This window comes from Hymenobacter lapidiphilus (genome assembly GCF_013377885.1).
Classification (GTDB): domain Bacteria; phylum Bacteroidota; class Bacteroidia; order Cytophagales; family Hymenobacteraceae; genus Hymenobacter; species Hymenobacter lapidiphilus.
This window is the reverse complement of record NZ_JABKAU010000016.1, coordinates 1-92,456: the sequence shown is the minus strand read 5'-3', so window position 1 is coordinate 92,456 and position 92,456 is coordinate 1. Positions and strand designations below refer to the sequence as shown.

82 protein-coding genes and 1 tRNA gene are annotated in these 92,456 nt (G+C 60.5%); 49 read left to right on the top strand and 34 right to left on the bottom strand.

The features are described from left to right. Positions 1-63: 63 nt before the first annotated feature. Positions 64-237, bottom strand: a complete 174-nt coding sequence (locus HW554_RS10655; RefSeq protein ID WP_176908571.1) for a hypothetical protein — start codon at positions 235-237, stop codon at positions 64-66. A gap of 281 nt (positions 238-518) precedes the next feature. Beyond that, positions 519-1,202 (bottom strand): LexA family transcriptional regulator, encoded by a 684-nt coding sequence (locus tag HW554_RS10650; protein WP_176908570.1) that lies wholly within the window; start codon positions 1,200-1,202, stop codon positions 519-521. Between the two features lie 130 nt (positions 1,203-1,332). On the opposite strand from HW554_RS10650, the gene HW554_RS10645 reads away from it, so the two are divergent. The 12 genes from HW554_RS10645 (at position 1,333) to HW554_RS10590 (ending at position 18,467) form a co-directional block, all read left to right on the top strand. After that, positions 1,333-1,557 carry a hypothetical protein gene (locus HW554_RS10645; RefSeq protein WP_176908569.1) on the top strand — a complete coding sequence of 75 codons (225 nt, stop codon included), beginning with the start codon at positions 1,333-1,335 and terminating at the stop codon, positions 1,555-1,557. Positions 1,558-1,564: 7 nt separating this feature from the next. Further along, positions 1,565-2,029: a hypothetical protein gene (locus HW554_RS10640; protein WP_176908568.1), complete on the top strand. Its 465-nt coding sequence runs from the start codon at positions 1,565-1,567 to the stop codon at positions 2,027-2,029. Continuing rightward, on the top strand, positions 2,022-2,411 hold the full coding sequence (locus HW554_RS10635) for a MerR family transcriptional regulator (RefSeq protein WP_176908567.1): 390 nt from the start codon (positions 2,022-2,024) through the stop codon (positions 2,409-2,411). The genes HW554_RS10640 and HW554_RS10635 overlap by 8 nt, the downstream gene beginning before the upstream one ends. A 65-nt stretch (positions 2,412-2,476) precedes the next feature. After that, entirely contained in the window at positions 2,477-3,019 is a 543-nt protein-coding gene (locus HW554_RS10630) for a hypothetical protein (protein ID WP_176908566.1), read from the top strand. Positions 3,020-3,111: 92 nt separating this feature from the next. Then, positions 3,112-3,927 carry a hypothetical protein gene (locus tag HW554_RS10625; RefSeq protein ID WP_176908565.1) on the top strand — a complete coding sequence of 272 codons (816 nt, stop codon included), beginning with the start codon at positions 3,112-3,114 and terminating at the stop codon, positions 3,925-3,927. A 15-nt stretch (positions 3,928-3,942) separates the two neighbouring features. Then, entirely contained in the window at positions 3,943-5,325 is a 1,383-nt protein-coding gene (dnaB, locus tag HW554_RS10620) for a replicative DNA helicase (protein ID WP_176908564.1), read from the top strand. Positions 5,326-5,424: 99 nt separating this feature from the next. Next, a complete protein-coding gene (locus tag HW554_RS10615; RefSeq protein WP_176908563.1) occupies positions 5,425-8,850 on the top strand; it encodes a helicase-related protein in 3,426 nt (1,141 codons plus the stop codon). 107 nt (positions 8,851-8,957) lie between these two features. Beyond that, positions 8,958-12,779, top strand: a complete 3,822-nt coding sequence (locus HW554_RS10610; protein WP_176908562.1) for an Eco57I restriction-modification methylase domain-containing protein — start codon at positions 8,958-8,960, stop codon at positions 12,777-12,779. A gap of 3 nt (positions 12,780-12,782) precedes the next feature. Beyond that, positions 12,783-14,612 carry an AAA family ATPase gene (locus HW554_RS10605; protein WP_176908561.1) on the top strand — a complete coding sequence of 610 codons (1,830 nt, stop codon included), beginning with the start codon at positions 12,783-12,785 and terminating at the stop codon, positions 14,610-14,612. A 41-nt stretch (positions 14,613-14,653) separates the two neighbouring features. Continuing rightward, on the top strand, positions 14,654-15,196 hold the full coding sequence (locus HW554_RS10600) for a hypothetical protein (protein WP_176908560.1): 543 nt from the start codon (positions 14,654-14,656) through the stop codon (positions 15,194-15,196). Then, on the top strand, positions 15,193-17,010 hold the full coding sequence (locus HW554_RS10595) for an McrB family protein (RefSeq protein WP_176908559.1): 1,818 nt from the start codon (positions 15,193-15,195) through the stop codon (positions 17,008-17,010). Before HW554_RS10600 ends, HW554_RS10595 begins: the two co-directional genes overlap by 4 nt. Positions 17,011-17,015: 5 nt before the next feature. Continuing rightward, positions 17,016-18,467 carry an McrC family protein gene (locus tag HW554_RS10590; protein ID WP_176908558.1) on the top strand — a complete coding sequence of 484 codons (1,452 nt, stop codon included), beginning with the start codon at positions 17,016-17,018 and terminating at the stop codon, positions 18,465-18,467. A 42-nt stretch (positions 18,468-18,509) separates the two neighbouring features. Here the strand turns inward: HW554_RS10590 and HW554_RS10585 are convergent, their stop codons facing one another. Next, on the bottom strand, positions 18,510-19,460 hold the full coding sequence (locus HW554_RS10585) for an HNH endonuclease (RefSeq protein WP_176908557.1): 951 nt from the start codon (positions 19,458-19,460) through the stop codon (positions 18,510-18,512). Between the two features lie 250 nt (positions 19,461-19,710). Here HW554_RS10585 and HW554_RS10580 point away from each other — a divergent pair, with 250 nt between their 5' ends. From HW554_RS10580 to HW554_RS10560, 5 genes are all read left to right on the top strand, one after another. Then, complete coding sequence (locus HW554_RS10580; RefSeq protein ID WP_176908556.1) at positions 19,711-20,160, top strand: LexA family protein; 450 nt, start codon at positions 19,711-19,713, stop codon at positions 20,158-20,160. Between the two features lie 231 nt (positions 20,161-20,391). Then, positions 20,392-21,468 (top strand): sensor histidine kinase, encoded by a 1,077-nt coding sequence (locus HW554_RS10575; RefSeq protein WP_176908555.1) that lies wholly within the window; start codon positions 20,392-20,394, stop codon positions 21,466-21,468. Further along, positions 21,465-22,187 (top strand): LytR/AlgR family response regulator transcription factor, encoded by a 723-nt coding sequence (locus tag HW554_RS10570; protein WP_176908554.1) that lies wholly within the window; start codon positions 21,465-21,467, stop codon positions 22,185-22,187. The genes HW554_RS10575 and HW554_RS10570 overlap by 4 nt, the downstream gene beginning before the upstream one ends. Before the next feature lie 138 nt (positions 22,188-22,325). Then, complete coding sequence (locus tag HW554_RS10565) at positions 22,326-23,687, top strand: PD40 domain-containing protein (protein WP_176908553.1); 1,362 nt, start codon at positions 22,326-22,328, stop codon at positions 23,685-23,687. Then, complete coding sequence (locus tag HW554_RS10560) at positions 23,684-24,139, top strand: toxin-antitoxin system YwqK family antitoxin (RefSeq protein ID WP_176908552.1); 456 nt, start codon at positions 23,684-23,686, stop codon at positions 24,137-24,139. Before HW554_RS10565 ends, HW554_RS10560 begins: the two co-directional genes overlap by 4 nt. A gap of 169 nt (positions 24,140-24,308) precedes the next feature. Here HW554_RS10560 and HW554_RS10555 read toward each other — a convergent pair whose 3' ends face one another. From HW554_RS10555 to HW554_RS10540, 4 genes are all read right to left on the bottom strand, one after another. Then, positions 24,309-24,509, bottom strand: coding sequence for a hypothetical protein (locus HW554_RS10555; RefSeq protein ID WP_176908551.1), 201 nt, complete (start codon positions 24,507-24,509; stop codon positions 24,309-24,311). A gap of 26 nt (positions 24,510-24,535) precedes the next feature. Continuing rightward, positions 24,536-24,835 (bottom strand): hypothetical protein, encoded by a 300-nt coding sequence (locus HW554_RS10550; RefSeq protein WP_176908550.1) that lies wholly within the window; start codon positions 24,833-24,835, stop codon positions 24,536-24,538. Between the two features lie 75 nt (positions 24,836-24,910). Then, positions 24,911-25,354, bottom strand: a complete 444-nt coding sequence (locus HW554_RS10545) for a hypothetical protein (RefSeq protein WP_176908549.1) — start codon at positions 25,352-25,354, stop codon at positions 24,911-24,913. Further along, entirely contained in the window at positions 25,341-25,880 is a 540-nt protein-coding gene (locus HW554_RS10540) for a M15 family metallopeptidase (protein ID WP_246285189.1), read from the bottom strand. Before HW554_RS10540 ends, HW554_RS10545 begins: the two co-directional genes overlap by 14 nt. A gap of 1,110 nt (positions 25,881-26,990) precedes the next feature. On the opposite strand from HW554_RS10540, the gene HW554_RS10535 reads away from it, so the two are divergent. The 7 genes from HW554_RS10535 to HW554_RS10505 all read left to right on the top strand — a co-directional run bounded on the left by HW554_RS10535 (position 26,991) and on the right by HW554_RS10505 (position 30,746). Next, positions 26,991-27,368, top strand: coding sequence for a hypothetical protein (locus tag HW554_RS10535; RefSeq protein ID WP_176908548.1), 378 nt, complete (start codon positions 26,991-26,993; stop codon positions 27,366-27,368). Then, on the top strand, positions 27,361-27,687 hold the full coding sequence (locus tag HW554_RS10530) for a hypothetical protein (RefSeq protein WP_176908547.1): 327 nt from the start codon (positions 27,361-27,363) through the stop codon (positions 27,685-27,687). The genes HW554_RS10535 and HW554_RS10530 overlap by 8 nt, the downstream gene beginning before the upstream one ends. 50 nt (positions 27,688-27,737) lie before the next feature. Further along, entirely contained in the window at positions 27,738-28,052 is a 315-nt protein-coding gene (locus tag HW554_RS10525) for a DUF3846 domain-containing protein (protein ID WP_176908546.1), read from the top strand. 69 nt (positions 28,053-28,121) lie between these two features. After that, a complete protein-coding gene (locus HW554_RS10520; protein WP_176908545.1) occupies positions 28,122-28,847 on the top strand; it encodes a hypothetical protein in 726 nt (241 codons plus the stop codon). A gap of 66 nt (positions 28,848-28,913) precedes the next feature. Then, positions 28,914-29,159, top strand: a complete 246-nt coding sequence (locus HW554_RS10515) for a hypothetical protein (RefSeq protein ID WP_176908544.1) — start codon at positions 28,914-28,916, stop codon at positions 29,157-29,159. A 19-nt stretch (positions 29,160-29,178) separates the two neighbouring features. Continuing rightward, complete coding sequence (locus tag HW554_RS10510; RefSeq protein WP_176908543.1) at positions 29,179-29,814, top strand: PD-(D/E)XK nuclease-like domain-containing protein; 636 nt, start codon at positions 29,179-29,181, stop codon at positions 29,812-29,814. A 107-nt stretch (positions 29,815-29,921) separates the two neighbouring features. Next, a complete protein-coding gene (locus HW554_RS10505) occupies positions 29,922-30,746 on the top strand; it encodes a DUF3800 domain-containing protein (RefSeq protein WP_176908542.1) in 825 nt (274 codons plus the stop codon). A 240-nt stretch (positions 30,747-30,986) separates the two neighbouring features. Here HW554_RS10505 and HW554_RS10500 read toward each other — a convergent pair whose 3' ends face one another. From HW554_RS10500 to HW554_RS10490, 3 genes are all read right to left on the bottom strand, one after another. After that, entirely contained in the window at positions 30,987-31,400 is a 414-nt protein-coding gene (locus HW554_RS10500) for a hypothetical protein (RefSeq protein ID WP_246285188.1), read from the bottom strand. A 167-nt stretch (positions 31,401-31,567) separates the two neighbouring features. Then, positions 31,568-32,314 carry a hypothetical protein gene (locus HW554_RS10495; RefSeq protein WP_176908540.1) on the bottom strand — a complete coding sequence of 249 codons (747 nt, stop codon included), beginning with the start codon at positions 32,312-32,314 and terminating at the stop codon, positions 31,568-31,570. 65 nt (positions 32,315-32,379) lie between these two features. Continuing rightward, on the bottom strand, positions 32,380-32,871 hold the full coding sequence (locus HW554_RS10490; protein WP_317170867.1) for a thermonuclease family protein: 492 nt from the start codon (positions 32,869-32,871) through the stop codon (positions 32,380-32,382). 163 nt (positions 32,872-33,034) lie between these two features. Between HW554_RS10490 and HW554_RS10485 the strand changes: the two genes are divergently transcribed. The 4 genes from HW554_RS10485 to HW554_RS10470 all read left to right on the top strand — a co-directional run bounded on the left by HW554_RS10485 (position 33,035) and on the right by HW554_RS10470 (position 36,733). Then, the gene (locus HW554_RS10485; RefSeq protein ID WP_176908538.1) at positions 33,035-33,229 is read left to right on the top strand and encodes a hypothetical protein; all 195 of its coding nucleotides are present in this window, start codon (positions 33,035-33,037) and stop codon (positions 33,227-33,229) included. Between the two features lie 308 nt (positions 33,230-33,537). Beyond that, positions 33,538-34,674 (top strand): helix-turn-helix domain-containing protein, encoded by a 1,137-nt coding sequence (locus HW554_RS10480; protein ID WP_176908537.1) that lies wholly within the window; start codon positions 33,538-33,540, stop codon positions 34,672-34,674. Positions 34,675-34,781: 107 nt separating this feature from the next. Then, positions 34,782-36,290 carry a S41 family peptidase gene (locus HW554_RS10475; protein ID WP_176908536.1) on the top strand — a complete coding sequence of 503 codons (1,509 nt, stop codon included), beginning with the start codon at positions 34,782-34,784 and terminating at the stop codon, positions 36,288-36,290. Between the two features lie 92 nt (positions 36,291-36,382). Next, positions 36,383-36,733, top strand: coding sequence for a hypothetical protein (locus tag HW554_RS10470; RefSeq protein WP_176908535.1), 351 nt, complete (start codon positions 36,383-36,385; stop codon positions 36,731-36,733). A 128-nt stretch (positions 36,734-36,861) separates the two neighbouring features. Here the strand turns inward: HW554_RS10470 and HW554_RS10465 are convergent, their stop codons facing one another. The 7 genes from HW554_RS10465 to pheS all read right to left on the bottom strand — a co-directional run bounded on the left by HW554_RS10465 (position 36,862) and on the right by pheS (position 44,156). Continuing rightward, entirely contained in the window at positions 36,862-38,691 is a 1,830-nt protein-coding gene (locus HW554_RS10465; protein WP_176908534.1) for a serine hydrolase domain-containing protein, read from the bottom strand. A gap of 29 nt (positions 38,692-38,720) precedes the next feature. Continuing rightward, a complete protein-coding gene (locus HW554_RS10460; protein WP_176908533.1) occupies positions 38,721-39,839 on the bottom strand; it encodes a helix-turn-helix domain-containing protein in 1,119 nt (372 codons plus the stop codon). Positions 39,840-39,910: 71 nt separating this feature from the next. Beyond that, complete coding sequence (locus tag HW554_RS10455) at positions 39,911-41,239, bottom strand: phage integrase SAM-like domain-containing protein (protein WP_176908532.1); 1,329 nt, start codon at positions 41,237-41,239, stop codon at positions 39,911-39,913. Positions 41,240-41,426: 187 nt separating this feature from the next. Beyond that, positions 41,427-41,500, bottom strand: a tRNA-Asn gene (locus tag HW554_RS10450). Between the two features lie 95 nt (positions 41,501-41,595). Next, a complete protein-coding gene (locus HW554_RS10445; RefSeq protein WP_176908531.1) occupies positions 41,596-42,039 on the bottom strand; it encodes a Rieske (2Fe-2S) protein in 444 nt (147 codons plus the stop codon). 71 nt (positions 42,040-42,110) lie between these two features. After that, positions 42,111-43,019 carry a 3-hydroxyacyl-CoA dehydrogenase NAD-binding domain-containing protein gene (locus HW554_RS10440; RefSeq protein ID WP_176908530.1) on the bottom strand — a complete coding sequence of 303 codons (909 nt, stop codon included), beginning with the start codon at positions 43,017-43,019 and terminating at the stop codon, positions 42,111-42,113. Between the two features lie 63 nt (positions 43,020-43,082). Then, entirely contained in the window at positions 43,083-44,156 is a 1,074-nt protein-coding gene (pheS, locus tag HW554_RS10435; protein WP_176908529.1) for a phenylalanine--tRNA ligase subunit alpha, read from the bottom strand. Between the two features lie 223 nt (positions 44,157-44,379). On the opposite strand from pheS, the gene HW554_RS10430 reads away from it, so the two are divergent. Together HW554_RS10430 and HW554_RS10425 are read left to right on the top strand one after the other, a co-directional pair. Further along, a complete protein-coding gene (locus HW554_RS10430) occupies positions 44,380-44,904 on the top strand; it encodes a hypothetical protein (protein WP_176908528.1) in 525 nt (174 codons plus the stop codon). 257 nt (positions 44,905-45,161) lie between these two features. Beyond that, positions 45,162-45,824 carry a hypothetical protein gene (locus HW554_RS10425; protein WP_176908527.1) on the top strand — a complete coding sequence of 221 codons (663 nt, stop codon included), beginning with the start codon at positions 45,162-45,164 and terminating at the stop codon, positions 45,822-45,824. 187 nt (positions 45,825-46,011) lie between these two features. Here HW554_RS10425 and HW554_RS10420 read toward each other — a convergent pair whose 3' ends face one another. The 3 genes from HW554_RS10420 to HW554_RS10410 form a co-directional block, all read right to left on the bottom strand. Next, on the bottom strand, positions 46,012-47,292 hold the full coding sequence (locus HW554_RS10420; protein ID WP_176908526.1) for a M16 family metallopeptidase: 1,281 nt from the start codon (positions 47,290-47,292) through the stop codon (positions 46,012-46,014). A 179-nt stretch (positions 47,293-47,471) separates the two neighbouring features. Further along, a complete protein-coding gene (locus HW554_RS10415; RefSeq protein ID WP_176908525.1) occupies positions 47,472-48,737 on the bottom strand; it encodes a SusC/RagA family TonB-linked outer membrane protein in 1,266 nt (421 codons plus the stop codon). After that, positions 48,665-50,047 (bottom strand): TonB-dependent receptor plug domain-containing protein, encoded by a 1,383-nt coding sequence (locus tag HW554_RS10410; RefSeq protein WP_246285187.1) that lies wholly within the window; start codon positions 50,045-50,047, stop codon positions 48,665-48,667. The genes HW554_RS10415 and HW554_RS10410 overlap by 73 nt, the downstream gene beginning before the upstream one ends. A 139-nt stretch (positions 50,048-50,186) precedes the next feature. Here HW554_RS10410 and HW554_RS10405 point away from each other — a divergent pair, with 139 nt between their 5' ends. The 4 genes from HW554_RS10405 to ytxJ all read left to right on the top strand — a co-directional run bounded on the left by HW554_RS10405 (position 50,187) and on the right by ytxJ (position 53,424). Continuing rightward, positions 50,187-52,247: an alpha-ketoacid dehydrogenase subunit alpha/beta gene (locus HW554_RS10405; protein WP_176908523.1), complete on the top strand. Its 2,061-nt coding sequence runs from the start codon at positions 50,187-50,189 to the stop codon at positions 52,245-52,247. Between the two features lie 12 nt (positions 52,248-52,259). After that, positions 52,260-52,580 (top strand): hypothetical protein, encoded by a 321-nt coding sequence (locus HW554_RS10400; RefSeq protein ID WP_176908522.1) that lies wholly within the window; start codon positions 52,260-52,262, stop codon positions 52,578-52,580. A 133-nt stretch (positions 52,581-52,713) separates the two neighbouring features. After that, on the top strand, positions 52,714-53,049 hold the full coding sequence (locus tag HW554_RS10395; protein ID WP_176908521.1) for a hypothetical protein: 336 nt from the start codon (positions 52,714-52,716) through the stop codon (positions 53,047-53,049). Positions 53,050-53,085: 36 nt separating this feature from the next. Further along, complete coding sequence (ytxJ, locus tag HW554_RS10390) at positions 53,086-53,424, top strand: bacillithiol system redox-active protein YtxJ (RefSeq protein ID WP_176908520.1); 339 nt, start codon at positions 53,086-53,088, stop codon at positions 53,422-53,424. A 162-nt stretch (positions 53,425-53,586) separates the two neighbouring features. Here ytxJ and HW554_RS10385 read toward each other — a convergent pair whose 3' ends face one another. Beyond that, the gene (locus tag HW554_RS10385; protein WP_176908519.1) at positions 53,587-53,994 is read right to left on the bottom strand and encodes an OsmC family protein; all 408 of its coding nucleotides are present in this window, start codon (positions 53,992-53,994) and stop codon (positions 53,587-53,589) included. A gap of 102 nt (positions 53,995-54,096) precedes the next feature. Here HW554_RS10385 and HW554_RS10380 point away from each other — a divergent pair, with 102 nt between their 5' ends. From HW554_RS10380 to HW554_RS10370, 3 genes are all read left to right on the top strand, one after another. Further along, positions 54,097-54,930 (top strand): hypothetical protein, encoded by an 834-nt coding sequence (locus HW554_RS10380; RefSeq protein WP_176908518.1) that lies wholly within the window; start codon positions 54,097-54,099, stop codon positions 54,928-54,930. A 137-nt stretch (positions 54,931-55,067) separates the two neighbouring features. Continuing rightward, entirely contained in the window at positions 55,068-55,961 is an 894-nt protein-coding gene (lipA, locus tag HW554_RS10375) for a lipoyl synthase (protein WP_176908573.1), read from the top strand. A 377-nt stretch (positions 55,962-56,338) separates the two neighbouring features. Further along, positions 56,339-57,604 carry a cation:dicarboxylate symporter family transporter gene (locus HW554_RS10370; RefSeq protein WP_176908572.1) on the top strand — a complete coding sequence of 422 codons (1,266 nt, stop codon included), beginning with the start codon at positions 56,339-56,341 and terminating at the stop codon, positions 57,602-57,604. 93 nt (positions 57,605-57,697) lie between these two features. Here HW554_RS10370 and HW554_RS10365 read toward each other — a convergent pair whose 3' ends face one another. Then, positions 57,698-58,330, bottom strand: a complete 633-nt coding sequence (locus HW554_RS10365) for a DUF4136 domain-containing protein (protein WP_176908517.1) — start codon at positions 58,328-58,330, stop codon at positions 57,698-57,700. A gap of 212 nt (positions 58,331-58,542) precedes the next feature. Between HW554_RS10365 and HW554_RS10360 the strand changes: the two genes are divergently transcribed. Beyond that, entirely contained in the window at positions 58,543-58,842 is a 300-nt protein-coding gene (locus HW554_RS10360) for a hypothetical protein (RefSeq protein ID WP_176908516.1), read from the top strand. Positions 58,843-58,935: 93 nt separating this feature from the next. Further along, positions 58,936-62,526 (top strand): PAS domain S-box protein, encoded by a 3,591-nt coding sequence (locus tag HW554_RS10355; protein WP_176908515.1) that lies wholly within the window; start codon positions 58,936-58,938, stop codon positions 62,524-62,526. Positions 62,527-62,593: 67 nt separating this feature from the next. On the opposite strand, the gene HW554_RS10350 is transcribed toward HW554_RS10355, so the two are convergent. Further along, positions 62,594-63,319: a LytR/AlgR family response regulator transcription factor gene (locus HW554_RS10350; protein WP_176908514.1), complete on the bottom strand. Its 726-nt coding sequence runs from the start codon at positions 63,317-63,319 to the stop codon at positions 62,594-62,596. Between the two features lie 165 nt (positions 63,320-63,484). Then, positions 63,485-64,867 carry an FAD-dependent oxidoreductase gene (locus HW554_RS10345; RefSeq protein ID WP_176908513.1) on the bottom strand — a complete coding sequence of 461 codons (1,383 nt, stop codon included), beginning with the start codon at positions 64,865-64,867 and terminating at the stop codon, positions 63,485-63,487. A 639-nt stretch (positions 64,868-65,506) separates the two neighbouring features. Between HW554_RS10345 and HW554_RS10340 the strand changes: the two genes are divergently transcribed. Then, a complete protein-coding gene (locus HW554_RS10340) occupies positions 65,507-68,158 on the top strand; it encodes a TonB-dependent receptor (protein ID WP_176908512.1) in 2,652 nt (883 codons plus the stop codon). Positions 68,159-68,259: 101 nt separating this feature from the next. Here the strand turns inward: HW554_RS10340 and HW554_RS10335 are convergent, their stop codons facing one another. The 5 genes from HW554_RS10335 to HW554_RS10315 all read right to left on the bottom strand — a co-directional run bounded on the left by HW554_RS10335 (position 68,260) and on the right by HW554_RS10315 (position 72,247). After that, on the bottom strand, positions 68,260-68,853 hold the full coding sequence (locus HW554_RS10335; RefSeq protein WP_176908511.1) for an alpha-ketoglutarate-dependent dioxygenase AlkB family protein: 594 nt from the start codon (positions 68,851-68,853) through the stop codon (positions 68,260-68,262). 13 nt (positions 68,854-68,866) lie between these two features. Further along, on the bottom strand, positions 68,867-69,562 hold the full coding sequence (locus tag HW554_RS10330; RefSeq protein ID WP_176908510.1) for a hypothetical protein: 696 nt from the start codon (positions 69,560-69,562) through the stop codon (positions 68,867-68,869). Between the two features lie 109 nt (positions 69,563-69,671). After that, on the bottom strand, positions 69,672-70,952 hold the full coding sequence (gene kynU, locus HW554_RS10325) for a kynureninase (protein ID WP_176908509.1): 1,281 nt from the start codon (positions 70,950-70,952) through the stop codon (positions 69,672-69,674). 115 nt (positions 70,953-71,067) lie between these two features. Next, positions 71,068-71,595, bottom strand: coding sequence for a 3-hydroxyanthranilate 3,4-dioxygenase (locus HW554_RS10320; protein ID WP_176908508.1), 528 nt, complete (start codon positions 71,593-71,595; stop codon positions 71,068-71,070). 100 nt (positions 71,596-71,695) lie between these two features. After that, entirely contained in the window at positions 71,696-72,247 is a 552-nt protein-coding gene (locus HW554_RS10315; protein ID WP_176908507.1) for a carbohydrate binding domain-containing protein, read from the bottom strand. A 238-nt stretch (positions 72,248-72,485) separates the two neighbouring features. Between HW554_RS10315 and HW554_RS10310 the strand changes: the two genes are divergently transcribed. The 5 genes from HW554_RS10310 (at position 72,486) to HW554_RS10290 (ending at position 79,800) form a co-directional block, all read left to right on the top strand. Continuing rightward, a complete protein-coding gene (locus HW554_RS10310) occupies positions 72,486-74,780 on the top strand; it encodes a hypothetical protein (RefSeq protein WP_176908506.1) in 2,295 nt (764 codons plus the stop codon). Positions 74,781-74,825: 45 nt separating this feature from the next. Then, on the top strand, positions 74,826-76,430 hold the full coding sequence (locus HW554_RS10305) for an ArnT family glycosyltransferase (RefSeq protein WP_176908505.1): 1,605 nt from the start codon (positions 74,826-74,828) through the stop codon (positions 76,428-76,430). 88 nt (positions 76,431-76,518) lie between these two features. After that, on the top strand, positions 76,519-77,283 hold the full coding sequence (locus HW554_RS10300; protein WP_176908504.1) for a class I SAM-dependent methyltransferase: 765 nt from the start codon (positions 76,519-76,521) through the stop codon (positions 77,281-77,283). A 39-nt stretch (positions 77,284-77,322) separates the two neighbouring features. After that, on the top strand, positions 77,323-78,246 hold the full coding sequence (locus tag HW554_RS10295) for a glycosyltransferase family 2 protein (RefSeq protein WP_176908503.1): 924 nt from the start codon (positions 77,323-77,325) through the stop codon (positions 78,244-78,246). Positions 78,247-78,306: 60 nt separating this feature from the next. After that, complete coding sequence (locus HW554_RS10290) at positions 78,307-79,800, top strand: ArnT family glycosyltransferase (protein WP_176908502.1); 1,494 nt, start codon at positions 78,307-78,309, stop codon at positions 79,798-79,800. 299 nt (positions 79,801-80,099) lie between these two features. Here the strand turns inward: HW554_RS10290 and HW554_RS10285 are convergent, their stop codons facing one another. Next, positions 80,100-81,548, bottom strand: a complete 1,449-nt coding sequence (locus HW554_RS10285) for an energy transducer TonB (protein ID WP_176908501.1) — start codon at positions 81,546-81,548, stop codon at positions 80,100-80,102. A gap of 301 nt (positions 81,549-81,849) precedes the next feature. Further along, positions 81,850-84,075, bottom strand: coding sequence for a S9 family peptidase (locus HW554_RS10280; RefSeq protein ID WP_176908500.1), 2,226 nt, complete (start codon positions 84,073-84,075; stop codon positions 81,850-81,852). 191 nt (positions 84,076-84,266) lie between these two features. Here HW554_RS10280 and HW554_RS10275 point away from each other — a divergent pair, with 191 nt between their 5' ends. Continuing rightward, positions 84,267-85,193 carry a hypothetical protein gene (locus HW554_RS10275; RefSeq protein ID WP_176908499.1) on the top strand — a complete coding sequence of 309 codons (927 nt, stop codon included), beginning with the start codon at positions 84,267-84,269 and terminating at the stop codon, positions 85,191-85,193. A gap of 104 nt (positions 85,194-85,297) precedes the next feature. Here the strand turns inward: HW554_RS10275 and HW554_RS10270 are convergent, their stop codons facing one another. Together HW554_RS10270 and HW554_RS10265 are read right to left on the bottom strand one after the other, a co-directional pair. Beyond that, positions 85,298-86,707 (bottom strand): OmpP1/FadL family transporter, encoded by a 1,410-nt coding sequence (locus HW554_RS10270; protein WP_176908498.1) that lies wholly within the window; start codon positions 86,705-86,707, stop codon positions 85,298-85,300. Positions 86,708-86,890: 183 nt separating this feature from the next. Next, the gene (locus HW554_RS10265) at positions 86,891-88,270 is read right to left on the bottom strand and encodes a hypothetical protein (protein ID WP_176908497.1); all 1,380 of its coding nucleotides are present in this window, start codon (positions 88,268-88,270) and stop codon (positions 86,891-86,893) included. 187 nt (positions 88,271-88,457) lie between these two features. Here HW554_RS10265 and proS point away from each other — a divergent pair, with 187 nt between their 5' ends. Then, positions 88,458-89,933, top strand: a complete 1,476-nt coding sequence (proS, locus tag HW554_RS10260) for a proline--tRNA ligase (RefSeq protein ID WP_176908496.1) — start codon at positions 88,458-88,460, stop codon at positions 89,931-89,933. Between the two features lie 242 nt (positions 89,934-90,175). Here the strand turns inward: proS and HW554_RS10255 are convergent, their stop codons facing one another. Beyond that, complete coding sequence (locus HW554_RS10255; protein WP_176908495.1) at positions 90,176-90,685, bottom strand: GreA/GreB family elongation factor; 510 nt, start codon at positions 90,683-90,685, stop codon at positions 90,176-90,178. A gap of 108 nt (positions 90,686-90,793) precedes the next feature. On the opposite strand from HW554_RS10255, the gene HW554_RS10250 reads away from it, so the two are divergent. After that, the gene (locus HW554_RS10250; RefSeq protein ID WP_176908494.1) at positions 90,794-91,261 is read left to right on the top strand and encodes an NfeD family protein; all 468 of its coding nucleotides are present in this window, start codon (positions 90,794-90,796) and stop codon (positions 91,259-91,261) included. A gap of 79 nt (positions 91,262-91,340) precedes the next feature. Next, positions 91,341-92,345 (top strand): flotillin-like protein FloA, encoded by a 1,005-nt coding sequence (floA, locus tag HW554_RS10245; RefSeq protein WP_176908493.1) that lies wholly within the window; start codon positions 91,341-91,343, stop codon positions 92,343-92,345. Positions 92,346-92,456 lie beyond the last annotated feature (111 nt).

Genomic DNA, 92,456 nt, shown 5'->3' with positions numbered 1-92,456 from the left:
GCGAAAGCAGAAGGGCCACTCCGCAAGGAGTGGCCCTTCTGCTTTACGTCGTGTAGCAGATGACTAGCCGCGCATCTTACGTACGATAAACCAGAGCAGTAGCACTAGCAGAAAGACGCCAATTAGGCCCGTCCAGGCCCCGGCCTTAAAGATGGTGCCAATGGCGTCGCAGCTGCTGAGCGAGAAAGTGAGCAGTACCAGTAAGGCCGCAGTGAGGGGGAAGCGCAGAGTGTTCATGGCAGGAAGGGGAGAGTAAATAGTCAGTTCCCGAGTATTCGGATCTTCCCTGCGTGTACTGTTCCTGCCGGTAAAAGGTTGATTGACGCGAATTAACCCATAAAAAAAGAGGGTCGTCTATCCGTAGATAGGCGACCCTCATACTTGGCGCTCCCTCCTGGGTGCTAATAATACGCATATACGCCTCAAAAAGGGCTTAAAACGCCATTTCGCCCTGGTTTTCGCCCTGCTAAAATTAAGGCACTCAGGTCCCGGTTGAGGGTCCCTGCAGGGAGCGAAGCCTACTCCACCCGGCCCCGAATAATATCCACCACCTTCCACAACCCACGAATATCCTCGCCCGCCACGGTCAGCATGCCGGCCTGGGGGTTGTCGGAATGTAGCACCAGCTGCTGCTTGGTCAGCAGGTCATTATCCTTGATTCGCTTTATCGTCAGCTGGTTGCCGAACGTGGCCACGTATACCCCGCTCACCGTGTACTTGATATCCGCCAGCGGAACCGGCGTTACAGCTACCAGCATGCCGGCGCGTAGCTGCGGCTCCATTGAGTCACCGTTAATCTCGAACACCAGCGTACCTGGCTTGCGCAGCTCGGGGCTGGGGTTGTAAATCCGCATCGTCTCGTACTGCCCGTAGTCGCCCTCCGTGGCAATTAGCTCCACGAAGCCAGCCCGCACCGGCACCGTGACGAACGGGCAGTCGATGTACTCCTCATCCGCAAACTTACCGAACACGACTACGTCGCCGCCATTGGTGCCGGTGCTCTCCATGGGCCCGCCGCCGAACCACAGCCAGTTGCGGCTAATCTCCAGGTCCGAGACAATAGCCTCCAGCACTTCCGTACTGGGCTGGTGCCGGCCACCCTCCAGCTGCGCGATGGTGGGCCGCGAAACATTCAGCAGGTCGGCCATCTGCTGCTGGGTCAGGCCGCGGGCCTGCCTAACAACTTTCAGCCGCTCCGCCATGCTCAGTTCCGGTAACGGGCTAACTGAGCTTATTTTTTTGCGTTCCACCGTATTCATTATGTAACATTTGGTAAGTTTTACCTACATTGGAGCGATGTATCTCAATCAAAGGTAACATAACAAAACTAAAATGCAACCATTTGAAACCGTGACTACGCCGGCCGACCTGCGAATGTTGTTGCCGCACGGCGCAATATCCAGCATTGCCCGCTCCCTCAAAATGTCGCACGCGGCCGTGTCCAAGGCTTTGCAGAAGGCCCGGCCGTCCCACCCCGCCGTGGCCGAGGCCGTGCGCCTCATCAAAGAGGCCGGCTCCCAAAACGTCCAGCACGACCTTAACCAGCTTACAAAATAGCCCCGCCATGATGCTGTTCTTCCCCGCCAACCAGCCCTACCCCCAACGCCCGCTGCCGCCCGCGCCCTACCTGACCGAGGAGCCCCGCGAGGCCACTACTGCCCTGGAGGCCGCCGTGCGTGCCTGCCCCAAAACCCGCCTCACCGGCGACCATGCCCGCCCCACGCCCGCCCATTGCCAGGAGCTGGCCGAGGCGCTGGAAAGCGGCTACCTGACCCACCGCGAGGCCGTGTGGCTGGAAATCTGGCAGTACGAGTTCGACGCCAACACCATGGCCGCCGTGCTGCCGCCGGTGCAGCGCATGCTGCGCCACCGCCAGCTATCCGGCGGCGCCCCGCGTCCCCAGAATGGCGGCTGGTTCTGGCCCGAGGCCGCCGCGCCCGCCCCAGCGGCCAATCCAACTCCCACTCCCGTCGTCGCGCCACCCGCCCGCCGGGGCCGGCCCCGCAAAACCCGCCCCAGCCATGACTGAGCTAACCACTATCACTGCCGACGGCCTGCACATCACTGTGCGGATGCCCGACAACCACGAATGGGTGCGCGAGTCACTGGAGCGGGCCTGCGCCGCCGAGGCCCGCCGCCAGCTCGAAGCCTCGCCCGCCCCCGACCCGGCCTACTCGGTGCCCCGCACGGCCGAGCTGCTGGGCCTGCACCCCGAAACCCTGCGTGATTACATGCGCCTGCCCGGCCACCACCCGCGCCGCCTGCACTATGTCACCGGCGAGTCCAGCCGCGGCGACCGGGTGCTGCTGTCCCAAATCAACGACTGGCAGCACCGCAACCGCACCGATGCCGAGCCGGTAACCGCCCCGCCGCCCCGCGTCCGGGGCCGCCGCGCCAGCCGGCCATCCTGATTCGCTACCCGGCAACGGTAGACTCATCCGCCGCCGCTAAAGGCGGCCCAACTCCTCATTCCCCCATGTCCCAGCTACTGCCAACTGTCGGGCCGGATAGTCCGGAGGCCACTACGTCCATCATCACCATTCAGAAGGCCAAGGTCAAAGACCAGCACCTGACCTGCGAATTCACCGAGCAGCGTACCCCGGAGGCCCCACCCCGCACCTTCGCCCTGACCTGTGCCGAGCAGGTCCACGCCGACTTGCCCCACGCCCTCAGCCGCCTGGTGCCCCACCTGTGCCTGCTCACCGAGCAACTGGCCGAAACGCCCGACTTCTGGCCCGACGATTCCGAAGAGCTACCGGCCCTGTTCGAGGCCTTCACCTTCACCGGCTTCTCGATAGGTCGCTACCAGGGCGGCGTCACGCTCATCGGCCAGCGCGAGCTAACCGGCGGCCGGGTGCTCAACCTGACCACGCCCTACCAGTCCTTCGACGACGAGCAGGCCAGCTACTCCTACACCGGCCTGCTCGAAACCACGCTACAGACTGCCTTGGTGGAAGTGGAAGCGGCCCTGCGCGGCAAATGCACCGACTACCGCCAGTTGGCTCTGGCTTTTAGCTGATAGCTTTTCCGCCTTCACGGCCCGAAAGCCAAGCGGGTATTCCTCCTGAACATAAGCTAACAGCTAGCAGCTGTCAGCTAAAAGCTCAAAACATGAAGCTTCCGGCCATCCAGTTCTACCCCGGCGACTGGCACAAGGACCAGGGCGTCCAAGCCCTCGACCTCGCGCAGCGTGGGGCCTGGTTCGAGCTGCTGCTAATGATGCACGACAGCGACGAACGCGGCGTGCTGCTCGTCAACGGCCAGCCCATGCCCGATGCCGTTATTGCCCGCCGCCTCGGTTTGGATAACCAAACGGCCAACCAAATGCTAACCACCCTGCTCGACTACGGCGTGGCCAGCCGCCGCGAGTCCGACGGCGCGCTGTTCTGCCGCCGCATGGTCAAGGATGAGCGGCTGCGCCGGATACGCACGGAAGCGGGTAAAAAGGGCGGTAACCCCAATTTGCTTAACCAAGCATCTAAGCAAAAGCCAACCACCCGGGTTAAGCAAATTCCAACCCCTTCATTTTCATCTTCAATTACAACTTCAGTAAAAGAGAGTGAGGCGGCTGACGCCGCCCCGCCCGCCCGCACTGCTGAGAAGAAAGTTGAAAAGCCAGCCGGCAAGCGTTCCAAAGGAGGCCCGCCGCCCGCACTGGCTGAAGTCCGGGAATACGCCAACGAGCAGCACCCCGGCAGCGCCGACGCCCAAACGGAAGCCGCCACCTTCCACGACCACTACGAAAGCAACGGCTGGCGCGTCAGCGGCAAAACCCTGATGGTGGACTGGCGCGCCTCCTTCCGCAACTGGATGCGCCGCCGCCCGCAGTTCCAGGCCGCGGCGGCCGCCCGCACCGGCACCGGGCCACCCGCCCCGACCCGCGCCCGCACCGCCCCCAAATCCACCGACCCCGCCCGCTGGAGCTAACCCGGCACCCCCACCATGGCCCCGCACAGTCCTGCTCGCCCCGCCGTTTCCGCACCCGCCACCGGCCAGCTGCCCCCGCAGGCCCTCGACCTGGAGGCGGCTGTCCTCGGCGCGGCCCTGCTCGAAGCCGATGCCCAGCGCACCCTGCTGGCGCTACTGCCCACCGAGGAGGTGTTCTACTCCGCCGCCCACCAGCAGGTGTACCTGGCCATCCGCGACCTGGTGCAGGCGGGTGACCACGCCGACCTGCTTACCGTCGTAGCCCGGCTGCGCCACCGGGGCACGCTGGCGCGCACCGGCGGCCCGCACTTCATTGCCCAGCTCACGCAAAAAATTAACTCCGCCGCCCACCTCGATACCCACTGCCGCATCCTGCAGCAGCAGTATGCCCGCCGCGTCGTCATCCGCGCCGGCACTGAGCTGGCCGCCCACGGCTACGACGATTCCCGCGACCCGCTGGAGCTGCTGGCCACCGCCCAAACCTACCTCACCAGCCTTCACCGCTCCCTTGAAACCAAGCCCGGCCAGACCGCCGCCGCCGCATTCGACGCCACGTTCGAACGCCTCGCCCAGTCCGTCGGCCAGCACGGCCTGACCGGCATACCCACCGGCCTCACCCAGCTCGATGGCCTTACCGGCGGCTGGCAGCCCGCCGACCTCATCATCCTGGCCGCCCGGCCCGCCATGGGCAAAACCGCCGCCCTGCTGCACTTCGCCCGCACCGCCGCCCTCGACCACAGCCACCACACCGCCATCTTCAGCCTCGAAATGCCCACCCTGCAGCTTATGCAGCGCATGATTGCCAGCGAAGTACCCGGCTACTCCAACTCCGACCTGCGCCGCGGCAACCTCCCCGGCGGCCTGGGGCAGGTGGCCCACATCCGCGAGCAGGCCCAACGCCTGCGCACCCACGGCCACCTGCTGCACCTCGACGACACGCCCGGCCTGAGTATCCAGCAACTGCGCGCCAAGTGCGCCCGCCTCCACGCCCAACAGCCCCTGAGCCTCGTTCTGGTCGACTATATCCAGCTCATGCGCGGCGATACAAAAGGTAACCGCGAGCAGGAGGTAGGCAGCATCAGCCGCAGCCTGAAAGAGCTGGCCAAGGAGCTCAACGCGCCCGTCCTGGCCCTGTCCCAACTCTCCCGCGACGTGGAGAAAAGGGGAGGGGAGAAGCGCCCGCTGCTCTCGGACCTGCGCGAGTCCGGCAGCCTGGAGCAGGACGCCGATTGCATCATCTTCCTCTGGCGCGGCGAGTACTATAAAATCGCCGAGTATGAGGACGGCACCGCCACCGCTGACACGATTTTGTTCGACATAGCCAAGCACCGCAACGGCGCCACGGATGAAGTAATAGCAGGGTGCAACCTGCGGAGGGGTCTATTTAAAGATATGTAACATGTTAGTATAGAGCAATAAATTCAAATACCGAGTCTAAGAAAGTTGTACGAGAAGCATGCTCAACCTAGATTCGTACTTTTAGTAAACCTTGTATTTATGTCTCTTAGCGACCACTCCCTCATTCGTGACAATGCCGAGCGAGGAGCAGTGGCTGATTTCTTAACTGCCCATTTAGCCGAGCCCGGTGCCGAGTGTGCTTTCGTTTCAGCATACTTCACCATTAATGCCTACCATCACTCAAAGCTGAAAGGTCAGTTCGACGGCATTAAAAAGCTGCGCTTCCTATTCGGAGAGCCCAACTTTCTCAACCTCGACCCCGAGAAAACATCAGTTAAAGAATTTCGGCTAGCCGGTGACCAACTCAGCCTGTACAACGCCTTAAAGCAGCGCGAGGCAGCCCGTGACTGTGCCCAGTGGATTTCCGATAAAGTGGAAATTCGCTCAATGGTGAAGCCAAACTTCCTCCACGGCAAGCTCTACCACATCAGCCAGCACGGCGGCAAAATCCAGGAGGCCATCATGGGCAGCTCTAACTTCACGGTGGCTGGCCTTGGCCTCACCAAGCGTGCTAACAGAGAGTTAAACATGGTGGTGGACAGCAAAGCCACCGTCCAGGACCTGAAGCAGTGGTTTGAAGAACTTTGGACTGACCCTACGTTGGTCCGTGACGTGCGGGAAGAGGTGCTTAAATACCTGCGCCAGCTATATGTAGATACCCCCCCTGAATTAGTCTATTACAAAACGCTCTATCATCTGTTCGGTAGGTTTTTGGAAGAGCAGGTGAAGGGCGGGCTGCTGACTGAAAAAACAGGTTTTTACGAATCTGAAGTCTGGAATCAGCTTTATTCTTTTCAGAAGGATGGCGTACGCGGTGCTATCAATAAGCTGCTACGGCACGGAGGCTGCATTATAGCCGATTCCGTGGGCTTAGGCAAAACGTTTGAAGCCTTGGCGGTGATTCGCTACTTCGAATTGCTAAACGGCCGGGTACTGGTTATCTGCCCCAAAAAGCTAAGTGAGAACTGGACCATCTACCAGGCGCACAAAGGCGACAGCCTCAACCCCTTTAAAAAAGACCGGTTTTCCTACACCGTGCTCTACCACACCGACCTGAACCGGCCGGCAGGTGCGGTGGCCGCGGCCGATGGCATCAACCTCGACAACTTCACTTGGGGTGCCTACGACTTGGTAGTAATTGACGAGTCGCACAACTTCCGCAACAGCTCGACGGCGAAAGACGGACGCGGCCCCACCCGCTACCAGCGGGTTCTGAACGACGTCATTGCCTCTGGAGTCAAAACCAAGGTGCTACTGCTCTCGGCCACCCCGGTCAACAATACCCTGCGCGACTTGCGCAACCAGCTTTACCTCATCACCGAGGGCAAAGACGACGCCCTGGCCGCCACCACCGGCGTAGCCAACCTAGGCCAGACCCTAAAGCTGGCCCAAAGCCAGTTTACCCAGTGGGCCGAGGGCAAGCCCGGCCACGAGCGCAACGCCCAGGAGCTGTTTGAAAAGCTGGACTCCGGGTTTTTCAAGTTGCTCGATGAGATGACCATTGCCCGCTCGCGCAACCAGATTAAGCGCAACTACGACTCGAAGGAGATGGGCGAGTTCCCCAAGCGCCTGAAGCCGCTGGCGGTATTCCCGGACATTGATTTGAAAGGTAAGTTCCCCAGCTATGATGCCGTAAACAAGCTTATTGAGGGCTACCAGCTTTCGCTTTACAACCCCTCTCGTTACGTGCGGGAAGAGTACAAAGCCTATTACGAAGACGTTGCCCGCCAGCAGATGCAGCTGCGCATTGCCACCTTCACCCAGGCCAAGCGCGAGATGACGCTCATCAACATGATGAAAATCGGATTTCTGAAGCGCCTAGAAAGCTCCGTCAAGTCGTTCCAGATTTCGATGGGCCGGACGCTGGAAAAAATGCAGGCGCTACAGAAGCGCATTCACGCTTTTCAGACCCACCAGGCTGCTAATCCTGACATCGACTTTGCCGATATTCAGCCCGAGGCCGACCCCGAAGGCGACGACGACCTGGCTGCCGTGCTGGAAAATTTCGTGGGCAAAAACCTCAAGTTCAACCTCGCCCACTTGCGCCTCGACGACTGGCTCACCGACCTGCGCGATGACTTCGACCGGCTTTCTACCCTGGAAAGCATCGCGGCCGTCATCGACGGCACCCGCGACGCCAAGCTGGCCGACCTCCGCCAGTTGATTACCGACAAGCTGGCCGCCCCGCTCAACGGCCAAAACAAGAAGATTATAGTTTTCACTGCCTTCGCCGACACCGCCAGCTACCTCTACCAGCAGCTGCACGGCTGGCTGCGCGATACCCATAACGTGCATACTGCCCTGGTTTCGGGCGGCGCTGGCACCAACCAAACAACGTTCACCCCCGCTGGTTTCGCCCGTCAAACCGACTTCAACGCCATTCTCACCAACTTCTCGCCGGTTTCCAAGAAGCGGCATTTGCAGGCCAAAATGCCGCAGCAAGGAGAAATTTCGGTGCTCATCGCCACCGACTGTATTTCGGAAGGTCAGAACTTGCAGGACGGCGACTACCTCGTGAACTACGACATTCACTGGAACCCCGTGCGCATCATCCAGCGCTTCGGCCGCATCGACCGCCTCGGGTCCATCAACACGCGGATTCAGCTGGTAAACTTCTGGCCCACACCTCACCTCGACAAGTACATCAACCTCAAAAGCCGTGTCGAGGCCCGCATGGCCCTGGCCGACATTTCGGCCGCCGGCGACGACAACCTGCTCGGCAACGACCGCCAGCTGGAAGAGTTAATTGCCGAGGATGAACTGAAATTCCGCGACCGCCAGCTGCTACGCCTCAAAGACGAGGTGCTGGACCTCGAAGACCTCCAGGACAGTGTTTCGTTATCAGACTTCACGCTCGATGATTTCCGGGCCGAGCTGCTGCGCTACCTCGATGCCCACCGCCAGGAACTCGAAAATGCCCCTCCCGGCCTCTACGCTGTAGTGCCCGCCCCCGGCGGCGACTACGCGCATCTCGGCGGCCCCGACTACGACAAACTCAGCGACGCCCAGCGCCAGGTGCTGCGCCCCGGCACGGTGTTCTGCCTACGTCAGCTGCCCGCTCCAAATACTGGCCTCGACGGTACAACCGGCTCTGCTGCCACCAACCGCGACGAGGAGTTGGACAAAGTGAACCCCCTGCAGCCCCACTTTCTGGTGTATGTGCGCCAGGATGGTACCGTGCGCTACAACTACGTCAACGCCAAGCAGACCCTGGAAATGCTGCGCCTGCTCTGCGTGGGCCAGACTGAGCCTATAGAACAGCTCTGCGACCTGTTCAGCACTGAAACCGGCGACGGGCATGACATGAGCGTCACTAATGAGTTGCTGAACAAGGCACTGGCTGCTATCAAAGCCACTTTCCGCAAGAGAGCCAACTTACACCTCAAAGCTGACCGCGCCGCTACGCTTATGGCTGCTCCGGAAACAGAGGGATTTGAGTTGGTTACGTGGGTAGTCCTTCGATAGCAGAGGCCACCAGCTTCTTCAACTAAAAGTTTGCTTTTTCAGCTTCCTGAGAGAAGCAAGGGCGCGAAGGGTGCCTGCCCGCCGCGATTCCCTACATTTACCTGCGTATGCTTACCACGTCCAAAAACCCAATTGCCGCCGCCCTCGCTGCCTTCGCGCCTACCGCGATAAATCAGCCAGTTAACTTATTCGCGGCCGGCATCAACTTATTCAATACCCTCGGCTACGACACCAGCCGGCAGTCGCCCTTGCCTGATAACACGGCGCAGGGTTTTATCAGTGACTACGTAACCGCCACGGACAACTTCAGCCAGGAACGAGCTCGGACGAAAGAGTGGAAGCGCATTGAGCTGTTGTTTCAGCTAACCCAGGCGGAGGTCATCAACCAGGTGTCCCTCTTTGATACACGGCAGGTCGACCGTACCCGTATCGAAACCTACCTGTTTTGGGCTATCGAGCTGAGCGGCGACGGCTATACCCGCACCGATTTAGCCCAAATGACGCGCGAGCTCAATCGGCTGTTTCCCATGCCTTGCCTCGTGCTTTTTCGCTACGGTGACTGCCTCACGCTAGCAGCTATCAATCGCCGACTAAATAAGAAAGACGAAGGCCGCGACGTGCTTGAGAAAGTGACGCTAGTCAAAAGCATCAACCTCGAACACCCGCACCCCGGCCACATCGCCATCCTTCAGGACCTCAGCTTCGGTGAGCTGTACCAGCGTCACCGCTTCGATTCCTTTGTAGCCCTTCACCGTGCCTGGCAGGAAACACTGGATATTGCCCTGCTCAACAAGAAATTCTACCGCGAGCTATACACCTGGTACGAGTGGGCCGCCCACCCCGAAAGTGGCGTGCGTTTTCCGCGCCCAGCCAGCGAAACCGCTGGCCTGTCCGGCGAAGAGCTGCAAAAATCAGAAGACGCTTACCGCCGTCTCAGCCTCATCCGGCTACTCACGCGCTTGATTTTCGTGTGGTTCCTGCGCGAAAAGAAGTTGGTGCCCGCCGACTTGTTCGATGCAAAAAATACCTTGCCCGACTACCTCAAGAAATTCAACGCTACCGACCCCAATAGCAGCGCCTTCTACCAGGGCATCTTGCAAAACCTTTTCTTCGCCACCCTCAACACGCCTATGAAACGTGATGTAGAGGCCCGAATGAAAAAGGACCCAGCAGCTGCCGACGAGCTTCGCCGCTTCCTGACTGTAGGCGACTATAATGCCTACACCGACCAGACCAAGTACCGAGGCGAAGAGCTGTTTAATGATTCCAACGCAGCATTAGGCCTGTTCGAAACCGTACCTTTCCTCAACGGCGGGCTGTTTGAGTGCCTTGACACGGTTGACGAAGGCAAAGAAGTACGCTTCGATGGCTTCTCCAGTAACCCAAAAAAGCGGGCCACGGTACCTAATGTGCTGTTCTTTGGCGAAAAGAAGGGCCTCGACCTAGTGCAGGCATTTGGTGGCGACAAAAAGCAGCGCCAGGTGAATGCATTGGGTCTGGTGCGCATTCTGGAAAAATACAAGTTCACCATTGCCGAAAATACGCCCCTGGAGGAAGAGGTAGCTCTCGACCCTGAGCTGCTCGGCAAAGTGTTTGAGAATCTGCTGGCCACCTACAACCCCGAAACGCAAACCACGGCCCGTAAGCAAACCGGTTCATTTTACACTCCGCGTGAGATTGTGAACTACATGGTGGATGAAAGTTTGAAAGCCTACCTGGCCCAGGCGCTGCCGCCCACCATTGCACCCGACGACCGTCTAACCCAGCTGTTTGACGACGCCCGTCCCGACACCGAAAACCCCTTCGGTGCCAATAGTCCCGACTCGGTGCTCCTTGTGGATGCCCTTTCGCGCTGTCGCATCCTGGACCCTGCCTGTGGCTCAGGGGCTTTCCCAATGGGCATCCTGCACCGCATGGTGATGCTGTTGCGTCGTCTCGACCCCGATAACCAGCGGTGGCGGCAAACTCAATTGGCCTTGGCTGAGGCCAAACTAGCTGAAGCCAAAGCCGAAAAGGACCCTGAAATTCGTAAGAATGCGGTGGTTGCCGCTAATCAGCATATGACGGTGGTGCTCGATTCCTTTCAAAAGGACGCCGAAGCTGCCGAGTTAACTAATACCCACCTAACCGAGGCTCAGCGCCGCCAGAACTACGCTCGCAAGCTGTTCCTGATTGAAAACTGCATCTACGGGGTAGATATCCAGCAGATTGCAGTACAGATTGCTAAGCTGAGATTCTTTATTTCACTCGTGGCCGAGCAGCGTGTGGATGATAGCCAGGAGAATCGCAACATATTGGCCATGCCAAACTTGGAAACCAAGTTCGTGGCTGCTAATACACTTATTGAACTGGAAAAAGGAAAGGGCACTTTTGAACACCCGCTTGTAAAACAACGCGAGAGCGAGTTACAGAATTTGCGCCGAGAGTTGTTTTTTGTTCGGCGCTTCCCTGACAAGAAACGTCTGCGTGTACGGGAAAAGGATAAACGCCAACAATTGCGTGAAGCGTTAATATTGAGTGGATTCGGTGAAAAAGCTGCTTCACAAGCTGCTGATTGGAGCCCGCTTGACGTAATGCATGCTGCAGGCTATTTCGACCCTGAAACTATGTTCTACATCAATGATGGTTTTGATATAGTAATTGGTAACCCTCCATATGGAGCCAAGTTAGAGAAGTACTATAAAAGCTTGTATCCAGAGACTAGCTATGGTGGGATAGAATCTTATAAATATTTTATAGACAGGGGTTTAAGGTTGACAAAGATATCTGGCATCTTGTCATATATAACATCTGACTCATACCTTGAGAAGGAGAGCTTCGTTGACTTAAGAAAATTCATTCTAAAAAACAGTTCCTCTGTTAAAAACCATAAACTTGGGCTAGGTATTTTTGAAAATGTAGGGTTGCCCACATCCATTCTTTTTGCCGTTCGTCATAATAAAGAAACTGCGAAATTATATGTGTCAGACTTATCGGATTTGTCAATTGAAGTTTATATGCCCCTGGCTGACTCATATTTGCGCCGAGTTGAATGGAAGGACAGTGCAAATTTCCTATTCGGTTCAAAATCGAATTTGATTGATGAAAGCGGTACACGTCCATTGATTGAATTGTACGACCAAGTTATGGGTGTTAAAATTTATCAAGTTGGTAAGGGCCTTCCTAAACAAACGAATCATGAGATTGAGAATGATATTTTCGTTTCAACAAAAAAGCAAGGTGCAAACTGGCTTAAGTTTATTGATTCTGGCGTCAAGAGGTACTTTCTGGAGCAAGATGTTAAGTTCATTAATTACGGTAAGTGGCTAGCAGAGCCCAGAGAACTCCGGTATTTTGCCCCTCCTAAAATCCTTATAAGGGAAGTAGTGAATCCCCGCGTTTATGCATGCTATGTTGAAGAGCCTGCTGTTGCTAAAAATACTATGGCTGTTATTGTCGAGAAGGACAAGAAACACAGCCTTAAGTTTCTACTGGCCCTGGTCAATTCATCTCTCTTTACTTTCTATATTCTGGAAAAATCCCCTAGAGGAGGCAATAAGTTATTTCCAAGTATAACTTCTGGTCTTATAAAAAAATTTCCAATTAAGAGTGTATCTGAAGAGGAGCAAATTCATTTTATCCGGTTGGTTGAATATATCATCTGGTTAAAAGAACAAGAGCCAAATGATTTAAGGACGCCTTTTTTTGAGCAGGTTATAGACGGAATGGTTTATGAATTGTATTTCCCTATAGCGATGCAAGCGGCAGGCTGTAATGTGTCCAAATACTTGCCTTTACTTCCGGCTCTTCATGCCGAACATGCATTAGCAGATAAACAGTTAAATAATTTGTATTCCATTATTGAGCATAAAGACCACCCCCTACGTAAAGCAATTTTCTTTATGAAAACAGTTGAGGAAGTTGTTATCGTTGAAAGCAAACGCAAATAATATATGCAACGCATTACTGAAATTCGTCTGCGTAATTTCCGAGCATTCGGTGACCGAGAAGAAATTATTACCCTTAAATATGGTGAAAATCTCTTGATATATGGGGAGAATGGAAGCGGAAAAAGTACGATTTATGCTGCTTTGCGTGACTTGCTGGATTCATCAGTAAATCCCGGTTTGGATTATACGCCCAACGTTTACTTGCCTGAAGAAGCACCTGGTCATGTATCTGTTACTTTTCGCGAAAAAGAGCCATACGTCAGGGATAGTACATTTGTCTTTGGTCCTGACTTGACTAGTCAACGTACTGCACAGACTGCTCAATTTTTGAAAGACGCGAACATGGCTCGCGCTTTTCTTAGCTACAAAGAAATTGTTCGCACTTATTTGTCTGAGCAAGCTGAGGCTAACAAACTATTTCAAGTACTTGTCGAAACATTGCTTTCACATCACGTGCTTAAATCTGTAAATGAAACAGTAGATGAGTGCTGGAATAAGCTAAGAGCGGACCTCAGTATGCACGGTAATTCCACGGAGTTTCGTGAGGCGGAGCAAAAATTAGCTTCGGTGCCAACAGGAAATGTTCCTAATTTCAAACAGAACTTAAATCTGTTGCTACAAGATATATTTCAGCAGCTGAATGGATTTTTAAGCACATATTTCAATCATGGTGTCGAGCTAGGATATCAACTCAGTATTAAACGTGATTATAAAGAAGCATGGGGAGAATTAAGTTTAGAAGCAAGGTTTAATGGACATCAAATTTCTCGTCATTTCGCAGACTTTTTGAATGAAGCCCGACTGTCGGCTTTGTCAATCTGTCTTTATCTTGCTGCTATTAAATCCAATCCAAAACCTAATGAGTTTAGGTTGCTTTTCCTGGATGATGTTTTTATTGGACTTGATACTAGTAATCGTTTGCCTCTGCTTGAATTGCTGCATAAAGAATTTGTATTGGATGGTTACCAAATCATTCTCACAACTTACGACCGTGAATGGTTTGAACTTGCTAATAATTGGTTTGCCGCGCAAATTGCACCGTATCACTGGCAGCAATTAGAAATGTATGAGGAAAAAGTTGAGCGGGTACTCGGACAGCTTAGTATTTTGCCTACGGTTAGACCAGTTCTAATTTCTAACGAGAATAATTTGATTAAAGCGCAAAATTATTTTCGCGCCAAGGATTATCCTGCTGCTGGTAACTATCTGCGTAAATCAATAGAAGAGTGGCTGCAATCACACTTGCCGCTTGCTTATCGTATTTCAAGCGAAAGTGAACATGTCTTTAATAATCTGGAAGGCATGCTAAACGGGATGAAGAAATTTTATGAGCAGGCAAAGGAACCATTGCCTACTAAATTCAACACTAGCGCAAGTGTATTAAAACGGCTTGTATTTAATCCAGCATCCCATTTTGACCCTCGTAGTGCTTTGTATAAAAACGAGTTGGAGCAGGCTTTTGAATTGATGGATGAATTAATAAGTACTCCTAAGTTATCTATCCGTATTGTCCTTGCCCGCGGTTCATTGGTAACTTATGAATATGTTAACCCTATAACGCCCACTGAGTATAAAACCACTTTTGCCCTAACTGAAGACCTTTATTGTATTGATAAAGCTGGACGTTTTTCTAAATGGTTACCCTGTAAGTTTAAAATGCTAAGCTTCGAATTGAATAAAATAAACTCTACTGTAAACAAGGGCGAATTTAGTTTAGAAAACGGCGCGATAAAAATCCAAGAATTTTTGAAAGCACACAACGAAACTGTTGTTGTGGATTGGGAAAACGATTTTTTAACAGATAAGGGATTACGGTTGGCTGCTATTATCTAATGAATAATGGCCTTTACCACCTATTTAGGCTTGATACTGTGATGAGTACCGCTTACCCTGCCTACAGTCCCGAAGTATTCCAGCTTCAATACGATTCCCAGGATAAGCCCTGTGTCACAGCTTCCCAGCCCGGTCTGAAAGGTGCCATTGCTGCTAAAGTTGGCTACAAAATTTACGTGCTTGTAAACACGGCCGGAGTGCAGTACGTGGGCTGTACTCGCACCGGTATGGGTAGCCGCATCCGCATGGGGCACATGCGCAGCAAAACACCCAAGAATGGTTACCACGGTTATAAATGGCTAACCCAACCTGGTCTGCAGCTATACGTTTTCACGCTGCCCCAGGAGTTGCTGGCGCTGGCCACGGCCAGCCAAATAAGTCACTCCATCCTTGCCGAACGAATAGAAGCCGAGCTGGTCTACGCCGTGCGCGCCGCCACCGGCCACTGGCCCCTGAGCCAGCACGAAATCCACTTTCACAACCTCACCACCCAACCCGAAGCCGGCACGCTGACCACGAGTATGGCCGAGGCCATGTACGCGCAATTGGGCCAGCCTAAACTACAGCCTTCAAAAATTGCATGATGCCGAAGCCCTTTTTTACTGCAAAAGGATTAGAATTCTTTCGAAAACGTATAACGGAAAAGCCTATCGCTGTCAGAGATAATCTACAGGACGAGGCAGACAAAGAGCAGATAAGGGCACACATCATTTCTCCTAGTAATGAGTGGGCACGGCTCGTCATCGAGGCTTTGCCTGCCTACGAAGTCATTCAAGATAACCGAGTGCAGAGTGGGTTTGGCCAACTAAAGCAGTATTCGTGGGTTCGTCTTTACCTAAGTGAGTTTGGTGATGAAGGTATTTATTTCCGGCTTGGTGTTGATGGAAAGGGTAGCAAGCTGACCTATAACATTGATTATCGATGGGGAGCTAAAAACCCACTTTTATATGAGGAAACCCAGCGAATTGATAGTGCATTGAAACAGTCAGGTATCACTGACCAATCTATTTATCCGGAGAGTCTTTTACAGTATGATTGGTCCCGCCTAGTCGATGAAACAGTCAGTTTCATTAAGCAATATGAACCCCTATACCGGCGTCTGCACACGCTACTCAACGCTCACATGGTCGCTACAAAAAAAGCAAAGGAAGATGCTCATGCTGCTTTCGCTGCCAAATTTCCCAACCCCAACATCATCCTTTACGGCCCGCCGGGTACTGGCAAAACACACCACACCCTCGAGTTAGCCTACGAGCTGCTGATGGGCGAGCCGCCTGCTTCTTATGCTCTTGCACAAGAGCTTTTCCAGCAGGAGCTAGGCAAGCGGGTCGAGTTTGTAACCTTTCACCAAAGTTTCGGCTACGAAGATTTCGTGCAGGGCATCAAGCCGGAGGTCAATGACAAAGACCAACTAGTTTTCAAGCCTAAAAACGGCATCTTTTACGAAATAGCCCGCCGGGCCCGCGATGAGTTCAACCAGCAGGAGCAGCCCGACCGTCCTGGCCGACTACCATTTGATATTGTGTTCGACCGACTGGTGCAGCCGCTGGAAGTAAACGGTGAAGAGGTAGTCGTGAAGATGAAAACCGATAAGTACACTTTCCAGCTCATAGCTCTCACCGATACCTACCTGCGGTTCCGTCGACATGAGAATAAAACCGAAAGTAATCTGAAGCTCGATACGCTGCGAAGCCTCTACGAAGGTACCATTGGCTACAAGCAGGGCGGCTTGCAACTCTACTACCAGTATGTTGTTAATCGCCTCAAAGAACTAGCGGACGAAATAAAGCGCGAGGAGTATAGTGCCCATCTCCAGGTTGGTACCGGCGAGGTCGCCCCGCCCCGCAACTATGTCCTTATCATAGATGAAATCAACCGCGCCAACATCTCCAAGGTATTCGGCGAGCTGATTACCCTATTAGAAAAAGATAAGCGTCTCGGTGGCGATAACCCACTCTCCGTCACGCTGCCCTCTGGCGAGGCCAAGTTCAATGTGCCCGCCAATCTCTACCTCATCGGCACTATGAACACCGCCGATAAGAGCATTGCCCTGCTTGATATTGCCTTGCGTCGCCGGTTCGAGTTTCAGGCCCTCTATCCGATTTATGCCCAAGCCGACGGTACGCCCTTTCAACATGCTACGGCATTCCGGCAGCTCAACATAAACATCAGCGAGCAAAAGTCACGCGACTTTCAAATTGGTCATGCCTATTTCATGGACCGCCCTGATAAGCCTGCCGAGCCACTTGCTGACATTCTCAATAAAAAGGTGATTCCATTGCTTTACGAGTACTTCTTGAATGATGCCAAGAAGGTAAAAGCCGTCTTCAAGGATACCGGCCTGGAGGTACAGGAAGACCAAGCTACGGGCCTGCTGCGCTGTAGTCCGGTGGTATAAATGCCATGCAGCACCACTACCTCTACGAATACCGCACCCACCTTCATTTGGCCGAATTGGGCATCGACGCGGCTGCGCTGAACGAGCACCTACAGCAGCTGTGGGATAATCGGCCGCGCACCCCATCCTTCTGGCGTGCCCCCGATGACGACAGCTCCACCGCCCAGCGCTTCCTGCGTTTCCACGGCGAAGACGGTACCGTGAGTGCCCGCAACTACGTGGGCCAGATTTATTTTGAGGACCATATGCTGCACCTGCTGCCCAAGGTGTTTTACCCCGGCGAGGACCTGCCCGACGCCACCCCCGAAGATGACCCGCGCTTGCAGGCCATGCACGCGCATCTGTTCTGGTGGCTGAGCTACGCCCACAAGCTGCGCTTTCCCCGCTCGCTGGCCACCTTCTCAGCCCTACCGACCAACCTGCTCGAAGTTCTCATCCTGCTCTTTGCGCAGTACACCCACGAATTGCTGAGCCGCACGCACTACCAGCACTATCAGGAAGTAAGCGAAAACCTTGGCACCCTGCGTGGCCACCTCAATTTCGGCACCTACGCCACCTACTACGCCACCGGTCAGGGCCACCGCCTGCCCTGCACCTTCGATTCGTTCCAGCCCGACAACCGTTTCAACCGCATTCTCAAGTACGTCACCTACCAGCTGCTCAATCACACCAAGCAAACCCATACCCAGCAGCTGCTCCAGGAAATTCATTTCCAGCTCGACGAAGTAGCCGACCAACCAGCCACCCTCACCGACTGCGACCAGGTCCAGCTTTCCCCGCTGTTCGACGACTTCCGCGTAGTGCTCGACTACTGCCGTCTCTTCCTGGCCGACAGCGGCCCCCTTGCTGCCCACACCGAAGAGGTAAGGGTCTTCGCCATTCTATTGCCCACCGAAGTCATTTTCGAAGAATTCATCGAGGGTTTCGTTCGCACCCACTTGGATAATCAATTTCACGTCCGTGCCCAAGCAAGAGACTGCTACCTTGCCACTGCAACCCCAACCGGCGCTAAAACACAACGGTATTTCCAACTCCGCCACGACCTGCTGCTGGAGCGCAAGTCCGAGCAAAAAACCAAGGGAAAGCCCTTGGTTATCGATTCCAAATACAAGATTCTGCCTGTCAACGCCGCTGGTACCATTATTCCAGGAAGCGTAGCTCAAGCCGATATGTACCAGCTCGTGAGTTACGCCCTACGCCGTGGTACGCCGCACACCCACCTTTTCTACCCTGATTCCCTTCGCCACTCTGCCCACGATGCACCAGCTAACCGGTTGGACTACTTGGTGAAGGACAAACTGAGCGGCGCAGATGCCTCAATATCTGTATCAGCCCACCGGTTGCCGGTCACGTCCGTTGATGCTTTTGACACTACATCCGGTATCAGTGAGGCCATATTTGCTCAGGAATCGACCCTGGCAGACCGACTGCGGGCAGTGTTATCATTATCCAGTTAGATTGAGGTTATCGGAAAGACCGCATTTACTTCCCAATAAATCTCAGCCCCGTTGCGCCGCCAGGTTCTCCACCCGCGGCCACCACGCCCGCACCTTCGGTAGCCGCAGTTGCTGCCCGTTGAAGCGCTGCACGCCGTAGTCGTGTCCACCCAACTCCCCAAACCCTTCGGCCATCCGCACTCGGTAATCCACATCAATCCAGAACAGGTGCTGGTCGAAAGCGCGGTGCAGATTGGGGCATAGCGCCAGCCCATTCCCAATGGTATCATCCCGGCTCACCGACCATGGCACGATGTGGCAGGCGTCCAGCAGGGGCGCGGTTCCGGTGGTGCTCACCAGTTGCAGCCCCGACACGGCACAGGTCGACTGGTAGGCTCGCAGCACTTCCCGCACGAACACGCCGCTACGCTCGGCCAGGGCCGTTTCATCGGCCACGTCCACCGCCCGGTTGTACACGGCCGCTGGCTCCTCCAGCATCTGTCGGCCCAGCTCATCGAGCCGTTCCAGGCCCGCCCGCGGCCGGAAGTAGTGGCGCGTCAGCGGGAAGTAGCGCATCAGCAGCGCCTGCCTGATTTCCTCACGGGCCACCGGCTGCAACAGCAGCTCCCACAGCGCCGGGTCGAGTGAGGCATGCGCTAGTACGTCGCGCAGGTGCCCGAAGCTGCGCACCGACTTGGAGGAGGTCAGGACCAGCTCCTGACCCGGCCGGGCATGCAGGTGCCAGAACTTCTCACTCCGCAAGTGGAAAAACGGCAGCTGGAACGGACTGGCGCCAAATCCCGGCCCTGGACTCAGCAGTTGGCAGTAAGCTTTGAAGCCCGTAATCAACTCCGGCGTAATGGCAATGCAATTGTCGCGAATCGTACCCTCCTCTATGCCCTCCATCACCGCCAGCAACAGCGCCGGCTTGTAGGGCGCCTCCAGCTTTGTTCCTGGGTGTACATACACCTTCAGCTTCGTAAGCCGGGCCAGATAATGGGGTAGGGTGCTCAAGCTGACAGTAAATAGAGGAGGATATAGAATCAGGCAACTGGCAGACTCCAGGAGTAGTCTGCAATACTACTACCAGATAGCAAGTATCCCGCTTGCCAACTGTTAAATGGCTAAAAATGCCCGCTATTCATGGCCCAGGCCAGTATCAGCTTCTCAGAAGATTGACTGCTAATGGCTTTGGCTTCAAAGCAACTAAAATTATTAGTATTATTGCCGTTATAAATGCCCATTCATTCCCACTGATAGCATTATGACGACCGTTGAAATCCTACAGGTTATTAGCGAGCCCCTGTGGCTCACCCAATGCGAGACGCCCGTTCCGGCCGGCTACCCCAGCCTGGCCGAAAACTCCCCCAACACCAAAATCGACCTCAACCACCTGCTCATACCCCGTCCCGACTGCACCTATCTGGTCCGGGTACAAGGCACCAGCATGGACGGGGCCCCGTCACACATTCCCGACGGCGCACTAATGGCCGTCGACTGCTCGCTCACCCCCGAGTCGGGCGACATCGTAGTGGCGGCCATCGATGAGGAGTTTACCGTCAAGCGGCTCGAAAAGCGGGCCGGCGGCTACTGGCTCGTTCCCGACAACCCCGCCTACAGCCCCATCAACACCAGCCTGCTGGGCGACCGGTTCCAGGTCTGGGGCGTCGTCACCCACGTCATCAGCCGGATGCAGCGCGGCCGGTTCCACTAGCCGGCTACCATACCCGTAGCCAGGGCGGGGGAGGCGCTTCGTTTCCAAAAGATGTTATTTTTAACAACTTTCAGAAACGAGTTGCCTCGCCGTCCGTTCCCGCTTTGCCGCCCAGGGCCTCGCCACCGCCGCCTGCTCCACTGCCAACTACCTCGCCCTGCTTTCCGCCGTGCCCGTTGCGGTGCAGCAGGTGCTCGAAGCCCAAGCCAACAAAGGCCCAACCCAGTAGCCATGCGCCGCCCAGACCCGGATACCGCCGTTTTCTTTACCCGCCGGGATGTGGGGTGGCTGGCCCTGTTTTATCTGGTGGCGGCCCTGCTCGACCGCACGACGGTCTGGCTCCTGTGGGGGGGCTGGCAGACATCGGGGACCGGCCAGCCAGCCTACCTCGACCCCAGTGAGTTGATGGCCAGCTCCGGCCTCGACTTTCTGCTGCGGTTTCTGCTCTCACTCCCTATCAGCTACCTGGTAGCTACCCGGCTGCACCAACTAAGCCTGGGTCGGCAGCTGCTGGCTTATAGCATGCTGGGGATGGTATTCGTGGTGCTGGCTGGTCAGCTAAGTGCCCAGCTCAAGGCCTGGTTTGGGTGGGAAGAGTTGTTCGGGGGCCGGCTGGGAATCTATGCCTACTATGTAACGGCCCTGTTCTACTGCCTGCAGCTGGGCCTGATTCTGCTGCTGGTGCATGTGCGCAAGTACAAGCGCGCCGTGCACGAGCAGGCACAGCTGCGCGACGCCCTCACGCGCAGCCAGCTGGCCGCCCTGAAGGCACAGCTCAACCCGCACTTTATCCACAACACCTTCAACAGCATCAACGCGGCCATCGAGCCGGCCAACGAGCGGGCCCGGGAGCTGATTATCGATTTATCCGACCTGTTTCGCTACCAGCATGCCGGGGCCCAACAGGAGCTTGTCACCGTGGCCGAGGAAATTGAATTTCTAACCAAGTACCTGGGGCTGGTCCAGCGCCGGTTTCAGGACCGGCTGCATGTGTCGTTTGCCGTGGAACAGGCCGCCCTGACGCGCCGCATGCCCCCCATGCTGCTGCAGCCGCTGGTTGAAAACGCCGTGCAGCACGGCATAACGCCTACTATTGGGGCCTGCGCCATTCATTTGTCGGTGCAGTTGGGGGCGGCCGACCGGCTGCTGTTTACCGTTGCCGACACGGGCGCCGGGTTGCCGGCGCAGGGGATGCGGCCGGGGCTGGGCCTGCGTAACACGCAGCTGCGGCTGGAAAAACTGTGCAACTCCGCGCTGCACATCACCTCCAATGAGCCCCGTGGAGTCCGGGTCGAGTTCAGCCTATGAAACGCGTGTTACTGGTTGATGATGAGCCGGACGCCCGGCAGCTACTGCGTCAGTATCTGGGCCAGGAGCCCGGCTACGAACTCGTGGGAGAGGCCCGCGACGGCCCGGAAGCCGTCCAACTCATCCACACGCTGCAGCCCGACCTGGTCTTTCTCGATATTCAGCTGCCAGGCTGCTCGGGCTTTGAGGTGCTGGCCCGGCTAGAGCAGCTGCCACAGGTAATTTTCTCCACGGCCTACGACGCGCACGCCCTGCAGGCCTTTGAGTTTCACGCCCTCGATTACCTGCTCAAGCCTTACGGCCGCACCCGCTTTCAGCAGGCGCTGGCCCGCGTAGCCTACGATGATGCCCGGGTGGAGGCGCTGGCCCAGCGCCTGCTGCAGGCTGGTGGGCCGTATGCGCCGCGCGTGATTCTGCACAAGGGCACCCGGCGCCTAATTGTCGAAGCCCGGAGCATCCGCTACGTCGAGGCCTACGGCGACTATTGTAAAGTGTACCTGCATACCGAGCAGCTACTGGCCCTCAACGGTATTTCGGAGTTGGCCCAGAAACTCGACCCTGCCCTGTTCTGCCGGGTGCACCGCTCGTACCTGGTCAACCTGGCCCACGCGCAGGAAGTGGTGCAGGAGGGCCGCCGCCGCTACGTGGTGCTCGACAATCAGGCCCGGGTGAGGGTAAGCAGCTCCTACCAGGGCCAGCTGCGGCAGTTGGGTCTGTAGCACCGGCTAGCGGAGCCGCGTAAGGCTGGTAGATGAGCCCGCCCAACCATTTCGTCGGCTATTAGCCCGCTTCGTCAGATTTTACCGGGAATAGCTGCCGGCACTCCCTAGTATTAGGTTGCCATCTATGCTGCTCCCATGCCGACGACAACCACGACGACATTGGCCCTTGTACTCAGCGCCGCCCTGCTGGGCTGCGGCCCGCGGGCCAGCGCGCAGCTGCGGCCACCGCCTCGTATCTACGTCCCCGGCCAGGACTCGCTAAGCACCTTCACGGGCATCGTTCAAACGCTTTATCCGGATGGCAAGCCCCACGTCTGGAAAGAGCTGCTCAACGGGGAGGCCTCCGGCACGTGGCTGGAGTGGTACCCCAGCGGTGCCATCCGCTACCGGGCTGCCTGGTGGCAGGGCAAGGGCCATGGTACCTGGGAGTACTTCTACCCGACGGGCCTACGGGAGTCGGCGGAAGTATACGAGCAGGACTTGCTGGTCGGTCTGGCTTCCCGCTACCATCCCAACGGGCAGTTGGCCACCGAGGGCTCCTATCTGCGGGGGCAGCGCCACGGTTACGTGCGCACCTTCGCCCCGGACGGAACCCCGCTTGCGGCCCTCCTCTATCAGGATGACAAGCGGGTGCTCAACGTGCCGGTGCTGTTCGAGCCCGGGCGCATTGCTACCGAGGCCAACCAGGAGTGGGACATCACCTTCGAGCCGGACGGCAACACGCTCTATTTCACCCGAAAGCGGGCGGGCACCACGGCCCAGCAAATCTACCGGGCCGAACGCACGCCCACTGGCTGGAGTGAGCCCCGGCCCGCCGCCTTTTCCACTGGCCCCGACGAGGGGGCGTTCATTACCCCGGACGGCCAGCGGTTCTACTTCGCTTCCCTGCGCCCGCTACCGGGCCGGGCCAGGCGGCCGGGCTCTACCGACATGAACCTGTGGGTGATGGACAAGAAGGCGGGCCGCTGGAGCACCCCACGACCCCTGTCGGCCCCCATCAATTTTGTGCAGCAGCCCGGCGAGGTCTGGCCCACGCACTACGAGGCCGGCCCGACAACCGATGCAGTTGGCAACCTCTACTATTGGTCGGGTAGCCGCACGGGCTCCGATGCTAATCTGTACCAGGCCCCGCGGCAGCCGGACGGGCGCTTTGGCCCGCCGCAGGAGTTGCCCACCCCCCCGAACAGCCGCGGGGCCGACAGCGGCCCCTGCCTGTCGCCCGATGGCAATCTGCTGTTCTTTGCCTCCTACGACCGGGCCGACGGCCTGGGGCAGGAGGATATCTACTACTGCCGTAAAGTGAACGGGCAGTGGAGCAGCGCCCGCAACCTGGGGCCAGCCATCAACTCCGGTCGTAACGACATCTGCCCGCGCTTCTCACCCGACGGCAAGCACTTCTTCTTCAGCAGCGACCGGGCACCCGAGCTGGACCCGACGGGGGAACGGGTGTACAGCATCTACTACCTGGAAACCGCCTACCTACTTCTGCAACCATGAAATACCTTGTCCTCATCAGCGGTGGCCTCCTCATGCTACCGGGCCCCGCCCCCCAACAGGCACCCGCCGATACCACCCGGCAGAAGCGGGTGCCCATGAGCCGGACCTATCAGCGCCCCGCGCCGGAAGGCAACCGGTACTTTGAGCGGGGCAGCACCCAGCCTTACACCGGTCTGCTCTACGGCCGCTACGCGAATGGCAAGTACCAAACCATCCAGCAGTACAAAGACGGTCTGGGCAATGGCTACTGGATAGACTTCGACCCCGAAGGCAACAAGGAGTGCCAGGGCACTTACCGGGAAAACCGGGTGGAAGGTCCGGTTACGTTTTTCTATGAGAATGGCCGCGTGAAGTCCAAAGGGCAATACCGCCACTGGAAACGGCCCATTGGCGAGTGGGTCTACTACGATAAACAAGGCAACGTCGCCCACCGCATGACCTACACCCGGTAAGCGGAGCCTATCGGAACGAAGCAGTCCGATTACCCGTCAACATCTGTTGTGCGTGAGCAAAAGCAAGCCGCTGCAAACCCGCCTGCTACTCACCCATTAGCTTCTGTGCTCACCTGAACACAGAACGGCCACCCGCTTGGGTGGCCGCTGTCGTTTCCAGTCGTCGGGTTCACGCGCCCGGCTCCGGTGGCTTGTGCTTCTTCTCGCGCCGCACGCCCTTGAAGGGCTTGCCATCTTCCTTCACATCCATAAAGCGCCCCGTCTCCGCATCACGCTTCACGTACTGCTTCGTAACCGGGTTGAACGTCTGGGACCGTTTGCGCACGGCCCCTTTGCGGGCGTTGTCGCCGGTAGGAGGGTTAGTTGCCATTTGAGTAAAAGTGTAAGTGTAGAACATCAAAGCGAAGCCGCGTCCCCGCGCTCCACCACCCGCTGCCGGTCAGCCGCCGCCGGCTCATCCGCCACCCGCAGCAATTCCCCGTTCGGGTCCACTGCCGCCGATGACACGGCCGCGGCCACGCTCCCCGCCAGCAGCAGGTAGCCGCCCAGCGTCACCAGCGCCGCCGGCAACGCCACCGGGGCCGTGGCGATAATACCGCCGATGGCCGCCAGCGCGGCCCCAATCGTGCGCACCTTCCGAAAGAACCGGGGCGTCGGCAACGTCACCCGGTCGAGCACTGTCAGTTTCTGGTTCATCGTAGTTGGGTTTTAGTGATTGGTTTTCGGTCTTTATCATCCGTCATTCCTCGCTGATAGCTACAAGCCGGTAGCTTAATCATTACCCAGCCGGGCCAGAATCCGGTCCGCCCACTTGTTGCGCGAATCCTGTTCCTTGCTGGCCTCGGTCAGTACTTTCGTGCGTTCCTCCACCAGGGCCATGGTCTTGTCTATGTGGGCCAGCCGCTCGGTCAGCTTGAGCACCAGGTCGGTCATTTCCTTGCGCAGCTCGGCCCGCTGCTGCAACCCCTCATTGCGCACCTGCTCGGCCTGCAGCTTCATTTCCTCCCGCAGCTTGCCTTCCCGCGCCACCGCCGAAATGTGGTAGTCGTCCACCTTCACCGCCAGCGCCGCCGCCTGCTGCTCGTGCTTCTGGTAAGCCACCTTTAGCTCCTCCACTGCCCGCCAGTTCTTCACGAAGTATAGCAGCACCGCCACCGCCCCGGCCACCACCGACGTCACCACGCCCCAGTTGTCGAGTAGATTACCCACGTTCATCACCTCCTTTCCACCCCGTCAGCACCTCAAAGTGCGGCCGGTCCTTAAACGAGGGCCAGTCGCCGCCCCACACCACCCGGGCATCGGCGTACTTCATCAGCCGGGCAAACTTGCTCAACAGCAGCCCCGACCACGACACCGAGCCATCGGCCAGCTGAAACGCCACGTCCAGCGCCGGGGTAGGGGAATAGTTGTGCTTCGACTCCCCGCCCCGCTTGTAGGTCACGATGGGCCCCGGCCGGCCGCGCCCCTGCCGGTACAGCTCCTCCTGCCGCTCCGGACTCCGGTAGCACTCGGTGATGATGGGCCGCCCCGCCAGCCGCAGCACCGGGTCGCCCAGCCACCGGCGCAACGCCTGCGAGTAGGCCCCGGCCAGGCTCGGTACTGCCTGCCTCAGCCTGACCGTCTGCCGCTGCTCCTGCGCCGCACTCAGTACCGGTATCATCCGCTGCCGCCCGGCCACTACACTGGGTGCAGCCGGGGCTAAAAGATGGTCGGGTGTTACGATGTGGCTGATGCTGGTCATGGTAGTAGTGCTTTGTTACAACGGTTAGCTCAAATGCTAATTTACGTTACAATTTGCAACATATTCCAATTGCCCAACAATGCAGTCTGATTGAATTATTTTGGGCAACCCCTTCGGGCCGGGCTATCCGCCACTCCGCTTCGCTTCGGCCCTGCGGGCAGCCTCCCGTTGGTCGGCTTGGCTACTATCCCTGTTGCGGCCCCCGCTACCCGGATTCGGTCTTTACTCAGTGAAGCATCCCCATTCCAGCCCCTGACGCCAGCCCACCGCACCGCTGGCGCGCAGCCCGGCCAGCCCCCCGCAAACCCCACCCACGCCAGGCAGCGCGCCGGCCCCACCCCAGCCCGCCGCCCCGGGCCCGGCCGCCGCTTTCATTCCCTGCTCTCCCGCCGCAACGCGGCGCTACGGCCATTCGTCGCTCCGCTCCTCACGCCCGCCGCTTGCTCTGCTCTGGTCGCTCCGGTCATTGCCGCGCCGGCACGCCCCTCTCCCCACCGCACCGATTCTCCAGCCCCGCCAGCACCCCCTGATACACCCCACCGCCCACCTACCGCACCGCTACCGGGCCGCCCGGGTCCCCCAAAAGGCCCCGCGCCACCCGTCCGCACCCCCTGGTTCGGCCGCAGGCCACAGGCCGAAAAAGCCTGCCTCCTGCAAGTAGTATATGCGTTCAGGCCACGCAGGCCAAATGATAAGGCCCGCTTCGCGGATAGGCTCATTGGGGAGTACCCCAAACCCCCGCCATCATGCCCCGGCTAACGCCCGGTCATCAACCTCGGGCTCCGCCACCTCCCGCTGGTCGGCCGCTACCCCCTCATAAGGCCGGCTCCGCCGAGTGTCCATCGGGGGCTGGCCGCCCCCAAACCCCGGCTGAAAAGGCATTAAGGTCTTGTTCAGTTGGCCGCACTCGGTCGTGTCCTGCAATAAATTGCACTTTAATCAGTCGCCCCGGTTCTTTATATGCCCGTATTTTGCACAATCATATGTTACACTTTGTTAGATTTATAATCATTTAGTTAGTATATTAGAGTAGTAAGTCGGGAAAGGCCCGGCTGCCCGCCCTATCCGGAGGCCTACGGCGCGGGGCACCCACGGCTAACACCTACAGCCATGTTCACTGCTTTGCAACTCTCGCAGCTTGCCGCTGCCGCCTGGTCCGGCCCCGCCGCCTCGCACTTCGCCACCATCAGCCACTACCACGCTCCGGATGGCTTCGCCCGTACCCAGTATTCCGTTTCCTATCACGTAGCCGGGCTTTGCCACCTGGGGCAGGCGCTGTGCCCCTTCGAGGCCGTAGCCGCCGCCGTGCGCACCTTCGCTGCAGTCCAGCCCCATCCCAGTCTCACGGCCGCGCTGGTGGTTGCCCACGCTGCCCAGGCGTTGCGCCGGGCCGCCGCTGCCTTTTCCGGGGCCCCGCTGCCCCGCCCGGGTTTTGCCGCCCGCGCCCGCCGCCGCCGGCCCGTCATTTCCGGTTTGCGCCGTGCGTAGCCTGCCTACTCCCGTAGCGCCCGCCCCGGTGGGGGCGGGCTGCTACTACCGGGCCGTGGCCCTGTACGCCGTGGCCCCCGGCTGGGCCGTGGTGTGCGAGCAGCGCGAGCCGGGCAGCAGCAGCTACCAGCAAACCGCCGTGGCCCGCTACCATACCGGCGAGGCTGCCCACCAGCAGGCGCAGTTCCTCAACAAGCTGGCGGCCTTGCAGGCCCGCGCCGAGGCCCTGTACGCCCGCCCACTATTCGCCGAGCCCTTTATGCAGCCGCTGTTCGCCGCCTGTGCCGCGCTGGCCGCCGCCTCAACTCTCAATCAGTAGCCACCGGCCCGCGCCCCCTCGGCGGCGCGGGCCCCTAACTCCCCATTATTATGCCTGCCACCGCTACCACTTACCAGCCCCAGCTGCTCGACCCGCACAGCGCCGCGCCGCAGCCCACCAGCCCCGCCAACGGCCGCAGCTTCCGGCTGGCCGAGCTATACCAGCTGCTCGACTGCCGGACCGTCGAAGTCGTGCGCCTCTCGGATGAGCTCATCCTCATCATCGATGAAGAGGGCAAGTTCCGCAACCCGGCCTACCTCAACCTGCTGGCTACCTACCTCTGGTACAAGTACCAGCCCGCCGCCCGCGGGCAGGATTCTATCGTCGGCCGCGCCCTGCTCTGCCACGATAAGCAATTCAAATAAGACACCACCCGGCGACGGGGCCGGCCGCCAACGGGCCCCGCTTTTTTCACCCTCTTAACCCTTTGCATTATGGCAACCGCCACCAAAACCTCCAAAGCCCCCGCCGTTACGTCCACCGCCGTAGCCGCCCTCACCACCACGCCGGCCCCGAGCCGCGCCTACCTGACGGCCACGCTCGACGAGGCCACCGGCGAGCTGACCGAAACCAGCCGCTTCCGGTACCTGCCCGGCCACCCCCGGCAGATTCGCTTCGATGCCAAGGCCGGCCAGTTCAACATCAACGGCCAGACCCAGCTGGGCCCCACGCTCAGCTTCATTCCGCTGGCCTGGCGCATCTTCTCCGACGACATCCTTAACATGGGCCGCAAGCTCTGGGCCGAGCTATTCTACGCCGACGACAAGGGCGCCGTATGCGCCGTGCTCTTCCACGGCTACAGCGTCGAGAACCTGTACCGCCTCATTGAGCCGCTGTTCTACGATGAGCTCACGCTGGCCGATGTAGTTGTCCATGTGCGCGCCGTGAAGAAGGAAACGACCAAGGAGGGCAAGAAGGCCACCTACTACCTGGCCCAGTTCAGCTACGAGCCCGCCGAGCTATCCGAGGTAGTAGCCCGCCGCGACTTCGCCCACGACTTCCCTATCTGGCGGGCTGAAACCTACACCGGCGCAGCCGACATGCGCATCCAGCACGGCTACACCGTGCACGGCTACACCGTGCCCGGCGGGGATACGTCGGCGGCAGACGACAGCACCCCCGGCAGCCCGGAGCCCGCCGCCCTGCCCCAGGCCGCCTAGTGCCCGGCCCCCGCGGTATCCGCCGTGGGGGCCATCCGGCTATCCGTTCACTTGCTCACTGCCATCATGGATACCACCACCGACCCGCCCCGGCTGCTCATTGAGCAGCCACCCCACGACGAAGCCGAGGCTGCCTTATTGGCCAGGCTCACCGAGACGCTAGCCACTGCCGAACCCCGGCCCGACCTGCGCGACCTGGCCCCCGATGTACGCCAGCTCTTCCCCGGGCCCGCCTACCTGGTCGGCTGTGGCGGCGCCCACGTCTGGCTGCACCGCACCGCCGATTCCCAGCGCCTGGCTATCATCCGCTAACCCCATTTCACCTACCACCATGTTCCATAATCTGCAAGCCTACCCCGGCCTCACCCAGGAGCAGCACCGCGCCCTGCCCGCCATCAGCAATACCGACCTCTCCAATCTGAAGGCGCAGGTGCTGGGCCAGCTCCGCGCCCCCAATCCGCAGGCCTTGGCCTACGGCACGGCCTTCCACGCTGCCACCCTAGAGCCGGCCACCTACGCCCGTACCGACGATAAATGCCCCTGGGGCCAGCTCGAAGCGCTAGCCCGCCAGGTACGCCGCCAGCGCTACTGCCGCGACCTGCTTTACCGTGGCACCCCCGAGCTCACGCATACCGCGGTGCATACCGAAACCGGCCTGCTGGTAAAAGTGCGCCCCGACCTGCTCGTGCGCAGCCCAGCCGGCCGCCGCACCACGCTGATAGACTTCAAAACCACCAGCTGCCAGGACCTCCCACACTTCCTGGCTTGCGCCGGGCAGTATGACTACGACCGCCAGGCCGCTCTGTACCTCGACGCGCTTGCCGCTGACCGCTTCCTGATTATCGGCGTGCAGAAGAAGGCCCCGCACGCAGTCTGGGTATTCGACGCCACTGCTTCGCCTGGCTTCATTGAGCAGGGACGCAAGAAGTACGCGGCATTGTTGCGTCGTCGTGCAGCTAACGGCTAACCTTTATTCCCAATCAATTATGCGTAAAGGCCATTTAGCAGTCGGAATCTACTATTTTTGAATGCCGGGCTGTGTTCGTACGCTGCCCGGCATACTCATTTTTGCTGATGCGCTATTATATCTACTGTGACGAGTCCGTTTTGCGGGGCCGGCTTTTTTCAGATTTTTATGGAGGACTCATTGTTGACAGTCGGATAGCGGGATTACTTATTCCGCTGTTGCGGGACAAATTTCAGGAACTGGGACTGACTGGGGAAGTGAAATGGACGAAAACCAATGAATTCCTGCTGCCTGTTTATCAAGAGTTGATGGACTTCTTCTTTGACTTTGTGGCCGCCGGCCACGTCAGAGTGCGTATCATGTTCACGCAGAATCTGCATGCACCTGGCTCTAGCCTCACCACCTATCAGCGGCAGCACCAGTACCATTTACTGTACTACCAATTCCTCAAACATGCTTTCGGCCTGCAATACCTACCTGTGCCCGCCGACGGTGCCAATCATCTGGAGCTATTTTTCGATAAGCTGCCGGATAAGGAAGCAAAAAATCAACTTTTCAAAAACTATTTACTCCGGCTGCCGCAACAGCCCGAGTTCAAGAAAGCTGGTATTCAGTTAGCCCCCGATGCTATTGGCGAAGTAGATTCTGCTCACCACCCACTGCTCCAGTGTCTCGACGTAGTATTGGGGGCAATGGCCTTCCGCCTCAATAAGCAGCATCTGGAAAAACCACCAGGCCAGCGCTTACGCGGCAAACGTACTGTCGCCAAAGAGAAGCTTTACAAGCATATTCACCGGCGTATCGTGGCTCTGTACCCCCGCTTTAACATTGGGGCTAGCACTGGTCGCCCTACCCCAGAGGTAAGCTGGGAACACGCCTATCGCCATTGGAATTTCCAGCGGCAGCCTCCTATCGAACCCGTACCAGAGTAAACTGCATAAAGAAAGCCCCCATACCACCTACAACGTCTCTCGCGTGCAACGCAAGGCTTCGGTGGGTACAGAGGCTTCTTTCTACCCCTTGCAATTGCAGAAGGTGTGCAAATATAGTACAGATTCTGACTAGAAAAAGTTTAGGGGTCGAGCGCGCTCCGAAACTATTGCTCCTCATGCAAAAGGCCGGCCCCTGCAAGCAGGAGCCGGCCCTGCCGGTTAGTTATGGACAGGAAAGCGCTAATCCTGGGTTTCCACTTCCCGTGCCACTGCTGACACCACATCCTTCTCCGGAGTCGCAGCCCTTGCCGTCGGCGCCGGTGGTACAATCGGCGGGCCCGTAACCACATCCCCGAACAACGGGTCGGCCGGCAACGGCTGCCCACCGTTGCCGTCGGGAATCGGATTGAAGAGCTGCTCTTCCTCGCCCGGCGTGCTCTGGCCCAGCAAGCCCGTCAACTGGTCGGGTTGCAGCGCGTCCAGCAGGTCGTGTACCAGAATAGTCTGGGTGCTCACGTCCACGTTGTAGAGTTGGTTGAGCGCATTCATCTGCGCGGCCGCGTCCTGAGACAGGCGTAGTGCGTCGGCCAGCAGCTGGGTGTAGCGCCGGGCTTTTTGGTCCGACTTGGCCCGCTGGCGGATTGCGCGCTTCATGCGCCGCTTGAATTGGACTTGATATGCAGTAAGTGCCATGAGGTAAAAGTTAGGTAGGAGAGATGAGAAGTGAGAGAAGAGCTGGGCAATTGAGCAGAAGAGGTGAGGAGCAGAAGTAGACCGTTGACCGGCTCTCACTTCTTGCTTCTCACCTCTCACTTCTGTCATTAGGCCACGTACTCAATAGCCAGCGGGTTGGTGCTGTTGTTGTTGAGGGCGTAGAACTTGCCGTTAATCTGCTGGTAGAAGTTGATGCCCACCACGCCCACCACCAGGTTAGCCGCCGCCGGAGCCGCTGGGAAAGTGGCCACCACCGCCTGGTTCACTAGGGCCGCGCTGTTGATGGGCAGAATGCCCAGCGGAGCGGCCACCACGGCCCCCGTGAACGTCAGCATCTCCATGTCCAGGTCGGCGGCCGCAAACACCACCTCGAAGTGCGTCGCGCCCTGCGGCGCAGCAATGTCCGAGGCCGGGTTCAGCGCCGGGATGCTCATGGTCACATCCGCCCCGTTGCCGGTTAGCTCGTAGGGGAAGTACATGGTCTGCCCGATGCCGGCCCCGGCGTTGAAGTTGAAGCCAAGCAGGGGCGCCGAGTTGCCCGAGTCGAACACGCGCTGGCCTCGGTCGTTCGTGTCGTCGAGGCCGATAACCTCGCGCATCACTTTCGTGAGGCGGGCCGCCAGTTGACTGTCACTGGCCGAAGCAATGGCCACCCGCAGTGAGTCGCGCAGCAGCTTGCTGTACTTGGCGGCCAGGCCAAACTCGGCCGCGTTTTCGCGGGTCCGTGCCCGGCTCGGCGCGTTAGCGAAGGCCGCCTTGTCGCTTGCCGGCTTCTGGGAGATATTCCCGTTTTTGCTGAACACCAGGCCCCCTACGGTGCCCTGGATGCCAATAATGCCCGTCTGACGTGCCATAGTAGTAAGTTGTTAAGGGTTGAAAAATCCGTTGTGCTGTGGCTGCTTGCGCTTGCGCGACCTTGCTACCAGGTGCAGCCCACCCCGTAGCGCCGCTTGTTTTTGTAGTTGAATTGCCGCCACTGCCGCGGCGTGAGCACGCCCACTGCCCCACACTTCCAGAGCCCGCGCCGGGCGGCCAAGGCGGAGGCCTGTTGCGCAGCCCGCCCGGGTATCCGGTGCCTGGGGTCCCAGGCCCAGCCCCAGCCCCTTACCACCAGCAGCGAGTCCAGCGCTAGGGCCGGCCCACCGGTTACCGGCAGTCGTAGCGTGGCCAGCGTCCGCCCGTACAGGTCCACACCGCGCCGCCCGAGTAGTACCTGCCGTGCAGGCGTGAGCAGCCGCGCCACCGATTCGCCCGCCTGCTGCCCGAAGGGTTGGTCCCGTTCCGGCGCGTCCACGCCCAGCAGCCGCACCCGGTACACCACGCTCCCGGCCAGCACGTCGTAGGTATCGGCATCCACCACCCGCACCACCCGCCCGACTTCCTCCTTGGGCAGGATGAGAGTCGGCCGCACAGTAGTCACCATTTGAGCATCCGCTTCATTTAACCCGAAACCGGCGGCAACCAGGAGCAACCACCGGCTGATATACAGTGCTTTAACTTTCATATCGCGAACCTACAACCGGCTTTTTACCGTTGTATATTCGTCTGCCCAACTAGTCCCAATTCGCCCCAACATGCCCCAGGTTTGCCTCTACCCCAAAGACGTTGCCCAACTTACCGGCACCGGCTACGACGCCGGCAAGCGCCTGTTGCAGCGCATCCGCACCCAGCTGCGCAAGCCCGCCCGGGCCTACGTTTCGATAGCTGAGTTCTGCGCCTACACCCGCCTGCCGGAGGCCGAAGTCGCCGCTGCCCTCAATGGAAAGTAGGCGGCATCCAACCGGGGCTGCAGGCAGGACGGAGGCAGTCTGCAGGCAGTAGGCAGGCAGTTCAAAACCAGGCGCTCAAGCTATTTGCCAGCACTTATTCGGATAATACAGTTAAGCTATCCTGTCGCCAGGGTTAGCCCGTAGTAACTCCATTTGCGGCTGATGTATTTACTTGCGGCCCGATGTTTTTCCGATTTGGACTTTATAGCTCCCTACTCCTCCCTTTTGTAGTAACCGGCCTGGCAGCAGTGGCTTGGCTTCTGATTAGGGCTGTCCGCCACGCTGTCGGGTCTGACGTCTGGCTAGCTGTGCTTATCCTGCTTCCCACCCTCAGCGTAGCGCAGTGGATGCTGGGCTTCGCAGGTTGGTACGATAGCCACGACAGCTACTCCACCTTCATGTTCTACATGCCGTGGCAGCTAGGGCTACTGATGGGGCCGGTCTACTACCTCTATTTCCGTAGCCTGACCCGACCGGCCTTTTACCAGCGCCCGGCACTGCGGCACCTGCTGCCGGGCCTTGCGCAAATAACTTTATTCGCTGCTGTTGCTGCTTACGATTTGGGGTGGTGGCGCGGCGTGCGCCAGCGGCCGCTGCCTGACTTCTTCGGAACCAAAGGCTACGGCGCCACCCTGCTTGGCTACCTGGAACTGCCGTTAGCCTTAGCTGGCTACGCACTCCTGCTGGTCTACACCCTGCGCGTGCTGGCGGACTACCGCCGCTACTACCGCTACCTCAACGATAATTTCTCCAACCCGGAGCGGCTGCGTTTCGCCGGACTGCGGCAAATTCTGCTGCTACAGGTAGCCAGCCTGGGGCTGGGGCTGCTATTCACCGGCCTCAACGAGGCATTGTCGCTCAACTACCAATCAGCCTGGTACTTTTACGTCGTGCAGGGTTGTCTGGTATATGGCCTCATCGTGGTAGGACTACAAGCCAACTACGCCGCGGCCAGCAGCCCACTCCCGCTTACCAGCCCCGCACCGCTAACTCTCCCCCCAGCGACTAGCCTGAAGCAGCCACTTGCGGTGACTACTGCCTCTGTCTCGGCAGTCGAGGAAGGAGCCGAACAGGCCTCGGCTGGCCTGGCATCGTTGCCCTCAGAACTACTGGCACACCGTGACCATCTAGTGCATTTTATGGAGACTGAGCAGCCCTGGCTGCGGGCGGAGTTGACGCTGGCCGAGTTGGCCCAGGCCCTGCACGTGACGCCGGGAATACTGTCAAGGGTTATCAATACCGGCTGCGGCTGCAATTTCAGCGACTTTGTAAATGGCTACCGGGTGCGGGCCGCTACCGAGCGGCTAGCCTCCCCCCGTTACGCCCACTACTCGCTGGTGGGCGTCGCCTTTGATTGCGGTTTCAATTCAAAGTCAACGTTCAACCGCGTCTTTAAAAAGCTGGCTGGATATCCACCCAGCGACGTTACCCGTCCCAATACATGAATTGGGACGGCCCATTGTATGGAATAGGGCCATTAAATTAGGGGTAGCCGGTACCTTGGGGCATAGCTGGCCACCGTGGTCAGCCTCACTTGCTTCCCCAGTACCCCATGCCCTACCGTTACCTGCTGCCGTGCCTGCACCTGCTTTGCTGGCTATGGCCCACTTCCCCGGCCCTGGCCCAACTGTCCGTATCCGAGCAGCAAAGCGACTTTGCTATTTTCCGCACGGCTCTCCAGGAAGCGCACGGCGGCCTCACCTACTATATCCGGCCGGCCGAGTTGGCGCGGCAGTGCGACAGCGTGGCCCGCACATTCCGGCCTGCCGCCACCCGCGAGGCCTACTATCTTAAGCTCCGCTACCTGCTCACTCTCCTGCGTCACGGTCATTCGCGTATCGACCTGCCCGGGCACGCGGCCGACTACCGGCTCCGGGCCCTGCAGCCCACGCGACCGTACCTGCCGCTGCAGGTGCGCATCCTCAGCCAGCGCCTCTACTTGCAGCAGGATTGCAGCGCGGAGCAGGTCGTACCGGCCGGCGTGGAAATCGTCGCCATTAATGGCGTGCGCGTCGCCGAGTTGCTGGCCACGATGGCGCCGTACATGCCGGCCGATGGACGTAATACAACCTTCAAGTATTACATGCTGTCGGAGTACTACTACTTCCACTTCCTCTACCAGCTGCTGTACCCCGATGCTACTGCCTTCCGGCTCCGGTTGGCGGGCTCCCGGCGCGAGGTAGAAGTGCGGGGCCAGCTGCCCGCCCAACTGGCGCAAACCTACCAGGCCCGCACGGGCCGGAGCATCAGCCAGTACGCCAAACCTTTACGCTACCAGTCCACGCTGGCCCCAGGAGTCGCCTACCTAAAGGTAGGCAGCTTCTTCAAAGGCTTTATTGAGAACCGCGGGCAGCAATTTCAGCCGTTCATCGACAGCGTGGTCGCCGACCTGCGCCAGCGGGGCACCCGGCACCTGGTACTGGATGTGCGGAGCAACGAAGGCGGCGGCGACGGCTACGCGGAATACCTGTTCGCCCGGCTCACTACTCAGCCTTTCACCCCTATGGGCTTCAACCGGGTGCCCGGCCGCCGCTTTACCACCCAGGCCTACGCCCGCGACTTATCCGACGAATTCAAGGCTTTTGCGTCCGACCCCGGCCAGTTCCTGTTGAACGACACTTCCCTGATAATGAAGCCGAAATTTGCCGACACCCGCCCGATTGCTCCCGCCGTGGAGGCCTTTACCGGCAACTTGTACGTGCTGACCAACGGCGGCACGTTTTCCGCCAGCAGCTACCTGGTCAACTACCTTTACCGGCAGCGCTGCGCCAGCGGCCAGGTCTTGTTTATCGGTGAAGAGAACGGCGGCGACGTGTACAGCAACGTGCTGTGCGCCGGCCAGAGCTACAAGGTCGAGCTACCCAGCTCGCACATCCTGCTGGACCTGCCGCTACTATGCGGCGGGCAGCTGGACCGGACGCCCCCGGTCCGGCGCTTACCCGATTTCTACGTGCAGCCCACCGGCCGGCAGCTTGCCCAGGGCGAGGACGCGGAAATGAACTTTACGCTTCGCTACATCCGGCAGCACCCGGCGGGGCCACCCGTCCCCACCGCCAAGTGAGGCAAGCACCCACTCAGACTCAGCGCAACCGGAGGCCCGGTCATCTCATACATCGTTTTAACCAACTAACAACCATGCGCTTACTATCTATTATGCTGCTTGCCGTACTTATTGGCGGCTCTTCCTTCGGCCCAATCTGGTCGCACACTCTTATCGAGGCGGGCAAGCAATTCGTGCTGGGCAGTCAGCAGCGGGGCGCATTCCAGGTAAGCATTCGTAACAGCGGTCCAGTGCCCTTGAGTATTGCCGAGCGCCAAACTGGTGGCGCCGTGCTGGAACGTGGCCGCCTCGAATCAAACCAGAAAGCTACGCTTGGTTTCAGCGCTGGCTCGGCTGCCTTGGTGCGGAACCTTGGCACCCGTCAGGCGGAGTTTGATGCCAAAATCACCAATAAGACCACGGATAGCTTGAGCATGAGGTACGAAGTGATGGCAAAAGAATAGGCAGTTAGTGGATTATCTATCAGCTTACAGCCCAGCTGGCCCCCACTGCCGCCCCGGCTTCCTACTGAACATCTCGCCCGGAACCTGCCGTCAGCTACCCGGTACCCAATTCCACTTGGTAGCACACTTTACTTCGATACGGCCGCCAGTCTTGCCAGCAAATCTTTGTCGTTTGGGTTGTCGCGCAGGGCCAGGCGGTAAGCGTTCTGGGCTTGCTGCTTGTCTCCCGCCAGCGCGTACCAGTCGCCCCAGCGGGCCGCTACAATGCCGGATTGGGGATACTGCTCACGGGCCAGTTCAAGCAGCCCTTTCGCCCCGGCCAGGTCCGCGCCTCCGGGCTGGCGCGGATTCAGCAGCTCGTAAACGAGGTAGGTAATCTGATACTCGCCCAGTTTCAGGGTGCGGTAGCCGGCTACTGCTTCCGCCACCCGACCCCGGCGCAGCAGCTCATTCGGGAGGAACTCCTCCTCAGGCAGACGGGGCATGGTCTTATCGGCTCCCAGCATTCGAAAGCCGGTGATGCTTCCGGCCGCCGACCGCTCGAATACCCCGCGCAACGGGAAATCGGTGAAGGCCAGCGTGTCGCCGCCCACGGGGTAGCACAGAATGTCGTTGCCCCCATTAATGCGCTCCACCAGGTGGTTGTCTTCGGCTCGCAGGGCCAGCACCTCGTCGGGGCCGCGCCGGTAGCGCCCGGCGTAGCCAGCCAGCACGGCGGGCGGGCAGGCCGCCGGCTCGATGGTGGGGGGCAAAAAGGCGGGCCAGCCGTACACCCGGGCCACCGCCCGCCGGAGCTCTTTGCCCAGCTCGCCGGCCCCGCCATCCTGGTTCATCATAATCACCACGCCCTCGCCCCCCGTCACGCTGCCGATAGCATAGGCCAGAAACCCAGCGTTTACGCCTGTGTGCTCGAAATACCGGCTTTCATCCCCCTGCTGGTCGGCCCGTTGGAGCAGGAACGCGCCCAAGCCCATCTGCTCGTGGTAGGTGCCCGCCGATACCTCTGCTTGGGGGCTGAGTAGTTCGCGGGCAGTTGCCTGGCTCAGCAGCTTACCCCGGCCCCGGCACGCCTGCTGCACTTCAATAAGCAGCCGGGCCAGGTCGGTAGGCGTGGCGTATAAGCCAGCCGGGGCTTGTTGCGGGTACACGTAAGGCATGCCTTGGAACCAGGCGTTTTCCGAGTAGGCCCAGGCGGCCCTTGGCTGCCAGGCGGCTGGCAGGGGCTGGGCGAAAGTCGTGTTGCGCATCCCCAGGGGCCGAAACAGTAGCCGCTCAGTCAGCGCCGTGAAGTCCTGCCTGGTCGCGTCCGTCATGGCCAGCTGGGCCACCAGGTAGCCCCCGCCCGAGTAGTTGAAGCCCGTGCCCGGCTCCCGGTTCACAACCACCGGCCGGGTTTCGGCCGCCGGCTGCCCGCTCAGGATATCCACTACGGAAGGCAGCGGCCCCTGGCCCGGCACGAAGCCGAAGTAGGCCGACTGGCTGGTGCCGCCCTGGTGGCTCAGCAGCAGGCGGAGCGTTACGGGCCGCTGGCGGGTCCAGTCGTTTTCCGCCAGCTTCCACGACGTCAGGTAGGAGTTGATTGGCGCGTCCAAGCTCAGTTTCCCCGCCTGCACCAGCTGCAGGGCCGCCACCGCCGTTGCCAGCTTCGAGATGGAACCCGCCGAGAACAGCGTGGCGGGCGTAACCGGTGCGTGGGTGGTCGTATCGGCCCAGCCGTAGCCTTTGGCCCATTCCACCCGGTAATTGTGAATAACGGCAATGCTCAGGCCCGGCACCCGGTAGTAGCGCATCCGCTCGCGCAAACTCCAGCCCGGCAGGCCCCGCACCGGCACGTAGGGCAGTAGTCCCTGCTCGACGGCCGCCATGCGGGCGGCAGTGGTGGCCGGTAGAACCGGCGTGGGCTGGGCCCGCAACAGCAGGGGCCAGCCGAAACAGCAGAGCAGGATAAGCCAACGCATAGATGGAAGGGTTGAATGAGGCCGTAAACCTAGCCCCCGGCCGCCGTAGTATCGTCCCGAAGTGTAGCCTGGTACTTCTTTTTATACGCACTGGGCGTCAGTTCATTACGCTCTTTGAATGCCCGGTTGAAGGTGGTTTTGGAGTTGAAGCCCGCTTCCAGGGCCAGGGCGAGCAGCGTATAGCGCTGGGCATCGGCCGTGCGCATCCGGCGCTCTACCTCAGCCAGCCGGCAGCTGTTCACCCACTCGGTGAAGGTTTCGCCTATTCCCGCGTTGATGAGGTGTGATACGGTGTTGGGAGGCAAGTCCAGATGCCGGGCCAGCGAGCCGAGCGACAGGTCAGGGTCGCGGTACAGGGCCTCGGTTTGCATCGCCTGCACCAGCCGGGCCAGCTGCACCGAGTCGGGCGGGGCGGGGGCCTTGGCGGGTAGGCCGGCAGTTGCTTCAACGGGTGGTGCTACCGTCGTCCCTACTGGTAGCCCCGGAGTGGTTGCGCCGCCTTTCAGCCAGCCCAGCAGGGCCGCCGCGTAGGCCAGCACCGGCAACAGCAGGCTGGTCAGATAAAACTTCGGGGCCCCAGCCGGCAAATACCCCTCATTCACGAGCGGGTCGAGGGCGGCTAGGGCGTAGAAGACCGCTAATCCCAGCAGCCCCCACCAGAGCCAGCGCGGCCGACGCTGGTGTGCCCGCACCAGCCGGGCGGCCAGCCACAGGTAAATCCAAACCGAAGCTATTGCCCCGTAGTATTCCAGGTAGCGCGTGTAGGGCTTGTGGACCTGCAGCCAGAACCACGTTTTTGTCTTAAAATCCTGGGCCGATACGAGCAGGTAGAAGACTAGCTGCACCCCGCCCGGCACAAAGTGCCAGCCCGATAACGGCCGCTCGGCGCCATACCAGGCCCGTGCCGCCCCCCACAGCAGTGGGCCGTAGCACCAGGAGAAAAACAGCGGCGTGAAATACAGCCATTTGTGCCGGAAGTACACGCCCGAGCTGGCCAGGCAATAGTCCAGCACCTGTAGCGTCAGGGCCAGCACCAACCACCCCAGCCACCGGGCCGCGGCCGGCTGCCCGCGCCGGGTTAGCAGGTACAAGCCGGTTGTCAGCCCCTGCACAAGGCAGAAGACCTGGAAAACCACCCACAGGCTCACATGCACAAGCATAAGGCTCCGGCGTCTGCTACAAAGTTTTGTTCGTTCCCGTTACACAGGCCGAATATACGCTATGTCGCCGGCTCCTTATCGTACCACTCGCCTAGGATACTCCGCCAGGCCTCCAGCACCGCCGGGGCCAGCAATCGGGCCTTGTCCTTGGCGTAGCGGTCCGTCACGTCCTCCTCCGCGTGCCCGAGCACCAGCTTGGCCAAGGCCTTGTTGCCGTTGCCCGCCTGCTTAAGCAGCGTGCCGGCCGTATGCCGGGCCGTGTGCGTCCCGATGACCTGATGAACCGGCCGCCAGTTATGCACCACCTTACCGCCCGTAATCAACCGGTCGTCCCACTCCCGCGTCAGGCCCGCTTGCTGGGCCACCTCCTTAATCCATTCGCCGCGCTGCTGCCAGGTACGGGCCGGAAACTTCCAGCCCCACCGCTCCCCGATACGCACGGCAATAGGAGGGAGGGGCACCGCCGCATCGTTGCCCGTCTTGCCCTGCGCGTGCAGCAGCGCCGGCACCGAAGTGCCATCGGCCAGGGGCAGGGTAATTCGCTCGCGCTTGTCGAACTTCTCCAGGTCCTCGTACCGCCGCCCGCTGAACAGCTGAAACAGCCACCGGTCCCGCTCCTCGGCCAGATGCTCTTCCGTTGGCCGCCACGCAATAAGCCGCCGCACCTCTTCTATCTCCAGGTCCAGCTGCGGCGCGTTCTTGGCCGAATACTGCAGCCAGGGCATGTCTGCCTTCAGGCCCAGCTGCTCAAGGCACTTGCGCAGGCCAGTGAAATGTACCTTGATGGTTGCGTCCGACTTCTGCAGGTCCAGCAGGTGCTGCTGGTATTCCTTGGCCACCTTCTGCGTTACCTGCTCCGGACGCAGGTCCGGCTGCCAGCTTTCCATCATCGTGGCCAGCTGGTCATACTTGCGCAGCGAGTCCTTGCCCAGGTTACGGTTCTGCTCCTTCCACTCCTCCAGCACCTGCCGGAACGTGCGGCTGTCGTCCGCCTTTTGCGTCACCGGTGTCGCTGCCTTAACCCGGGCCTTCGGGAATAGCTCGGCCAGCAGCGCCTTCTTTTCTACCTTCTGAAACGGAGCCGCATCGAAAAGCCGGTTGAAGGCCCCCAGAATATCCCGCTCCCAGTCGCTCAGCCGGCCGTTAATGGCTACGAAGTCATCATGGCCCCGTAGTGCCCGGCCTGAGCCGGCGCTCCACAACTCCTCCGGCTGTCCGTGCCTATCCGTCCGCTGGGGTAGTACCCGCTCGCCGGTATTCTCCTGGATTTCCTGCCCGTGCCAGCGTGCCGTAAGCCGCAGCGGGCAATAGCCCTGCTTATCGGCTTCGGCCAGCCGCGGATGCAGCCGGACACTTATCTTCCTTTTGAACTGCTTTGACTGGTCCATTGGTCGGGAGAAATGTAGGATGTCGCCCTGGCTTTCGCCTCGGTTTCCGCCCTGGTTTTCTTCCTAAGGTAGTCTGGAATTATCGGAGAGTCAAGCTAATTCCGCAACCAAATGTGCCCTGACGGCAACCAAAAGGGTATAAACGCAAAAACACCCGCCGGTTATGGGCGGGTGTTTTTAGGCGTTGCGCTCCCTCCTGGGCTCGAACCAGGGACCCTCTGATTAACAGTCAGATGCTCTAACCGGCTGAGCTAAGGAAGCGGTTATGGCGGCGGTTTTTGCCGTTGCTGGTGCAATATTAAGGTAAAGATCGGGAAGCACCAAACCCGCCTTTCAAAAAATAACAGGTTATTTTTCTAGTTCGTGATTGTCAGGACATTGCCTGAGAGGGCTGTGCTGTAGCGGCGCATCGGTAGCGTGGCCGGGCCACCCTGCGGCTGGCCCGTGAAGCTGAATTGCGACTGGCAGCAGGGGTCGAAGAGCCGAAAAAGGGGCTCGATGCGTACCCGGGCACAGGTGTCCTGGGGTTGGTAGGGGCAGGTGCGGTCGAAAGCCAAGTAGGTGCCGACGTTCTGGCGCACCACAATCAGGCCCCGCAGACCGCCCTTTGTGTACACGGCCCCGTTATCGAAGCGCAGGGCGCTGTTCTGCTGGTCGGTCAGGAATAGTACCTCGTTCACGATGGCCAGCGGAATCTGGGGCTGTGCGTTGCTACCCGAGTTACAGGCGGCAATGCCCAGCGCAGTAGTGGCCAGCACGCACAGGCCGAGGAAACGGGAGGAGGTTGGAACGATACGCATGCGGCAAAGCAAATAGGTGAGCCTTTATATCGGCAACGTACCTAGGGAGTGAATAGTGCGTTGGCCGTACCTCAACCCTTTCCTGGCCCGCTGGCAGGATATTCGTAGAAGCCCCGACCCGACTTGCGGCCGTGGTGGCCGGCATCCACCTTCTGCTGCTGCAGGCGGCTGGGCCGGAACTTGGCGTCGAAGTGGAAGGCCTCGTACATGGCCGACGTAACCAGGTAGTTGCTATCCACGCCAATCAGGTCCATGAGGCGGAACGGGCCCATGCGGAACCCGGCCGACTCCAATAGCTCATCAATCACCTCCACTGGCGCTACCTGTTCCTCGGCCAGCTTCAGGCCTTCTACGTAGTAGTGCCGCGCCACCCGGTTCACAATGAAGCCCGGCGCGTCGGCGGCCCGCACAGGGCGCTTGCCCAGCCGCCCGGCCAGCGCAAACACCGCATCGGCCACGTCCGGCGCGGTAGCCACGCCGCTGATAACTTCCACCAGCTTCATGATGGGCGCCGGGTTGAAGAAGTGCATGCCCACCACTCGCTCGGGGTGCGGGATGCCCGCTGCCAGCCGCGTAATGGGTAGCGACGAGGTATTGGAGGCGAAGATGCTCGCCGCCGGGTTCTGCTCGGCCAACTGCCGGAACAGCTGTTGCTTCACGTCGAGCCGCTCCACCACGGCCTCTACAATCAGGTCGGCGCGTACCTCGGGCAGCTTATCGGTGAGGGTGAGGCGGGCCAGCGCGGCATCGCGCTCCTCGGGGCTCAGCTTCTGCTTTTCCACCAGCTTACCCAATCCTGCCGCAATGGCCTGCCGGGCCTTGGGCAGCATGTCGGCATTTATATCGAACAGAATGGTGGGTAGCCCGTGCTGCACGCACACCTGCGCAATGCCCAGCCCCATGGTGCCCGCGCCCACAATGGCCACAGTTTCTATGGAAATAGGCTGGCTGGCGGCGGCGGGATGGGTGGGGGAGGTCATAGGTGGCGAGTGTAGGAGGGCGAATAAACGCAGTAGAAAATCAGCGTAATCAGGCCAAACAGTTTACAGCAGGGATTCGAACTGCCGCAGAAAGCGCATATCGTTTTCGGTGAACAGGCGCAGGTCCTTGATCTGGTATTTTAGCATCGTGATGCGCTCGATGCCCATGCCCCAGGCGTAGCCCGAGTAGCGCTCGGCATCAATGCCCGACTGCTCCAGTACCGCCGGATCGACCATACCCGCCCCCCCGATTTCCACCCACCCGGTGCCCTTACAGATGTTGCAGCCCGTGCCTTTGCAAATCAGGCAGGTGATGTCAATCTCAGCCGAAGGCTCGGTGAAGGGGAAGAACGAGGGCCTGAAACGTACCTGCACGTCGTCGCCGAACAGCTCCTGCACGAAGTAGTACACCGTCTGCTTGAGGTCGGCGAAGCTCACGTTTTCGTCAATGAAAAGCGCCTCTACCTGATGAAACATCATGTGGGCGCGTGCCGAAATGGCCTCGTTGCGGTACACCCGGCCCGGCATAATGCTGCGGATGGGCGGCTTTTGCGCCTGCATCACCCGCACTTGCACCGGGCTGGTATGGGTGCGCAGCAGGTAGCTGGCGGAGGCTTTTGCTTCCGTATCCGAATCTCCCGAACCTGCCCCGGCACTCTTCACGAAAAACGTGTCCTGCATGTCGCGGGCGGGGTGGTTTTCGGGGAAGTTGAGGGCGGTGAAGTTGTGCCAGTCGTCCTCAATTTCGGGCCCCTCGGCCACGTTGAAGCCGATGCGGGCCAGAATACGCACGATTTCTTCGCGCACTAGGCTCAGCGGGTGGCGGGTGCCCAGAGCCTGGGGCACGGGCGGCAGCGTGTAGTCGAAGGTGGGGTCGGAGGGGGAGTTGGCCGCGCCGGCTTCCAGCTGCTCGCGCCGCTCATCGAAGCGGGCCTGGGCCAACTGCTTGAGCTGGTTGAGCTCCTGGCCCACGGCCCGGCGGTCGGCGGGTTCCACGCTTTTAAGCTGGTCGAACAGGTCGGCCAGCTGGCCTTTGCGGCCGGTGTAGGCAATGCGGAACTGGTCGAGTTGTTCGGCCGTGGAAAGGTCGGCGGCCTCAATTTCCGCCCGCACCCGGGCAATGGTTTCCTGTAGCATGGGGCAAAGGTAGCCTGATTGCCGATTGTGTGTTTGGACTTGCCTGAACGATAAAATTTTTGCGTTGATAATCAGCTACATAAACCTGTTGTAGGGGTGGCTGATTGTCGATGGAAGTGTAGTTGGTACGGTTGCTGCAAAACCACCATACAACCCACCGGCTCCTGCCGGCTCTGCTGCGCCGCCACGCCGGCCGCTCGTTTTCACTCCTGATTTCTTCCCGATGAAAAAGTTGCTTTTCGCGGCCGCTGCGGCTGTTGCCTTCCTGAGTGCGCCCCTGGCCCAGGCCCAAACCACAACCGCTTATCCCCTGGAAAGTACGAGCATGGCCCCTGCCACCGACGGCTGGGACTGGCCCGCTCCCGCTGCGGCGGCAGACGCTACTACTCCCGCTGTCGCCGATGATGCTGATGCCGCCATGATGCGCTCCTCGGGCGTGCTTGTAGCCCCCGGCATGAGTTCCTCGCCCTACCGCGGCACCAGCACCGACTACAATGGCCGTCCGGTAGCCCGTCGTAAGTCGTTTCGGCCGCGCTCAGTACGCACCACTTCCACCGATCCGTTGATGGCTTCCTCAGGCGTGATGCTGGCTCCGGGCATGAACACGGCACCGCATCGGGCCGCCAGCACCGACTACCACGGCCGCCCGCTGCACCAGCTGCAGCCGGCCCCGACTACCTTGGCCACCACTGCCCTAGTGACCGATGCCCCAGCCACCGATGCCCCGGCAATTGACGCTGGCTGGTAAACAGCCGCGCTTTTGGCAGTGAAATCGGCCGTCCAGCAACCGTAATGGCCGAACTACCCCTTTGCGACAAAGAAAAGTGGAACGATAAACGGGACTCTGCCGTTAGGCAACATCCGGACAACGTGCGCGTTATCCGGAAACCTGACCGCCGGATTCGGTAGCCGACACTATTTTGGCCACCGAAATGTGAGTAGAGTATTTCGGACCCGCGCAAGGCACTGTATCTTTGCGATAACAATCTGTTTAGCATCTGTTTCATGACGAATCGTCAACTAGTTCCGCTGTTGCTGCTCGGCGGCATATTCTTGGCCGCACCGGCCGTAGCGCAAAAAAAATCGTCGGATGGCTGGGGTGACTCCGGTGGCGGCTGGGGCTCTTCGGCTCCGAAAAAAGCTGCTGCCAAAGCCGCGCCGGCCAAAACGACGAAGGCTGCTCCAGCTATGGCTGCACCGGCCGCTACTACTCCTGCCCCTACCGAGGCAGCCGCCTCGGCTGGTAGCGAGTGGGGTGGTGCTGCTGCTGGTGCCACTGCTGGCGCTGCTGCCGGCCCCGTGTACGAAGAGCAGCCAATTGGAGCCAGCATTGCGCCGGGCTTTACGGCTGCCCCTTCGCGCCGCGTAACCACCGACTACCGGGGCCGCCCGCTGGCACCTTACATACGCCGTTCGGTGCGCTCGGCCGACATTGCACCGCCCGTTATGGCTGCTCCTGCGCCTATTCTGGTGCCCGAGCCTGAGCCAATAGCTGCCGCCCCGGCACCCATGCCGGCTGCCAAGACTGCCGCTAAAGCTGCTACCTCGGCAAGTACTAAGAGCGGTGGCGCTGCTGCCGCTACAACTACCAAGAAAGCCGCGCCCGCTAAAAAGGCGCCCGCCAAGAAAGCCGATGACGGCTGGGGTGGCGGTGGTAGCGGCTGGTAACACCGGTTCTGCCAAGCCTCTATAATTCACTTAGAAAGCCCGCTCAGCAGCTGCCGAGCGGGCTTTCTAAGTGATAACCTGTTTGGCAAGCTCCCGCAATAAATCAGCACGTCCTGCTTCATCTGCCGTTTGTGCAGGCGAAGCAGGACGTTTTTCACTTGTTGAACAGCTCCTGAGTCAGACAGGCCTAATTCACGCTGTTCGCCACTTCTACCAGCACCGGCTCGGCAATGGGCGTGGCGCGGTAGTACAACGTGCTGCAGTTTTCGGGGCGCAGTACCTCGCGGGCGGCGTCCTGCACCTGGGCGGGCGTTACGGCCTGTATTTTGGCGCTTTCCTCGTTTACCAGGTTGGCATCGCCCAGCAGCTTGCTAAAGGCCAGGCTCATGGCCCGGTTCAGTAGTTCAATTTCGCTGAACACAATACTTACTTCGGCCTGGTTTTTTACCTTTTCCAGCTCTTCGGTTGGTACCTGGGTGGTCAGGAGCTCGGCCACTACGGCCTCCACGGCCATGTCGGCCTGCTCCAGCGTGATATCGGCGTTGAGTTTGCCGCTGATGACGAGCAGACCTGGCTCCATCGAGCCCATCACGGAAGCCGAAAGCGAGTTGAACAGCTCCTGCTCCTTCACCAGCCGTTGGTACAGTCGGCTCGATTTGCCCCGGCCCAGCACGTCGGACAGCAAATCGGCGGGGTAGTACCCGTCTTCGCCCCGGCCGGGCATATGGTACACCTTGTAAAGCGCCGACAGCGGTACTTCGGCCTTTATTTCGAGGAAGCGGGCTTCCTCCTGCCGGGGCTCGGCGGGCAGCTGCCGCTCGTAGGGGGCGCCGCCGGCAATGGGGCCGAACCACTTCTCGGCCAGCCGCCGGGCTTCGGCCACGGTTACGTCGCCGGCCACGACCAAAATGGCGTTGGCGGGGGCGTAGTGCTTGGCAAAAAAGGCCCGCACCTGCGCCATCGTGGCTTCTTCGATGTGGCTGATTTCCTTGCCGATGGTGGCCCACTGGTAGGGGTGATGCTGGTAAGCCAAAGGCCGCAGCTTCAGCCACACGTCGCCGTAGGGTTGGTTGAGGTAGTTCTGTTTGAATTCCTCGACCACCACCTTGCGCTGCACCTCCAGCCCATTATCCGAAAAGGCCAGGTTCAGCATCCGGTCCGATTCGAGCCAGAAGCCGGTTTCGAGGTTGGCGGCGGGCAGCGTGAGGTAGTAGTTGGTGATGTCGGGCGAGGTGAAGGCGTTATTCTCGCCGCCCACCAGCTGCAGCGGCTCGTCGTAGCTGGGGATGTTGACGGAGCCCGAGAACATCAGGTGCTCGAACAGGTGAGCGAAGCCGGTCTGGTCGGGCGTTTCGTCGCGTGAGCCCACGTTGTACAGCACATTAAGCACGGCCAGCGGCGTGGTGTGGTCTTCGTGCACGATGCAGCGCAGGCCGTTATCGAGGGTAAATTCTTCGAACTGAATCATAGGGAGAAAAGTAGCGCGAAGCTCCAGCTTCGCGGGTCGTTGCTGACGGCGCGCCATTGGTAATCCAACGCGCTGCGAAGCTGGAGCTTCGCGCTACAACCGTTCAACAGCGCACAAGGTAAGGCCCTGCTTGTGCTACTAACCGGCCGCCCGAAACAGAAGTTTCGGGTGCACCGCGGCTATAACGTGGCCCGGAGGCCCAGCAGCAGGGTTTGGGCGATAGGGTAGGTGCTGGCATCGATGCCGGCCTGCCGGTTGTCGGAGCCGGCGGAGCTGATGTTGGGGTCGAAGCCCCGGTAGCCGCTCAGCACCAGTAGGTTGTGGCCACCCAGCCACAGGCTCACGCTCCGGGCATCCCTTTCCCATACTTTGTAGCTGAGGCTGAGGGCCGAGAGGCGCACGTGGTTGCCCGATTGCAGCAAATAATCTAACAGATTAGCCGCGCCGTAGAAGCCGGGTGCGCCGGCGGCGGGAACGTTGGTGTTGGGGTTAGCGGGCGTCCAGCGGTTGCGCACCCGGCCCGATGCGTTGCTGCGCCCGCCGTTGGGGGCGTCCAGCGTCAGCCCCACGGTGTTCAGCACCGAGTAGCCAAACATGCCATCGGCCTGCAGCTGCAACGCGAAACGGCCCAGCGCAAGCTGCTGGCCGAAGCTGAGTAGCTGCCGGGGCAAACCGCTGCCGAGGGGCTGCTGGTCGAAATAATCAACTCTTCCGTCGCCGTTCGCATCCTCAAACCGGGGCTGGCCGGTGGCCGCATCGGTGCCCAAATAGCGCAGCCCGTAAAACGTGCTTACGGGCTGCCCGTCGCTTGCCCGCTGGTAGGCGCTGGGATAAACGGCCGGAAACTCCGACTGGTAACGGTTGCGGTTGACAGCCGCTGCCAGCCGGCTGCTGCCCTGCACAGCCCCTGCCTGCCAGTTGATGCCCACCGAAAGCTCCAGCCCTTTGTTGCGGATGCGAGCCAACTCTTTGCTGCCGGACGAGAAATACTGCTGATGGCGGGTGTCGCGGGCGTAGCCCTGCAGCGTTACAGTCAGTTTCTGGTCGAACAAACCAGCTTCTATTCCCGCATCAGTTTGCGTAGTGACATCGGGCGTGAGCACGTTGATGCGCTGCGTTAAATTGGTACTTGAGGGGGCTATAAGCTCCGCGAAATTACGGCCAATCAGCCCGCGGCCCGACGTACGGCCCCACCCTGCCCACACCTTCAGCGAGTGGTTGGTAGGCGTCCAGAAGTCCTCTTCTGATATCTGCCACACCGCCTGCGCGCCCGGCAACCACTGCTGGCGGTCGGTTTCTGCAAAGCTGCTCGATGCATCGCGCCGGAGCGTGCCGCGCAGCTGGTAGCGCCGGGCGAAGGTATAGTCAGTGGTCAGTTGATAGAAAGCAACCGCACCGCTGGCGCTGTTGCTGGTATTGCCCGAAAACTGTGGCTGGATGAGCACATATGAACGAATTTCCTCGGTTGTGGAGCGCGCCTGATGCTGGTATTCCAGCCCGGCCGCCACCACGTGCCGCTGGTCGCCGAAACTGCGGGCGTAACGTACCGATGGTGTGAGCACCCACGGCGGTGGGTGGCAGTCAAGTCGTTAGCCAGGCCCCCTTGGTAGCTGCCAGCAGCTTGCCGAAACGAACTGCTGCGCAACGTGGCGCGTTCCAAGCCGCCGCGCAGGCCCAGGGTCAGGCCGTTGCTGAACTCGTAGCGGAGGCCGGTTTGGGCCAGCAATCGGCGTTGTGTCGGCGTCTGGTAATTTTCCTGGGCCACCCGTATGGGCGCGAATTCCAGCGGCGAGCCCGGCGGGTCGGTTGGCGACTGGGTGGGCGGGGCCAGCAGGCCAATCTGCATCGTAGCGGGCGAGGGCCGGCGCTCATTGGTCTGGCTGAGGCTGGCCGTAGCATCGAGGTGCAGATGCTGGCCCACCCGCTGGTTGATGGCCGCCCGTAGGGCGTAACGTTGCAGGCGCGAGTTCAGCAGCACCCCGTTCTGGCCCAGGTAATCGGCCCCGGCATAGTAGCGGGTGCGGGCCGTGCCGCCCTGCAAACCCAGGTGATGCTGCTGCACGGCGGCCGTACGCAACAGCTCGGCCTGCCAGTCGGTGCCCTGGCCGAAAGCGGCCACCTGGGCGGGTGAAAAGCGCGCGGGCTGACCGTAGCGCTGGGTTACTTCGTTGGCGAGGGTGGCAAACTCCTGGGCATTCAGCAGGTCGTAGCGGTAGCGGGTGCGCTGCACGCCGCCGTAGCCTTCGTAGCTCAGGCGCGGCTTGCCCGCCTGACCCCGGCGGGTGGTAATGCGGATAACCCCATTAACTGCCTGCGAGCCGTACAGTGCGGTTTCGTAGGCCCCCTTGAGCACCTGCACGCTTTCAATGTCCTGCGTAGGGATGCTGAGCAGCGGGTTCGAGTCCAGCTCCATTGTGTGCTGAAATACGGGCACCTCATCCACCACGTACAGTGGCTGCGCGTTGCCCGAGAGGCTGGCCGCCCCCCGAATCCGGACTGCCACTTGGGCCCCCGGCGCGCCCGAGTAGGGCGTGGCCTGCACCCCGGCCACCTGCCGGAGCTGCTCCTGGAGGGGGAGGAAGGGAGAGAGGGTGTTAGTGTAGGCGGTGATTATAATCTCAAGGGGGCAGTAGATCTTAACTCGTAAGACTGAATCATTAACACCTACATTCGACAGCCTTACCGTATCGGGCTGCTGAGCCAGGGCGGTAATTGGGATTGAGAACAGAAATCCGAGAGGTAATAGTCGAACCATATAAATAGTGAGGGCGGGAAATACGACCCCAAAGGTAGATGCGGAAGGCAGGCAGATTGCACAAACCAGCTCTAACTATTTTCCTTCCAACCCAAACCCGTACTTTTGGCTTCCCCCACCCGTCACTGGCCTCTACGCTATGCAATTCGACCGCAAGGATTACTCCAACGATACCCTGCTGCACTTATATCATCACCTGCTCAAGCCCCGGCTGATTGAGGAGAAAATGCTGATTCTGCTGCGCCAGGGCAAGGTCAGCAAGTGGTTTTCGGGCATCGGGCAGGAGGCTATTTCGGTGGGCAGCACGCTGGCGCTGGAACCCGATGAGTACATTCTGCCCCTGCACCGCAACCTGGGCGTGTTTACGGGCCGTGATGTACCGCTGGGCCGCCTGTTTGGGCAGTGGCAGGGCAAGACCACCGGCTTTACCAAGGGCCGCGACCGAAGCTTTCATTTCGGCACCAACGAGCACCACATTGTGGGCATGATTTCGCACCTCGGGCCCCAGCTGGCCGTGGCCGGCGGCATTGCCCTGGCCGATGTGCTCGACGAGAAACCCCGTGTAACTGTAACCTACAGCGGCGACGGTGGCGCCTCGGAGGGTGACTTCCACGAGGCCCTGAACGTGGCCGCCGTGTGGCAGCTGCCGGTCATCTTCATCATCGAAAACAACGGCTACGGCCTCAGTACGCCTTCCAACGAGCAGTTCCGCTTCCGCTACTTCGTGGATAAAGGCCCGGCTTACGGCATGGAAGCCGTGCAGGTGGATGGCAACAACGTGCTCGAAGTGTACGACACGGTGAAGCGCCTCGCCGAAGACCTGCGCCAAAACCCGCGCCCGGTGCTGCTGGAGGCCCTTACGTTCCGGATGCGCGGCCACGAGGAGGCCAGCGGCACCAAGTACGTGCCCCAGGAGCTGTTCACCGAATGGGCCGCCAAAGACCCGGTAGAGAACTACGAAAAGTGGCTGCTCCAGGAAGGCATCCTCGACGAGGAGGCCCGCATGCGCTACCGCGAAACCATCAAGCGCGAAATCGAGGAAGGCCTCAAGGAAGCCGATGCCGCCCCCGCCCCGACCCCCGACGCCGCCCGCGAGCTGGCCGATATGTACGCGCCTTTGGCGGAAGATAGGAGCGAGGAGCTAGAAGCTAGAATGGCAGATAGCTCAGACGAGCGGCCGCAAGGAAGCGAAGGTCAAGATGACAATATTCTAGCTTCTAGCTCCTCACTTCTAGCTTCTTCGGAGAAACGCTACATCGATGCCATTTCCGACGGGCTGCGGCAGAGCATGGAGCGGTATCCGGAGCTGGTGCTAATGGGCCAGGACATTGCCGAATATGGCGGCGTGTTCAAGATTACCGACGGCTTCGTGAAGCAGTTCGGCAAGGGCCGGGTGCGCAACACGCCGCTCTGCGAGTCGGCCATTGTGGGCGCGGGCCTGGGGCTGAGCATCCGGGGCAAAAAGGCCATGGTGGAGATGCAGTTCGCCGATTTCGTGACCTGCGGCTTCAACCAGATCATCAACAACCTGGCAAAAAGCCATTACCGCTGGGGCCAAAACGCCGACGTGGTAGTGCGCATGCCCACGGGGGCCGGCTCGGCCGCCGGGCCATTCCACAGCCAGAGCAACGAGGCCTGGTTTACCCACACGCCGGGCCTGAAAGTGGTGTTCCCGAGCAACCCCTACGATGCCAAGGGCCTGCTCTGCGCCGCGCTGGCCGACCCCAACCCGGTGCTGTTTTTCGAGCACAAGCTGTTGTACCGCAGCATCTCGGCCCCAGTGCCCGATGCATATTATACCACGCCCATTGGCAAGGCCGCGCTGGCCCGCGAAGGCCACGAGCTGAGCATTGTAACCTACGGGGCCGGCGTGCACTGGGCCCTGGCGCTGGCCGAGGAACTGAACCTCGACTGCGACGTGCTGGACCTGCGTACCCTGCTGCCCTGGGACGAGCAGGCCGTGCGCCGCACCGTGGAGAAAACCGGCCGCCTCATTTTGCTGCACGAAGACACGCTGATTGGCGGTTTGGGCGGTGAAATTGGCGCCTGGGTGGCTGAAAATTGCTTCCGTAGCCTCGATGCGCCCATTATGCGGGTGGCCTCGCTCGATACGGCCGTGCCCTTCGCGCCCACGCTGGAGCAAGATTTCCTGCCCCGCCAGCGCCTGCGCGAAGCGGTAGAGAAAATGCGCAGCTACTGATTTACTGACAGCATGAAGTGTATCTGTAACAGCGGCCGGTGGCTGAGTATGATGCTAGTGGCCGCGCTGCTGCTGGCCGCCCCGGCCTGCCAGCGCCACCCCTACCGTATTCCCGACCCTAAAGGCCCGCCGCAGGCCAAGGTCAAACGCAACCGCACCCCCGGCAACGAGTCGGCCGACGGGCGGGTGCTGGATGTAGAGCGCGAGGCCGTGAAAATGCCGAAAAACCGCCTCGACAAACAGGGACTGGTGAAAAAGCCCAAGCACGAAAACCGGCGGCTAAAGCCCCGACATGAGCGCCGCCGGTTCCTGGGCATTACCATGCCTTTCTGAGTGATTCCGCCGGCTGCCCACCCGTACATGTACGCCTCCTGGCTGCGGTAAGTACTACATAATGTGTAGCTTTCCGTAGTACTTACCGCCCTGCAGTCTGGATTATCTGCTTACTTCTTATCATCTGAAAACTATGCGTTATCTGTTTATTGGTGCCTTGCTGCTGGCTTTGTCGGCCACCGGGGCGCAGGCACAGCTGGAGTCGAGCAGCCCGGCCAGCCAGCGGGCGGCCAGCCGGAAGGCGCTGCGCGATGCCCGCAAAGTAGAGGCGCGCTACAAAGAGTCGCACCTGGCCGTGAGCAAAAAGGAGCTGCGGATGCAGGCTGCCGGCCGCCTGGCCACGCTGCCGCCCCCGACCGGGCAGCCCGACTACAAGTTCAGCCGCGACGGCACACCCCGCGTAAGCGAACCATCGAAGATGCATTTGCGTCTTCGTCGTAAGAAGCCCAACGCGGCTCCGGTACAGTAGTACCCATTCTTTCCCAGTTCTCCTTCACCATCCCCTATGACTCCCTGGCAACCCCTTACCCAAGCCGAGCAACTCTCCGAAATCGTCCGCGAATCAGCTGAACAGCCGGTTATCGTGTTCAAGCACAGCACCACCTGCTCCATCAGCGCCATGGCCAAGAGCAAGATTGAGCGGCAGTGGGCTGATGCCGGCCTCGAAAACGCCAAGCTATACTACCTCGATCTGCTTAACTACCGCCCCATTTCGCAGGAACTGGCTCAGCAGTTTAAGGTGCAGCACGAGTCGCCGCAGCTGCTGCTGATCCAGGACGGCGCATGCACCTACCACGCCTCGCACAACGGCATCCGCCTGAGCGACGTGAAGCAGGCCATTTAGTAGCTGCGCAGCATGCTGTAGGGGCGAGGCTTGTCCCCGCCCGCCGCCAGAATAATATACTGCGGGCATATGTCCGCTGTTCAATTCACGGTTCAACGGCGGGCGGGGACAAGCCCCGCCCCTACAGCGTTCTTAGCAATCCGTTCCGAAACAAGGTGACTATTAAGCGCTATACTCGAACTGAACCTGCTGCTTTATCTCGGGGTTCAGGCTGAGGGCTACCGGGCAGGTTTTGGCGGCCCGCTCCAGCAGGGTACGCTCCTTTTCGGGCAGCGACGCCGGCAGCCGGAACGTCAGGTCAATCTGCCCGATGCGGCGTGGGTCGCTGAGCATGTGCTTGGTGGTGTCCCAGCTGGCACTGCTTAGGTCGAGGCTATGCCGCTCGGCTACGATGCCCATAATGGTCATCATGCACGAGCCGAGGGCCGAGCATACCAGGTCGGTAGGCGAAAACGCTTCGCCTCTTCCCTGGTTATCAGTGGGGGCATCGGTCAGAATAGTGTTGCCCGAGGCGGTGTGCGTGGCTTCGGTGCGCAGCTGGCCGGCGTAGCGGGCAGAAATAGTGCTCATAAGAAACAGGTAAACAGACGAAGTATGCGGGCTAATTTACGTACTTTCGGAGGGGTTGGCAGCCAGCGGCAGCCGGCCCCGTCGTTTTTCAACCGACTCTCTATGTATTCCCGACCCGTACGCACAGTTGCCTGCTTGGGCAGCACGTTGCTGCTGGCCCTGCTGGCTGCTCCACAGGCGCAGGCGCAGCGTAAGCCGAAAGCCGGTAATGCGGCCAAGCCCAGCATCAGCAACGACCAGGCTTCCTACAGCAAAGAATTCACGTACGGCGTAAACTTCAACACCCGCGGCGGCCTGCTGGGCGGTGTGGCCGTGCGCTCCACCCGCCTGATCAACCAGGACTGGGCCCGATTCTGGAGCCTGGAGCTGGTAGAGGTGAAGCACCCGAAGGAGGAGAAGGCAACTATATCGAACCGGACAGTTGGCATAACGGGAACCATTGTGCCGGGCAAAAGCAACTACTTTTTTGTGGCCCGGCCCAGCGTAGGCCTGCAGCGCGTGCTGTTCCGCAAAGCGCCCGACGCAGGCGTGCAGGTAAACGGCCTGCTGGGCGGCGGGCCATCTATTGGCCTGCTGATGCCTTATTACATCAACTACAACTACCAGGACCCCAACGGCGGTCCGCTCGATGTGCGGGCCGAGCAGTACGACCCGGCTAGGCACACGGGCCCGGGTGGCGCTATTCTGGACCGTGCCCCGCTGTTCGCCGGCATTGGCGAAACCAAGCCCCTGGTGGGAGCCCACATACGCGGGGCGCTCAGTTTTGAATTCGGCCGTTACCGCGACGCGGTAACCGGCGTTGAGGTGGGCGTGCTGGCGGAGGCGTATGCCAAAACCCCGGTCATTATCCGCAACCAGCTCACGGAAGACAGCGCCATCAACGACCGTTTTCTGCCTTCGGTGTACCTGACGGTTTACATAGGCAGCCGGCACTAAACGCCCCGCTTAGCGGGTTATGACAAAAGCATAAGGGAGAAAGGCCAAAACAACCCGGTCTTTTATCCCTTATGCTTTTATCATTCAAGCCTTATCCTCATCCCCATTCCTCGTACCTTTGTGCCATGGATGATTTGTTGCTGACTCTGCCCATTATTCAGCCCGAAGCGGCCGCCCCTGCCAAGGCCCGCAAGCCCGACTGGCTGCGCGTGAAGCTGCCGGTAGGACCGGCTTATGCCAACGTGCGCCGCCTCGTCGACGAGCACAAGCTGCACACCATCTGCGAAAGCGGCAACTGCCCCAACATGGGCGAGTGCTGGGGCGCGGGTACGGCCACGTTTATGATTCTGGGCAACATCTGCACCCGCTCGTGCTCGTTCTGCGCCGTGGCTACCGGCCGGCCTTCCGAACTTGATCTGGACGAGCCCCGCCGCGTGGCCGAGGCCATTCAGCTGATGGGCGTGAAGCACGCCGTGCTTACCAGCGTGAACCGCGACGAGCTGAAGGACCGCGGGGCCAGCGTGTGGTACGAAACTGTGGTGCAAACCAAGCAGCTCAGCCCCACTACCACCATCGAAACCCTCATTCCGGACGTGAAGGCCAACTGGGCCGCCCTCGATACCATGATTGCCGGCGGCCAGGAAGTGGTGTCGCACAACATGGAAACCGTGGGCAGCCTCTACCGCCTCGTGCGCCCCCAGGGCAAGTACGACCGGAGCCTGGAGCAAATTCAGCGGACCAAGCAGGCCGGCAAGCGCACCAAGTCGGGCATTATGCTGGGCCTGGGCGAAACCAAGGACGAGATGTACAAGGCCATGGACGACCTCGTGGCCCACGGCCTCGATATCCTCACGCTGGGCCAGTACCTGCAGCCCACCAAGCGCCATATCGAGGTGGCCGAGTTTATCCACCCCGACCTGTTTGCTCACTACCGCGAGGAGGGCCTGCGTCGGGGCCTTAAGTATGTAGAAAGCGGCCCGCTGGTGCGCTCCAGCTACCACGCCGAGCGCCACGTGAACGTGCCTATCTAGGCGGCGGCAATGGCCACGTGACCCGCTTCAGAGCTGTCAAAAGGCTTATTTCAAAAAAAAGACCTTTCCGGATTGCGGAAAGGTCTTTTTTTTGAGAGCTGGTAAGGAAGGTGATTTCGGCGGTAGCTGCTAGGGTATATGGGCAACTGACGGAAGGTGCTTTGAAGCTATCAGAACAGTCAGGCTGAGCTTGTCGAAGCATCTCTACCGAGCCTTGTGCCACGATGAAGCGGTAGAGATGCTTCGGCAAGCTCAGCATACTGCCTTTTTCGTTAAGCGTCCACACGCGCCAAGAGAGTGGCCGGTCGGAATGGTCATAAAGCAGAATCGGACAACTTTGAACTCCTTCTATACGGCCACTGACTTCTGCTATGACCATTCGTAGACTCTCCCGCAACCTCACGTTCTGGGTACTGTTTTCCATTGTGGCCGGAGTGCTGCTTGGCCACTTCCGGCCCGCCGTGGCCGTGCAGATGGAGCCGCTGGGCCGGCACTTCATTGATGTGGTCAAGCTGTTTATCAATCCCATCATCTTCCTCACCATTACGGTGGGCATCAGCTCCATGGGCGACCTTAAAAAGGTGGGGCGCATTGGGGGCAAGGCCCTGCTGTATTTTGAGGTAATAACCACGCTGGCCCTGCTTATTGGTGTGGGCGTGGCGGCCCTGGTACGTCCCGGCGACGGCGTGGCCATGGCTGGCAGCCCGGCGGCGGCCAAAGTAGGCGAGTACACCGAACGGGCTGCCGACTTCTCGTGGAGCCACTTTCTGGCCGACAACCTCACGCTGCAGGTACTGCTGATTGCTATTGTGCTGGGCATACTGCTAAGCCGGTACGCGGGCCGTCAGCCCCTCATCGACCGGCTGAAAATGGCCTCAACTTATGTGTTTAGGGGGCTGCACTGGGTGATGCTGCTGGCCCCGGTCGGCGCATTTGGGGGCATGGCCTTTACCATTGGCAAATATGGCCTGAGTACGCTGCTGCCGCTGGGCAAGCTGATGATAACGGTATATCTGACCATGGCCCTGTTCATTTTTGTCGTGCTGGGGTCCATTATGCGCTACTGCGGGATAAGCCTGTGGGCCTTTCTGCGTTATATCCGGGCCGAGCTGCTTATTGTGTTGGGCACGTCCTCATCGGAGGCCGGTTTGCCGGGGCTCATGGAGAAGTTGGTGGGCATGGGCTGCGCCCGGCCGGTGGTGGGGCTGGTAGTGCCCACCGGCTACTCCTTCAATCTCGATGGCACGACTATTTACCTCTCGCTGGCTACTATTTTCCTGGCTCAGGTATTCCACGTCGAGCTATCGGTAATGCAGCTGCTGACGATGGTGGGCATTCTGATGGTGACAAGCAAGGGCGCGGCCGGCGTAACGGGCAGCGGCTTTGTGGTGCTGGCCAGCACGCTCACCGCGCTTAAGGTTATTCCGGTCGAGGGCCTGGCGCTGCTGCTGGGCGTAGACAGGTTTATGTCGGAGGCCCGCTCCATTACCAACTTCATCGGCAACGGCGTGGCCACCATCTTTCTGGCCCACCATGAAGGTGCCCTCGACCACGCGCAGGCGGCAACCGTGCTGGGTCTGCGCCCCGTTGCGGTTGCCGGCCCGGCGGCAGCGCCGCCACTACTGTCCGAAAAGGTCGTCTGATTTTCCCCCCAAAAGCACTGTGGCACCGCTATTCAAACGCAAAAATCCCCGTCAGATTCGCTGACGGGGATTTTTGCGTTTGAATTAGGCCGCTTACTCGCGGTAGGCCTGCGAGCTGGTAGGCCGGCCATCCTGGGGCGGATAGTTGCCCAGAATGCTGGTGACGATGCGCTGAACCTCGACCTCTGAAATAGTCTGGTTATCGACCTGGGCCTGGCCCTGGCCGCGCCACGCCAGCTCTTTGCGGCTGGCATCCACGAAATCCAGAATGAGCGTGCCGGCTTTATATTCGGTTACGTAGCCCCGGTTGTAGAGGCTGCCATAGCCGTAGCCATACCCGTAATAGGGGTTGCCATAGGGGGCATACGGCGAACCAACGGCTCGCTGCTTGTCCTCGACGCGGGCACTGTAGGCTACGTACACATCGGGCGTGGCCGTGGCCTCTACCATTGTCATGCCTTTGGCGCCGAGCTGCTGCTCCACGGCCGAGCGAATGCGCTTGTCCAGAAACGACTCGTAGCCCTGTGCCGGGCCACCTTCTGTGTCGGTGCGCTGCTGCGGATACCAGGCCCAGGTGCGGTAGGCCCGGAAGTTGACGGAGTGGTCGTAGTCGGAGGTGACGCCCACGCGGGCGGCCGTGGTGCAGCTGGTGGCGCCCAGCAGCAAGCTCAGGCCCAGTACAGAGTAGGCCAATGGGCGGAGCAGAAAGCGGGATATACGATTCATAGAAGAGAAGAAGGCGATGAAAAAACCATCTGCGGGCGCTATTAAGGCCGCGCACCGGTACAGGTAAACAACAGCCCCAGCCACCCAGACGTTCCCGCCAGGCAGTGCGGCCGTGCGGGGTAGGGCAGTAAGATTATAAACGCCCGAAGTTGCCCGGCGACCATAATTGTGGTTATCTTTTGTCGAAAATGTCGTTTCCTGATTTACTACCCATGAAGAAAACTGTACTCTATCTGGGCGCTCTGGCCCTGCTTTCTGCCTCCTGCAGCTCCTCGCGCGACGACTCCCGCTCGCGCCGCCCCGATGCCGCCCCGGTAGCCCATACATCGGTAGTCGAGTGCATTCTCTACGACGGCATGACCAAGACCTCCAAGCAGCTAACGACCCTAGCGGCCGGCAGCGAAGTGCAGGTGATGGATACAGTGAGTGCCTACTTTGTGAAAGTGCGCGTAACGGCGGCCGGAAAAACCGAGTCGGGCTACATGTACCGTACCTGTTTCGGTAAGCGGTAGCAGCAGCAGCAGCCACCGGTCGGCTGCTTTGGCGGCCCGGCCCCGGGGCCGGTTGCAAATCCAATGTATCTTCGGGGGCTGATTATCCGTGCCATGGCTGCTACTCCTGTTTCTGCTCCTACCCCCGAAAGCCTGGCCGCCGAACTGGCCCAGGAACGCCGGCTCCGACAGGTAGCCGAAGGCCAGGTAGCCGGCCTGCGCCGCCACCTGGCCTCCACGCAGCGCACCGTTGGCCGGCTCACCGACAGCATTACGCGCCTGACCCAAAACCTGCGCGTGGCCGTATTGGTGGCCCACCAGAACGGGACAGTTGCGTTGCTTAACCAGGAATTCTGCGACCTGTTTGGCATCAGCGAAGCCCTGCCGCTGGGCCAGCTCGACTGCCCGGTAGAGCCGCTGCTGGAGTCGCTGCAGGCCCACGCTGCTCGGCCCGAGCTGGCCCGCCAGCGCCTCGATACCCTGCGCCAGGCCAACCAACGGGTGCTGGGCCAGGATTTGGAGCTGGCCGACGGCACGGTGCTCGAAATGGATTTTGTGCCCCTCAGCGGCCCCGACGAGCTGGTGGCAGCCGGCTACCTGCTCTCGTTTCGCGACGTAACGCAGGCGCGCCGGGCCGAGCAGTACCTGCACTCGCTCTCGCGCATTCCGGGCCAGGACCCCAACCTGATTTTGCGGCTGCACGCCGATGGCCGGCTGCTGTACAGCAACCCGGCGGCCGAGGCGCTACGCCTCGAATACCTGCAGCCTGAGGCCGAGCCGGCGCTGGCCGGGCAGCTGTACGCGGCCGCCTGCCGGGCCCTCGGCACGCAGGAACTGGTGCAGCTGGAAGTGAACTTCGGACCGCGCTGCTTTCAGCTGGCCATCACGCCCTTCCCCGAAGACCAGTACGCCAACCTCTACCTGACCGACATCACTCCGCTTAAGGAAGCCGAAAAGCGCCTGGCCGAGCAGCAGGAGTTCTACGAAACCGTGCTCAACCAGCTGCCCGCCGATGTGGCCGTGTTTGACGCCCGTCACCGCTACCAGTTCGTTAACCCGGCCGCCATCCGCAACAACGAGCTGCGCCGCTGGATTATCGGGCACGACGATTTTGAGTACGCCACCTACCGCCAGCGCTCCGACAAACAGGCCCGGCACCGCCGCCAGCAGTTCGAGCAGGTAGTGAGCCAGCGCACTACGTTGGCCTGGGAAGAGCACCTGACCGGTCCCGACGGCCCGCGGCTGGCCCTGCGCCACATGGCCCCGGTATTTACGCCGGCCGGCGAACTGCGCATGGTAATTGGCTATGGCATTGATATAACCGACCGCTACAACGCCGAAGAGCTGCTGCGCCAGCGCGAAGCCGAGCTACGCGAAAACCAGGCGTTCATCCGGGCCGTGGTCGATACCACGCCCAGCGCTATCTGGGCCACCGATGGCGGGGCCAATGTGCTGTTCAGCAACCGCACCTTCAATGAACTGCTCGAACTCAGCAGCCACCGCCGCGACCCGGAGCCCGGCAGTATGGCTGCCCGGGAGCTGGAGGAGTTTGTTGCCTCCGATGAGTTTGTGCTGCGCACGGGAGAGGAGGTGGTGCAGGAAAACACCTTTACGCTGCGCAACGGCAAAACCATGTGGCTGCAAACCGTGAAGCGTCCGCTGGTGCGGGCCGATGGCAGCGTGAACGTGCTGGGGGTGAGCACCGACATCACGGAGATGAAAAATGCCCGCCAGACCCTGGAGAAAAGCACCAAGCAGTACCGCGACCTGATGCAGTACTCCCAGGCCCTGATCTGCACCCACGACCTGTCGGGCCGGATTCTGTCGGTGAACCCGGCCGCGGCTCAACTGGTAGGCGCCGCGCCCGAACGGCTGGTAGGCCGCTCGCTGCGCGAAATTCTCGACCAAGGCTTCCATGAGGAACTGGGAAAGTACCTGCTGCTGGCCCACGAGCAGCAGCAGCTGACGGGCCTGCTTACCCTCAGTGGCCCCGACGGCCGGCTCCACCACCTCATTTACGACAACTACCGGGTGGAAGAGCCCGGGGAGGAGCCCTATGTAATTGCCTACGGCCAGGAAATAACCGAGCGCCTGCTGGCCGAAAAGGAGTTGATCAGGGCCAAGGAAGAGGCCGAAAACACGGCCCAGGCCAAGGAGAACTTTCTGGCCAACATGAGCCACGAAATCCGTACGCCCATCAACGGCATTCTGGGCATGGCCGGGCTGCTGGCCAAAACGCCGCTCAACGAAACCCAACAGGAGCATCTCCGGATTCTGCGCAGCTCGGGTCGTCACCTGCTCACCGTCATCAACGACGTGCTCGATGTGGCCAAGATGGAGGCCGGCCAGCTGGAGTTGGAGCGGGTGCCGTTCGATATCTGCCAGTCGGTAAAGGAGGCCGTGCAGACCCTGGCGTACCGGGCCGAGGAAAAGGGGCTTGACTTCCGGATACAGCCCCTTGACCTGGTCCATTCGCTGGTAATAGGCGACCCCGGCCGGCTCAATCAGATCCTGCTCAACCTGCTCAGCAACGCCCTCAAGTTCACGCACCAGGGCAGCGTGGAGCTGGGGGGGCGCCTGCTGCACGAAACCGATAAGGAGCTGGCCCTGGAGTTCTGCGTCCGCGACACCGGCATCGGCATTGCGGCCGACAAGCAGCAAAGCATCTTCGAAAACTTTGCCCAGGCCTACGCCGACATTTCACGGCGCTTTGGGGGCACGGGCCTTGGCCTCACCATCAGCCGGCGGTTGGTAGAACAGCTGGGTGGCCGCATGTGGGTGGAAAGCGCCGAAGGGCAGGGCAGCACATTCTATTTCACGCTCACACTGCCCAAGGCGGCCAGGCTGGCCTCAGCCCCCGCGCCCCGGCCCTTGCCCGACTATAGTCGGCTCCGGGGCCGGCGGGTACTACTCGTCGAAGACCACCCCGTGAACCAGCAACTGGCCCTGCTGATGCTGGAGGACTGGGCCGTGGAAGCACACGTAGCCTCCGACGGCCCCGAGGCTCTGCAGCAGCTCGAAGCCCGCTTGTACGATGTGGTGCTGATGGACATTCAGATGCCTGGTATGAGTGGCCTGGATGTAACCCAGGAGCTGCGCCGAAACCCCGACCCGGCCCGCGCCGAAACACCAATTATTGCCCTTACGGCCAACGTTATGCGTTCCGACGCTGCTGTATATCGCACCGCCGGCCTCGATTATCTGTCGAAACCGTTCGAAGAAGAAGATCTGTTTCATAAGCTTGAAGCCAACCTGCGGCCCGTGGCAGTTGCCGTTCTGGAAATGCAGCCGGCGCTGCCCCTACCTGTAGCCGCAGCCGAGCCGGAGGCAGCGGTACTGCCCGGGGCCGCTTCACCTCTGTTCGACCTCACCCGGCTGCGCCATACGGCCCACGGCAGCAGCATTTTTATGCAGAAAATCATCGGCTCGTTCCGCACGCACACACCGCTGGTGGTAAGCCAACTGCGCGAAGCCGCTGCCGCCGCCGACTGGCCTAGTGTGGGCGCACTGGCTCATAAGCTGCGCCCCTCGTTGCAGCTGCTGGGCATCAGTAGCACCGAGGAGGCCATTGCCCTGCTCGAACCTCTCTCGCGGCCCACCGACAATGCGCTGCCCGACTCCGAGACGCTGCTGAACGCCACTTTTGCGCTGGCCGAAACGCTCACCAGTGCCGTCGAGCAGCTCGGTGCGGTGCGGGTTGAATAAGAGTGGGGCGTAGGGAGTGGGCCGATCATACCGGCCCACTCCCTACGCCCCATGTACTTTGCTCAATTTATATCCGGTTCAGCTTGCCGAAAAAGGCCTCCTGGTAGGATTTGCCGATGGGTACGTGCTGGCCACCTGGTACCACGGCCGCACCATCTTCGATAGCCTCGATGCGCTTTAGGTTGAGAATGTAGGAGCGGTGTACGCGTACGAAATGCTCGAAGGGCAGGCGCGCATCCAGCGACTTCATGGTGGTGTACACAATGTACTTCTGCTTCTCGGTAACGATGACCACATAATCCGACAGGGCCTCAATGTACAGCACGTCGTCGAAGTTGATGCGCACCATTTTACTGTTCACTTTCACGAACAGGTCGTTATCGGGAGCGGCTAAGGGTGGGGCCGGTACCGCAGCGGCGGCCGGCGTTTCGTGTTGCAGCAGGGCCCGTTGCACCGCCCGGCTGAAGCGGGCATAATCGAAGGGCTTTACCAGGTAATCGGTTACGCGCAGATCGAAGGCATCAACGGCAAAGTCTTCGTGGGCCGTAGTGAGAATGACGATGGGCGGGTCGGGCAGAATGCGCAGCAGGTCGAGGCCGTTGAGCTGGGGCATCTGCACATCCAGAAACAGCACATCTACGCGGTTGCCGGCCCGGAAGTAGTTCAGGCCCTGCAGCGCGTCGTCCATCGACTCAACCAGTTGCAGGGAGCTGGTGAGCGAAATATAGTGTTCCAGCGTCAGCCGGTTTATTTCTTCATCATCGATAATCGCACAGGTGAGGATAGTAGGCATGGTAGCGTAGGAATAAGGGTGAAGAAAGCCGGACTGCCGCCGCCAATTCGCGCCATCGGAGCTGCTCCTTAGAGGGAGCGACTTATCTGGGGGCGCAGCGTAGTAGTGAGCTGGCTAAGCTAACCTTTTTGGATTAATCGGCCAAGCCAGACCATGCCAGTGGCGTTAGCTACGGCGGGCCATTTCGGCGGCTACCAATGCCTGCACCTCGGGCCGCTCATAATCGGCCTCGGACTGGATGTGCGGCATCAGTCGCTGCATTACCTGTTCCTGTGCCTGCCCGTTGGCCAAGGCCTCGGCATAGGGCAGCTGCGAAAACGTAACCTGCGAGTAGAGGGGCTGCCATTGCGCCGGGTACTGAGCAGCTAATTTGCCCTCAATCTTTTTCTGGAGCAGGAAGCGCGGGTCGGCCACCCGGTCGCGCATTTCATAGAAATTGTACACGGCCAGGTCGGCCATGGCATCGGTATTGGGCTTGCGCATGGCTTCAAACCGGCGCATAATGTTTGTCCAGTCGGAGCCGTGTTCCTCCAGCAGCTCAGCCAGCACGGCGCAGTCTTCGAAGCCCGAGTTCATGCCCTGACCGTAGAAGGGCACAATGGCGTGCGAGGCATCACCGAGCAGTAGCACGTCGTCGTTGTAGCTCCACGGAAAGCAGCGTACGGTAACAAGCGAGCTGGTGGGGTTGGCGAAGAACTCCGTTTCCAGGTCCGGCATCAGCGGCAGCGCGTCGGCGAAATGCTCGGCAAAAAAGGTGCGTACCTGGGCCGGGGTCTGCAGGGCCGCAAACGAGTTGGCCCCCTCGTAAGGGAAAAACAGGGTGCAGTTGAACGAGCCGTCGAGGTTGGGCAGCGCAATCATCATGTACTGGCCCCGGGGCCAGATATGCAGCGCGTGCTTCTCGATGGGCCAGCTGCCGTCGGGCCCCGCCGCAATGCTGAGCTCCTTGTAGCCGTAATCGAGGTACTGCTGCGAGTAGTTGAACCGGTCGGTGCGCTGCATGGCCCCGCGCACGGCCGAGTAAGCCCCATCAGATCCGAACAGGCGCTGATAGGGCTGGGTGCGGGTCTGGCCGGTGGTTTCGTCGCGCATTTCCAGTTGGCTCCGGCGTAGGTCTACCCGCTGGCAATGCTGCTCAAACTGCACCCGAATACCCGGCTGTTGTTCTACCAGGTCCAGCATCCGCCGGTTCAGGCCCGCCCGCGACACCGAGTAGATGGCCTGTCCATCCTGCCCGTACTTCTGAAACGTGAGCTGTCCATCTACGCCGTGCATCATGCGGCCGCGCATGGCAATGGCCACTTCGCGCACCTCCTCGGCAATGCCAACGCCCTCCAGGGCCCGCCAGCCCCGGTCGGAGAGGGCCAGGTTGATGGAGCGGGCCTCTACTTTGGCCTCGCCCCGGATGTCGGGCCGGCGCTCAAATACTTCTACCGAGTGGCCATGCCGGGCCAGATACAGTGCCAGCAAACAGCCCACCAGCCCCGCGCCCATTACAGTGAGGGTTTCGGCCGGTAGTTGCGGGTTGGCAGGGGAAGAAGGAAGCATGAGCAAAAGGGTAGGCAGGAAAAGCGGAACAAGGCCCCGAAGGTACTCTATTGCGCTGGTATAGGGGCGCAAAGCACTAAATACTCGGGACGTTGGTCGAGTAATTTTGAGTGTTGAGCGACAAAGTTCCCCGGCGGGGCTTTTTTCTAAATCCGCTCACCTGATACCCACCGTACTTTGCATTATAAATAGAAGTAGTTGAATACACACTGCACTCCGATGATACCTGCTCCCACTTTAGTTTTATGCGAAATTCAGCCGAAATACGCTCGTCATCGTCGGGCCCGGCAGCGGCAGCGTTTAGTGCGGCTCGCGTTTGTCTGCAATCTGACGCGGCAGCCGGCTCGGGAGCGGCTGCTGGCTGCCCCGAAAGACATTGGTAAGACGGTACGTATCGGCTATTACGTAGTGGGAGCCGAGGATTGCCTGTGGCTGTACGGGCCAACCGATGTGTGCTACTAGCTTTGGGCCTGTCATATTCTTTCCGCATAAAAAAAACGCATATAAATACCAATTCGCAGAGCTCAACCTTGTCGCAATCAATTACTTATAGGTAGGTTATTCGGCACGCCTACTATATATTTGCAGCCCCTTCTGGCAGAAGGGGCTTTTTTGTGTCTTTTCACTTTCTCTTTTTATATGCAAAAACCTTACTATTTACTGCTTTTGTTGCTACTCCTGATGGGGCAAAGCCTGACCAGCTGGGCCCAGGAAGCAGTACCCGTAACCGGGTCGGTGTTAACGGATGCCGGACAGCCGCTGCCCGGAGCAACTATCTTTATCAAGGGTACCTTTATCGGTACGAGTACCAGCCGCGACGGTGGCTTTGAGCTGCGTACCGATTTTAGCAACGGTCCGGTAGTGCTGAGTGTGTCGTTTGTGGGCTACGTAACCCAGGAGTTGACGCTGAGCAAGCCCGACAACGGTATCAAGGTGACGCTCAAGCCCAACCCCATTCAGGCGGCGGAAGTAATTGCTTCGGCTTCGCGGAAAGAGGAAAACATTCTGCAGGCTCCCGTAACGGTGGAAAAGGTGACCTCGGAGCAGGTATTGCGCCTGCCTCCGCCCGATGTACAGGTAGGCCTGAACCAGTTCAAAGGCATTGACGTGAACGGCACGAGCATGCTGATGAACTCGCTCAGCACCCGGGGCTTCAACTCGCCCAAATCGGAGCGCCTGATTCAGCTGACTGACTATTTCGACACCCAGTCGCCGTCGCTCAACATCAACTCGGGCAACCTCCAGGGCATGCCCGAAATCGACACGGAAAGCATCGAAATCATCCACGGTCCGGCTTCGGCCCTGTACGGTGCCAACGCCTTCAACGGCGTACTGATCCAGAACTCGAAAGACCCCTTCGTAACTGAAGGCCTGACGCTGCGGGTACGCGGCGGCGGGCGTGAGCTTTTCGATGGCCAGCTGCGCTACGCCAAGCGTATCGGCCAGAAGTTCGCCTTCAAGGTTACGGGCGCCTATCTGACGGCCGACGACTGGCTGGCCAATAACTACTCGGCTACCGACCGGCGGGTAGAAAACCGCAACAATGACCAAGGCTCGACGCTGGGGTACGATGCGGTGAACAACTACGGCGACGTGGCCTTCCGGGTGCCGGATAGCTATCCGATTGCCGATTTGCGCGGTAAAACGCTGTTCATGCCTGGTTTTGCCGAGCAAACCCTGGTAGGAACCGACGAGCGGGCCAAGTCACTGAAAGTGCAGCCGTCGTTTTCGTACCTGCTTACCAATACCATTAAAGTAACCGTAGGCGGCAGCTACAGCCGCGGCACGGCCAGCTACCAGAGCTCCAGCCGTTACCGGTTCAAGGACTTCGGTACCAACCAGTACCACGGCGAAATAAAGGGTAGCCGCTGGTTCGTGCGCGGTCAGTCGGTGCAGGATTTCGGGGGCAACTCCTACGATCTGAACCTGCTGGGTTCGTTTATCCAGAACTCGCCCATTGCTACCGGCAGTGGTACCACGTATGCCCAGCGCTATTTTGGTGCCTATCTGAACGAGTATGCTACTTCGCGTGGCAAGGGCCAGACCAATGAGCAGGCCCAGCAGACGGCTTTTTCGCTGGTGAACGGGGGCGCTTTCCAGCTCGACCCTAACTCGGCCGAATTCCGCAACCTGCGCAGCCAGATCATCAGCGACGCAACGCCCGGCCGCGGAGCGCGGCTCAATCCCAGCTCGCTGCTCAACGAAGGCAACGCACAGTACAACTTCCGGCTGGCCGAAACGGCCGACCTGATTGTGGGCGCAGCCTACCGCAAATTCCGTCTGGGCTCCAACGGCAACCTGTTCAGCGACATTGAAGACCGGATTCAAAACAGCGAATTTGGTGGCTACGCCCAGTTTACCAAGAAGCTGCTCGACGAGCGGTTGAATGTGGCGTTGGCTGGTCGGGTCGATGCTTTCAAGAACTTCGATCCGGCTTTCTCGCCCCGGGCTTCGGTGGTATATTCGGCAGGGGCTACGCGCCAGCATAACTTCCGGGCCAGCTTCGGCCGCGCCTTCCGCTCGCCCACGCAGCTCGACCAGTACATTCGGCTCGATGTGGGGCAGCTGCTGCTGTTGGGCAACGTGGACAATGGTTTCCAGGGCTACAGCCTGACCCGAGTGGGCGCTGCCGGACCATTGGCTATTGACGTTGCCTCGCTGAAGCTCGAGCGCCTGAGCACCTACGAAGTAGGCTACAAAGGAGCCATTAGCGACAAGCTGGCCGTAGACGTGAACTACTACCGCAACTCCTACAACGACTTCATCGGGGCCCAGCGCTTCAACGGCAACCCCGATGGCAGCCGCCCGGCCTCGTTTGGGGCAGCAGGCAGCCGCATCCTGCAGGTGTGGACCAATGCCAACCAGGAAGTGAACACCCAGGGCGCAGCCCTGGGCCTGACCTACGCTTTCGCGCCCGCCCTGAAGCTGGCCGCCAACTACACGCTGAACGTGCAGGACGGTACCGACGGACAGGACGCTGACTTCCAGACCTATTTCAATACGCCCAAGCATAAGTACAATGTAGGCGCCAGCGGCACCGTCATCAGCAACCTGAGCTACGCCCTCAACTACCGCTGGGCGCAGGGCCACGAGTACGGCACCCCCTTCGCAGTGGGCCAGCTCGCCGACTACAGCGTAACCGATGCCTACCTGGGCTACAACTTCGCCAAAATGGGGCTCACGCTCCAGGGTGGTGGTTCCAATATCTTCAATGCCAATAACATTCAGGTGTATGGCGGCCCGCAGATTGGCCGCCTGCTGTACCTGGGACTGCAGCTGGACGTGAAGTAAGAAGCAGGCAACCGCTATGTAAACGCCCCCGCAACAATTGTTGCGGGGGCGTTTTTTATTGTGAGAAGAGACGGATTACCGCATTGCCCGGCCACTGCCCGTTAGCGGCCCATTACCAGCCGGAACGTGAGATTTAGGCGCGGGCCAACGGGGCGGGCTGTTTTGGGCAGTGCGTGCAGCCAGTTTTGCTGGGTGGTGCCGCGCATCAACAGCAGGGTACCGGCAGTAAGGGGCAGGCTAAGCGCTTGAGCCGGTACGCCGGGGCGGGGCTTTAGGCGGAAGGTGCGGGTGGCGCCCAGCGTGAGGGAGGCAATAACGGGCGCGGGTCCCAGCTCAGGCTCGTTGTCGGCGTGGTACCCCATGCTATCCTGGCCCGAGCGGTAGAGGTTGAGCAGCACACTATTGAAGCGGGTTCCGGCCGCTTCCTCTACCCGCGCCCGCAGCCGCTGCAGGGTCGGCAGCCACGGCAGCGGCTCCAGGCGCAGGCCCGAATAGGTGTAGGTGGCCTCGGGGGTACCGTACCAGGCCGTCAGGCGGGGCTGCATCACATCTTTGCCAAACAGCCGGATGGGCTGCTGCTGCCAGGCTACGGTGGCCGTTAGCCCGGCCAGCAGAGCTGCTGCCTCGGCCGGGTCCAGAAAAGCGGGGTCGAGCAGCACTTCGGCAGCGGGCAGGGGCAGCAGCGTCAGGGCCATGTTGGGGTCGAGTCTATAGCGTGCCGGGCATTCCGGCGGGTATAGCGCCCTGCATCTGGGCAAACAGGTAGTACAGCACCAGCAGCAACAGTCCGCAGACAAGCAGCGGAGCCACCCAGGAACGGCTACGGTAAGGCTGCCGCCCGATGTAGCGGGGCCAAAAAAACAGGTTGTACACCAGAATAGCCGGCAGGTTAAAGAACGAGCCCATCCAGTTTACTTGCTCGCCGTACAGGCTTTTCAGCCATAGCACCAGGTAGCCGCCGCCAAACACATAGGCCACTACAAAAGCAATTACGAGCAGGGCTGCGCGCTTGCGCTGCAGGGCCCGCAGGTTCAGTACCAGCATCACGCCCCCGGCAATCATGCTGAACAGCACCGAGAAAATGGTAATAGCACCCAACGAAAACAGCTTGGGCCCGGTGGCTTCGGCGGCCTCGGGCGGGGCTTCGCCCCGCGATATGCGGCGGGCCTGGGCCTGTTCGGCGGCCTCGGCGCGTACCTCAGCTTCGCGGCGCTCCGTGTGTTCCTGGCCAGCGCGTAGTTCGGTCGTCAGGGCCTCGGCGTTGGGCGCGGGCTGGCCGCGCCGCTCCAGCTCCGCCAGGGCGGCCAGCACGGCCTCCTCGCGGTACTGGTAGCGCTGCTCCACGTACTCGTGCAGCTCGGCCACCGTTTTACGACCCATTTTCGCCAGGAAATCCTCTGCCATGTTGTAGTACCTAGTTGTTAGTTGTCGGTTGTTGGTTGTCAGGTGTTGATGGTGCGCAGTCTGGTATATACCTAACTAAAATGACAACCAACAACTGAGTACTAACAGCTTATTTCGCCCATTCGGTAAGCACCTCGCCTACCCGGAAAACATCCTCGAAGGTGTTGTAGAGCGGAGTAGGAGCCAGCCGGATGACGTTGGGCTCGCGCCAGTCGCCGATAACGCCCACGGCCATCAGGTGCTCAAACAGGTCGCGCCCGCCCTGGTGTACCAGCAACGAAAGCTGGCAGCCGCGCTGGGCGGGGTCCTGGGGCGTGATAATTTCGAGCCGGTCGGCACCCAGACCCAGGCGCCGGATGAAAAACTCCAGGTAGCCCGTCAGCAGCTCGCTTTTGCGGCGCAGCGCGGTCATGCCACCCGCCTCGTCGTGGATTTTGAGGGCGGCCTCGTGCACGGCCAGCGACAGAATGGTACCGTTGGACAGCTGCCAGCCGGCCGCGCCATGCATGGGCTTGAAGCCCTTTTTCATCTGGAAGCGCTCCTTCTCATCGTGGCCCCACCAGCCGGCCAGGCGCAGCAGCTCGGGCTGGTCGGCAAACCGCTCGTGTACGTAGGCCCCGGCTACCCCGCCAGGGCCCGAGTTGAGGTATTTGTAGGAGCACCAGCAGGCAAAGTCCACGTCCCAGTCGTGCAGTTGCAGGGGCACGTTGCCGGCCGCGTGGGCCAGGTCGAAGCCCACCATGGCCCCCACGGCGTGCCCGGCGCGGGTAATGGCTTCCATGTCGAACACCTGGCCGGTGTAGTAGTTGATGCCACCCATGATGATGGTGCAGAGCGAATCGCCCAGCTCCGCAATCTTGGCCTCAATGTCTTCGGTGCGCAGCGTGTGCTCGCCGGCGCGGGGTTGCAGCTCCACAATGGCATCGTCGGGCGCGAAGCCGCGCAGCTTCACCTGGGTTTCCAGCGCGTACTGATCGGAGGGGAAGGCGCCGCCCTCCATAAGCACCTTGTAGCGGGTGGCGGTGGGCTGGTAGAAGCTGATGAGCAGCAGGTGCAGGTTGGTGCTCAGGTTGTTCATCACCACTACCTCCTGGGGCTTGGCACCCACAATGCGGGCCGAGGGGCCCTGTAGCCGCTCGTGGAAGGGCAGCCAAGGCGAATCGCCCTTGAAGTGACCTTCTACGGCCAGGTTCTGCCAGTTTTCAAACTGCACTTCGGCGGCGGCACGAGCCGTGCGCGGCTGCAGGCCCAGCGAGTTGCCGCAGAAATACAGGCACTCGCCCTGCCCGTCGGGGCCGGGCGGAATCAGGAATTGTTGGCGGAAGTCGCGCAACGGGTCCTGGGCGTCGAGTTGGCGGGCGAAAGCGAGGGTGGGTTCAAACGTCGTCATCAAGGCAAAGATACCACCCTTTCGCCCCGCCCGCCTAGCCGCCCGCCCGCAGGATTATGGCATACTGCGGCTACCGGTTTTACGCGGGTGCGGCAAGCCGGCCAGGGCGTACGGACTACGGCGCGGTAGCCGGCGCTTCCATATAGGTTCCGCACACGGTGCAGGTACGCAGGGCATTGGAGGCCCAGAAACGGTCCATGATGGGCGGCAGCTGGGCCACGATGTCGGTGATTTCGACGTACTCTTCGTGGAGCTTGTGGCCGCAGTTTTCGCAGTGCCACTGGAAGCCGTCGAGCTCTCCGGCCGTGCGGTAGCGCTCCAGCACCAGGCCCACCGAGCCAGCCGGCCGCCGGGGCGAGTGGGGCACGCCGCCGGGCAGCAGGAACATGCTGCCGGCTTTTATCTCGATGTCCACCGGCTGGCCGTCTTCGATAATCTTCACCACCATATCGCCTTCCAACTGCAGAAACAGCTCTTCGCCCTCGTCCACGTGGTAGTCTTTGCGGGCGTTGGGGCCGCCCACTACCATCACAATAAAGTCTTTGTTGTCCTTGAACACCTGCTGATTGCCTACGGGCGGCTTCAGCAGGTGGCGGTGGTCGTCGATCCACTGCTGAAAATTGAACGGGCGGGCGACGGGCATGAGTAGGGGGAATAAGAAATGGAGGACGATAAGGCTGGCTAAATCCGCAGTAGCCGATTAGCGTTGAGAAAAGCCGCCAGCCAATGGCTCACCCCACCCCTTACTCGCCGCGGGCGATTATGATGTCGTCTAGGAAAACCGGAGCCGAGGCTCCACCCCGCCACATATATACGCGCAGCTCATAGGTGGGCTCAATAGTTTCGGGCAGAATGAAGGTCCTCTTCACTTCTACCCACTTATTAACGGCCTTTACCTCCTTGCCGATGTCGAGCGCCTCCCAAAAAATGCGTTGCGTATCGTCGGCCGGGTTACGCACTTCCACTACCAGGCTGGCAGTTGCGTCTTTGTCCATAATCATGGCCCAAGCACTTACATCCAGCTTTTTCAGACGGGTCGCGCTGACCTTGGCCAATGGGGAAATGTAGCCCAACGCGTATTCTACGCCGTTATCAACTTTGATCGAATAGCGGCCAGAATGGGCCTTGACCGTCGTTAACGAAGGCGCGGCAGGAATCCAACCTTCCAGCGCCTCAAAATCATTGCGCGCGATAACGTTCTCCCCGTATGTCGTGGTGTCTGAGTTCGAGCAGCCAGCCAGCAGGCTCGTGGCGGCGGCAGTCAAGAGGAGAGTGAAGAAGGGCAATAGGCGCATGGCAGGCCAAAAAATGGAGGTGAGAAGAAAGCGCCGCGAAGATAGAAAAGGTAAATTGCCGGTCCTAAGCAGATCTTCTCAGTTTGCTGCCTCGGCCAGCCCCTGCTGAGTACGGCCGCAATGGCGGCGCGGGTCTGGCCGGGGTCTGGCCCAGACCCGCTAATTTTACCCGCTTCCATCTTGCTTTTCAGCGTTGAGCCGGCCTACCAGACTCCGGTTTTCACAGCTATCCTCGTCTATGCTTTTCAATCTACTAACGCGCTCTGCCTGGGGTGGTATCTGCGTGCTGCTGCTGACGCTGGCTGCAATGGCCCTGGCTTTTGGGCCGGCTATGCTGCATCCAGGAAACTACTTCTTCCAGCCTGGCGGCGACGGTATTCAGAGCTATTTCGCTACGGCCTACTACGCGCTTTACAACGGCGGGCAGCACTTCTCGGGTATGAACTATCCGGTGGGCGAAAACTTCAACTACCCCAACCTGCAGCCGCTCATTGCCTGGGGCATCCATCTGGCCGAGCGCCTGGGCTTGCCGGCGGGCGTTAATACTATTACCATTACCAACATAGCGGCGCTGGCCGGGCTGGCCCTCACGCCTCCCATCATATACGCCATTCTGCGCCGTTTCGGGCTGCCGGTGGGCTACGCCGTGCTCATGGGCCTGCTCATCGGGTTTCTGGCCCCCCAGGTACAGCGCCTCGGCGACCATATGTCGCTAAGCTATGCCTGTTTCGTGCCTCTGCTCTGGTACTGCATCATCCGAATGCAGGAGCAGCCCCGGCGGGCCCGCTGGTATGTGCTGTTTGGTACGCTGGCCACGCTCATGGGCCTTATCATGCTGTACTTTTTGGCCTGCGGCTGCATTTTGCTGCTGTTGCACGCGCTGGTGCTGGCTTTGCGCCGCCCCCGCGACTGGGGCCTCATCTGGCGCATGGCGGTGGCGGCCCTGGTGCCACTGGTGCTTACCCGCGGCTGGCTCTGGCTCACCGACCCGGCAACCGACCGTCCCCCCAACCCCTACGGCCTGCTGATATACGTTTCGAACCTGCAAGGCGTGTTTACACCGGGCATAGGGCCGGGCCAGCAGTTCGTGCAGCAGCTCACCGGCTACGACGCTCCGGCCTACGAGGCTATGGCCTACGTGGGTCTGATAACCGGGCTGGTGCTATTGAGCGTGGGTGTGCTGGTGCTGGTCCGGCTGCTGCGGCGCTCTTCGGGAGGGCTGTTGCCAACGGGTATGCCGGCCCCACTGGCGGTGGGGCTGGGGGCCGGTACGCTGCTGCTACTCGTCTCATTTGGCTGGCCCATGGTTTTTCCAGGCATGGAGTGGATGGTGGATTACCTGGGACCTTTGAAGCAGTTTAGGGCCCTGGGCCGCTTTGCCTGGCCGTTCTATTACACGGCTACGACCTTCGCGGCTTGGTGTCTGTGGCAGCTCTGGGAGGGGCAGCGGCAACGGGGCCAATCGGTGCTGCAGCGCCTGTGGCTGCCACTGGCGCTGCTGTTCTGGGCCGCCGAAGCTTGGACCAACGTGGGCACCAAAGCCGCGCAGGTGCTGCAAGGCAAGGGGGCCGAAGATTTTTTCAATGAGAATGAGGGGCTGACGGGCCGCCTGAGTTGGGCCAACCGCCATCCTGGCGACTTCCAGGCCATTCTGCCGCTGCCCTACTTCAATAAGGGAAGCGACCGAATTGATCTCGATGGCTCGGGTGACGCCATGTTTCAGGCCCACCGGCTGGCCGTAACCACCGGCCTGCCCGAGCTGTCGAGCTACGTGTCGCGGCCCTCCATCACGCAGGTGCTGCGCCACGTGCAGCTGCTCAGCAGCCCACTCATTCGCAAGCCGCTCATCCAGTCATTTCCTTCGCGCAAACCCATTTTGCTGGTCGTTACGTCGCCCTGGCTTTCGTCGGCCGAGCAGCGCCTGGTGCAGCTAAGCCATCTGCTGGTCGATGCGCCCGAGGGCCGGCTCTACGAGTTGTCGCTCGACAGCCTGGAACGGACTACTGTAGCAGCGGAAAAGCAACGCTTTACCCGCCTCTGGCCTACGCTTGCTCCCCGCCCCAACGGGTTGCGGGCTACCACTGCCAAGGGCGTGCTGTACCAGCCATTCAGCCAGGCCACCGACGGCCGGGGGCGCCTGGCTCCGGGCGCTTTCCACGAGCCCCGCGCCGTGTTCAGTATCCTCTACGACGGCCCTTTGCCTGCTCCGGCCGATACGGGTCGCTACGAAGTCAGTGTGTGGATAAACGCGCAAACCGCTTACGGTATGGGCAACCTGCAGGTGAAGCAGTACGCGGGCACGAACCAGGTCGACCACCAGGTGGCTGATGGCCGGGCAGTGAAAGAAGTGCAAGGCGAATGGGCCCGGCTGGTAGCGCCCATTCGGGTGGGGCCCGGCGTTACGCGGCTCGAAGTGCTCTACGACAGCAAAGACCTGTTGGCCGACGACCTGCTCATCCGCCCGGCCGACACCGACGTGTACTGGCAGTTGCCCGATAAAACGACGGTTCTTAACGGCTATCCGCTCCGGTAGCGGCCCGACCCGCTGCTTTATTTTACTCTACCCAGTTTCTATCGCATGAAATCAACTCTTTCCACCTCCCCGACTGGCGTGTCCCCACAAGCCCAGGGCACCGGCCATTTGCTGGCTGGGGTGCGTCGGACAGTTTGGGCTTGGGTCCGGCAACCCGAAAATGCATTGTTTCTGCTGGCGATGGGCCTGGCGGGCCTGCTGCTGCTTTTTGAGTTAGGTCGCAACCCCATTCAGCTCTGGGATGAGTCACGGGTGGCCGTTAATTCGGCCGAAATGGATCAGTCGGGTAACTGGCTGGTAACGCGGTTCGAGGGCAAGCCTGACTCCTGGAACACCAAGCCCCCGCTGCTGATTTGGCTGCAAGTGCTTAGTCTGCGGCTGCTGGGCTATTCTGAGTGGGCTATTCGGTTGCCTACCGCTCTGGCTACCCTGGGCACGGTGGCGCTGGTGTACTGGTTTGCGGCCCGCACGCTCCGGCAGCCCCTAGCGGGCCTAGTGGCGGCCCTGGTACTGGCAACCAGCGCGGGTTACCTGCGCCTACACGTGGCCCGTACCGGCGACTACGACGCGCTGCTGGTGTTCTGGCAAGTACTGCTGCTGACCTCATTCTACCGCTGCCTTGAGCGCCGGCAAGTCCGGCAGCTGTACTGGGTGGCACTGGCCATCACGGCCGGCGTGTTCACGAAAAGTGTGGCGGGCCTGCTGGGGCTACCGTCGCTACTGCTCTATGCCCTGCTGCGGGGCCGTCTGGGGTGGCTGCTGCGCCAGCCGCTGCTGTACGGGCTGGCCCTGCTGGCGGTGGCCAGCATCGCGGGCTTCGTATTGCTGCGCGAACAGGCGGCCCCCGGCTACTGGCAAGCCGTGCTGTTCAACGATTTGGCCGGCCGGTTCCTGGGGGCCGCTCCCGCCGACCCAGCCACTTACAACGACTTTATCAACCTGCAGGCTCCCTGGGATGCCTACCTGACAAGTATGTGGAAGGCTAATTTTCAGCCCTGGATTTACCTGTTGCCACCCGCCCTGCTACTCATCGGGCTGAGCCGGCAAGCAGCCCTGCGCTGGGTAGGGCTGCTGCTCACGCTTTTTGCCATTATCTGGCTTACGATCATCAGTTTTTCTACTGCCAAACTGGAATGGTACGATGCCCCCATTTACCCGGCGCTGGCCCTGCTGGTGGGTCTTGGGCTGGTGTTGGGCCTGCGAATGGCCATCCGGTACCTGCCGCTCGGGTCCGGGCCAGCCGGGTTGCTGGCTACCGGGGCCGTGCTGCTGCTGGGTGCTCTACCGTATAAGGCCACGCTGGAGGGCCTGATTGCCGAGCGCCACAACGCGGCCCGGCTAACCCCCGATGCCCGGCTGGGAGCCTACCTGCACGAGCTATATCGCGACCAACCGCAGTATCAGCAATTAATGTTGCTCTACGAAGGTGGCTACAATGCCTCGCTCAACTGGTACCGCTACGCCTATGGGCAGCGCAACGTGCGCCTGGAGTCGCGGCCTATTGCGGCCGTCCGGAGCCTGGTCCCCGAAACGGTAGTTGTTTTCTCGGACCCGCTGTACAGGGCCCGCCTGGATTCCGCGTTCCAGACCACGCTGCTGCACGAGGGCGAGTATGGCCAGACCGTGCTGTTACTCCCATCCCGGCCCTAAACAACAGCCTGCAGCCCCGATTGCGGGCTATTAGCCAGCCCTGGTTTAGCCATTAAGGTTACCGTTATTTATAGTAGTTTTGTGCACTATGGATCTGCGATACGAGGATAAATACCATCAATTAGAAGAACAGCACTGGTGGTTTGCCAGCCGGCGCGACGCGGTATATGACCTCATAAAGAGCTTGCAACTTCCCTCTACGGCGGCTATTTTGGAAATCGGCTGCTCGGGCGGCCCGCTCATGCAGCGTCTGCGGGCGGCCGGCTACACCGACGTTACGGGCATCGACGTGAGCGAAGTGGCCGTGGCGCTGGCCCAAACGCGTGGCATTCCACATACCAGCGTGATGGACGGGGCCGCCCTCACGTTTGCTGATGCCCGCTTCGACCTGGTGGTTGCCTCCGACGTGCTGGAGCACATCGAAAGCGAAGGTACTGCCCTGCACGAATGGAGCCGGGTGCTCAAGCCCGAAGGGCGGCTGATTGTCTTTGTGCCGGCACACGCCTACCTCTGGAGCCAGCACGATGTGGTCAATCATCATTTCAGGCGTTATTCGCGGCAGGGCCTGGTGGCCGCCATGAAGCACGCCGGCTTCCAGGTGCAGCGCAGCTCGTTCTGGAACGCGGCCCTGTATTTTCCTACAGCCGCCCTGCGCCTGGGCCGGCGGCTAACGGCTGCCGGGACGGTTGGAGCGGCCAGCCTGCCTGAAGGTACCGGCGACCTGCACTATCTGCCCCGGCCCCTCAACGCGCTGCTCACTAACTGGGTGAAATTCGAAAACCGTCTGTTGCGCCACCTCAATCTGCCGGTTGGGGTGAGTGTGTTCGCGCTGGCTTGCAAGCCCGGCCCCTAGCTGCTTCGTCTTTTCGTTTGCCTCCCGCTTCTTTTCGCCGTGGATTTATCCGTCATCATCCCCATATACAACGAGGAGGCCAACATTCCGGCCCTCTACGAGCGGCTGTGCGGAGTGCTAGACCCGATGGCGCTGCCCGGCAGCTATGAGTTTATCTTCATCAACGACGGCTCGCGCGATAAGTCTCTGATCCTGATTCAGAACTTGGCGGCCCGCGACGAGCGGGTGCGCTACGTAGATTTCAGCCGCAACTTCGGCCACCAGATTGCCGTGACGGCCGGCCTCGACCGGACTACCGGGGAGGCCGTGGTTATCATTGATGCCGACCTGCAGGATCCGCCCGAGCTGATTCCGGCCCTGTACCAGAAACTGACTGAGGGATACGAGGTGGTATACGCCCGCCGCCGCTCCCGCCAGGGCGAAAGTGCCGCCAAAAAGCTCACGGCCCGGCTGTTCTACCGGCTGCTGGCCAGCATCACTAACATCTCTATCCCCGTCGATACCGGCGACTTCCGGGTGGTATCGCGCAAGGTGGTGGAGGCGCTGCGTCAGATGCCGGAGCAGAACAAGTTTATCCGGGGCCAGATTTCGTGGATCGGTTACCGCCAGACCTACCTAGAGTACGACCGGGCTGAGCGGGCCGGCGGGGCCACTGGCTATACCTACCGCAAAATGCTGCGCCTGGCCCTTGACGGCATCACGGCCTTCTCCGACGTGCCCCTGAAAATGGCCACCGTCAGCGGTTTCGTGGTATCGGGCCTGGCCTTTGTGGTGATGCTCTACACACTCTACGCCCGCTTGTTCAGCCACGATTATCAGCCGGGCTGGGCCTCGCTGATGGTGAGCATCCTGTTTTTGGGCGGCGTCCAGTTGATTTCCGTAGGTATTATCGGAGAATATATTTCGCGACTCTCGGCCAATGTGCGCCAGCGGCCCCTCTACATCGTGTCAGAGGAAGCATAAAAGCCCAGTTTTCCTGGGTGGCCTGGTGAATTCGGGTGGTATTTACGCTTATATTTCCCGGTGCTTTCTCCTGCTTCTTCCTCGCTTCGTCCCTGGCAGCGCTACGCCCCGCTCCTGTTTCTTTTGCTGCTGGCCTATTTCCCTTTGTTCTGGCAGCTCACCTCCTTTCCGGTGCAGCAGTGGGATGAGGCGCGCACGGCCCTCGATGGGCTGGGTATCCTTGTTCACCACGACTGGCTGATAGTGCGCTATATGGGTGAGCCCGACCTCTGGAACAGCAAGCCTCCGCTCTGGACCTGGCTGCTGGCTACCAGTATCCGGCTGCTGGGGCCCACCGAACTGGGCCTGCGGTTACCCGCTGCCCTGGCGGCGCTGGCCACCGTTGGCGTGGTGTACGCCACGGCTACCCACTGGCTGCGCAGCCATCTGGCGGGTCTGCTGGCCGGCTTGGTACTGCTCACCAGCCCTGGCTACGTAACTTTCCATGTGGCCCGCACCGCCGATTTCGATGCGCTGCTGACCCTGACCACGACCGTGGGAGTGGTAAGCTGGCTGGCTTACCTGCGCACGGGCCGGGCACGCTGGGCCTGGGCTACAGGCGGCAGCTTCGCGGCAGCGGTACTAACCAAAGGCATTGCCGGGGCCATGTTCGGCCCCGGGCTGCTGCTGGCCCTGGCCCTCACGGGCAGTGGCCACCGGTTGCGGCGCCCCGCGCCTTGGCTCGCGGCCGCGCTGGTGCTTATGGTGGCCGCCATCTGGTACACTGTGCGCGAAGCGGCGGCTCCGGGGTATCTGGCGGCTGTGTGGCAGTACGAGGTGGGCGGGCCGGCTGGCCAGCAGCTGGAGGGCCATTACGAGCCGTTCAGCTATTACTTCGATCTGCTGGCCGGTGGCAAGTTTGCGCTCTGGCTGCTGCCGGCCCTGGTCGGCGTGGGGCTGGGGTGGTGGCTGCCGCGCGGTAGCCGGGCGTGGTGGCTGAGCCGGGTGCTGGCGGCAGTGGCCGGCTCGTTCTATCTGGTGCTTTCGCTCTCGCAAACCAAGCTGGCGTGGTACGATGCGCCGGCGTACCCGCTGCTGGCCCTGCTGGCGGCGGCGGGCCTCACCGAAGTTTTCAGGTTGGTGCAGGCTGCTACTAGCCGGCGGTTAGGCTACGCGGCCCGGTTGGGTGGAGTGCTGGCCCTGGTGGCTTTTCCCTACCTGAACCAAGTGCAGTACCTGCGCCAGCTCTCCAAAGTCCGGTTCGAAAATCACCAACTGGTCTACGGCCACCACCTGCGGCAGCAGTGGCAGCAGCTACCCGAGCTCCGCGACTACCTCATCGGAACCGACGGCTCGTTCAATGATGCACCGGAGTTCTATCGGCTGGCAGCCGAGTACCAGCACGGCCACCGCGTACGGCGGCTGGCCCCCTGGCAGCGCAACGAGGCCCAACCCGGCGAGACAGTAGCCGTGTGTGGCCAGAAGGCCGCCCAGGCTTGGCAGCAAAGCTTCCAGACAACCGTGCTGGTACAGTCCGACTCCTGCCTGTCGCTGCGCCTCGGCCCGCGCCGCTAAGCTCGCCAGCGGCTGGCTACCCAGTTTTCCGGGAATCGAAAAAGGGAGCCTACCCAGGTTGCGGAGGGCGGTGTAGGAGCGGGGCTTAGCTTCGCTATCCTGCGGTTGTCCTCGCCCGCCGTTGAACAGTTTCGTCCAGCGCTTTTTTCCACTCACTATGCGGTAGGTAGCGACGCGACCCATCGCGTCTCAGCGTTGAACACCAACCCAGGATTTGCGCTAATTATGTTCAATAGGCTTCGTTCTGACTGCGGGCGGGGCTTGCCCCCCCTACACCGCCCTCCGTAGCTTGGATGAAGCTAGTTCAGCTTGGCCAGCATGGTTTCCAGCTCGGCCAGGGTAGTCTCCTGAAAGCGCAACGTATCAGGCGGGGCCCCGGCCGGGGTCGGTTGGCGGGCCAGGAAGGGCGCCCCGTTCTCGTAGCGCAAACCCACTACGGTCGCCCCGGTGGGGGCCGCCATGAACTGGTAGCCGCCCTGTTGTGGGGTGGCCGCCAGCACCAGCCGGCGGCCCGGTACCAGCAGGCGCACAGCGGTTTGATCATTTACTGCGAAGGCCGGCACGAATAGCGGGGCCGCCTTGCCAACCCAGGCGCGGCCGGCCGCCAGCCAGCCCAGCCGGCTGGGCTGTAGAGCGTTGGGAGCAGCGGCCAGTCCGGTATCTTCTTCGGCCGGCTCGTCGGTAGTCTCTGCTATGTCGGACGTGGTAGGCGGTTCCACGTCGGTAGGAACGGCTTGGCCAGGCTGGAATTTGAAGCGGATGGGCAGCATCATTTTCACCTTCACGAAGCGGCCATCCTGCTGGCCCGGGGTCCAGCGGCCCGAGGTTTGGCGCAGCACCCGCAGCACTTCCTCGTCGCAGCCGTCGCCTACGCCCCGCAAAATGCGCGGCTGCTGTATCCGGCCGCTTTCATCTACCACAAACGAGGCGAAAACTACGCCTTCGGTCTGTTTTTCCTGGGCCTGGCGCGGGTAGCGAATCAGCTTGTTGAAATCGGCAATGTCGTTGCCGTAGCGCGGCATGCGCTGGGCTGTTGTCAGCACTTGGCTGGGGGCGGTAGCAGTGGCCTCGCCGGCGGCCCAGCGCACTACGCCATCGGAGCCGCCCTGACCATAAAACAGGGGACTGTCGTGGGTCCGGCCCTTCAGTTCCAGCTGAAAATTGCGCCCCGTAGCCAGTGCCAGCGGCCGGCCCTGGACCGAGGCCCGCACTAGCACGGCTCCGCTCAGTTCCAGCGCCCGTCCCGATTCCGTTTCGGTCAGCAGGTTCGATAGCAGCATCGAGGGACCCGAGTAACACTCTTTTAATTCTACCCACACGGTGCCGGTAACCGGGTGCTGGCGGCCGTCAACCAGCGCCCCGGCCGGAAACCGCACCACCGTGCCTTCGCGGCCGCGCACTTCGGCGGCCTTGGTGGGGTCAATCTGGAAATACTCGCTGGGTCGCAGGGTCAGGTCCTGTACGCGGGGCTCGGAGGGTGGGGGCGGGGTTTCGTCCTGGGGGGGGCGCGAGCTGCGGTATACCACCAGCGGGGCCCGCCTGGAGGTAGGCTGCGTTACCCGGTGCCAGTCGCGCTTTACAGGTGTGGCGGCCAGCGGCGTATCGAGCGAATCGTAGTCCAGCGAGTCGGTCAGGGCGGGGGCGGTAGCGGGTGTGGCGGGCTTTTCGGCAGGCGTATCGGGCTGGCAGGCCAGCAGGCTGGTACCCAGTAGCGGCAGTAAAAGGCAGCGTAGTATGCGGAAGGACATGGGCAGCAATACGCGGAAGAGGAGGGAAGGTGCCCGAAATTCGCATTTTTCCGCCATTTTTTGCAGTCAAACCCGATTTAGTTTATCGCCGTCGTGCTGTCCACCGGCTCCTAAACGCACTACCCCGGCAGTTGGTGCCGGGGTAGTTTCTAAACCCACGTTGCGGAGGTCGATGTAGGGGCGGGGCTTGTCCCCGCCCGCCGTTCGCCCCGTTTCAACGAGTCAGTTCAACGACACCGACGGCGGGCGGGGACAAGCCCCGCCCCTGCATCGACCTCCTCGGGGTAGCTATTCAGCGCTACTACAGGTTCTGAAGCACGAAGTTGGTCATCTGCCGGTACAGGTGCAGGCGGGTGTTGCCGCCGTAAATACCGTGGTTGCGGTTGGGGTAATACAGGCTCTGGAAGTCCTTATCGGCCCGTACCATGGCATCCACGAAGGCCACCGAATTCTGGAAATGCACGTTGTCGTCGCCGGTGCCGTGTACCAGCAGCAGCTTGCCTTTCAGCTGATCGGCAAACTTCACGGGCGAGTTTTCGTCGTAGCCGCCGGGGTTTTCCTGGGGCGTTTTCAGGAACCGCTCGGTGTACACGGTGTCGTAGTAGCGCCAGTTGGTAACCGGGGCCACCGAAATACCCATCTTGAACACGTCGGCGTTTTTGGTCAGGGCCAGGGCCGTCATGTAGCCCCCGAAGCTCCAGCCCCAGATGCCCATGCGCGTTTTGTCCACGTAGGGCAGGGTGGCGAAGTAGCGGGCCGCGGCGGCCTGGTCCTGGGTTTCGAGCTTGCCCAGGTTGGCGTAGGTGCTCTTCTTGAACGCCGAACCACGGGCTCCCGTGCCCCGGTTGTCCACGCTCACGATGATGTAGCCCTTTTCGGCCAGCAGTTGGTGCCAGAGGTAGTTGGTGAAGGCAATGCCTCCGCCCACGTCATCTTTCACCGTCTGCGAGCCGGGCCCGCCGTACACGTACATCAGCACGGGGTACTTTTTGGCCGGGTCGAAGTTGGCTGGCTTGATAACCGAGGCGTTCAGCTCCACGCCCTCGGCCGTCTTGAAGTTCATGAACTCCAGCTTGCCCAGGTTGTAGCCGGTGAGCTTCTGGCGCAGGGCGGCATTGTCTTCCAGCACCTTCACCAGCTTGCCGTCCTGGCCGTCGCGCAGGCTCACCACGGTCGGGTCGCCGGCCTGCGAGTGGTAGTTGAGGTAGTACTTGGTGTCGGGGCTGATATTCACGGCATCCACACCGTTGCCGGCCTCGCCCAGGCGGGTTTTGCCCTTGCCCTTCAGGTTGATGCGGTACAGGTGGCGCTGCAGCGGCGACTCCTCGGTGCTCGTGAAATACACCTCGCCCTTTTTCTCATTGAAGCCCTCAATGCTGGCAATTTCCCAGTTGCCCTTGGTCAGCTGGCGCGCCAGCTTGCCGTTCATATCATACAGGTAGAGGTGACGGTAGCCATCCTTCTCGCTCGTGAACAGGAACTGCTTACCACCTTCGAGGTAGCGCAAATCATCGTTCACTTCCACGTAGGCCGCGTCGGTGTCGGTCAGCACCACCGCCGACTGGCCGGTTTTGGCATCGGCGTGCAAAATTTCCAGCTTGTTCTGCAGCCGGTTCATGCGCCGGATGCTGAGCAGGTTGGGCACCTTGGTCCAGTTGATGCGCGGAATGTACTGGTCGGTTTCCGGGCCCACGTCCATCTTCACGGTCTGGGCACCGGCTACATCGTACACGCTCACCCCCACGGTCGAATTCTTCTCGCCGGCCTTGGGGTACTTAAACTTGTTGTCCTGCGGATACAGCGGGCCCCAGGCCTGCATGTTGTACTCGGGCACCGCGGTTTCATCGAAGCGGTAAAACGCCACCTGCCGCGAGTCGGGCGACCATTGGAAGCCCTGGGCAAACTCGAACTCTTCCTCGTACACCCAGTCGGTGCCGCCATTGATGATTTTGTTCATCTCCCCGTCCGTCGTCACGGCGGTTTCGCGCATCGTGGCCAGCTCGGTTACAAACAGGTTGTTGTCGCGCACGAAGGCCACGCGCTTACCATCGGGCGAAAACGTGGCGTACAGCTGCTTGCCTTCGCCCGCGCTCAGCGGCACGAGCTGCTTGGTGGCCCGGTCGTACACGAAAAAATATGACTTGCTGCTGCGCCGGTAAATCGGCTCAGTGGCGGTGCTGAGCATGATTTTGGTCTCGTCGGCATTGAAGCTGTAGCCATCCACGGGCAGCGCCTGGGTCTGGCCGGGCAGCTTCAGGTCGGCACCTGTTACCAGCGTCTGCACGGGCAGGCCGGTCGTTACGTCGTGCTGTACTACGTCGCCTTTGCTGAGCGAGGAGTAGTAGCGGCCGTCCTTCATCCAGTTGAAGCCGGCCACCGACTTGGCGGCGAAGGTGCCTTTCTGCCAGATGTCTTCGAGGGTGATATTCTGCTTCTGCTGGGCGTAGGCCGTTGGGGCAGTGGCGGGCAGCAGCACGGGGCTGGCGGCGTTCAGCAGCAGGGCGAGGCCCAGAAATCGTAAGTTCATGCAGGTAAAATGAAATGTCGGTCAGTTTCCGGCGTTAAGGTAGCCAATGCGACCCGCAAGGTTGCACCCAGCGTATCTTTGTGGGCCGTTGGCCTCCGGGCTTTCAGCCGGCAGGTAGCAGCTGCCGGCGTCCAACCCCTTATTCTGACAGCTGACCGTTAGCAGTCGTCAGCTAAAAGCTCCAAATAACTATGCGCTTCCGCTCGATACTTCTGCTGGTGCTGCCGGGGCTGCTTGCCGCCTGCGAACCAGGGCTCGGCTCGGGGCCCCGGGTGCAGTTCGTGGCCGACTCGCGCCTCACCGCCACCGCCCGCCGCCTCACCACGCCCGCCGATACCGTGACCACCCGCATCTATGCCCGGGCCGAGGGCAACAACCTCCTGCAACGCCTGCTCATCACGGTAACCTACGAGCCCAAGCCCGAGCCAATCACGTACTCCTTGCTTGGGGAAGAAGAGGATCCGGAAACTATCGTGTACCTCGATTCGACGGTTTCCTCGCTGAAGGAACTGGTTTTCCAGAGTACCCAGCCCACCCGTAGCACCGCCGGCGCCGAAACCTGGCGCTACGAGGTCTTCGATGCCGAAAACAAAGGGGCCCGCAGCCTGCGCCTGTATTTGCCCCGCGCCGACTCGCTGGCAGTGTTCCATAGCTACACCGTAACGCTCGACGCCCCGCGCGCGGGAGTGCCCGATACGCGCCGGTTTCTGGCGCTGCGCGAGGGGCTAGCCCTGCCCGGCTTCTCGGTGCGCAACCTGCCCGCCAATCAGCAGCGCATCGACCTCATCTACCAGTTCGATAATACCATCAGTGCCCCCGTACTCTCGCTGCCCACCGAAGAGTCGCTGAAACTGACCTGGCCCCAGCCCCGGGCCACCCAAATCCGCAGCACCTCCCTCGATAGCACTGCCTTCCAGAATGCCGGTACGGCCCAGCTGCTCCGCTCTGCCTACGACAGCGGGACAGGTTTCGCCCGTTCCACTACCACCGGCCCGTTGCGCCGGGGGCAGGTGTTGGCCTTCCTCACGCCCGAAGGCAAGCCCGGCTTGCTGCGGGTGCAGCGCATCGGCACTACCAACCGGCGCCAGCTGACGGTGCAGGTACGGGTAGGGAAATAACCCCGATTCGTGGCACGTCCAGCCACGCAAAAGCCCGGCCTCCACACAAAGGGAAACCGGGCTTTTTAGTTGATGGCCAAAGCAATACGTGTAGTGCTGTCTGGTTAAAACAGGAAACCCGCCGTAACTGTGGTAGTAAACTGCTTGTCAATTACTTTCACTACCGGGGTGTCGTCTGCTGAAGGGCGGCCGTCAGTGTCGAGTAGGGTGTAGGGAGTGTAGCGCGAGTTGCCCTTGCCGTACACGCCGGCCACATCCACGAAGAAGTTGTTCTGGCGCAGTCCCAGGCCCCCGGTCACGTAGATGCGGCTCTGGTCGGTGCCGCTGTTCCGGTACGGGTCGCCGTAATAAGCCACCCCCAGCCGGGCCCGCAGCACATCAAACCGGGCTTCGCCTCCCACCCGCAGGTTTACGGCGCTTTGCTGCAGGTTCTGGATGTCGTCGTTGTCGGCGCTGAAATTGTACTGGTTGTTATTGTAGTTGCGCAGCCGGGCCGAGGAGTAGTCCAGGTATTCCACGTCGCCGCTGATGAAGCCATACTTGCCAAGCACTACGGCCACGCCACCGGTTGCCTTAAAAGGTGTGGCAAGCGCGTATTCGGCCAAGTTAGGGTCGAGGGCCGAGCGGGCCGACGTGTACGACTGACCATCAATCACGATGGGCCGGTTGAACTGGGCCTGTAGCGAGCTATTGTACGTTTCGCTTAGCTGCATATAGGTTGGCGTCTGTACCGAGGCCCCGATGCGCAGAATATCAACGGGCCGGTAAATAACACCCAGCCGGAAGTTAATACCCCCTCCGGTCGTCCGGATGTCGTCGCGCAGCGTCAGCGACTGGAAGGCACTTTCCGGGTCGTTCGGATTCACGGCATCAGCCGTCAGAATGTTCTCGGAGTTGTAGCGTACGCTGGTAATGCCGATTCCGGCCCCGACATAAAACTTATCGAGGTAGCTGGCCCCGTAAGCCAAATCGAACTGCGTGGTGGAACCGCTGGTACGAACCGTTTCGTCTTGGTTGAGCCGGCCGGTGAAAAAGAAGTCTGCCGGAATAAACGTGCCATCCGCGTCGCGCTCGGTCAGGTACGTATCGAAAGCCAGGTCGTCAAGCCCAGCTCGCTGGTCCTGGCTCAGGCGCTGGAAAATGTCTTGGTTGAACTCGGGGCGGCCACTGTAGCGAAACAGCTGGTTGTAGCTGGCTGTGCGCGTAATGCCCAGACCAAACGAGCCGGCCCGCCACGCGCTGCCGTCGCCATCGGGCCGGCGGCGGGCTAGCACTAGTCCGGCGCTGGCTATGTTCAGGTTGCTACGCGAGTTGTTGCTGGTGGTGCCAAAAGCGCTGGCATCACTGCTGAGTAAGCTGAAACCCGGCGAAATGCTGAACTCAGAGCGCTGAAACATGCCCAAACCGGCCGGGTTCACGCTCACCGAGCCAAAGTCTCCACCTACGGCGGCACTGGCGCCGCCAATGCCCAACGTGCGGGCCGTGCCCACGGGCTGCGACTGAGAAAAGCGCAAAGCATCGGGCTGATACTGAGCAAAGGCGTGGCTAGCTGTGCCCATTAAGGCAACAGCAAGCCCATATTTCAGGGTTTTCATAGGAGAAAGGAAGATGATGGCCCAGTGCGACCCGAAACAAGTTCGGGCCGCTTCTAACAGGCAGATAAATAATGCAGGCTGGTAGCGGAGTCAGTGGCTGGCTTAGCGCACCCGGCCGCGGCCGCCGCCATCACCACCCCCGCTGCTCTGCGCAGGTGAGGAGGAACGGCTAGGCTCTGAGTAGGAGCGCGAAGGCTCGGAAGCGCGGCTAGGCTCTGAGTAAGAGCGCGAGGGCTCAGAAGCGCGGCTGGGCTCCGAGTAGGAGCGCGAAGGCTCGGAGGCGCGGCTGGGAGACGAGCTACGCTCGTAGGTGCGCTGGCGCTGGGGCTGCGCCGTACCCGAGCTCGAATTGCTGCCATTGTCGCCGCTGTAATAGGTTGCGCGGCGCGCACGCTCCGGCTGGCTGACCGATCCTTGCGTCGTGCGCTCATTGCCCGAAGCCGGTGCGCCATTGGGGGCCGAGTTATCGAGCACGCGCCAGCGACGGGTAGTGCCCGCCGGCTGGCCTGCCATCGTCGGTGCGCCCTGTACTGGCTGGGTTTCGCGGTAGCGGCTACTACGCGTGGCAGTTTGCGACGTGGTGGCGGGCTGCCCGCTTGCCGAGCTGTTGCCATTACCGGCCGTTACATCGCGCACGCGGCTGCGGCCGTTATATTGGCCAGCCGGCACGGTGGTACCGCTATTGCCCGGCGTGGCAAACCGGCCCTCCTGTACTACCCGGCTGCGGCCGGGGCTAGCGTTGCTGGCCGTGCTGGTAGAGCCACTGGCCAGGCCAGCACCGGTACCGGTGCGCGAGCGGCGTGGCCCGTAAGTTACGTTGCGTACCGGGCGGTCATTGCCCACGCCCACGCCGCAGTAGCCATTGTTGTAGAAGCCGTTATTATAAAAGCCGTTACCATAGAAGCCATTGCCGTATCCGAACTGGTTCCCCCAGAGCCCACCGAAGCCGCCGTAGGCAAAGTAAGGGTCGTAGAAACCATAGGGCGAATAGCCAAAGGGCCGGTAATAGGGCTGGCCAAAGCCAAAGCCGATGTTGATGGTCAGCCCGCCGTAACCATAAAAAGGCCGGTAGAAGGGGTCGTAAAAGGCATAAGGCGAGTGGCCAAATGCCGAGTAGGGCGAGTAACCGAACGCCGATGCACCATAATAGTAAGGATCGGCGTAGGGGAAGCTGTAGTAGCCTAGGCTGCCACCGCGGTAGTTGTTCTGGCGCTGCGGCACATTAGCATACCGCTCCTCATCGTAATACTCATCGCTGCCGCTTCTGGCAACGCTGCCGTTGTAGTCGGGGTTAACCACATCGTTGGGGTCGCCAACAGGAGCAGCTTGGGCTACCGGCACTGCCAAAGCCGTTACCTTATCGTCCGAGGCCGAATAGTACATGCCGTCGTTTTCGGTGGTAGCCAGATTAGAAGATACGGCACACCCTCCCAGCGTAAGCAGGGCCAGGGCGGGTAGGATAGAAGGGAGGTGCTTTTTCATGATGCCTGCGCGTAAAGATGGATTGGCCAAGGAAGGAAAACTGAATGCCAGAGGCGGAAGGACCGCCAAAGCCCAGTTCCTCCGGATTTTATAACGTAATTTCGCCCCGAAACGGTGCCCTTTTCTTAGGACAAATCTTGTACCAGAAACTGGAACTTTTCATCCTATTCTCAAGATACTTCCAAATATGAGCAAAAGTTTACCCAAGCGTAGCGAAGACTATTCGCTCTGGTACAACGAACTGGTAAAGCGGGCCGGGTTGGCCGAGAACTCGGCCGTGCGCGGCTGCATGGTTATCAAGCCCTACGGCTACGCCATCTGGGAGAAGATGCAGCGCACGCTCGACGATATGTTCAAGCGCACGGGCCATGAAAACGCGTATTTCCCGCTTTTCGTGCCCAAAAGCCTGTTCGAGGCAGAAGAGAAAAACGCAGAGGGCTTCGCCAAAGAGTGCGCCGTGGTAACCCACTACCGCCTCCAGAACGACCCCGACCGGCCCGGTAAGCTGCGCGTCGACCCTAACGCCAAACTCGAAGAGGAACTGATTGTTCGCCCCACCTCGGAGGCCATCATCTGGAGCACCTATAAAGGCTGGATTCAGAGCTACCGCGACCTGCCGCTGCTCATCAACCAGTGGGCCAACGTGGTGCGCTGGGAGATGCGCACCCGCCTGTTTCTGCGCACCGCCGAGTTTTTGTGGCAGGAAGGCCACACGGCCCACGCCACCGAGGGCGAGGCCGTAGCCGAAACCCGCCAGATGCTGGATGTTTACGCCCAGTTTGCCGAAGAGTGGATGGCACTACCTGTAGTAAAAGGCGTGAAAACCGAAAACGAGCGGTTTGCCGGGGCCGTGGACACGTATTGTATCGAGGGCCTGATGCAGGACGGTAAGGCTCTGCAGGCCGGCACTTCGCACTTCCTGGGCCAGAATTTCGCCAAGGCGTTTGATGTGCAGTTCCAAACCAAAGAAGGCGGCCTGGAACACGTATGGGGCACGAGCTGGGGCGTGAGCACCCGCCTGATGGGCGCACTGGTAATGGCGCACTCCGACGACGAAGGCCTCGTGCTGCCGCCTAAGCTGGCCCCCATTCAGGTGGTCATCGTGCCCATTTACAAATCCGGCCAGCTGGAGGAAGTAATGGAGCGCATCCGGCCCATGCAGATGGGCCTGATTGCGCGCGGCATCTCGGTGAAAGTGGACGACCGCGACACCGAGCGCCCCGGCTTCAAATTTGCCGAGTGGGAGCTGAAAGGCGTGCCCGTGCGCATTGCCGTGGGCCTGCGCGACCTGGAGGCCGGCACCGTAGAGGTAGCCCGCCGCGACACCAAGGAGAAGATGACCCTGCCGCTGGCCGACATCGTGAACAGCGTCGACCAGCTGCTGGCCGATATTCAGCAGAACATCTACCAGCGGGCCCTGCGCTTCCGCGAAACCCACACCACCCGCGTCGAGAGCTACGAGGAGTTCAAGCAGGTGCTCGATACTACCGCCGGCTTCGTGCTGGCCCACTACGATGGCACTTCCGAAACCGAGGAGCGCATCAAAGAGGAAACCAAAGCCACCATCCGCTGCCTGGCCCTCAACGAGCCCGACGAGGACGGTGTCTGCATGCTAACGGGCAAGCCATCGGTGCGCCGCGCGTATTTCGCCCGGGCTTACTAGACCACGGATTTTGTAGTCGATTGAATACGATGAAACCAGAACAGGCCCACCAATTGGTGGGCCTGTTCTGGTTTATTGCCAAGTAACAAAGCCAAGTTGCCAGAACGACGTAGGGGCGGGGCTTGTCCCCGCCTGCCGTTATAACGATTGTCGGTGCAACTGCGCGCACGGCGGGGACAAGCTCCGCCCATACAGCGCCCTCCGCAACTTGGGCTTCATTCAATATCTTCTCAAGATTGAAATCAGTACTCGATATTGATAACCTCGACTTCTTCCTTTTTGGGGCCCAGCTGCAGCGTTATGCGCTGGCCGAGCCGGGCACCCTGCACAGCGCGGGCAATGGGGGCTACGAAGGCAATTTTGCCCTCGGCTACATTGGCCTCATCGACCCCTACGATGGTGAAGCGGCGGTCGGGTGCTTTGCCAACGGTGGGGCGCAGCGTTACGCAGGCCCCGAAGCGGACTTCGCCGGCGGGCTGGGTGGCGGGGTCAACAAGCCTAGCGCTGGCCAGGCGGTTGGAGAGGGCGGCGAGCTGGCCGTTGAGCAGTGTAAGGCGGCGGGTACGGTCGGCGTCGTTGTCGTGGTTGGCCTCGGCGGCGGTACGGGCAGCTTCCAGCTCCGTGAGTTCCTGGCGCAGCTGTTCGAGGCCGGTAGGCGTTACATAATTGACCGAGCCCGGCGGCAGGGCCGGCCGGGGCGGAATGATGGGGGCTTCGAGGGAATCGTCCTCTTTGGTAAATGCGCGACTCATACTTGGCTTAACGCGGCCCCGCAGCCGGGGTTGCCGGAGCCGACTACGGCAGTTACTGTTGGGTTTCTGCGTATCTTTTCCCAACCAAACTATCTTCCCCTTCTCACTATGGATTGGCTTACAATTGCGCTGCTGTTGCTTTTTGGCCTTGCCTTTCTGGTGGTCGAAATTATTTTCATCCCTGGTACTACAGTGGTGGGCCTGGTTGGCTTCGGACTGCTGGCGGTGGGCATCTGGTTCAGCTACCGCGACTATGGCAGCGCCACCGGCCACATTCTGCTCTCGGCTTCGGCTGTGTTGGTGGGGGCGCTGGTGTATATCGGGCTACGGCCCCGCAACCTCGACAAAATGGCCCTAATGCAGCAAAACCACGGCCACGTGCTCGATGTGCGCCAGGCCGACGTTGCGCCCGGGGCGGTAGGCCGCACCCTGTCGGCCCTGCGCCCCGCTGGCACCGCCCTCTTCGCCGACGACCGTCGGGAGGTAACCACCCGCGGCGAGTTTGTGGATGCAGACTCTGAGGTGCTGGTCATTGGCATCGAGCACAACCGCATCGTGGTTCGCCAAACAGCCTGATTTTCGGTTGATGCTCTGCTCAGGCTAACAGAACACCAACCCCTCACTCAACTTCGTCCTCACCAACTCCCTATTCCCTATGAATGAATTTCCTCTTATTCCGCTCATTGTGGGCGGCATCATCCTGTTGGTGTTCCTGTACTTTTTCCCGGTCAGCCTCTGGATTACGGCGCTGTTCTCGGGGGTGCGGGTGAGCCTGCTACAGCTGGCGTTCATGCGGGTACGCAAGGTGCCACCGTCCCTGATTGTCAACTCGATGATTACCTCCACCAAGGCTGGCCTGGCCCTCACGGCCAACGACCTGGAGACCCACTACCTGGCGGGTGGCAACGTGCCCAGCGTCATCAAAGCCCTCATTTCGGCCGACAAGGCCAACATTCCGCTCACCTTCAAGCAGGCTACTGCCATCGACCTGGCTGGCCGCGACGTATTTGCGGCCGTGACCACCAGCGTGAACCCCAAGGTGATTAACACGCCCAATGTGGCCGCCGTGGCGCAGGATGGCATTCAGCTGATTGCCAAGGCCCGCGTAACGGTGCGCGCCAACATTGCCCAGCTCGTGGGCGGTGCCGGCGAGGAAACCATTCTGGCCCGCGTGGGCGAAGGCATCGTAACCAGCATCGGCTCCTCCCGCTCGCACAAGGAAGTGCTCGAAAACCCCGACAAAATCTCCAAGCTTGTGCTCAGCAAGGGTCTCGATGCGGGTACGGCCTTCGAAATCCTGTCTATCGACATTGCCGACATTGACATAGGAGAGAACATTGGCGCCAAGCTGCAGATTGACCAGGCCACCGCCGACCTGAAGGTAGCCGAGGCCAAGGCGGAGGAGCGCCGCGCCATGGCCGTAGCCGTAGAGCAGGAAAACCGCGCTAAAACCCAGGAAGCCAAGGCCCGCGTAGTCGAAGCCGAAGCCGAGATTCCGAAGGCCATGGCCGAAGCGTTCCGCAATGGCAACCTCGGCATCATGGACTACTACAAGATGCGCAACATCCAGTCGGACACTGACATGCGCGACTCGATTGCCAACCCCGGCGCCTCTAACAGTGGTACCAAACCCAACCGCGACGAAACCCGACTGAGTTAAGGAGTGAGCTGCAAGCCACCAGCTACAAGCAGCAAGCTGACGCTTTAGAAATCACAATACGTCTTAACAGAAAGAAGGCCCCGTACTCAACTGAGTATGGGGCCTTTTTAT

Coding starts and splice junctions, on each gene's coding strand:
- HW554_RS10655 (WP_176908571.1), bottom strand. CDS start 237: ATGAACACTCTGCGCTTCCCCCTCACTGCGGCCTTACTGGTACTGCTC.
- HW554_RS10650 (WP_176908570.1), bottom strand. CDS start 1,202: ATGGCGGAGCGGCTGAAAGTTGTTAGGCAGGCCCGCGGCCTGACCCAG.
- HW554_RS10645 (WP_176908569.1), top strand. CDS start 1,333: ATGCAACCATTTGAAACCGTGACTACGCCGGCCGACCTGCGAATGTTG.
- HW554_RS10640 (WP_176908568.1), top strand. CDS start 1,565: ATGATGCTGTTCTTCCCCGCCAACCAGCCCTACCCCCAACGCCCGCTG.
- HW554_RS10635 (WP_176908567.1), top strand. CDS start 2,022: ATGACTGAGCTAACCACTATCACTGCCGACGGCCTGCACATCACTGTG.
- HW554_RS10630 (WP_176908566.1), top strand. CDS start 2,477: ATGTCCCAGCTACTGCCAACTGTCGGGCCGGATAGTCCGGAGGCCACT.
- HW554_RS10625 (WP_176908565.1), top strand. CDS start 3,112: ATGAAGCTTCCGGCCATCCAGTTCTACCCCGGCGACTGGCACAAGGAC.
- dnaB (WP_176908564.1), top strand. CDS start 3,943: ATGGCCCCGCACAGTCCTGCTCGCCCCGCCGTTTCCGCACCCGCCACC.
- HW554_RS10615 (WP_176908563.1), top strand. CDS start 5,425: ATGTCTCTTAGCGACCACTCCCTCATTCGTGACAATGCCGAGCGAGGA.
- HW554_RS10610 (WP_176908562.1), top strand. CDS start 8,958: ATGCTTACCACGTCCAAAAACCCAATTGCCGCCGCCCTCGCTGCCTTC.
- HW554_RS10605 (WP_176908561.1), top strand. CDS start 12,783: ATGCAACGCATTACTGAAATTCGTCTGCGTAATTTCCGAGCATTCGGT.
- HW554_RS10600 (WP_176908560.1), top strand. CDS start 14,654: ATGAGTACCGCTTACCCTGCCTACAGTCCCGAAGTATTCCAGCTTCAA.
- HW554_RS10595 (WP_176908559.1), top strand. CDS start 15,193: ATGATGCCGAAGCCCTTTTTTACTGCAAAAGGATTAGAATTCTTTCGA.
- HW554_RS10590 (WP_176908558.1), top strand. CDS start 17,016: ATGCAGCACCACTACCTCTACGAATACCGCACCCACCTTCATTTGGCC.
- HW554_RS10580 (WP_176908556.1), top strand. CDS start 19,711: ATGACGACCGTTGAAATCCTACAGGTTATTAGCGAGCCCCTGTGGCTC.
- HW554_RS10575 (WP_176908555.1), top strand. CDS start 20,392: ATGCGCCGCCCAGACCCGGATACCGCCGTTTTCTTTACCCGCCGGGAT.
- HW554_RS10570 (WP_176908554.1), top strand. CDS start 21,465: ATGAAACGCGTGTTACTGGTTGATGATGAGCCGGACGCCCGGCAGCTA.
- HW554_RS10565 (WP_176908553.1), top strand. CDS start 22,326: ATGCCGACGACAACCACGACGACATTGGCCCTTGTACTCAGCGCCGCC.
- HW554_RS10560 (WP_176908552.1), top strand. CDS start 23,684: ATGAAATACCTTGTCCTCATCAGCGGTGGCCTCCTCATGCTACCGGGC.
- HW554_RS10555 (WP_176908551.1), bottom strand. CDS start 24,509: ATGGCAACTAACCCTCCTACCGGCGACAACGCCCGCAAAGGGGCCGTG.
- HW554_RS10550 (WP_176908550.1), bottom strand. CDS start 24,835: ATGAACCAGAAACTGACAGTGCTCGACCGGGTGACGTTGCCGACGCCC.
- HW554_RS10545 (WP_176908549.1), bottom strand. CDS start 25,354: ATGAACGTGGGTAATCTACTCGACAACTGGGGCGTGGTGACGTCGGTG.
- HW554_RS10540 (WP_246285189.1), bottom strand. CDS start 25,880: ATGACCAGCATCAGCCACATCGTAACACCCGACCATCTTTTAGCCCCG.
- HW554_RS10535 (WP_176908548.1), top strand. CDS start 26,991: ATGTTCACTGCTTTGCAACTCTCGCAGCTTGCCGCTGCCGCCTGGTCC.
- HW554_RS10525 (WP_176908546.1), top strand. CDS start 27,738: ATGCCTGCCACCGCTACCACTTACCAGCCCCAGCTGCTCGACCCGCAC.
- HW554_RS10520 (WP_176908545.1), top strand. CDS start 28,122: ATGGCAACCGCCACCAAAACCTCCAAAGCCCCCGCCGTTACGTCCACC.
- HW554_RS10515 (WP_176908544.1), top strand. CDS start 28,914: ATGGATACCACCACCGACCCGCCCCGGCTGCTCATTGAGCAGCCACCC.
- HW554_RS10510 (WP_176908543.1), top strand. CDS start 29,179: ATGTTCCATAATCTGCAAGCCTACCCCGGCCTCACCCAGGAGCAGCAC.
- HW554_RS10505 (WP_176908542.1), top strand. CDS start 29,922: ATGCGCTATTATATCTACTGTGACGAGTCCGTTTTGCGGGGCCGGCTT.
- HW554_RS10500 (WP_246285188.1), bottom strand. CDS start 31,400: ATGAAGCGCGCAATCCGCCAGCGGGCCAAGTCGGACCAAAAAGCCCGG.
- HW554_RS10495 (WP_176908540.1), bottom strand. CDS start 32,314: ATGGCACGTCAGACGGGCATTATTGGCATCCAGGGCACCGTAGGGGGC.
- HW554_RS10485 (WP_176908538.1), top strand. CDS start 33,035: ATGCCCCAGGTTTGCCTCTACCCCAAAGACGTTGCCCAACTTACCGGC.
- HW554_RS10475 (WP_176908536.1), top strand. CDS start 34,782: ATGCCCTACCGTTACCTGCTGCCGTGCCTGCACCTGCTTTGCTGGCTA.
- HW554_RS10470 (WP_176908535.1), top strand. CDS start 36,383: ATGCTGCTTGCCGTACTTATTGGCGGCTCTTCCTTCGGCCCAATCTGG.
- HW554_RS10465 (WP_176908534.1), bottom strand. CDS start 38,691: ATGCGTTGGCTTATCCTGCTCTGCTGTTTCGGCTGGCCCCTGCTGTTG.
- HW554_RS10455 (WP_176908532.1), bottom strand. CDS start 41,239: ATGGACCAGTCAAAGCAGTTCAAAAGGAAGATAAGTGTCCGGCTGCAT.
- HW554_RS10445 (WP_176908531.1), bottom strand. CDS start 42,039: ATGCGTATCGTTCCAACCTCCTCCCGTTTCCTCGGCCTGTGCGTGCTG.
- HW554_RS10440 (WP_176908530.1), bottom strand. CDS start 43,019: ATGACCTCCCCCACCCATCCCGCCGCCGCCAGCCAGCCTATTTCCATA.
- pheS (WP_176908529.1), bottom strand. CDS start 44,156: ATGCTACAGGAAACCATTGCCCGGGTGCGGGCGGAAATTGAGGCCGCC.
- HW554_RS10430 (WP_176908528.1), top strand. CDS start 44,380: ATGAAAAAGTTGCTTTTCGCGGCCGCTGCGGCTGTTGCCTTCCTGAGT.
- HW554_RS10425 (WP_176908527.1), top strand. CDS start 45,162: ATGACGAATCGTCAACTAGTTCCGCTGTTGCTGCTCGGCGGCATATTC.
- HW554_RS10420 (WP_176908526.1), bottom strand. CDS start 47,292: ATGATTCAGTTCGAAGAATTTACCCTCGATAACGGCCTGCGCTGCATC.
- HW554_RS10410 (WP_246285187.1), bottom strand. CDS start 50,047: ATGGTTCGACTATTACCTCTCGGATTTCTGTTCTCAATCCCAATTACC.
- HW554_RS10405 (WP_176908523.1), top strand. CDS start 50,187: ATGCAATTCGACCGCAAGGATTACTCCAACGATACCCTGCTGCACTTA.
- HW554_RS10400 (WP_176908522.1), top strand. CDS start 52,260: ATGAAGTGTATCTGTAACAGCGGCCGGTGGCTGAGTATGATGCTAGTG.
- HW554_RS10395 (WP_176908521.1), top strand. CDS start 52,714: ATGCGTTATCTGTTTATTGGTGCCTTGCTGCTGGCTTTGTCGGCCACC.
- ytxJ (WP_176908520.1), top strand. CDS start 53,086: ATGACTCCCTGGCAACCCCTTACCCAAGCCGAGCAACTCTCCGAAATC.
- HW554_RS10385 (WP_176908519.1), bottom strand. CDS start 53,994: ATGAGCACTATTTCTGCCCGCTACGCCGGCCAGCTGCGCACCGAAGCC.
- HW554_RS10380 (WP_176908518.1), top strand. CDS start 54,097: ATGTATTCCCGACCCGTACGCACAGTTGCCTGCTTGGGCAGCACGTTG.
- HW554_RS10365 (WP_176908517.1), bottom strand. CDS start 58,330: ATGAATCGTATATCCCGCTTTCTGCTCCGCCCATTGGCCTACTCTGTA.
- HW554_RS10360 (WP_176908516.1), top strand. CDS start 58,543: ATGAAGAAAACTGTACTCTATCTGGGCGCTCTGGCCCTGCTTTCTGCC.
- HW554_RS10355 (WP_176908515.1), top strand. CDS start 58,936: ATGGCTGCTACTCCTGTTTCTGCTCCTACCCCCGAAAGCCTGGCCGCC.
- HW554_RS10350 (WP_176908514.1), bottom strand. CDS start 63,319: ATGCCTACTATCCTCACCTGTGCGATTATCGATGATGAAGAAATAAAC.
- HW554_RS10345 (WP_176908513.1), bottom strand. CDS start 64,867: ATGCTTCCTTCTTCCCCTGCCAACCCGCAACTACCGGCCGAAACCCTC.
- HW554_RS10340 (WP_176908512.1), top strand. CDS start 65,507: ATGCAAAAACCTTACTATTTACTGCTTTTGTTGCTACTCCTGATGGGG.
- HW554_RS10335 (WP_176908511.1), bottom strand. CDS start 68,853: ATGGCCCTGACGCTGCTGCCCCTGCCCGCTGCCGAAGTGCTGCTCGAC.
- HW554_RS10330 (WP_176908510.1), bottom strand. CDS start 69,562: ATGGCAGAGGATTTCCTGGCGAAAATGGGTCGTAAAACGGTGGCCGAG.
- kynU (WP_176908509.1), bottom strand. CDS start 70,952: ATGACGACGTTTGAACCCACCCTCGCTTTCGCCCGCCAACTCGACGCC.
- HW554_RS10320 (WP_176908508.1), bottom strand. CDS start 71,595: ATGCCCGTCGCCCGCCCGTTCAATTTTCAGCAGTGGATCGACGACCAC.
- HW554_RS10315 (WP_176908507.1), bottom strand. CDS start 72,247: ATGCGCCTATTGCCCTTCTTCACTCTCCTCTTGACTGCCGCCGCCACG.
- HW554_RS10310 (WP_176908506.1), top strand. CDS start 72,486: ATGCTTTTCAATCTACTAACGCGCTCTGCCTGGGGTGGTATCTGCGTG.
- HW554_RS10305 (WP_176908505.1), top strand. CDS start 74,826: ATGAAATCAACTCTTTCCACCTCCCCGACTGGCGTGTCCCCACAAGCC.
- HW554_RS10300 (WP_176908504.1), top strand. CDS start 76,519: ATGGATCTGCGATACGAGGATAAATACCATCAATTAGAAGAACAGCAC.
- HW554_RS10285 (WP_176908501.1), bottom strand. CDS start 81,548: ATGTCCTTCCGCATACTACGCTGCCTTTTACTGCCGCTACTGGGTACC.
- HW554_RS10280 (WP_176908500.1), bottom strand. CDS start 84,075: ATGAACTTACGATTTCTGGGCCTCGCCCTGCTGCTGAACGCCGCCAGC.
- HW554_RS10275 (WP_176908499.1), top strand. CDS start 84,267: ATGCGCTTCCGCTCGATACTTCTGCTGGTGCTGCCGGGGCTGCTTGCC.
- HW554_RS10265 (WP_176908497.1), bottom strand. CDS start 88,270: ATGAAAAAGCACCTCCCTTCTATCCTACCCGCCCTGGCCCTGCTTACG.
- proS (WP_176908496.1), top strand. CDS start 88,458: ATGAGCAAAAGTTTACCCAAGCGTAGCGAAGACTATTCGCTCTGGTAC.
- HW554_RS10255 (WP_176908495.1), bottom strand. CDS start 90,685: ATGAGTCGCGCATTTACCAAAGAGGACGATTCCCTCGAAGCCCCCATC.
- HW554_RS10250 (WP_176908494.1), top strand. CDS start 90,794: ATGGATTGGCTTACAATTGCGCTGCTGTTGCTTTTTGGCCTTGCCTTT.
- floA (WP_176908493.1), top strand. CDS start 91,341: ATGAATGAATTTCCTCTTATTCCGCTCATTGTGGGCGGCATCATCCTG.